The organism is Pseudomonas sp. KD5 (genome assembly GCF_012932895.1).
In the GTDB taxonomy this organism is placed as follows: domain Bacteria; phylum Pseudomonadota; class Gammaproteobacteria; order Pseudomonadales; family Pseudomonadaceae; genus Aquipseudomonas.
Genome location: NZ_JDWJ01000002.1, coordinates 459,164 through 574,506, shown reverse-complemented (window position 1 = coordinate 574,506; position 115,343 = coordinate 459,164). Strand labels below are relative to the sequence as shown.

At 58.4% G+C, this 115,343-nt stretch carries 102 protein-coding genes and 4 pseudogenes (2 of these 106 running past the window's edge); 36 read left to right on the top strand and 70 right to left on the bottom strand.

The window, feature by feature from the left end:
* From malQ to AF70_RS06235, 6 genes are all read right to left on the bottom strand, one after another.
* Positions 1-17, bottom strand: the 5' portion of a protein-coding gene (gene malQ / locus AF70_RS06260) for a 4-alpha-glucanotransferase (protein ID WP_028940488.1). The gene continues 2,062 nt to the left of window position 1, outside the view; only the first 17 of its 2,079 coding nucleotides appear in the window; it begins with the start codon at positions 15-17; its stop codon lies beyond the left edge, outside the window.
* Complete coding sequence (gene treZ / locus AF70_RS06255; protein ID WP_028940489.1) at positions 14-1,810, bottom strand: malto-oligosyltrehalose trehalohydrolase; 1,797 nt, start codon at positions 1,808-1,810, stop codon at positions 14-16. The genes malQ and treZ overlap by 4 nt, the downstream gene beginning before the upstream one ends.
* A 13-nt stretch (positions 1,811-1,823) precedes the next feature.
* Entirely contained in the window at positions 1,824-3,410 is a 1,587-nt protein-coding gene (glgA, locus tag AF70_RS06250; RefSeq protein WP_019579255.1) for a glycogen synthase GlgA, read from the bottom strand.
* Between the two features lie 563 nt (positions 3,411-3,973).
* Positions 3,974-4,927, bottom strand: a complete 954-nt coding sequence (locus AF70_RS06245) for a D-2-hydroxyacid dehydrogenase family protein (protein ID WP_028940490.1) — start codon at positions 4,925-4,927, stop codon at positions 3,974-3,976.
* Between the two features lie 36 nt (positions 4,928-4,963).
* A complete protein-coding gene (locus tag AF70_RS06240; RefSeq protein ID WP_028940491.1) occupies positions 4,964-5,410 on the bottom strand; it encodes a YqaA family protein in 447 nt (148 codons plus the stop codon).
* Positions 5,410-5,856, bottom strand: a complete 447-nt coding sequence (locus AF70_RS06235; RefSeq protein ID WP_028940492.1) for a DUF411 domain-containing protein — start codon at positions 5,854-5,856, stop codon at positions 5,410-5,412. The genes AF70_RS06240 and AF70_RS06235 overlap by 1 nt, the downstream gene beginning before the upstream one ends.
* 563 nt (positions 5,857-6,419) lie before the next feature.
* On the opposite strand from AF70_RS06235, the gene AF70_RS06230 reads away from it, so the two are divergent.
* Positions 6,420-6,953 (top strand): hypothetical protein, encoded by a 534-nt coding sequence (locus tag AF70_RS06230; RefSeq protein WP_019579250.1) that lies wholly within the window; start codon positions 6,420-6,422, stop codon positions 6,951-6,953.
* Positions 6,954-7,002: 49 nt separating this feature from the next.
* On the opposite strand, the gene AF70_RS06225 is transcribed toward AF70_RS06230, so the two are convergent.
* Positions 7,003-7,998 carry an aldo/keto reductase gene (locus AF70_RS06225; protein ID WP_028940494.1) on the bottom strand — a complete coding sequence of 332 codons (996 nt, stop codon included), beginning with the start codon at positions 7,996-7,998 and terminating at the stop codon, positions 7,003-7,005.
* A 115-nt stretch (positions 7,999-8,113) separates the two neighbouring features.
* On the opposite strand from AF70_RS06225, the gene AF70_RS06220 reads away from it, so the two are divergent.
* Complete coding sequence (locus tag AF70_RS06220; RefSeq protein ID WP_019579248.1) at positions 8,114-9,040, top strand: LysR family transcriptional regulator; 927 nt, start codon at positions 8,114-8,116, stop codon at positions 9,038-9,040.
* On the opposite strand, the gene AF70_RS06215 is transcribed toward AF70_RS06220, so the two are convergent.
* The 6 genes from AF70_RS06215 to AF70_RS06190 all read right to left on the bottom strand — a co-directional run bounded on the left by AF70_RS06215 (position 9,029) and on the right by AF70_RS06190 (position 16,550).
* Positions 9,029-9,991: a GNAT family N-acetyltransferase gene (locus AF70_RS06215; RefSeq protein ID WP_028940495.1), complete on the bottom strand. Its 963-nt coding sequence runs from the start codon at positions 9,989-9,991 to the stop codon at positions 9,029-9,031. The genes AF70_RS06220 and AF70_RS06215 overlap by 12 nt on opposite strands.
* Positions 9,991-11,280 carry a phenylacetate--CoA ligase family protein gene (locus tag AF70_RS06210; protein WP_169342467.1) on the bottom strand — a complete coding sequence of 430 codons (1,290 nt, stop codon included), beginning with the start codon at positions 11,278-11,280 and terminating at the stop codon, positions 9,991-9,993. Before AF70_RS06210 ends, AF70_RS06215 begins: the two co-directional genes overlap by 1 nt.
* Positions 11,281-11,319: 39 nt before the next feature.
* Positions 11,320-13,722, bottom strand: coding sequence for an aldehyde dehydrogenase family protein (locus AF70_RS06205; protein ID WP_028940497.1), 2,403 nt, complete (start codon positions 13,720-13,722; stop codon positions 11,320-11,322).
* A gap of 1 nt (position 13,723) precedes the next feature.
* Positions 13,724-14,854 (bottom strand): acyl-protein synthase, encoded by a 1,131-nt coding sequence (locus AF70_RS06200; protein WP_026331695.1) that lies wholly within the window; start codon positions 14,852-14,854, stop codon positions 13,724-13,726.
* Between the two features lie 21 nt (positions 14,855-14,875).
* Positions 14,876-16,117, bottom strand: a complete 1,242-nt coding sequence (locus AF70_RS06195; RefSeq protein ID WP_026331694.1) for an MdfA family multidrug efflux MFS transporter — start codon at positions 16,115-16,117, stop codon at positions 14,876-14,878.
* Between the two features lie 295 nt (positions 16,118-16,412).
* On the bottom strand, positions 16,413-16,550 hold the full coding sequence (locus AF70_RS06190; RefSeq protein WP_169342466.1) for a hypothetical protein: 138 nt from the start codon (positions 16,548-16,550) through the stop codon (positions 16,413-16,415).
* A 158-nt stretch (positions 16,551-16,708) separates the two neighbouring features.
* Between AF70_RS06190 and AF70_RS06185 the strand changes: the two genes are divergently transcribed.
* On the top strand, positions 16,709-16,897 hold the full coding sequence (locus AF70_RS06185; RefSeq protein ID WP_018926107.1) for a hypothetical protein: 189 nt from the start codon (positions 16,709-16,711) through the stop codon (positions 16,895-16,897).
* Here AF70_RS06185 and AF70_RS06180 read toward each other — a convergent pair.
* The gene (locus AF70_RS06180) at positions 16,887-17,288 is read right to left on the bottom strand and encodes a hypothetical protein (RefSeq protein WP_018926106.1); all 402 of its coding nucleotides are present in this window, start codon (positions 17,286-17,288) and stop codon (positions 16,887-16,889) included. The two genes, AF70_RS06185 and AF70_RS06180, sit on opposite strands and share 11 nt — an antisense overlap.
* A gap of 234 nt (positions 17,289-17,522) precedes the next feature.
* Between AF70_RS06180 and AF70_RS06175 the strand changes: the two genes are divergently transcribed.
* Complete coding sequence (locus AF70_RS06175; protein ID WP_028940498.1) at positions 17,523-19,868, top strand: acylase; 2,346 nt, start codon at positions 17,523-17,525, stop codon at positions 19,866-19,868.
* 56 nt (positions 19,869-19,924) lie between these two features.
* On the opposite strand, the gene AF70_RS06170 is transcribed toward AF70_RS06175, so the two are convergent.
* Positions 19,925-20,926 carry a FecR family protein gene (locus AF70_RS06170; protein WP_019579240.1) on the bottom strand — a complete coding sequence of 334 codons (1,002 nt, stop codon included), beginning with the start codon at positions 20,924-20,926 and terminating at the stop codon, positions 19,925-19,927.
* Between the two features lie 98 nt (positions 20,927-21,024).
* Positions 21,025-25,848, bottom strand: a complete 4,824-nt coding sequence (locus AF70_RS06165) for a dermonecrotic toxin domain-containing protein (RefSeq protein ID WP_028940499.1) — start codon at positions 25,846-25,848, stop codon at positions 21,025-21,027.
* Positions 25,849-26,077: 229 nt separating this feature from the next.
* Here AF70_RS06165 and AF70_RS06160 point away from each other — a divergent pair, with 229 nt between their 5' ends.
* On the top strand, positions 26,078-27,118 hold the full coding sequence (locus AF70_RS06160) for an Ldh family oxidoreductase (RefSeq protein WP_019579238.1): 1,041 nt from the start codon (positions 26,078-26,080) through the stop codon (positions 27,116-27,118).
* Between the two features lie 34 nt (positions 27,119-27,152).
* On the opposite strand, the gene AF70_RS06155 is transcribed toward AF70_RS06160, so the two are convergent.
* Positions 27,153-27,470, bottom strand: a complete 318-nt coding sequence (locus AF70_RS06155) for a YqjD family protein (protein ID WP_019579237.1) — start codon at positions 27,468-27,470, stop codon at positions 27,153-27,155.
* Between the two features lie 166 nt (positions 27,471-27,636).
* Between AF70_RS06155 and AF70_RS06150 the strand changes: the two genes are divergently transcribed.
* Entirely contained in the window at positions 27,637-27,888 is a 252-nt protein-coding gene (locus AF70_RS06150) for a hypothetical protein (RefSeq protein ID WP_007937833.1), read from the top strand.
* Here the strand turns inward: AF70_RS06150 and AF70_RS06145 are convergent.
* Positions 27,881-28,801: a LysR substrate-binding domain-containing protein gene (locus AF70_RS06145; protein ID WP_028940500.1), complete on the bottom strand. Its 921-nt coding sequence runs from the start codon at positions 28,799-28,801 to the stop codon at positions 27,881-27,883. The two genes, AF70_RS06150 and AF70_RS06145, sit on opposite strands and share 8 nt — an antisense overlap.
* Positions 28,802-28,886: 85 nt before the next feature.
* Between AF70_RS06145 and AF70_RS06140 the strand changes: the two genes are divergently transcribed.
* Positions 28,887-29,810 carry a carbon-nitrogen hydrolase family protein gene (locus tag AF70_RS06140; RefSeq protein ID WP_028940501.1) on the top strand — a complete coding sequence of 308 codons (924 nt, stop codon included), beginning with the start codon at positions 28,887-28,889 and terminating at the stop codon, positions 29,808-29,810.
* A gap of 68 nt (positions 29,811-29,878) precedes the next feature.
* A complete protein-coding gene (locus tag AF70_RS06135) occupies positions 29,879-31,441 on the top strand; it encodes an alkaline phosphatase D family protein (RefSeq protein ID WP_028940502.1) in 1,563 nt (520 codons plus the stop codon).
* Between the two features lie 8 nt (positions 31,442-31,449).
* On the opposite strand, the gene AF70_RS06130 is transcribed toward AF70_RS06135, so the two are convergent.
* The 3 genes from AF70_RS06130 to AF70_RS06120 form a co-directional block, all read right to left on the bottom strand.
* Positions 31,450-31,923, bottom strand: coding sequence for an LEA type 2 family protein (locus AF70_RS06130; RefSeq protein WP_026331693.1), 474 nt, complete (start codon positions 31,921-31,923; stop codon positions 31,450-31,452).
* Positions 31,924-31,978: 55 nt separating this feature from the next.
* Positions 31,979-33,454 (bottom strand): nucleobase:cation symporter-2 family protein, encoded by a 1,476-nt coding sequence (locus AF70_RS06125; RefSeq protein WP_028940503.1) that lies wholly within the window; start codon positions 33,452-33,454, stop codon positions 31,979-31,981.
* Positions 33,455-33,666: 212 nt separating this feature from the next.
* Positions 33,667-34,560: a LysR family transcriptional regulator gene (locus tag AF70_RS06120; RefSeq protein ID WP_028940504.1), complete on the bottom strand. Its 894-nt coding sequence runs from the start codon at positions 34,558-34,560 to the stop codon at positions 33,667-33,669.
* A 101-nt stretch (positions 34,561-34,661) separates the two neighbouring features.
* On the opposite strand from AF70_RS06120, the gene AF70_RS06115 reads away from it, so the two are divergent.
* The 7 genes from AF70_RS06115 (at position 34,662) to AF70_RS06085 (ending at position 40,683) form a co-directional block, all read left to right on the top strand.
* On the top strand, positions 34,662-35,753 hold the full coding sequence (locus AF70_RS06115; protein WP_019579230.1) for a polyamine ABC transporter substrate-binding protein: 1,092 nt from the start codon (positions 34,662-34,664) through the stop codon (positions 35,751-35,753).
* Between the two features lie 22 nt (positions 35,754-35,775).
* Complete coding sequence (speB, locus tag AF70_RS06110; protein ID WP_028940505.1) at positions 35,776-36,735, top strand: agmatinase; 960 nt, start codon at positions 35,776-35,778, stop codon at positions 36,733-36,735.
* Positions 36,736-37,011: 276 nt separating this feature from the next.
* Positions 37,012-37,728, top strand: a complete 717-nt coding sequence (locus tag AF70_RS06105) for a YafY family protein (RefSeq protein WP_019579228.1) — start codon at positions 37,012-37,014, stop codon at positions 37,726-37,728.
* A gap of 52 nt (positions 37,729-37,780) precedes the next feature.
* Positions 37,781-38,122 carry a nuclear transport factor 2 family protein gene (locus AF70_RS06100; RefSeq protein WP_019579227.1) on the top strand — a complete coding sequence of 114 codons (342 nt, stop codon included), beginning with the start codon at positions 37,781-37,783 and terminating at the stop codon, positions 38,120-38,122.
* 231 nt (positions 38,123-38,353) lie between these two features.
* Positions 38,354-39,472, top strand: coding sequence for a cell division protein ZapE (zapE, locus tag AF70_RS06095; protein ID WP_019579226.1), 1,119 nt, complete (start codon positions 38,354-38,356; stop codon positions 39,470-39,472).
* An 18-nt stretch (positions 39,473-39,490) separates the two neighbouring features.
* Positions 39,491-40,072 carry a DinB family protein gene (locus AF70_RS06090; RefSeq protein WP_028940506.1) on the top strand — a complete coding sequence of 194 codons (582 nt, stop codon included), beginning with the start codon at positions 39,491-39,493 and terminating at the stop codon, positions 40,070-40,072.
* A 119-nt stretch (positions 40,073-40,191) separates the two neighbouring features.
* Entirely contained in the window at positions 40,192-40,683 is a 492-nt protein-coding gene (locus AF70_RS06085; RefSeq protein ID WP_019579224.1) for a GNAT family N-acetyltransferase, read from the top strand.
* Between the two features lie 206 nt (positions 40,684-40,889).
* Here AF70_RS06085 and AF70_RS06080 read toward each other — a convergent pair whose 3' ends face one another.
* Together AF70_RS06080 and AF70_RS06075 are read right to left on the bottom strand one after the other, a co-directional pair.
* Positions 40,890-42,635: a phosphoethanolamine transferase CptA gene (locus AF70_RS06080; RefSeq protein WP_019579223.1), complete on the bottom strand. Its 1,746-nt coding sequence runs from the start codon at positions 42,633-42,635 to the stop codon at positions 40,890-40,892.
* Between the two features lie 192 nt (positions 42,636-42,827).
* Positions 42,828-43,010 (bottom strand): DUF6026 family protein, encoded by a 183-nt coding sequence (locus tag AF70_RS06075; protein ID WP_019579222.1) that lies wholly within the window; start codon positions 43,008-43,010, stop codon positions 42,828-42,830.
* Positions 43,011-43,282: 272 nt separating this feature from the next.
* Here AF70_RS06075 and gnd point away from each other — a divergent pair, with 272 nt between their 5' ends.
* From gnd to AF70_RS06060, 3 genes are read left to right on the top strand one after another with little or no spacing between them, the layout of a single operon-like run.
* Positions 43,283-44,263 carry a phosphogluconate dehydrogenase (NAD(+)-dependent, decarboxylating) gene (gene gnd / locus AF70_RS06070; RefSeq protein WP_028940507.1) on the top strand — a complete coding sequence of 327 codons (981 nt, stop codon included), beginning with the start codon at positions 43,283-43,285 and terminating at the stop codon, positions 44,261-44,263.
* Positions 44,260-45,783 (top strand): glucose-6-phosphate dehydrogenase, encoded by a 1,524-nt coding sequence (zwf, locus tag AF70_RS06065; protein ID WP_028940508.1) that lies wholly within the window; start codon positions 44,260-44,262, stop codon positions 45,781-45,783. The genes gnd and zwf overlap by 4 nt, the downstream gene beginning before the upstream one ends.
* Positions 45,780-46,604 carry a Cof-type HAD-IIB family hydrolase gene (locus AF70_RS06060; protein WP_028940509.1) on the top strand — a complete coding sequence of 275 codons (825 nt, stop codon included), beginning with the start codon at positions 45,780-45,782 and terminating at the stop codon, positions 46,602-46,604. Before zwf ends, AF70_RS06060 begins: the two co-directional genes overlap by 4 nt.
* 96 nt (positions 46,605-46,700) lie before the next feature.
* On the opposite strand, the gene nhaB is transcribed toward AF70_RS06060, so the two are convergent.
* The 3 genes from nhaB to AF70_RS06045 form a co-directional block, all read right to left on the bottom strand.
* Complete coding sequence (gene nhaB, locus AF70_RS06055) at positions 46,701-48,203, bottom strand: sodium/proton antiporter NhaB (RefSeq protein WP_028940510.1); 1,503 nt, start codon at positions 48,201-48,203, stop codon at positions 46,701-46,703.
* Positions 48,204-48,270: 67 nt separating this feature from the next.
* Positions 48,271-49,560, bottom strand: coding sequence for a hypothetical protein (locus AF70_RS06050; RefSeq protein WP_028940511.1), 1,290 nt, complete (start codon positions 49,558-49,560; stop codon positions 48,271-48,273).
* Positions 49,561-49,843: 283 nt separating this feature from the next.
* The gene (locus tag AF70_RS06045) at positions 49,844-50,110 is read right to left on the bottom strand and encodes a hypothetical protein (RefSeq protein WP_018926082.1); all 267 of its coding nucleotides are present in this window, start codon (positions 50,108-50,110) and stop codon (positions 49,844-49,846) included.
* Positions 50,111-50,453: 343 nt separating this feature from the next.
* Here AF70_RS06045 and AF70_RS06040 point away from each other — a divergent pair, with 343 nt between their 5' ends.
* On the top strand, positions 50,454-51,779 hold the full coding sequence (locus tag AF70_RS06040) for a sigma-54 dependent transcriptional regulator (RefSeq protein WP_019579217.1): 1,326 nt from the start codon (positions 50,454-50,456) through the stop codon (positions 51,777-51,779).
* A gap of 67 nt (positions 51,780-51,846) precedes the next feature.
* On the opposite strand, the gene AF70_RS06035 is transcribed toward AF70_RS06040, so the two are convergent.
* From AF70_RS06035 to AF70_RS05995, 9 genes are all read right to left on the bottom strand, one after another.
* Positions 51,847-53,151: a hypothetical protein gene (locus AF70_RS06035; RefSeq protein ID WP_028940512.1), complete on the bottom strand. Its 1,305-nt coding sequence runs from the start codon at positions 53,149-53,151 to the stop codon at positions 51,847-51,849.
* A 46-nt stretch (positions 53,152-53,197) separates the two neighbouring features.
* Complete coding sequence (locus tag AF70_RS06030) at positions 53,198-53,944, bottom strand: hypothetical protein (protein ID WP_028940513.1); 747 nt, start codon at positions 53,942-53,944, stop codon at positions 53,198-53,200.
* A gap of 45 nt (positions 53,945-53,989) precedes the next feature.
* Positions 53,990-54,670: a C39 family peptidase gene (locus AF70_RS06025; RefSeq protein WP_019579214.1), complete on the bottom strand. Its 681-nt coding sequence runs from the start codon at positions 54,668-54,670 to the stop codon at positions 53,990-53,992.
* Between the two features lie 67 nt (positions 54,671-54,737).
* Positions 54,738-55,685, bottom strand: coding sequence for a hypothetical protein (locus AF70_RS06020; RefSeq protein WP_028940514.1), 948 nt, complete (start codon positions 55,683-55,685; stop codon positions 54,738-54,740).
* A gap of 64 nt (positions 55,686-55,749) precedes the next feature.
* Positions 55,750-56,340, bottom strand: coding sequence for a hypothetical protein (locus AF70_RS06015; RefSeq protein ID WP_019579212.1), 591 nt, complete (start codon positions 56,338-56,340; stop codon positions 55,750-55,752).
* Between the two features lies 1 nt (position 56,341).
* The gene (locus AF70_RS06010; RefSeq protein ID WP_028940515.1) at positions 56,342-56,794 is read right to left on the bottom strand and encodes a hypothetical protein; all 453 of its coding nucleotides are present in this window, start codon (positions 56,792-56,794) and stop codon (positions 56,342-56,344) included.
* A gap of 363 nt (positions 56,795-57,157) precedes the next feature.
* Positions 57,158-57,682 carry an AAA family ATPase gene (locus tag AF70_RS06005; protein ID WP_028940516.1) on the bottom strand — a complete coding sequence of 175 codons (525 nt, stop codon included), beginning with the start codon at positions 57,680-57,682 and terminating at the stop codon, positions 57,158-57,160.
* Positions 57,679-58,242 carry a nicotinamide riboside transporter PnuC gene (pnuC, locus tag AF70_RS06000; RefSeq protein ID WP_028940517.1) on the bottom strand — a complete coding sequence of 188 codons (564 nt, stop codon included), beginning with the start codon at positions 58,240-58,242 and terminating at the stop codon, positions 57,679-57,681. Before pnuC ends, AF70_RS06005 begins: the two co-directional genes overlap by 4 nt.
* A 239-nt stretch (positions 58,243-58,481) precedes the next feature.
* Positions 58,482-60,116 (bottom strand): methyl-accepting chemotaxis protein, encoded by a 1,635-nt coding sequence (locus AF70_RS05995; RefSeq protein ID WP_028940518.1) that lies wholly within the window; start codon positions 60,114-60,116, stop codon positions 58,482-58,484.
* Positions 60,117-60,411: 295 nt separating this feature from the next.
* Here AF70_RS05995 and AF70_RS05990 point away from each other — a divergent pair, with 295 nt between their 5' ends.
* Positions 60,412-61,242 carry an undecaprenyl-diphosphate phosphatase gene (locus tag AF70_RS05990; protein WP_019579207.1) on the top strand — a complete coding sequence of 277 codons (831 nt, stop codon included), beginning with the start codon at positions 60,412-60,414 and terminating at the stop codon, positions 61,240-61,242.
* The gene (locus AF70_RS05985; protein ID WP_019579206.1) at positions 61,239-61,667 is read left to right on the top strand and encodes a DUF1294 domain-containing protein; all 429 of its coding nucleotides are present in this window, start codon (positions 61,239-61,241) and stop codon (positions 61,665-61,667) included. Before AF70_RS05990 ends, AF70_RS05985 begins: the two co-directional genes overlap by 4 nt.
* Positions 61,668-61,674: 7 nt before the next feature.
* Here the strand turns inward: AF70_RS05985 and AF70_RS05980 are convergent, their stop codons facing one another.
* The gene (locus tag AF70_RS05980) at positions 61,675-62,034 is read right to left on the bottom strand and encodes an MmcQ/YjbR family DNA-binding protein (RefSeq protein WP_028940519.1); all 360 of its coding nucleotides are present in this window, start codon (positions 62,032-62,034) and stop codon (positions 61,675-61,677) included.
* Positions 62,031-62,939 carry a LysR substrate-binding domain-containing protein gene (locus tag AF70_RS05975; RefSeq protein WP_028940520.1) on the bottom strand — a complete coding sequence of 303 codons (909 nt, stop codon included), beginning with the start codon at positions 62,937-62,939 and terminating at the stop codon, positions 62,031-62,033. Before AF70_RS05975 ends, AF70_RS05980 begins: the two co-directional genes overlap by 4 nt.
* 130 nt (positions 62,940-63,069) lie before the next feature.
* Between AF70_RS05975 and AF70_RS05970 the strand changes: the two genes are divergently transcribed.
* A complete protein-coding gene (locus tag AF70_RS05970; protein ID WP_019579089.1) occupies positions 63,070-63,681 on the top strand; it encodes an FMN-dependent NADH-azoreductase in 612 nt (203 codons plus the stop codon).
* A 170-nt stretch (positions 63,682-63,851) separates the two neighbouring features.
* The gene (locus AF70_RS05965) at positions 63,852-64,889 is read left to right on the top strand and encodes a dienelactone hydrolase (RefSeq protein WP_019579088.1); all 1,038 of its coding nucleotides are present in this window, start codon (positions 63,852-63,854) and stop codon (positions 64,887-64,889) included.
* Position 64,890: 1 nt separating this feature from the next.
* Here the strand turns inward: AF70_RS05965 and AF70_RS05960 are convergent, their stop codons facing one another.
* From AF70_RS05960 to AF70_RS05940, 6 genes and pseudogenes are all read right to left on the bottom strand, one after another.
* A complete protein-coding gene (locus tag AF70_RS05960; RefSeq protein WP_028940521.1) occupies positions 64,891-66,084 on the bottom strand; it encodes an MFS transporter in 1,194 nt (397 codons plus the stop codon).
* A gap of 169 nt (positions 66,085-66,253) precedes the next feature.
* Positions 66,254-67,843, bottom strand: coding sequence for an ABC-F family ATPase (locus AF70_RS05955; protein ID WP_026286413.1), 1,590 nt, complete (start codon positions 67,841-67,843; stop codon positions 66,254-66,256).
* Positions 67,827-68,098, bottom strand: a pseudogene (locus AF70_RS29770) (hypothetical protein); the annotation flags it as partial. The pseudogene AF70_RS29770 and the gene AF70_RS05955, both read right to left, overlap by 17 nt.
* A 214-nt stretch (positions 68,099-68,312) precedes the next feature.
* On the bottom strand, positions 68,313-69,149 hold the full coding sequence (gene dapF, locus AF70_RS05945; protein ID WP_019579086.1) for a diaminopimelate epimerase: 837 nt from the start codon (positions 69,147-69,149) through the stop codon (positions 68,313-68,315).
* Positions 69,150-69,317: 168 nt separating this feature from the next.
* Complete coding sequence (locus AF70_RS30025; protein WP_019579085.1) at positions 69,318-69,524, bottom strand: hypothetical protein; 207 nt, start codon at positions 69,522-69,524, stop codon at positions 69,318-69,320.
* 182 nt (positions 69,525-69,706) lie between these two features.
* The gene (locus AF70_RS05940) at positions 69,707-70,384 is read right to left on the bottom strand and encodes an SOS response-associated peptidase family protein (RefSeq protein ID WP_028940522.1); all 678 of its coding nucleotides are present in this window, start codon (positions 70,382-70,384) and stop codon (positions 69,707-69,709) included.
* 234 nt (positions 70,385-70,618) lie between these two features.
* Here AF70_RS05940 and lpxO point away from each other — a divergent pair, with 234 nt between their 5' ends.
* Entirely contained in the window at positions 70,619-71,518 is a 900-nt protein-coding gene (gene lpxO / locus AF70_RS05935; RefSeq protein WP_026331667.1) for a lipid A hydroxylase LpxO, read from the top strand.
* 80 nt (positions 71,519-71,598) lie between these two features.
* Here lpxO and AF70_RS05930 read toward each other — a convergent pair whose 3' ends face one another.
* Entirely contained in the window at positions 71,599-72,459 is an 861-nt protein-coding gene (locus AF70_RS05930; RefSeq protein ID WP_028940523.1) for a Ku protein, read from the bottom strand.
* Between the two features lie 213 nt (positions 72,460-72,672).
* Between AF70_RS05930 and AF70_RS05925 the strand changes: the two genes are divergently transcribed.
* Positions 72,673-73,035 (top strand): hypothetical protein, encoded by a 363-nt coding sequence (locus tag AF70_RS05925; RefSeq protein ID WP_026331666.1) that lies wholly within the window; start codon positions 72,673-72,675, stop codon positions 73,033-73,035.
* Positions 73,036-73,086: 51 nt separating this feature from the next.
* Entirely contained in the window at positions 73,087-74,235 is a 1,149-nt protein-coding gene (locus AF70_RS05920) for a PQQ-dependent sugar dehydrogenase (RefSeq protein WP_028940524.1), read from the top strand.
* A 55-nt stretch (positions 74,236-74,290) separates the two neighbouring features.
* Here the strand turns inward: AF70_RS05920 and rimI are convergent.
* Positions 74,291-74,737, bottom strand: a pseudogene (gene rimI, locus AF70_RS05915) (ribosomal protein S18-alanine N-acetyltransferase); the annotation flags it as partial.
* Between the two features lie 200 nt (positions 74,738-74,937).
* Between rimI and AF70_RS05910 the strand changes: the two are divergent.
* Positions 74,938-76,416 (top strand): RimK family protein, encoded by a 1,479-nt coding sequence (locus tag AF70_RS05910; RefSeq protein ID WP_169342465.1) that lies wholly within the window; start codon positions 74,938-74,940, stop codon positions 76,414-76,416.
* Here the strand turns inward: AF70_RS05910 and AF70_RS05905 are convergent.
* Complete coding sequence (locus AF70_RS05905) at positions 76,391-76,708, bottom strand: DUF2834 domain-containing protein (RefSeq protein WP_019579077.1); 318 nt, start codon at positions 76,706-76,708, stop codon at positions 76,391-76,393. The two genes, AF70_RS05910 and AF70_RS05905, sit on opposite strands and share 26 nt — an antisense overlap.
* Positions 76,709-76,956: 248 nt before the next feature.
* Between AF70_RS05905 and ilvA the strand changes: the two are divergent.
* Positions 76,957-77,952, top strand: a pseudogene (gene ilvA, locus AF70_RS05900) (threonine ammonia-lyase, biosynthetic); the annotation flags it as partial.
* A gap of 30 nt (positions 77,953-77,982) precedes the next feature.
* Here the strand turns inward: ilvA and eco are convergent.
* Positions 77,983-78,465 (bottom strand): serine protease inhibitor ecotin, encoded by a 483-nt coding sequence (gene eco / locus AF70_RS05895; protein ID WP_028940526.1) that lies wholly within the window; start codon positions 78,463-78,465, stop codon positions 77,983-77,985.
* Between the two features lie 391 nt (positions 78,466-78,856).
* Between eco and AF70_RS05890 the strand changes: the two genes are divergently transcribed.
* Positions 78,857-79,126 (top strand): DUF1652 domain-containing protein, encoded by a 270-nt coding sequence (locus AF70_RS05890; protein ID WP_026331664.1) that lies wholly within the window; start codon positions 78,857-78,859, stop codon positions 79,124-79,126.
* Here the strand turns inward: AF70_RS05890 and AF70_RS05885 are convergent, their stop codons facing one another.
* The 19 genes and pseudogenes from AF70_RS05885 to AF70_RS05795 form a co-directional block, all read right to left on the bottom strand.
* Positions 79,127-79,525, bottom strand: a complete 399-nt coding sequence (locus AF70_RS05885; RefSeq protein WP_028940527.1) for a hypothetical protein — start codon at positions 79,523-79,525, stop codon at positions 79,127-79,129.
* A gap of 90 nt (positions 79,526-79,615) precedes the next feature.
* The gene (locus AF70_RS05880; protein ID WP_028940528.1) at positions 79,616-79,885 is read right to left on the bottom strand and encodes a DUF2790 domain-containing protein; all 270 of its coding nucleotides are present in this window, start codon (positions 79,883-79,885) and stop codon (positions 79,616-79,618) included.
* A 172-nt stretch (positions 79,886-80,057) separates the two neighbouring features.
* Positions 80,058-80,591: a hypothetical protein gene (locus AF70_RS05875; RefSeq protein ID WP_028940529.1), complete on the bottom strand. Its 534-nt coding sequence runs from the start codon at positions 80,589-80,591 to the stop codon at positions 80,058-80,060.
* 223 nt (positions 80,592-80,814) lie between these two features.
* Positions 80,815-81,282: a DUF1910 domain-containing protein gene (locus AF70_RS05870; RefSeq protein ID WP_081625556.1), complete on the bottom strand. Its 468-nt coding sequence runs from the start codon at positions 81,280-81,282 to the stop codon at positions 80,815-80,817.
* Between the two features lie 19 nt (positions 81,283-81,301).
* Positions 81,302-81,463: pseudogene (locus AF70_RS05865) on the bottom strand (contractile injection system protein, VgrG/Pvc8 family); the annotation flags it as partial.
* Positions 81,464-81,551: 88 nt separating this feature from the next.
* Positions 81,552-82,283 carry a hypothetical protein gene (locus AF70_RS05860; protein ID WP_018926045.1) on the bottom strand — a complete coding sequence of 244 codons (732 nt, stop codon included), beginning with the start codon at positions 82,281-82,283 and terminating at the stop codon, positions 81,552-81,554.
* 394 nt (positions 82,284-82,677) lie between these two features.
* A complete protein-coding gene (locus tag AF70_RS05855; RefSeq protein WP_028940530.1) occupies positions 82,678-83,616 on the bottom strand; it encodes a carbohydrate kinase in 939 nt (312 codons plus the stop codon).
* A 13-nt stretch (positions 83,617-83,629) separates the two neighbouring features.
* On the bottom strand, positions 83,630-85,126 hold the full coding sequence (xylB, locus tag AF70_RS05850; protein ID WP_028940531.1) for a xylulokinase: 1,497 nt from the start codon (positions 85,124-85,126) through the stop codon (positions 83,630-83,632).
* Positions 85,127-85,252: 126 nt separating this feature from the next.
* On the bottom strand, positions 85,253-86,728 hold the full coding sequence (locus tag AF70_RS05845; RefSeq protein ID WP_028940532.1) for a mannitol dehydrogenase family protein: 1,476 nt from the start codon (positions 86,726-86,728) through the stop codon (positions 85,253-85,255).
* Positions 86,729-86,744: 16 nt separating this feature from the next.
* Positions 86,745-87,848, bottom strand: coding sequence for an ABC transporter ATP-binding protein (locus AF70_RS05840; RefSeq protein ID WP_019579065.1), 1,104 nt, complete (start codon positions 87,846-87,848; stop codon positions 86,745-86,747).
* 32 nt (positions 87,849-87,880) lie between these two features.
* Positions 87,881-88,711, bottom strand: a complete 831-nt coding sequence (locus tag AF70_RS05835) for a carbohydrate ABC transporter permease (RefSeq protein WP_019579064.1) — start codon at positions 88,709-88,711, stop codon at positions 87,881-87,883.
* Between the two features lie 10 nt (positions 88,712-88,721).
* Positions 88,722-89,651 carry a carbohydrate ABC transporter permease gene (locus AF70_RS05830; protein WP_028940533.1) on the bottom strand — a complete coding sequence of 310 codons (930 nt, stop codon included), beginning with the start codon at positions 89,649-89,651 and terminating at the stop codon, positions 88,722-88,724.
* 182 nt (positions 89,652-89,833) lie between these two features.
* Positions 89,834-91,144: a sugar ABC transporter substrate-binding protein gene (locus AF70_RS05825; RefSeq protein ID WP_028940534.1), complete on the bottom strand. Its 1,311-nt coding sequence runs from the start codon at positions 91,142-91,144 to the stop codon at positions 89,834-89,836.
* Between the two features lie 289 nt (positions 91,145-91,433).
* A complete protein-coding gene (locus tag AF70_RS05820; RefSeq protein ID WP_026331663.1) occupies positions 91,434-92,339 on the bottom strand; it encodes an AraC family transcriptional regulator in 906 nt (301 codons plus the stop codon).
* Positions 92,340-92,419: 80 nt separating this feature from the next.
* Complete coding sequence (locus AF70_RS05815) at positions 92,420-93,301, bottom strand: phospholipase (protein ID WP_028940535.1); 882 nt, start codon at positions 93,299-93,301, stop codon at positions 92,420-92,422.
* A gap of 190 nt (positions 93,302-93,491) precedes the next feature.
* Entirely contained in the window at positions 93,492-94,358 is an 867-nt protein-coding gene (locus tag AF70_RS05810) for a phospholipase (RefSeq protein ID WP_028940536.1), read from the bottom strand.
* A gap of 143 nt (positions 94,359-94,501) precedes the next feature.
* Complete coding sequence (locus tag AF70_RS05805; RefSeq protein ID WP_028940537.1) at positions 94,502-95,797, bottom strand: glycosyltransferase; 1,296 nt, start codon at positions 95,795-95,797, stop codon at positions 94,502-94,504.
* Between the two features lie 133 nt (positions 95,798-95,930).
* Positions 95,931-99,725, bottom strand: coding sequence for a hypothetical protein (locus AF70_RS05800; protein ID WP_155954652.1), 3,795 nt, complete (start codon positions 99,723-99,725; stop codon positions 95,931-95,933).
* Between the two features lie 238 nt (positions 99,726-99,963).
* The gene (locus AF70_RS05795) at positions 99,964-100,323 is read right to left on the bottom strand and encodes a response regulator (RefSeq protein ID WP_028940539.1); all 360 of its coding nucleotides are present in this window, start codon (positions 100,321-100,323) and stop codon (positions 99,964-99,966) included.
* A 258-nt stretch (positions 100,324-100,581) separates the two neighbouring features.
* Here AF70_RS05795 and AF70_RS05790 point away from each other — a divergent pair, with 258 nt between their 5' ends.
* From AF70_RS05790 to AF70_RS05775, 4 genes are all read left to right on the top strand, one after another.
* Positions 100,582-104,073 (top strand): response regulator, encoded by a 3,492-nt coding sequence (locus AF70_RS05790; RefSeq protein WP_028940540.1) that lies wholly within the window; start codon positions 100,582-100,584, stop codon positions 104,071-104,073.
* On the top strand, positions 104,073-104,885 hold the full coding sequence (locus AF70_RS05785) for a protein-glutamate O-methyltransferase CheR (protein ID WP_019579053.1): 813 nt from the start codon (positions 104,073-104,075) through the stop codon (positions 104,883-104,885). Before AF70_RS05790 ends, AF70_RS05785 begins: the two co-directional genes overlap by 1 nt.
* A gap of 78 nt (positions 104,886-104,963) precedes the next feature.
* A complete protein-coding gene (locus AF70_RS05780) occupies positions 104,964-106,178 on the top strand; it encodes a hybrid sensor histidine kinase/response regulator (protein WP_028940541.1) in 1,215 nt (404 codons plus the stop codon).
* Positions 106,179-106,222: 44 nt separating this feature from the next.
* Positions 106,223-106,600: a response regulator gene (locus tag AF70_RS05775; RefSeq protein ID WP_018926027.1), complete on the top strand. Its 378-nt coding sequence runs from the start codon at positions 106,223-106,225 to the stop codon at positions 106,598-106,600.
* Between the two features lie 85 nt (positions 106,601-106,685).
* Here the strand turns inward: AF70_RS05775 and AF70_RS05770 are convergent, their stop codons facing one another.
* Both AF70_RS05770 and AF70_RS05765 read right to left on the bottom strand, forming a co-directional pair.
* Positions 106,686-107,741 (bottom strand): tetratricopeptide repeat protein, encoded by a 1,056-nt coding sequence (locus tag AF70_RS05770; protein ID WP_019579051.1) that lies wholly within the window; start codon positions 107,739-107,741, stop codon positions 106,686-106,688.
* Positions 107,742-107,817: 76 nt separating this feature from the next.
* Entirely contained in the window at positions 107,818-108,717 is a 900-nt protein-coding gene (locus tag AF70_RS05765; RefSeq protein WP_019579050.1) for a bestrophin family protein, read from the bottom strand.
* 199 nt (positions 108,718-108,916) lie between these two features.
* Between AF70_RS05765 and AF70_RS05760 the strand changes: the two genes are divergently transcribed.
* From AF70_RS05760 to AF70_RS05750, 3 genes are read left to right on the top strand one after another with little or no spacing between them, the layout of a single operon-like run.
* Entirely contained in the window at positions 108,917-111,064 is a 2,148-nt protein-coding gene (locus tag AF70_RS05760) for an FUSC family protein (protein ID WP_019579049.1), read from the top strand.
* Complete coding sequence (locus AF70_RS05755) at positions 111,054-111,254, top strand: DUF1656 domain-containing protein (protein ID WP_008026537.1); 201 nt, start codon at positions 111,054-111,056, stop codon at positions 111,252-111,254. The genes AF70_RS05760 and AF70_RS05755 overlap by 11 nt, the downstream gene beginning before the upstream one ends.
* A gap of 4 nt (positions 111,255-111,258) precedes the next feature.
* Positions 111,259-112,224 carry an HlyD family secretion protein gene (locus AF70_RS05750; RefSeq protein ID WP_028940542.1) on the top strand — a complete coding sequence of 322 codons (966 nt, stop codon included), beginning with the start codon at positions 111,259-111,261 and terminating at the stop codon, positions 112,222-112,224.
* A 235-nt stretch (positions 112,225-112,459) separates the two neighbouring features.
* Here the strand turns inward: AF70_RS05750 and AF70_RS05745 are convergent, their stop codons facing one another.
* Together AF70_RS05745 and AF70_RS05740 are read right to left on the bottom strand one after the other, a co-directional pair.
* Positions 112,460-113,881 (bottom strand): efflux transporter outer membrane subunit, encoded by a 1,422-nt coding sequence (locus AF70_RS05745; protein WP_019579047.1) that lies wholly within the window; start codon positions 113,879-113,881, stop codon positions 112,460-112,462.
* Positions 113,878-115,343: the end of an efflux RND transporter permease subunit gene (locus tag AF70_RS05740; protein ID WP_028940543.1), read on the bottom strand. 1,714 nt of this gene lie beyond the right edge of the window; the window shows 1,466 of its 3,180 coding nt (coding positions 1,715-3,180); the start codon falls outside the window, past its right edge — the gene reads right to left on this strand; it ends in the stop codon at positions 113,878-113,880. The genes AF70_RS05745 and AF70_RS05740 overlap by 4 nt, the downstream gene beginning before the upstream one ends.

The window sequence follows — 115,343 nt, the reverse complement described above, 5'->3', positions numbered from 1 at the left end:
AGTTGCGCATCGCTCATGGTCGCTCTCCATCCGGGGGTAGCAAAGGGGCTGCGGCTGTGAGGCTGACGAGCGCGCAATACGGGGCAAGGGTGCCCTGATCCAACAGACCGGCCGAGTGCGGCGGGTATTCGAACAGCAGTGTCGCGTCGGCCTGTGGGGTGTGGACCACGGGCGCGCCGCTGAGGTTCAGGTCAATGCGCAGCTGACTGCCATCGCCCAACCGCCAGCGGGCCGTCACCGCGCCTTCGGCCAGTACCTGCGCGCCCTGCGCGTGGGCGCCGGGCAACTGCGGGATGATGTGTTGATGGCGGATTTGCAGCAGTCGACGATACAGCTCATGAATGGCCGGTTGCCGGGTGGCGGTCAGCTTCGGCCGCGACGCTTCGAAAGTCTGCATCGCGTTCGGGTCGGGAATCTGCTCGCGTTTGTGCGGGTCGGCAAAGGCGCTGAAGGCTGCGAATTCATTGCGTCGACCTTCGCGCACCAACTCCGCCAGCTCACCATGGTGGCTGGTGAAGAACAGGAACGGTTGTTCGGCGGCGAACTCATCGCCCATGAACATCAGCGGAATCATCGGCGACAACAGCAGTAACACGGTGGCGGCGTTGAGGGCCTCAGGCCGGGCCAGTTGATGCAGGCGCTCGCCAAAGGCGCGGTTGCCGATCTGGTCGTGGTTCTGCAGGAACAGCACGAAGGCCGTCGGCGGCAAGTGACCGCTCGGCTCACCGCGCGGCGTACCGTGGCGGGTGATATGGCCTTGAAACACGAAGCCCTGGCTCAGGCAACGGGCGAGTTGTTCGGTGGGGTTTTGGGCATAGTCGGCGTAATAGGCGTCGGTTTCACCGGTGAGCAACACGTGCAGGGCGTTATGGCCATCGTCGTTCCACTGCGCATCGAAACCTTGCTCCAATAGGCTGGCCTGGTTGTGCTCGTTTTCCGCCATCAGCCACACATGCCGCGCTGGGTCGATTTGCCGGCGAACCCGTTGCGCCAGCTCTTGAAGGAAGTCCGGGTCTTCGATGGCGTGCACGGCATCCAGGCGCAGGCCGTCGAAACGGTACTCCAGCAACCACATCAACGCGTTGTCGATAAAGAAGTCACGCACCTCGCGCCGGCGGAAGTCGATGGCTGCGCCCCACGGGGTGTGTTGGTCTTCGCGGAAAAAGCCTTTGGCATAGCGATGCAGGTAATTGCCGTCCGGGCCGAAGTGGTTGTAGACCACGTCGAGAATCACCGCCAGGCCATAGCCGTGGGCCGTGTCGATCAGGTGTTTGAGTTGTTCGGGCGAACCGTAGGAGGCCTGCGGTGCGTAAGGCAGAACCCCGTCATAGCCCCAATTGCGCTCGCCGGGAAACTGCGCCAACGGCATCAGTTCGATGGCGGTAATCCCCAACTCGACCAAGCGCGCCAGATGCTGCTCGACCTCGCTGAAACCGCCGAGCGCACCAACATGCAGTTCGTAGATCACCGCCTCGTTCCATGGCCGACCTTGCCAGGCACTGTGTTGCCAGCGATAGGCGAGGGGATCGACCACCACGCTAGGGTCGCCGATATCGCCCGCCTGGGCGCGGGAAGCTGGGTCCGGTACGTCCAGCTCACCATCGATGTTGTAGCGGTAGAGGGTACCCGCGGGGCAGCGGGTCTTGATCACAAACCAGCCGTCGGCCTGAGGCAGCAGTGGCAGGGATTGTCCGTTTTCAAGTTCAAGACTGACGTAAAACGCATCTGGCGCCCACAAGGCAAAACGCGTGTGTTCAGCGTCCAGCATGATTGCGCCGTGGGGCCAGGTTTCAAGAGTCCGTAACGGCATCGTTGAAAACCTCTTACTGTTTGCCCGATTTACCCAGCGCTTTAGCCACCAGTTGTTCGTAGAGTTCGGCGTAGGGTTCGACCGCCTTGCACCAGTTGAAAGGCGCCGCCATGGCCCGGCAACGCATGGCGTTGAGCAGGCCGGGGAAGGCGAACACCTTGAACGCGCGGCTCAGGGCTTCGCGATAGCTCTCCACGGTGGATTCGTCGAAAAGAAAACCGGTCACGCCGTTTTCAATGGTGTCGGCCAGGCCGCCGGTATTGCGCGCCACCGGCAATGAACCGAAGCGCTGGGCATACATCTGGCTCAGGCCGCAAGGTTCGTAACGCGAAGGCATCAGCAGGAAATCACTGCCGGCAAACATCCGGCGGGCGTCGGTTTCATTGAAGCCGATGTGCACGCCGATTTGCCCGGGGAAGCGCAACGCCAGCTCACGCATGGCTTGTTCTTCTTCCGGTTCGCCACGGCCGATAATCGCGATCTGCCCGCCGTTGGCGACAATGTATTCGGCCACCGCTTCGGTCAGGTCCAGGCCTTTCTGGTAGACAAGTCGCGAGACCACGGCGAACAGCGGGCCTTCGGAATCATCCAGGCCGAACAACCGGCGAACGTGCGCCGCGTTGACTGCTTTACCGTCCCAGTCGCCGATGCCGAACGGGCAGAACAGGTGCGGATCGGTGGCGGCGTCCCAGCTTTCATCGATGCCATTGGGAATCCCGCTGAGCAGACCTTGCTGGGTCTTGGCGGCGAGAAAACCGTCGAGACCGCAGCCGAAGGCCGGCGTGGTGATTTCCTGGGCATAGGTGGCGCTGACGGTGGTGATGTGACTCGAGTAGGCCATGCCGGCCTTGAGGAACGACATCTTGCCGTAAAACTCCATGCCTTCCTGCTGCAAGGCATGCACGGGAATACCGAGTTCCGGGCACGAACCGAGGCTGGTGACGCCCTGGTACGCCAGGTTGTGGATGGTGAATAGGGTCGGGGTGCGTTGGCCACGCCAGTGCATATAGGCAGGGGCCAGGCCGGCGGGCCAATCGTGGGCGTGCACCAGATCCGGGCACCAGTGAATTTGTGCGAGGTTGGCGGCGATATCGGCGGCCGCAAGGCCCAGGCGGGCGAAACGAATATGGTTGTCTGGCCAGTCACGGCCATTGTTGGCGCCGTAGGGTGAACCTTCGCGCTCGTACAGTTCAGGGCAGATCAACACGTAAATGACCAGGCCGTCGGGCATGTCCATGCGCCCGATCTTGCAGGGCGGCAGCGCGGCGTGCCCGCCCAGTTCACCGATGATATGAATCGGATTTTCGCTGTTCAGCACTTGCGGGTAACCGGGGATCAACACCCGGACATCGTGCAGGTGGGCCATCGCTCGCGGCAGCGCGGCGGAAACGTCGCCCAGGCCTCCGGTCTTCACCAGGTCGGCAATCTCCGAGGTAACGAACAACACTTTCTTCTTGTTGGGATTCTGACGGACTACCGGTGCCAACGCCTTGGTGACCGGGACGCTGACCGATTTGGCGGTAAGGGCTCCCACGGTGTTGGCTTCGCCGACCTGCTGAAGAGCACGTTCTCCCTGAACATCTAACGCCGTACTGATCATATGCATCTCCCCGTGTTGTTGATCTGATTCCAGGCCTGGCACAAACGGTGTTGGCCAATTCCTGTGGCCGGGCGCAAACGCGCTACGCATCGGTGAGCAAGTGCTGCCCATGCGCTGAAGCTCAATGGGTGAAGTGGCTGTTGCAAGGAATGCACCAGTCGCTGTGCCCTACCTTTCAGCTGACCTGAAGCCAGCACCAAAAGTTTCTATTTATTTCACCGAATGACCAGTCGGTTTTATTCCCCGAAAACAGTCTAGGCCAGAACCTAGAGCGGGGTGGTCAACCGGACAAATTGTTCGACAATCGGTTGGAGGAGGGTACAAAACACACGGGCTTTATGGGGAAACGCACCGACGAAGGGCAGGTTTGTTTTTTGGGGTGGGTCAAATCGGGACCGGGAGGTCACGATAGTTGGGCACGATGGAATAGGGATTGCACCATTGCGGTGCGCAGAATTTAGGGGGGGATTTGAGGGCCTCTTCGCGGGCAGGCCTCGCTCTCACAGGGGAATGCATTTCACATGTGGGCGCGCGGCTTGCCCGCGAAGAACGATAACGCCGTCTCAGCCCAACAACCGAATCGGCGCCTCGGCCGCCCAAGCCTGAATGTCCTCGATCATCTGCGAAAAGAACAGCTGATAGTTCTGTCGGCTGACGTACCCGACATGGGGTGTGGCGAGCACATTGTCCAGGGTTCTGAACGGATGATGGCGGGGCAACGGCTCGTGCTCGAACACATCCAGCGCAGCACCCGCCAGGCGTTGTTTCTGCAGGGCCTTGATCAGCGCCGCTTCATCGACAATCGGCCCGCGCGCGGTATTGACCAGCCATGCCGTGGGCTTCATCCAGTCCAGCGCCTGAGCGTCCACCAACCCGCGACTGCGCTCGCTGAGCACCAGATGGACCGACAGCACATCAGCCTGTTCGAACAGTTCCTGCTTGCTGACATAGGTCACGCCGACTTCGGCCGCTCGTTCACTGGTGAGGTTTTCGCTCCACGCAATGACGCGCATGCCGAACACCTGGCCGAATTGGGCGACCCGTTGACCGATGCTGCCCAGGCCGAGGATCGCCAGCGTCTTGCCCTGCAAGTCGCCGCCCAGGCCTTGCTGCCAAAGGCCCGCGCGCAAGGCGTTGGCTTCGGCCACCAGGTTGCGGGTCGCGGCCATGATCAGTGCCCAGGTCAGTTCTGGCGCGGCATGTTTGTAGCTGTCGGTGCCGCAGACCTGGATGCCCAGCGCGGCGGCGGCCTTCAGGTCCAGGGCGGCGTTGCGCATGCCGCCGGTGACCAACAGTTTGAGGGTGGGCAAGCGGCGCAGCAGGTCTTCGTCGAACCGGGTGCGCTCGCGCATCACGCAGATCACCTCGAATGCGCCCAGGCGCTCGGCCAGGGTTTCGTTGTCGGCCGGGTAGTCATGGATAAAACTCACCTGGCCGATGCTGTCCAGCACCGACCAGTCCACCACGTCACGCGCCACGTCCTGCCAGTCATCGATCACTGCAATCTGCACCGCCATCAGCCTTACCTCATCAACGAACGGGATTGGTTTTGTTCAGCCAGTCGGGAAACCCATCCAGCCTAGTGTGGCCATTGCCAACACGCCATAGCGGGCACCCTTGGCGAGGGTCACGATCATCAGGAAACGCCCCAGCGGTTCGCGCATGACGCCGGCCACCAGTGTCAGCGGGTCGCCGATGATCGGCACCCAGCTCAGCAGCAAGGACCAATGACCGTAGCGCTGATAGTGTTTTTGGGCTTGTTGAAGATGACGAGGGCTGACCGGAAACCAGCGCCGCTCGCGAAACCGCTCGATGCCGCGCCCCAGCCACCAGTTCAGCAGCGATCCCAGCACGTTGCCCAGCGTTGCCACTGCCAACAGCGACCAGAGCCAATACCGGTCGCTGAGCAACAGCCCCACCAACACCGCTTCGGACTGCAAGGGCAGCAGGCTCGCGGCGCCGAACGCCGCGAGAAACAACCCGATGTAGGCACCGAACATCAATGGGCGGGGTAGTCCGCCACCACTACGTCAGTGCCGTCCTTTTTCAGGCCGATCACCTGGTAGGCATCGCTCATGCCGTCCATTTCCATCCCGGGCGAGCCCATCGGCATGCCGGGTGCGGCAACCCCCAACAGATCGTCGCGCTTGCTCAAGGCCAGCACTTGATCGGCCGGCACATGGCCTTCGACGAACTTGCCGTTGATCAAGGCGGTGTGGCACGACGCCAGGCGAGGCGGCACGCCGTGTTGTTGCTTGAACTGGCTCATGTCGGCTTCGACGTGGTCTTCGACCTTGAAGCCGTTGGCTTCCAGATGGCTGACCCATTTTTTGCAGCAGCCGCAATTGGCGTCGCGGTGCACTTCGATCGGGATCAGGTCGGCGGCCTGGGCCAGGGAGGAGATGAAGAGGGCGCTCAGGGCGGCCAGACGCAGGTGGATTCGCATGGGAGTCTCGTCTCGGGTTGCGGCCAAAAAAGATGCATTTTGACTCTTTTATCCGACTGGGCATTGCGCGAGTGTTTCTAAGTTATACAAGGTCGGCTGGCCAGATCATCACAGATCAATGCTGTCAGCTGAATGAGCGCGCAATGACAAAATTGTCAGGTTTGCCTCCTGAGCGTCGAAAACCGGTGCTCAGTAGGCAACAGTCAACGCACCTTGAACCGATCCGCATGTTCGTTGACGCGCTGGGTGACGGGCGCTGTAAGGCGGTAAGTGTCGAGGCTGATAAAAACGAACTAACTAACGCGTACATAAAGTTGTTTTTAGTTGTCCGCTGCTCTACTTGCAAGGTCATCTGGGTCAATGAAAAAAGGCGTTTTTTGATAAGTATCGTAAATGTATAAAAATTGTTAAAAAGAGGAAATATTAGTTGGTGACACTAGTTTGCGCGTCGATACTCGCCCGCACCTAACTCGGTCAAACAAGGAACTTTTTATGGTCGCCTCACAAGGACGTCTGTGTGTTTTGGATGATGGTCATCCGGTCACGCAGTCGGGAGCCCGGTCATGACAATCGGTTACACAGGTAGCTGGACGAGCAAGGCAGGATTACTGGTCAGGGATGCGGGCAGCAGCAAGCCTGTCACCCATAGCGCCAGGGTCAAGCAGATGCTGGCAATGGTGGGAAACAATCCTAATGCGCTGAACACGGCGAAAATGGATGAACAGAAACTGCACCGGAACATCAAGGGCTTCGATCCGGAAAATGTCTCCGCCAAGCAACTGGGCAATCTCAGTGCCTTCTTGAGAAGCAAAGGACTGATTTCCGATATTACTTCGATGACCTTATTGAATGCCGGTGACAAGTTCGATCGGTTTGGCGTACAGAAAGATCCGGATGCGAAGTTCAATGCACTGGAGTATTTCGCCACACAACTGGACGCCATCCAGAGCAACAGCATCAAGGGTGACAAGTACGCCGCTGGCTTGATCCCGGAATACAAGACGGCGATCTACGTACTGCAGAACCTGCAAACTTACGGCAAGGGCAACGGAACAACGGTGGCGCCCAATGACAAGGGCGTCAAGTCCAGGGCCTGACGTTTGGCTGCATTGGCCCGCTCGAGCTGTCGAGCGGGCCAGGCAACGGCTACCGGTCGAGCAACTTCATGACCTCTTCCGGATAGCGCAAGCCAGCGGTGGCATTGGCCGGGAATATCGCTTCCAGGGCCTGCAACTCTTCGCGGCTCAGTTTCACCTCCAGCGCGGCCACATTTTCCTCCAGGTATTTACGCTGTTTGGTGCCCGGAATCGGGATCAGGTAATCCCCTTGAGCCAAAACCCAGGCTAAGGCCAGTTGGCCGGCTGTCACGCCTTTGTCGGCGGCCAGCGTTTGTACCTGCTGCACCAGCAACAGATTTTTGGCGAAGTTTTCCCCTTGGAAACGCGGGCTGAAGCGACGGTAGTCGTCGGCGGCGAAGTCATCCGGGCTGTTCAGTGCCCCGGTCAAAAAGCCCCGGCCCAACGGGCTGTAAGGTACGAAGGCCACGCCCAGACGCTGGCATGCGGCCAGGCAACCGTTATCTTCCTGATCGCGGCTCCACAGCGAATACTCACTTTGCAGGGCGCTGATCGGATGAACCTTGTTCGCTCGCTCCAGTGTGTCGACCGAGGCCTCACTCAATCCCAGGTAACGCACCTTGCCGGCCTTCACCAGTTCGGCCATGGCGCCAACGGTTTCCTCGATGGCCACCTGCGGATCGATGCGGTGCTGGTAATACAAATCCAGGGTTTCCACGCCCAGGCGCTTCAGGGTGCCGTCGATCGCTGCGCGAATGTATTCCGGGCGACCGTTGACACCCCGTGCACCAGGGTTGGACGGGTCTCGGACAATGCCGAACTTGCTGGCCAGAAACACCTGGTCGCGCTTGCCGACAATCGCCTTGCCGATCAGCTCTTCGTTGGTGTGTGGGCCGTACATGTCTGCCGTGTCGAGCAGGTTGATCCCCAACTCCAGCGCGCGATGCAGCGTTGCCGTGGCTTCGCGGGTGTCTACGCCAGTGGTGTAGAAATCGGTCATGCCCATGCAGCCCAGACCGATGGCTGACACCTTTGGTCCGTTCTTGCCCAGTTGACGTGTTTGCATGAAATGAACTCCCTGTGGATGTAGGCGCTTAGTGTCGATCTCGACAGAACGAAGATAAACCGGCTAAAAGTGCTATCACTGTTCGTAATTTCTAAATAATCATCGAGTCCTGACCATGGATCGTTTAAACGCCATGCGTGTATTCACGCGTATCGTCGAACTGGGCGGCTTCGCCAAGGCGGCGGACAGCCTGCAATTGCCGCGTGCCTCCGTGACCATTCTGATCAAGCAACTTGAGGCCCATCTGGGCGTGCAACTGCTGCAACGCACCACCCGGCAAATCAGCCTGACGCTCGATGGCGCAGCCTATTACCCGCGTTGCGTGCAGTTGCTGGCGGATCTGGAGGAAACCGAAGCCGTGTTTTCCGCTGCTCGCCACAACCCCAAAGGCCTGTTGCGAGTGGATATGCCGGCGGGAGTGGGGCGTTTGATGGTGATCCCGGCATTGCCGCAATTCACTGCACGCTATCCCTTGATCGAGCTGGAAATCGGTTTGAATGACCGGACTGTGGATCTGATCCGCGAAGGTGTCGATTGCGTGTTGCGGGGCGGCTCGGCCCTGGACGAATCACTGGTGGCGCGACCGCTGGCCACACTGGATCAGGTCACGTGTGCGAGTCCCGAATACTTGCAGCGTTGCGGGACTCCGCGGTGTCTGGAGGATCTGAAGGGGCATCAGATGGTGGAGTACTTTTCCAATAGCACAGGCAAACGCTACGGACTGGAGTTTGTCGTCGATGGGCAGTTGCGGTTGATCGACCTGCCCAAGCACGTCGCGGTCAACAGCTCCGATGGCTATCTGGCGGCGTGTGAGGCGGGGTATGGCTTGGTCCAGGCTCCGTATTATCACGTTGCCCGTCAATTGAAGGAGGGGCGGTTGATCGAGGTCCTGAGGGATGTGCCGCCACCGGGTATGCCGCTGACGGCGCTCTATCCTCCTCACCGCCAGTTGTCCCGGCGGGTTAGGGTGTTTGTCGACTGGCTGGTGGAACTTTGCGCTCAGTCGGGTAATGGTTTTTACAGAGAAGACTCACGCGGCTGAGCGGGCACCGATGGGGGCGTCGGCGCAGCGGTGGCCTATCGTGGCGTTGGCGTTGTGTTGTAGATCGTCATGCAACTGTTGCATGTGTGGGCAGTTCAGGTTGAGGGGGCGAGACTGGACACCCCGATGAAACAGGGCGAACCAGCCATTGCCACCCGGCGTGGGCATCAGGCCGGTGAAGGCGAAGCCCAGCGCCGAAAAGCTTCGCAAGTCTCTTGTGAAGTGCCGGGACAGTTCGAGTCTGGCGCAGATCGCCCACTGCCTGGGCAGCTGCGAGAGTTGTTGGAGCAAGTGTCTGTTCAAGCGCGGAATGACAATATCGAACCGATGCTGGTGTTGCTTTATTTGCAAAGGCATCTCTGACCGCGACGCTATAGCCTGCCGGGTTCCGAACACCGAGCACAGGTGCTTCATGAGCGCCCGGTAGCGTTCGGGCCAGGGAATGTCGGGGAGCGGGTGCTCACATCCTTCGACCATGCGACACCCCATCACGATGGTTTCCGGGAGTGGTTCAGCGAATGGCGAAGGGACATAGTCGGGAAGCAATCCAGTGCTGTGAAAACCGATCTTTTCTGCCATGCGTTGAGTGTAGGGATGGTGGGTCACTTGCTTGATCGAAACGCTCGTGAGCCCCAGAGAACCTGACTGCCTCAATAACTCTCGGCCCAGGCGGGTTGCGATACTTTGTCCCTGTGCGGCGGGATGCACCACGCTTAGGGCCAGTTCCGCGGTATTCGAAAGCGTGTCGCAACACAATGCGGCATGCCCCAGAACGCGTGCGTCGTCCACGGCCAGCATCGATTGCCAGCGCCCCGCGGCGTGGTGCTGACTGATCATGTTCGGCAGGTAGACATCCGGCTGAACGTAATGATCGCCGTAGACCTCTCGAAACAGTTGACTCACGGCACCTGCGTCGGAGGGGCGGTAGGCGCGAAATATCAACCGGGTCATCACACAGTCTCCAGCGAGGGAGTGTCATACACTCGCAAATCCAGCACCCTGAGTTGTTTGCCCGAGCGAGGGTGAAGCTTCAGATCGGTGGTTGCACAGGTCTGCACCCGCAACTCCAGCAGGCCCTCGCGGCTTAGCTCGACGATGGCGGGGTAGTGGGCAAGCAGCGCCTCACGCAGTGCGTGGCGATCCGGTTCGACGGTTTGCAAGTGAGGTTCAGGCACCCACATCACGCTCAACAGATCTTTGTGGCCGGTCTGCTCGATCAGCAATTGCCATTGCTCAGTGCGTGCTGCACGCTGAACAATCTCGTGTATTTCTTCGGTAAACAGCGACAACACACCTACTCGTATACGTTGACTATGGGCACTGCGCCCCTTGAGGGCGAATTTACGCATCGGGGTTGCGGTCGGTTCACGCCAACAAGCACGGTCTCCTACCGGGTAACGCAGCAGCGGCATGAGCTGGCGTGTAAGGTTGGTCAGTACCAACAACCCGATGCGATCGCATTCTTCAATCACTTCACCAGTGTCTTCATCGATGATTTCCAGCAGGGTTTGTGGTTCGAATACCCGATGCTCGCCCAATGCACAGTCGCGATCGCTGGCGCCAATGAGTCCGGCGTCTACGCTGGCATAGCCAATAGAGGCGATGCGTGCGTTGGGGAACACTTCTGCGAGCATTGCCAACTGCGCGGTAAACAGGCTTTCGCCGCCGTACAGCAGCGTCTCGACCCCGCACAACACAAGCCGGTGCTGCGCCAGGTAAGCTGCGAATCGCAATAACTGTGCCGGCACTCCGGCCAGAACATTGATCCGATGTCGTGCGATGGCATCCGCCAGTACGTCGAGCTCGACGCTGCCGGTAAACGGAAACTCACAGATAGGTCGCCCGACATGAGCCAGGGAGTCGTGGATAAACAGAAAGCTGGCGTAGAGATCCCCTGAAAAAAACAGGTTGGCAACCCGGTCGCCGTTGTTCAGTTGAGCTGAGAGGCTGGCGCCGAACGTGCTGACCAAAGTGTGCCATTCCTCGGAGGAGTAAACTGCAAGTTTGCCCTGGCTGGTCGAACCGCCGGTTTTAAATACCAGTGCGTCATCGACATCTCCGGTCAGGACTGACCAATGACTCAAGTCGTTGCTACCGGACCAATAGTCGGCCACATTGGTTAATGGCAGATTTTTTAAAGTAAGCCTGTTCGCGGGCAAGTGCTCCAGATGTTTACGGTAGAAGTTGGAGTGTTGTCTTATATAAGGTAAAAGTTGATCAAGCGAATAAGTTGGCTTCACGGCATTCTCTTTTATGGTGAGCGTCTTGCGTCGACTTTTTTATTTTCGTTGATCGATAATTAACGGTGTTTTGCCACTGTGTTTGTTTCGGGTGAATGCTTGTTCAGCGCATGTCGTCACCTCCACAATTAAAAGTTCAGCACGCACCGCATTCGCCAAGGCTTCGTGGGTCAGCAGTTTTTCGTGTACCCACGCGGCGTCTGCATCCGCGCGAACGTGCATTCGTTCGATCCCGTCGGCGTTGTGGTCCAGGACCACTTGAATGGGGGATCCCACACTGAGTTCCAGCGCCGCAGGCGCAATGAATTCCGTGCCAATGCGCACCAGCTTGCCGTGCCGCTGCAGCAGTTCGAATCGTGGCGTCTCCAGTCCGCAAGCGCAGGCTCCGGGTATCCAGCGGCCGGTGTCGCCGATGTCATATCGGCGCACGTGCTGACCTTGCCGGGCGCGGGACGTAAACAGCAGCCGGCCGATCTCATTGGCCTGTACCGGCACATCCTGTTCGAGCTGAACGATTTCCAGATGCTGGGTTTCGCTCATCAAATGGAATACACCGTCCGCCGTTGCCCGGCAGGCATGCCCCAGGGGGCCGGCATCGACGGAGCCATACATGGCGGAGCGAATCGTCGACACCCCACAACTTTCCATCAGGCGCCGACTGGCTTCTCCCGGATGTTCGCCGCCAAGGAATACTTTGCCGATACCGGCATAAGCGCGAAGTCGGGCCTGCTCTTTGAGAAACAGCCGATGCAGCGTACTGGGCATGCCGATCAGCACGGTGACGCGCTGCTCCACGATCAGTCGGGCGATTTCGCTGAAGTCATCGTCCTGGGGAGCCCCCATGGGCAAATGCACAACACCCATCTGTTGAAGAATGTTGGAAAAGCTGAAAAAACCACCATAAAGGTTGCCGCCGTAGAACAGGTTCATCACCCGGTCCAGTGACGGATCGAGGCCGACGCAGAACATGCCATCGGCTGCGGCGCGCATTTGTCGTTGAAAGTCTTGATAGCTGAATCCAGCCAACGCCGGCGTCCCGCTGCTTCCGCCGGAACGGAAGTACAGCTGTGCTGCGGACCCGATCGGCTGGGCCATAAAAGTGCATTTGTCCATGATCGGGTCATTAGATGTGTCAGGGGCAGGCGGAACCGGGTCGAGCGTCGCACGGCCCGTCGACACATGCGGGGGCAAACTCACCGAGAGGCGGCGACTCAGACGCGACAGCGCGTAGACGCCATCGTGGGGCTCACCGGCGTAGCCGTCATGGATCGACTCACAAGGCGCAATGCGGCTGACGCCGGCGTTGACCAATGTTCGAACAGTCTCAGGCGTTTTTGCCGGGGGGCACATCAACGCGCAACTTTGCAGGACGTTGCGCCAGGGCTGCAGTGTCTCGGCGAGCAGATGTTGCGGAACCGGTTTGAGCATAATCGTACGAAACAGTGGTGACGGCGCGAGCGTTTGATGGTGCTCCCAGATGACACGCCATCCGAGGCCGGTCCACACCTGGCCGGTCTGATTGGCAAAGCACTGGCCGAGCCGCGCCATGGCGGTTCGGGTAGTGATTTCCGATGCTTCCTGATCTGTCGGGCTTAACGCCGGCCAGTGTGGGGCGCGACGGATGAAGGCTTCGGCCAGTCGATCTCCAAGGTTCTGCAAGACGGCTGGATCGTTGCTGTCCACCAGCACCCACTGAGGGCTGGAGCACGCCTGCTGATCCAGTCGACAGACTTCATCCACCAACGCATCGAGCGCCGAAGGGGTCGCCGCGTCAGGTGACAGATAGGCAAAGCTGATTTTGTGTCCCCAATCGATCCAGCGACAGCCGGACGGGATCTGCTGACGGATAGATTTAAGCGCCGCTTCCCCGCCCCAGGCGGACACTCCATCGGCCTTGGCGCAGAGTTGAGCGATGTACGAGGTGTTCACCGGCAGAACCGCTACGAATTCGGCCAGTCTGCCGCTGGTGTCGCACTGCACAAGGGCGGCGAGCAACTGTGCGGTCAAACCCTGATCGCTGGAGCTGGGGCGAAGCCAGTTGATGTTGCCGGCCAGCAGGCTTTCGAGGATCGCGCAGAACGCCAGCATCGGCGCATTGCCCGGGGTGATATGCACCACCAGCCCCAACGGGTGCCAGCTTTCGAAGCACGGTTGTCGGTAGTCGATGCGTCGCAGCGAACGCGGTAGCTGGCCCAGTTCCCGCTCAAGCTTGGTGCTCAGGTTGCTGTGTTGGCAGAAATCGATCAGCCCTTGATATTGATCGTCGTCGAGGGACAGATCCAGGCTACGAGTTTGCAACTGCGCCGCAAAGCGAGCGGCAGACTCGATGACGGTCTCGCTATCGATCGGTGCGCAAAGCAATCGAGGCAATGATTCTTGAAGGAGTTGCAGGGCGCTTTGCGGGGTGACGTCATCACGCAACTGGCCATTGATCAGGTACATATCAAGCCCCCCCGATCAGTTCTGAAGCGGCCATGGCACAGCTGCGACTGGCGGTGGTGCCGGCACGTCCATGCAGTTCGAACCAATCGGTCGCCAAGCCGCATCCGCAACTTGTGCCGGGGTGCAATGTCGCCAGATCGCCCATGACCACAGCATGAGCAGGGCTGGACGAGATGTACGGGGAGACGAATCCCAGCAAGCCGCGCTGGCCGTAGGGCTGGACAGTGAAATCGGATGGGTTGCGCACGAAAACCCTCGAGTAAATCGGTACATGAAAATGATGGTGGGCACACTGGATATAGGGCACGGCATGCTCTACGGCGCCGTAGCCGTCCCGACAGCGGGACAGGTCGATACCCAATTGCCGGTTGATGCGGGCATACAACTTATGCAGGGGAATCTCCTGCGCGGCCTGGGTTTTCCAGCCACCGCCCAGAAACACCAGTGACTGGGCAGGCAACTGCAAATCGGCGACGCTGGTGTCCTCCATGCATTGAAGCGCATGCGAAAGGAATGCCGGAAAACCGATAATGCGAACGGGCAATCCTTCCTCGGCAAACTCCTGCAAGGCACGAATCACACCGAAAAGGTCGAATTCGTGGCCTTTTCCGGTCAGGCGCAAGCCGTAAACGACTCGATTGACGGGGGCATAGCTGCAAAGAAACTGATCGGTGTAGGCCGTGCCCAATGTGGTGGCAGCCTCGGGTTCATAGCTCAGAAGCAGGTAATTGCAGGGGGTGTGCGGAGTATCCCAGCCGTAATGCCGGAAGATGTGGTTCACCATGCCTTGTGCCGCGGTCATGCTGCGATGGTCGTAGCGCATGCGACTCTTCTGGCCGCTGGTGCCGGATGATGTCAGCTCCAACGCGTCTTCGCCTGTGGGGCCGAACAACAAATGACGTTTGAAGTAATTGGCGAAAATCGGCGGCAGCCTGGACCAGTCATCCAGTGTCTCCAGGGTGTTGGCAGCAAGCCCATTGGCGTTCAGCCAGCGTTCATATCCGGGCGTGTGATGACAATGAAACAGGCTGATTTCACCCATTGCCTGATCGAACAGACCTTCTGGCATGGATTCCAGGCAATAGGGTTGTGCTAACGCGCAAAGCGCATCGGTGTGGGGTAGATGGATCATCAAGAGACCTGTGGGGTGGTGTCAGACGGCAAGCGTGATATGAGAGCGGCGCAGAAACAGTCGTAAGGGCACCAGGCACAAGAGTCCCGTGAGACCGGCCATCAGGGCGAAAGCTTCAAGGCTGTCGCCGGCACCCAGAGCGGCAATGATCGAGCCGCCACCACCCATCACGGCGATGGAGATCATGCCGATCATGGCCGAGACCAGGCCTTTACTGTCGTCGCTGGAGAACAGGGCGAGCCGGTACAGCGCGGCATTGCTCATGCCAAGACCGATGGCGTAAAGCGATAGGCAACTGACCAACAGCACCGTTGAAGCACCGGTGAACGTTATGGTGATCAATGCAATGAGCCCGCCGCAAAATGGCCAGAGCGCATATCGAATCAGTTGGGGCAGTTCAGTGTTGGCAAGCAATCGATTGAGTATCAGATTGCCGAGAATGACGGACGCAAATACCGGGATTTGCCACAGGCCGTACTGCAGAGGAGAAAGTCCTTGGCCCTGGATCAGCAAGATTGGCGCCAAGCCGATCCAGGCAATCAACGGCAGGCTCATGAGTCCGAGGGCGACGGTAGCGCTCAGGAATTGCGTGTTGCTGAGCAACGCGGCGTATCGGCGCACAGTGCCGTTCCATTCAAAGGGCACTGCGGCCAATTGTTGACCGTCCTGGCGCACAGTACCCACGGTTTCCGGCATGAACAGGTAAAGCCCGAACCAGACCGTCGCGCCACCGGCGCCCAACACTAAAAACAGCTCCCGCCAGGAAAGCCATTCCAGCGCCAGGCTGCCGAGCAGGGGGCCGAGAAGCGGGGAGAGCAGCGCAACGTTCCCCAGCAACGCCATGATTTTTACCGCGTCGGCTTCGCAGAAGACCTCTTGCAGGGCTGGATAACTGACTGCAATGACAAATCCCAATCCGATGCCCTGAATCAGGCGCAAGCCGTTGAAGGCAAGAATGCTCTGCACGTAGAACGCCGCGGCACAGGCCAGAGCAAACGCCGCACAACCGATGAGCAACAGCCTGCGACGACCGAAGTGATCGGACAATGGACCGATCAGCCACTGCAGCAGAATGCCGCCAATCAAGTAAAGGTTGAAGGCATATGGGACGTGACTCGGACTGGCATCCAGTTGATGGGTTACGGTCAACATGGCCGGCATGATCATATCGCTGGCCATATAAGTCAGCAGCTCGAAAAGAGTGATCGCAAGGCAAAAACCAAATAATCGAGGCGGACTTATATCTATCAAAGGTTTGCGCATGGTGTTCCTGTCGGTGCTGGAAGTTGGATAAAGCAGCGGAGCAAGAATAACCATGGCTCATGAATGATTACATGTGCTTATTTGAGGCTAAGAGTTTCAATGTTTTTCGTTATATGTCTGGTTGGGAGGTCAAGAGAAAGAAGAGTAAATTTGTAAATAAAATTACAGCGAAATAATAACGGTTCTACCCAAAAATGCCTGCTATAGAGCAGGCATTTTTACGCGAGGTGTAGGAAAGTTCTTCGTCTTGTGAGTGAACAGTAAATTGCTCTCTGGTCAAGAAAGCAAATTAACGTTATCGACGCTGATAGTAGCCGTGTCCGTCACGGTCGTAATGGTGGCTGCCATGCCAGCCGTTATTAGGAAAAATGATGCAGCCACTCAGGGTCAGGAGGGCGAGCAGTGGAATCAGCCGTGTGATTCGACGGAGCATTTTAAAAATCCTCATGGTTATCGCCGCAATGAAGTCAAAACTCTTCATCGGCTGTAACATGAGACCCCGTTTGCAGCCCCGCATTCGCACAGAACTGTAGGGGTTTGGTATGCAGTCGGATACAAACCGGATACATTTTTTTGGTTCAGGAACCCGTAATGACCCAGTCGCAACGTTTGAAATACTCGATTCTGATTTCCCTGGTGGTACTGGGGATCATGTTCGGCCTTTCCTGGCTGCAGAACGCAGGGTTCATCAGTGAGAAGCTGTTCCAGTACATCGCCATTGGCGTGGCGGTGGTTGTGGTGGTGATCAATGGCGTGATGCGTCGCAAGGTCAAGCCTTGAGCGACGCCTGCTGGCCTGATTGCTCACCATGAAGGACGGCGACAGCCTGTGGATGCAGGCTGTAGCTTTTGTCTGGATTGAGCGTGATCACGCCTTCACTGCACAGGCGTTTCAACACTTCGCGGACACTGAGAAAGGACAGGGGAATGTCCAGGTCCAGCAAATGACTGTGCACACCGCGCACACCCAGGCTGCGGTCGCCTTCGGCGGCGCTTAGCAAGGCGTCGATGACTTTCAGGCGAATCAGGCTGGTCCGCAGGCCAAAGCACTTGAGCAAAAACCTGATCCGTTCGTTGCCCTGGCGTTCGGTCTGTTGATTGCAAGCACCGGAGCTCATGGCGCTGCCCTTTGATGCATGGCTACCATCCGTTGGCAGTTGCGGGTTGTACATGCAAAAACTCCTTTCCAGAGCCTGATCATGAAAATGTGATGGGTGCTCTTGATCAATAAGACGAACGAGCCGGGAAATAATGAAGACCTGCATGTAGAAAATTTGTCGCCGCGACGTCAGCGCTCTGTGAGAAGGGCATTGGGGATGCCCTCAAAGACCTAATTTTTTTGGTGTTTGCTTCGTTTTTCTGGAAGGCGCATTGCGTGTCATACGTCTTTTCGATCAGGAGCGAGCGTGATTATTTCCAGGCAGTTAACCAGGTTGAGCCTGGCGGGTGTGTTTCTGGGGCTGAGCCTTGCGGCAAACGCGCGCAGCCAGCCAGAGCAGGCGACGGCCGACATCCGTCGTACCAGTTTCGGCGTACCGCATATCCGCGCCGAAAACGAGCGTGGGCTCGGCTATGGCATTGGCTATGCCTACGCTCAAGACAACTTGTGCTTGCTGGCCAATGAGATCGTCACCGTCAATGGCGAGCGTTCGCGGTATTTTGGCCCGGAGCAGGTGACGCTCGAGGAGCGCGGCAACCTGGCCAGCGATCTGTTTTTCAACTGGCTGAACACCCCTGAGGCTGTCGCCGGTTTCTGGCAGGCGCAAACTCCGGAAGTCCGTGAGCTCATTGAAGGTTATGTGGCGGGTTACAACCGTTCGCTGACAGAGCGTCGAGCGCAAGGTTTACCGCAGCAATGCCAGGGCGAATGGGTGCGCGCAATTACCGCCCAGGACCTGGTCAAGTTGACTCGTCGATTGTTGGTCGAAGGCGGCGTGGGGCAGTTTGCCGAAGCACTGGCCGGCGCGACTCCGCCTAACGCCGTCGCTCATGTGGCAGGCGACCCGGAGTCGTTCCAGTTGGCGGCTTCGCGCATGCAACGCTTCGCTCTGGATCGCGGCAGCAACGCCGTGGCGGTTGGCAGTGAGCGTTCGTTCAACGGTCGCGGAATGCTGCTGGCCAATCCGCACTTCCCTTGGGTGGGCGGGATGCGTTTTTATCAGATGCACCTGACCATTCCCGGCAAACTGGATGTGATGGGCGCCGCGTTGCCCGGTCTGCCGATGATTAACATCGGGTTCAATCAGCATCTGGCATGGACCCACACCGTGGATTCGTCCAAGCACTTCACCTTGTATCGCCTGCAACTCGATCCGAAGGAGCCGACCCGCTACCTGCTCGATGGCAAGTCCTTGCCGATGAAAAAGCAGACGCTGGCGGTCAGCGTGAAGCAACCCGATGGCCAGACCCGGCAGATTTCTCATGTGGTCTATAGCTCGGCGTTCGGGCCGATTGTGCAATGGCCCGGAAAACTGGACTGGAACAATCAGTTTGCCTACAGCCTGCGCGATGCCAACCTGGATAACGACCGGGTCTTGCAGCAGTGGTACGCGATGAATCGTGCCGCCAGCCTCAAGGATTTACAGGCTTCGGTGCACAAGATTCAGGGGATCCCGTGGGTCAACACCCTGGCAGTGGACGATCAGGGGCAGACGCTTTACATGAACCTGTCGGTGGTGCCGAACGTCAGTGCCGAGAAGTTGGCCAAGTGCAGCGATCCGCGAGCGGGGTTACAGATGATCCTGCTCGACGGCTCCAACGGTGCTTGTGCCTGGGACATCGACCCGCACGCTGCGCAAAAAGGCATTTATGCGGCAGACAAGTTGCCGCAACTGTTGCGCAAGGATTTTGTGCAGCATTCCAACGATTCGGCCTGGATGGCTAATCCGGCACAACCGCTCACCGGTTTCTCGCCATTGATCAGTCAGGACAGCCAGCCATTGGGGCTGCGTTCGCGCTTCGCCCTGGAGCGCCTGAGCTTTTTGAACAAGGCGGGTCCTATAGCAGCGGCGGATCTGCAACACATGGTGATGGACGATCAGGTGTATCAGGCGGCCCTGGTGATGCCGGACCTGCTGCAATTCTGTGCCGCGGACCTCGGCACCGATGCGCCGACGCTGACGCCCTTGTGTGCGAGTCTCAAGGCTTGGGATCACCGAGTGAATCTGGACAGTGGGCTGGGCTTTGTGCATTTTCAGAACGTCATGCTGGCGTTGCAGCAAACCCCTGACTTCTGGCGTGTGGCGTTCGATACGAAGGACCCGCAAACCACACCGCGTGGCCTGGCAATCGAACGGCCGGAAGTCGCCAAAGCGGTTCGGGCGGCGATGCTGGCTTCGGTAGAAAAGGTCAAGAGCCTTGGCTTGAAGGCCGATAGCCGCTGGGGCGATATCCAGGTGGCCAGCAGTGGCGGGCAGCAAACGCCGATCCACGGCGGGCCAGGCACGCTGGGTGTGTATAACGCCATTCAAAGCGTGCCGAGAACCGACGGCAAACGTGAAGTCGTCAGTGGCACCAGCTATTTGCAGGTGGTGACGTTCGATGACAAGGGGCCGCAGGCTCAGGGGTTGCTGGCATTCTCGTTGTCCAGTGACCCGGCGTCGAAGTATTCCCGGGACCAGACACAGGCCTTTTCGAAGAAACAGTTGAGTGTGTTGCCGTTCAGCGAGCAGCAGATCACGGCTGATCCGCAGTACCAGGCTCAGACGATCCGCGAGCAGGATGAAAAAGCAGGGAAGATCGCCGCGCAATAACAGCGATAGCATTTAAATGAAAAGGTGAAGGCCGCACCCCGCAAGGGTCGCGGCCTTCAGCTTTTTGGGGCTTGTTGAGGCATTGAGTTGAGGACCGGATTGCCGTCCTGGTTGCGGGTCAGGTAGACCGGCAGCACCTTGGGCAGCGAAGCCACCAGGTTATTGAGTTCTTTGATGTTGTAGATACCGCCGAGGCGAATCGAACCAGCGCTATGGTCCGCGAGCATCACCGGTTTGTTCAGATAACGATTGATCAAGGGCAGGGCGTCGGTCAGCGCCAGGTTATCAAGCACCAGTTTGCCGCTGCGCCAGGCCAGCGATTGGTCGTTGGCATAGGTCTGGCTGATTTGTGGCGTGAAGTCGCCGTGCCTGTAACGTGCCTGCATCGCAGGTTCCAGGCGTAGACCGTCGCCGGGCAGGGCATCGTTGCTGGTCACCAGCACGGAACCCTCGATCAGGTTCACACGTACTTGGTCTTCATACATCCAGACATTGAATTGGGTGCCGGTGACGCGAATCCTGCCGTCGCCCGCCCTGACAATGAACGGGTGCTGCAGGTCGTGGCTGACGCTGAAGAAGGCTTCGCCTTTTTTCAGCGTGACACGACGTTGATCCTTGTAATTGCTGAACGTCAGTTCACTGCCCAGGTTCAGCTCCACCTGGCTGCCGTCACCCAGCGTGACCTGACGAACATTATCGGTCGCCTCGAAATGCTGGTAGGCATTGGGCAGCCACCCCAGGTTCCATCCGGTATACGCCGCCAGTGGCAGCGCCAGGGCGCAGACAGTGGCGGCGATGCCGAAGGTGCGCCAGGGCGTTGTCGGTTTGAGCCGAACAGCCGGTGTGGCGGATTCAGGACGAGGTAAATCCCCCGCAACATCCCAGATCTCCAGCATGGCTTCGTACTCGAAGGCGTGCAGCGGATGAGCATCACGCCATTGCTCGAACGCCAGGCGTTCCTCTTCTGTGCAGTCGGTGGCGTGCAGACGCATGCACCAGTGCGCAGCGGCATCGGTGATGGCGTCGTATTGGGCTTGCGAGAGAGAGTGGTCGGTCATTGACTCATCCTGATTTCCTGCATTCTAACCTTGAGGGGAAGTCTGCGAGAACAGCCGTCATGGCATTTCCCCATCAAAGTGGCGCTTATTTTTATGGTTCAAGGAGTGCTGGTGTGCAATTGTCGCCCTAACTGACCGATTAGCCAGGACACGCTATCAGCATTGCTGAGTTGCACAGCCAGTCTGGTCGTTGAGTCCCTCATGAAGCGCTTGCGGGCATCGTCCAGAGTCTGTTCACCCGTTAATTTCAAAACATGTTCCAGCATCCGATCAGTATTGTCATAAGTAGTACTGCCAAAATCTTCCCATAGCCCGGAATCAGCATTCTCGAGCTTGAACAGCTGATTCAAGGGCGACTTGCTCGATAAGGCGGTCCGCTGAACGTCAGTCAGTGCTTTTTTAAGGTCTCTGGCCCGGGAGCTCGACGTTTCTATCAAGTCGGCAAAAGGTCTGGAGGCGTCGAGATAACCAAGGTCTTCTGTGTCGCACACAATGTGCGACAGTTCGTGGATCAAGGTGGAGGCACGGGCATGAGGCCGGATGGGGAAGGATGCATCAGACATGTAATTGCGGTAATGGTCGAAATACGGGAGAAAGAATTTCTCTGCCAGATAGACTTTGCGCTTGCGGTCCGAAGGAATCGTGAAGGCAAAGGTGGTTTCCCTGCCTTCATGGACGCTTCCGACCACAAACCGCTCGGACCTGGCTTCCCTGAGTGTGGGATCCAGCAAAGCACCAAAAATATCGCCGACGACTTTTTCGAGCATCGTCATATGCTCGGGTAGCACTGTCGGTACATCGAGAAACTCCATAATGAGCTGATGCACAGGAGTGACCTTGTTACCCGAGGTTCTGAGTAGTTGCAGGTTGCGAAAAGCGTTCCAGGCATACGTGGTCGCCTGGTCAAGACTTTCGTCGATCAATCGAGCCCTGACGGGAAACAGCATGCGGATTTCTGCCATCCCATCGGCTTCGACATTCATTCCTTCCCTTACAGCAAGAGCGGTCTCCAATCGGTTGAGCATGCTGTAGCGCGGAGCCAGCGCTTTCAAATCCAGCACCCATTGTTTGGAGGTGTTCAGGCGAAGATTGGGGCCATGGGCATCGTCGCCGCCGATGCACCAACGCGCGCCCCGTTTTTCGAGTGGATACACTTTGCCTTCAACCGGGGCATAGTGTTTTTTTGTCGTCGGATGGGTGTAAAGCCCAAGCGTCGGGTTCGGCGTCAATGAGCCCAGATCGACATCGGGACTCTCATAGCGCTGCAAGTGAGTGCGTTCGGGAGCGGTGATGTCGACATCTTTCCATTTGAACCGGGTGTCGGGTGCTGCGGGTGTCGGCTCAGTCACGGACAAGGATGAGGGCGTCTGGTTTTCCATCGATTGACGCAAGGTGGCGAGTTGCGCAATACCGCTGATGAACGCCTTTATCGCGGGCCCCCACTTGTGCGTTTGCAGGTCTTCGGCAGACTGCTTGATGTCCCGGTAACTGCGCCATACCGTGATCGGATAAGCGAGTTTGCCCATGAAAAACGTAAAAGCCTGATGCAAGTCCTCACCCAATACATGCTTGATGGTTGCCCATTCGCCCTGAGCATGGTTGTCCGACTGACACCCCAGTAAACGAGCGAGTAATGCGGCGTTGTCGTTGAATAAGTGCCTGAACAGGTTTCCCTTGATCGGACTGGACGCCAGGGTGACTTCGTTGAGGCGATTACTGGTGTGCGCCATCCGGTTTTCCACCAGGATCCGATCAGGCTGCGGCAGATTCTTGAGTACCCAGTGATGCAGCGCGCCCCGGGTCTTCATTTCGGTCACCAGTTGTTGTTCATTGTCATATTCTTTCACCCCATGCCGAGGACTATAGGGCGCTATAAGCACCTGTGGTCCTGCGCTGTCCGACGTTGAACCGATCAAATAGAGGCTTGGCACTTTGATGGTCTGGCCACTCTTGATACCGATGAACTCAAGTGGGCGGATGATCGCATTTGCACCGTCGACTGCGGCACGGGCGATGGCGTCGGGCATGTCCATGACTTGCCGGATCAGATCAAACCCGGTCTCGCTCAGGCGCTCCTGCAGTTTTTCCGAATGGGCGTAGTGCATCAATTGCCAGGGCAATTGCGTGGCGAACCGCTTTCTGCGATCCACCGCGCTGATGTGTGTATCGGCAAACTCTGTGTTCAATATCACTTGCTGATGCTCGCCCAGCTTCAGGTTACGTATCAGGTCTTTGATGTAACTCTGGTCCATGTCGTCAGGAATGGTGGTGGCATTAAGCGACACCAGCTTGAAGGCGGCTTGTTCCAGATCCTTAATGTGGGTCAGCGCAAACTCTGTCAGGGTTTGTATCACTGGCCCAGATGTCGGACGTGGTCTGATGTGTATCTCCACATTGTCTGGGTCAATGTCGAAGGCGTCTGCCTTGAGTTGCTTCTGCAATTCATGGTGTGCCGTGCGCGCCAACGTGCGAACGCCGCTCAGGTAGTCCTTGTCGTCGGTGGTGTTATTCAGATATTGCTGAAGCAGTTCTCCGTGCAGCATCTGGTCTGCGATAGAGGCCTTTGCCAGCCATGCCGGAAGCATTTGCTGGGTTGTCAGGGACCGGGCGATGTCCGTTGCACGTTGTAACCCTGTCTTCGGTTCACGCAGTGCCACCAGGTTCAGCAACCTGGATAGGTTCGTAACGCAAAGCGGTGTCTTCAGCGCATCCTCGATGGACGTCAGGTCGAGGTGGACATTGGGCCTTTGTACATGATCGAAGAAATTGCCGTGTACCCGCTGCAGAGGTGCCAGGTTCACTATCTGCCTGGGCAATCGCTGGTCGCGTCCGAGGTTTTCCAGCAGCGTGCTACGTTCATCTTGGTCTTGCAGGCGTCTTTCTAGTTCGGTCAGCAAGGGTTTGAGTGACGGGAATGCTTCGAAGCCAAGCGCCGGGGTCCATACAATGGCCTTGCCCGAATGTATCGGGTCCAGTCCGCCTCGTTCAGTCAGCACAAAACAACTGGCCAGTTTCAATAAGTCGGCGGAGTCGTCCACCTTGAGCGCCAGAGAAAACACGTCGGGCAGAAAACCGTTAAGTGCAGTGCGTTGCAGGTGCACCGGGGCATCGAGCACCGTTTTGATGATCGCCTGTTCCGTTGCACCTAACGTATGGGCGACGGTTCGCAGTTTGAGTTCGCTGCGCAGTGCCGTTGACAGGGTATGGGTGAAGCTCGATTGCAAGCCTTCCAGCGATGAACCGACAATACGCTGCGCTTCAGCGACCGTGCGGGTTAGGGCGGGAATGGTGGGGTGGTTTTCAAGGCGTTGTTCGAGCGCCTGTTCGACCGTGGAGAGCAGGCTCAGCTGTTCTTTGGCCGACTCGGCGCGCACGGTGGCCGGTTGCGCGCTCCAGCGCTGGTCTGCTTGGGTGCTCCAGCGCCCGGCAGTGTCGGGGACCAGCAGCCGATCGTCGATCAGGCCTCGAACATCCAGCGCCTTGTCGAGCAGGGCGTGGAGGTTGAGCGTGCCTTCGCTTTCACGGTACCGGCTCAAGGCGTAGCTCAGGTTTTGCGATTGTTTGGCAAGCACGTCCGCCATCAGTTGTTCAAACACCGGACCGACAATCGGTTCACCGATAAGCATTGTGTCATGGGGTTTCAGGTCAAGAAACGTGCCGCGCTCATCCAGCGACATGAAATTGAGCAGCGTGTCTTCATGACCTTCGCTTTTCAGCATGCGCAACACGATGCTCTTGATGGCGGGCAGGTCGCTCGTGGCTTCGATGCCTCGGGATTGGGTGTACAAAAAACCGAGCGTATCGTCACCGCCAATCATCAAGGTCGAGGCCAGTTCCGCATAGTGCTTATAGGGGGCGGTGACGCGCACTTTTTCAATACGCAGAGACGCGCCCGGGGTGGGCATGAGGCTGATGTTCATAAGGCGCAGGTATTGCTGCACGGACAAAACACCTTGCTGGCATCTGAGCAACAGATTCACGTGATAGGTGTCGCGCATGCACTCGGTTAAAAACTCAGCACGAGATTGTCCGCCATTCATGGGCATGTTCCAGAACGTCTCGAGCAGGCTTTGCAGGTGTGGTGTAAAACTTTGCGCGATTTCCGTGATCGCACTTTCCCATACCTGGTTATCGGCGTCGCTGCTCACGCCGTGTCGGGGGTGGGAAAAAATCCGGTAGTCGCCAACGGGCCATTGATTGGTCAGGTAGTACTGCAGGAGGGCGGTGCCCAGCGGTAGCGCGGACATCTTGTGGCTATATTCGGTATTGTCGAAGGCGGAAACGGTGTTGATAAAGCTCTCCAGTCGCGTGTGGCGTTGGTCCAATTCGGGGAAGGACCTGGCCAAGGCAATCTTGAGGGTTTCATCGAGCATCGCCTGCAGGGTCGGAGTCTTTATCAGCTCGCCCATCATTACCTGGATGTTGTGGGCCCCATTGCGTTCGAGGACAGCCTCCTGATCCTGAAATACCGCCCCTTCGATGGCTTGTAGGGTGATGTCTGGCGTGGCGGCTGCCAGCAAAGCGGTGCGTTGTTCGATTGAGAGGTAGCGCAGTAATTCTCGCTTTCCGGTGTCCTGCACCAGCCACTCCTTGAGTTTGCTTTTCACGTCGTCCATGTCGGCGAATTTGATCAGACCTTTCCAGGGTGTGTAGAGCGTTACCTCGCCGTCATTGGGCCGGCTTATTGCGAAGGCTCCGGCCAGTGGAATATCGGCCGCACCGGTTTGGCTTAGAAGCAATCGGTCGACGTGCATAGGTTTGCTGTGTGTCTTGCGCGCTACTTGGGTCGGGAGGTAAACGCCCTTTAACCATTTCAGGTCATCAAGGGTGAAGTTCAGCGCTTTCTCGCGATCACCGGGTTGTTTGGCATTGGATGCACGTTCTGCCTCGTCGAAAAAATACGGCAGTGCTGGAGCAGTCATGATTTTTCCTCGATGGGCTGCGATCGATGGCGATCGCAGGTCGTTGGGTCGAGGGAAAACAGTAGGGTCAATGGAAAGCCCGGGTGCGGTACATATTGCTTGAGCTTATCCTTTGTCGCAGGCTTGACAGGACGCCGGTAAAACAGCGCTTAATCGACGACTTTTTTCGGTTGCCCTGCAACCTCGCTTGACCTGTTGCCCATACCCAATAATAAAACCGGAGCTTCAGATGACCGCATCGCCTGAAATGGCCGTCAACTCGAACACACAAAACCTCGATTTCGACGCGCTCGTTCAATTGCTCGAACAGATTTTCCTGCGCCATGGCACCTCAGCCGATGTGGCCAGAACCCTGGCCCTCAACTGCGCCAGCGCCGAACGTGACGGGGCTCACAGTCACGGTGTGTTCCGGATTCCCGGTTATGTGTCGACGCTGCAAAGCGGCTGGGTCAATGGCCAGGCCGTGCCGGTGGTCGAGGACGTGGCCTCGGGTTTTGTCCGGGTTGACGCCGGTAATGGATTTGCCCAACCGGCCCTCGCGGCGGCGCGGCCCTTGCTGGTGGAAAAAGCCCGCAGTGCCGGCATTGCGGTGTTGGCGATCCGCAATTCCCATCACTTCGCAGCCTTGTGGCCGGACGTCGAGCCGTTTGCCGACGAAGGATTGGTGGCGCTGAGCGTGGTCAACAGCATGACCTGCGTGGTGCCGCACGGTGCCGATCGTCCGCTGTTCGGCACCAACCCGATTGCCTTCGCCGCGCCCAGGGCCGGCGGTGCGCCGATTGTCTTCGACTTGGCGACCAGCGCCATCGCCCATGGCGACGTGCAGATCGCCGCGCGTAAAGGCGAACGCTTGCCAGCGGGCATGGGTGTGGACAGCCTCGGCCAGCCGACTCAGGACCCGAAAGCCATTCTCGAAGGTGGCGCGTTGCTGCCGTTTGGCGGGCACAAGGGCTCGGCGCTGTCGATGATGGTGGAGTTGTTGGCGGCGGCGTTGACGGGTGGCAACTTTTCTTTCGAGTTCGACTGGTCGAACCATCCGGGGGCCAAAACCCCCTGGACCGGGCAACTGCTGATCGTGATCGATCCGAGCAAAGCGGCGGGGCAGAATTTTGCCGAACGCAGTCAGGAACTGGTCCGGCAGATGCATGGTGTGGGGCTCAAGCGTTTACCGGGTGATCGGCGTCACCTGCAACGCGCCAAAGCCAATGTTGAAGGCATTGCGCTCGATCCACAGACGCTGGCGAATCTGCGGGAACTGGCCGGGCTTTGAGCCCGATCCCACAGGTTTCGCAGTGGTCAATGGTTTAACGCCGACCCAACAACAGACCAACCACCAAGCCGAAGCCCGCAGAAATGGCCACGGTTTGCCATGGATGACCGCCGATGTAGGTTTCGGTGGCGTCGACTGCGGGTTGGGTTCGGTCGCGGACGCTGGAAACTGAGCTTCGGGCTTGCTGGAGTTTCTGGGCGATTTGTCCACGTAGGGTGTCCGCTTCCTCGCCGACCAGTGAAGCACTGCTTTTCAGCAGTTTTTCCGATTCTTCGATCAGGGCCTGAAGTTCGCTGAAGACCTGATCCTTGATTTGATCCTCGGCGATTTGATCGGTGTATTTGCGGGCCATTGGTGTACTCCTTACAGATGAATGGACAGTGAGCAATGGAGTCTGCGGCGATTGAAAAAGTTGCAGCAATTTTGCGCGGTGGCGTAACCCTGAAGAAAAATCCAGCGCAGGACATTTCTTCCTACAGTGTAAGATGTCGCCTATTTTACGCAGCAGGTAATTCCCCATGAGCTTCAATCTGGCCGACAAACCCCTCGCCGAGCGCGCGGCGCTTGAAGATGAAAAATCCCGTCTGTTCGAACTCTGGCAAAACAACCTGGGCAAAGCCAAGGGCGAAGCCGCACGGTTGTTCGGTGAGCGCGCCAAGCGCAAAGGCAAATGGGCGGAATGGGTACGCTCCGAACTCGACGGCATGTCGCCGCCGGAATTCGCGAACATGGTGCGCAGTGAAGTCAATCGCTTGATGGCCGCTAAATAAACGCCCCGGAAAAAATCGCGGCAATCGCTTCACGCACTTTCAACACCACCGGATCGAGCTGCGTGCTGGTACGCCAGCCCAGTTCGATCGGGTAACGCGGCAGCGCCAAAGGGCAGAGCAGCAGCGCCAGTCCACTGAGGGCGGCGATACTTTGCGCCGCATGGGCCGGAATGGTCGCCACTGCCTGACTGCCCTTGAGCAGATAGGGCAGTGCGGCAAAGTGGGTGGTCGATGCGCATACCCGCCGACTCAATCCCAGCGCAGCCAGACCTTCATCGGTAATCCCGATAAAACCACCCGAGGACACCAGAATGTGTTCGCGGGTGACGAATTCTTCAAGACTGAGACTCTGTTGTCCCTCGGCCAGACTGAGGGGATCCACCAGGCACAGATAACCCCCTTCACCCAGCACCTGACGGCTGAGCAAACGCTCGGCAAACCCGCCTGCGGTGATCGCCAGATCGATACTGCGTTCCATCAAGGCCCGGGCGACGATCTGGCTGTGGGTCTGGCGAAAGATCAGGCGCAGTTTCGGCGCACGGTGAGCGATTTCCTCGATCAATCGTCGCCCGTAGGCGATTTCGAAGTCATCCGACAAACCCACGGTCACTGAGCGCCCGTCGTATTGATGGGCCGCCGGATCAACCATCGCCAGGCTCTGGCGGCATTTGTTCAGCGCATCGCTGACCACCGGTTTGAGCTGGTTGGCCTTGAGCGTCGGCGCAAGACCTCGGCCAGTGCGCACGAACAACTGATCGCCATACACCTCGCGCAACCGGCGCAATGCCGCGCTGACCGCCGATTGCGTCACGCCAAGACGCAGCGCGGCGCGGCTGGCGCTGGACTCCTCGTGCAGCGCTTCGAAGACTTTGAGCAAGTTGAGGTCGATGGTGGCGATATTCATTTGGCTCATATCATTCAGCAGTGAGTCGGGCTTTATTCATGATCCTGTGGCGCCGGAGAATGAGCAACACCTCATTCCTGACGGAGCCACCGTAATGCCCAAGTCAATCGTTGCTGCCCTGCAAATCGGCGCCTTGCCCGGCGGCAAGGCCGACACCCTCGATCAAATCCTCTCTTGGGAAACCGCCATTATCGAATCCGGCGCGGCGCTGGTGGTCATGCCTGAGGCGTTGCTAGGTGGCTACCCCAAAGGCGAGAGCTTCGGCACGCAACTCGGCTATCGACTGCCGGAAGGTCGTGAAGCGTTTGCCCGGTATTTCGCCAACGCCATCGACGTGCCCGGTACCGAGACCGACGCCTTGGCCGGGTTGTCGGCCCGCACCGGGGCCAACCTGGTGATCGGTGTGATCGAACGCGCCGGCAGCACCTTGTACTGCACCGCGTTGTATTTCGACCCGCAGGCAGGGCTGATTGCCAAGCACCGCAAACTGATGCCCACCGGCACCGAGCGACTGATCTGGGGCAAGGGCGATGGCTCGACCTTGCCGGTGATCGACAGCCAGGTCGGGCGGATCGGCGCGGTGGTGTGCTGGGAAAACATGATGCCGTTGCTGCGCACCGCGATGTACGCCAAGGGCGTGGAGGTCTGGTGCGCGCCGACTGTGGACGAGCGCGAGATGTGGCAGGTCAGCATGCGTCACATCGCCCATGAAGGGCGCTGCTTTGTGGTCAGTGCCTGTCAGGTTCAGGACTCGCCACAAGCCTTGGGCGTGGACGTTGCCAACTGGCCGGCGGAGCGCCCGTTGATTGCCGGCGGCAGCGTGATTGTCGGGCCGATGGGCGACATTCTCGCTGGGCCGCTGCGTGGCGAGGCGGGATTGCTGACCGCCGAAATCGACACCGATGACCTGATCCGCGCCCGGTACGACTACGACGTGGTCGGGCACTATGCGCGCCCGGACGTGTTTGAGTTGACGGTGGATGAGCGAGCCAAACCGGGTGTTCGGTTCAACACATAATCCGTCGGGGGGTGTGATTGTCGTCTAGTCTCCAGACGTTCACACCCCCGTCAACGGATGGACTCGCCATGAGTTTGTTACTCGGCCCGATTCTGCAGTTTCGTGGCATCAATAATAATATCTACAACGTGTCTGCCTTGGTGGTTTCACCCTTGGGCGAGCCACCTCCCACGGTAAAAGTACCCAAGGGTGTGACTGCCGACACACCCTTGGCCATCGCCGATATCCCGCTGCTCAACCCTAATTCCCGCGTCTGGCGCATCGATTTCAAAGTGGCGCAGGATCAGGCCGTTGCCACCAGTTACACGGTCACCGTAGACGGTGCGCAGGCCAACTTCGTCGTTCCGGCCAAGGGCCAGTCGCCGCGCATTGCCTATGTATCGTGCAACGGTTTCTCCGACCCCAAGGAGATGGAGAAGGTAGACCGGAACAACGAGCGTTGGGAGCACATGTGGGGCGCTCACCAGGGCGAGCCCTATCATCTGCTGTTGATGGGCGGCGATCAGGTTTACAGCGACGACATGCGCAGCAGTGTGCCGTCGATGAAAGCATGGTTCGCCAAACCCTTCGCCGACCGTCAAAAGGCCGCTTACAGCAAGGTGATCGAAGCCGATCTGGACAAGTTTTTCACCAGGCTCTACCTGGAATGCTGGAAACAGCCCGAGATGGCCAAGGTGTTCGGCGCCATTCCGACGGTGATGATGTGGGATGACCATGACATCATCGATGGCTGGGGTTCCTACGATGAGATATTGCATTCGAGCCCGGTGTTCCAGGGGTTATTTGCCACAGCCAAACGCTATTTCAGGATTTTCCAGCAGCAACTGATCCAGACGCATCCTCACCTCAAACCGTCCGCTGATACCCATCCGTGTGCGATTCCCGGCACTGCTGATGGCTTTCACCTGGGGTTCACCGGCCTGGGCGAGTTGGCCTTGCTGGTTCCCGATCTACGCAGCGAACGTGCGCCGGACTTGACCACCCCGCAGGCCCAACAAACCCGGGTCATTTCCCCGGTCAGTTGGGATGCGATTTATGCCTGGCTGGACAAGGTCCCTGCGCACAAGCACCTGTTGCTGATGTCGAGTATTCCGGTGGGCTACCTTGATTTGCAGGCGGCCGAAAAGGCGCTGGACGTGATGGTGGGGCAACAGGAGCTCGAGGACGATTTACGCGACCACTGGCGAAGCCTGCCGCACCGCAGTGAACGCAGGCGCTTGATCATGCGGCTGCTGGATTTCGCCAAAGCCCAATCATGCAAGGTCACGCTGGTGTCTGGCGACGTTCATGTGGCCGGGGCCTGTGTGATCGAATCGAAATTGCCCCGGCATGGCAGCGATGGTGCGGGGAAAATCTACCAATTGATTTCCACCGGCGTCGTGCATCCTGCGCCGCCAGTGTTGGCGGTGCACTTTCTGGAGTCCATCGGTGGCAATCAGGAACAGATCGACTACGGCATCACCGGAACCATGTTGCCTGTTGGCGCAAGGGGGCGTTACCTGATCGCCGCACGAAACTGGCTGGCGATAGAGCCGGATGAAGGCGGCAACGGCAAGACCCGACTGTGGGCCAATTGGCACGTAGAAGGTCTGAAGCATAGTGTGACGCAGGTGATCGACCCCGTTACATAGCGGGGGCGTTACCAGGTGCCGGAGATCGAGCCCGGCAGGCTGAGCTTGCCGCTATCGACAAAACGCATGGTGCCGAACGCACCTCCGGCCAGTTTGCCGCGCAGTACGTAAGGCAGATTGTCCAGTGTCTGCGTCTGACTCAGCCCGAGGGTCTGACGCAGCACCGAGAAGGCCGAAACGCTCACCGGCACCACGATCACTGCTTCGGAGAATCGTGGGATCGAGCCCGACTGGTCGCTGACGCCGGAAGCTAGCGGCTGGCCATTAACCTCCAGGTCCAGCGCCACGCCGTTGTAGGCGATTGCGGTTTCATTGGGGTTTTGCACGCGCAGTTTTACTGCGAAGCGCACTTCCAGCTCCTGGCTTTGCAGCGGCTCGATACCGACCACGTTGATGTGCAGCGGGTCGCGACTGGGGAACAGGGCGCAGGCGCTCAGGGAGAGCAATAGAAGGGATAGGGACAGGGCTAGCAATCTGCGCATGAACATATTCTCGTAAAGAAAAAGGCCGAACCGCTCAAAGCTCGGCCTTCGAGCATTACGCACGGTTCAACTGTGCGACAGCCACAGGTGACGCGGGTTCACCCTTGGCCGCAACATCCGGGTTCTGCATCACCTGAAGCACCGAGGCTTCTGGGTCGAACTCGTCTTCTTCCAGCTCGATGAACTCTTCGGGCAGGAAGATATTCAGCACGATAGCGCACAACGCACCGACAGTGATCGGCGATTCGAAGATGTTGTGCAGCGCCTTCGGCAGCTCGCGCAAGACTTCAGGCACCGCCGCGACACCCAGGCCCATGCCGAGGGAAATCGCCACGATCAGCATGTTGCGCCGATGCAGGCCGGCCTCGGCGAGGATCTTGATCCCGGCCACGGCCACAGTGCCGAACATCACCAGTTCGGCACCGCCGAGCACCGGTTTCGGCATCAATTGCAGCACGGCGCCGATCATCGGGAACAAGCCCAGCAGCACCAACAGACCGGCAATGAAAAACGCCACATAACGGCTGGCCACGCCAGTGAGCTGAATCACCCCGTTGTTCTGGGCGAAGGTCACCATCGGCATGCTGTTGAACACCGCCGCCATGGCTGAGTTGAGGCCGTCGGCCAGCAGCCCGGATTTGATCCGACGGATATAGACCGGGCCTTTGACCGGCTGCCGGGAAATCATCGAGTTGGCCGTCAGGTCACCGGCGGCTTCCAGGGGCGACACCAGGAAAATCACCGCCACCGGCACGAACGCGACCCAATCGAAGGAGAAGCCGTACTTGAACGGCACAGGCACGCTCATCAGCGGCACGGCGGGCAGGCTGGCGAAATCGACCTGGCCCATGAACCATGCGACTGCATAGCCGAGGGCGAGGCCGATGACGATCGCCCCCAGGCGCAGGAATGGTACGTCCACCCGGTTCAACACCACGATGGTCCCCAGCACCAATGCCGCCAGCGCCAGGTGGCTGGCCGCGCCGAGATCCGTCGCGCCGAAACCGCCGGCGATGTCGGTCATGGCAACCTTGATCAGCGACAGACCCATGAGGGTGATGATGGTGCCGGTCACCACCGGGGTGATCAGCATCCGCAGCTTGCCGATGAACTGGCTCAACACCACTTCGATGAACGCGGCGAAAAAGCACACACCGAAAATCGTCGACAGGATTTCATCGGTGCCGCCGCCTCGCGCCTTGACCATGAACCCGGCGCTGAGGATCACGCTGATGAACGAAAAACTGGTGCCTTGCAGGCACAACAGGCCGGAGCCGACCGGGCCGAACCGCCGCGCCTGCACAAACGTGCCCAGCCCCGAAACGAACAGCGCCATGCTGATCAGATAAGGCACTTCACTTTGCAGGCCCAAGGCACTGCCCATGATCAGCGTCGGGGTGATGATGCCGACGAAACTCGCCAGTACGTGTTGCAGGGCGGCGAAGACCGTGGCGGTCAGGTGAGGGCGGTCGTCGAGGCCGTAAATCAGATCGTTGTGGCGTTGGGAAGCGGTTTGTTCAGCTGCGGTCATGGTCAGGTGCGTGCCAGAAGGCGGGCCGGTCAGAAAAGGGAGCGCAGGATGCCAGAACGGTCTGGCCACGGCAAAAGCAAGGTCAAATGATTGCAGCCTTCGGCAGCTGCGCGATGAAAGTATTGTAGGAGCGAGGCTTGCCCGCGAAGAATGCGCCGCGGTTTTTCAGGTATTACGCGTCATCGTTCTTCGCGGGCAAGCCCACTTGCTCTTCAAGCAAACGCCGCAAGCAGATCCTCTTCAAACGCCTTTTGCGCATCCCCCGGCACCTGTGCGCGATGGCGCGCCAGGTGGAACGCTACCTCGAAGCTCATATCACCCTGGCGCACGGCACGCAGTAACCCTTTGTCTTCCCAGCTCCGGGCGAAGTGATCGGGCAGGTAGCCAACGTGCTTGCCGGACAGAATGAAGGCGAGGGTGCCTTCGACCTGCTCGGATCGCGCTGAACAGAGCTTGCCCTGAAACGGCTCATCGCTGCGCAGAAAGCGGTAGGGATGATCAACCCGGTCGCAGGTCTGGAGCGCTTGATCGTCAGGTGCGTCATCGGTGAACAGCGGATGCCCGGAGGCGCAATACAAGTGCTGGGTTTCGGTGAACAGTTCGCGGTAGTCAAAAGCACGCTGCGCCTGTGAGAAATAGCCGATCGCCAGGTCCAGCCGTTGTTGCAGTAACAGCCGTTCCATTTCGCCGGGCATGGCGCTGATCAACTCGATGCGCACCGATTCGTCCCGTTCGCGAAAGCGTCGGATCGCCTCGGCCACCCGTTGCAGCACCGACTGGTCAAGCGCTTCGGACAAACCCAGGCGCACTTCGCCGATCAAGCGTCCGGCCACACCGTTGGATTGATGGCGGAACGCTTCAATGGATTCGAACAAGGCACGGGTGGCAACGAGCAACTGTTCGCCCTTGGGCGTGATCTTGAACCCGCCCTTGCCGCGACTGCACAGGCGATAACCGAGTCGGGTTTCGAGCTTGGCCATCTGCTGGCTGATGCTCGACTGACTCAACCCCAAGTCACCCTGGGCTGCGCTGAAGCCTCCGCATTCCACCACGCTGACAAACAGGCGCAGCAGGTGCAGGTCCAGATCATGCAGTTGACCGAGCATCAAACATTACTCCGCTATAAAGTCAGGATAACTAACTTGGTATTTTTCCAATGTAATCGACGAAGCATCCTGCAACCACTTCCTCCGGTCAGGTGTTCGTCATGGCTCCGCTCTTCAAGCTGTGTTTACCCGCACTGTTCCTCGCCATGGCCGTGCCGGCCCAGGCTGAAGAAAAAGTCCTCAATCTCTACAGTTGGGCCGATTACGTCGCGCCCGAGACCTTGCAGCGGTTCGAAAAGGAAACCGGCATCCACGTGCGCTACGACACGTTCGATACGCCGGAAGTGCTGGAAACCAAACTGCTCACCGGCGGCAGCGGTTACGACGTGGTGGTGCCGTCGTCCAGCGTCCTGGCGCGCGGCCTGGCGGCGGGAGCGCTGAAGGAAATTCCTCACGATGGCCTCAAGGGATACGCCAACCTCGACCCGGACATGCTGGAAAAACTGGCGGCGGTCGATCCCGGCAATCGGTATGGCGTGCCTTACACCTGGGGCACGCTCGGGCTAGGGATGAATGTTGAAGCGGTAAAACAACGCTTGCCCAACGTACCGCTCAACAGCCTGGACCTGCTGTTCAAGCCCGAATACGCCAGCAAACTGAAAGACTGCGGCATCGCGATTCTCGATTCGCCGCAAGAGGTGATTGGCCTGGCGCTGCATTATTTGGGTAAAGATCCCTACAGCACCGACAAGGCTGATCTGACAGCCGCCGACGCCCTGTTGCGTCAGCTACAGCCGTCGGTGCTGTACGTCGCCACCGGGCGGCAGATCAATGATCTGGCCAATGGTAGCGTTTGCCTGGCACTGACCTACAACGGCGACGCGAGCATGGCCGCCGATCAGGCGCGCAAGGCCAATAAACCGTTCGAGGTGGCTTACCGCATTCCACGTGAAGGCACACTGGTATGGCAGGACAACCTGGCAATTCCCAAGGACGCGCCGCACCCCGAAGCCGCCCGAGCCTTCATAGAGTTCATGTTGCGCCCCGAATCCGTTGCCGCACTGACCAATACGCTGTTCTTCGCCACGGCCAATCAGGCGGCGACGCCACTGGTGGATGAGGCGGTGCGCAGCGATCCCGACATCTACCCGCAGGCCGAGGTGCGTGAGCGGCTGTATGCCGACCGCAGCATGAGCCTCAAGGACATGCGTCAGCGCACCCGCCTGTGGACCACTTTCCGTAGTCGCCAATAAACCAACAATAAGGAACACGCCCATGGACGTCCCTGCACAGAACGATCAGGCCATGACCCGCGACAGTCTTTACGGGACTGCCGCCGAAAGCACCTACGCCGGTATCACCAGTTTCATGCGCCGGCGCTACAGCCGCGACTTGCGTGGCGTCGACGTGGTGGTCAGCGGCGTGCCGTTCGACACCGCCACCAGTAACCGCCCCGGTGCGCGTTTCGGACCTCGCGGTATTCGGGCGGCGTCCACTGGTATTGCCTGGGAACGCCATTGGCCGTGGACGTTCGACCCGTTCGATCACTTGGCTGTCATCGACTACGGCGATTGCGCTTTCGATTACGGCGCGCCGCATTCGGTGCCGGAAAGCATCGAAGCCCACGCCGGGCACATCCTGGATAACGGTTGCGCGATGCTGACCTTCGGCGGCGATCACTTCATCAGTTATCCGCTGCTCAAGGCCCATGCCCGCCAGCACGGCCCGTTGTCATTGATTCACTTCGACGCCCATAGCGACACCTGGCCGGATGAAGAGGGCAAGCGTGTCGATCACGGCACGATGTTCTGGCACGCGGCCAAAGAAGGGCTGGTGGATCCGTCGCGTTCGGTGCAAATCGGCTTGCGCACCACCAATGACGATCATCAGGGCTTTCAGGTGCTGGATGCGCGGCAGGTGCATCGGCAAGGGTGCGAGGCGATTGTCGAGGCGATTCGTGCGCGGGTCGGCGATCACCCGGTGTATTTGACCTTCGACATCGACTGCCTCGACCCAGCCTTCGCGCCCGGCACCGGGACGCCGGTGTGCGGCGGCTTGAGCACGGTGCAGGCGCTGGAGATTCTTGGCGGTTTGCGCGGGATCAACCTGGTGGGAATGGATGTGGTGGAGGTGGCGCCGGCCTACGACCACGCCGACATTACCTCACTGGCTGCGGCGACCCTGGCCATGGAAATGCTGTGCTTGTATGCGGCCAGGCATAAGGTCAATCGGTAACGGGCAAGCCGATGTGGCGGGTGGGGCTTGTGTGGCGAGGGGGCTTGCCGGACCGCCGCACCGCCCCGTTCGATTGCGAAGCAATCGTAAACCGGTCACTGCATTTTCTAATGCAAGACCGCGAAGGCTGGTTTTAGGGGCGCTTCGCACCCCAACGGGGGCAAGCCCCCTCGCCACATAAACCCGCTCCGGGCTGTGTCAGACTTTCGCTCCTGCCACTTTCTGACAGCAGCCTCTGCTAAGCTCCGGCGACTTCCAGAAAGGAGCCTGCCGACCGTGTCGCGAACCACTCGTTTACTGACCTTGTTACAAGTGCTACGCGGCAAAAGTCGTCCGGTGACTGCCGCGACACTGGCCAGCGAGCTGGAGATTTCCGAGCGCACGCTGTACCGCGACATCGCTGAACTCACCGCACTCGGCGCGCCGATCTTTGGCGAGGCGGGGATTGGCTATGTGTTGCGCAGCGGTCTGTTTCTGCCGCCCTTGATGCTCAATGCCGATGAGACCGAAGCCATCGTGCTCGGCCTGCGCTACGTGGATCAGCGGGGCGATGAGGTGTTGAGCAAAGCGGCGGCCGATGCCCTGGCAAAAATCGCCGCGGTGCTCGACCCGACGGCCCAGGACGCCTTGCGTAACCCGACGGTGTTGCCGGGGCCGCCGGGTTATGGCTATCCGCAAAACGCCGTGCCGTTGAATGTGTTTCGCCAAGCCATCCGCGATCAGGCCAAGTTGCATATCGATTACGCAGACGCCAACCAGGTGCCCAGCCAACGGTTGATCTGGCCACTGGCCCTGGGGTTTCTCAATGAGGTGCGGATCATCGTCGCCTGGTGTGAGTTGCGCAGTGCCTATCGCACCTTTCGCACCGACCGGATCTCGGCCGCCAGTGAACAGGGTGAGCGCTACCCGGGGCGGCGCAGCGACCTGTTGCGCACCTGGCGCAAGCAGATGCAACTGGACGAAGCAGGGCGTTTCACTCCTGACAAGAACTGACACTGACTTGTTTTAGCATGGCTCCAGAATCAACTCACAAGGAGCCGTAAACATGTCCAATCCAGCCTCTTCACTGGCCCCCGCCATTGCCGCCTACATTGCTGCCGCCAATGCTCGCGACACCTCGAGGATCGCCAGTTTTTTCGCTGAGGATGCCAACGTGTTCGATGAGGGGCAGCATCAGGTCGGCACGCAAGCCATCGCCCAATGGATGCAAGACACTGCGCAACGTTATCAGCCGCGGGTCGAGGTGCTTGACGTTCAACTGCGCACCGGCAAAGTGCTGGTGCACAACCTGATCTCCGGCACCTTTCCCGGCAGCCCGCTGGAATTGCGCTACATGTTCCGCCTCAATGAACAGGGCAAGATCGCCCGGCTGGACATCTCGCTGTAAGCCGACGCAGAACCTGTGGGAGTGGGCTCGTGTGGTGAGGGGCTTATGTGGCGAGGGGGCTTGCCCCCGTTGGGGTGCGAAGCACCCCCAGCATTCTCAACGTTAAACCGCATGTAAAGGTTGTACGACTGCTTCGCAGCCGAACGGGGGCAAGCCCCCTCGCCACACAAGTCCTCTTCACTACAATAAGCCCGTTCCCACATGAATCGCGCTTTGCCTATACTGCCGCGCATGAATGTCGACTCTCCCTTAACCGCCTGGCAACACGCCATCGAACAGAAGGGCTTCGTCCAGGACGAAGCCCAGGAACATGCCGTGTGGGCGCTGCAAAAATGCCACGAAGCCTTGCAGGAAGGCCGCGCGCCCATCACCGGCGTGTACCTCTGGGGGCCGGTTGGGCGCGGCAAGACCTGGTTGATGGATCAGTTCTATCAAAACCTGCGCGTCCCGGCCCGGCGGCAGCACTTCCACCACTTCATGGGTTGGGTGCACCAGCGCTCCTTCCAGTTGACCGGCACCGCCGACCCGCTGAAGGCCCTGGCCCGCGAGTTGAGCCAGGAAGTGCGGGTGCTGTGTTTCGATGAACTGTTCGTCAACGACATCGGTGACGCGATCATTCTCGGGCGCTTGTTCCAAGTGATGTTCGAGCAGGGCGTGGTGGTGGTCTGCACTTCCAACCAACCGCCGGATCAGCTGTACGCCGATGGCTTCAACCGCGACCGCTTTGTGCCGGCGATTAGCGCGATCAAGCAACACATGCAGGTGATTGCGGTGGATGGCGGGGAAGATCATCGGCTGCACCCCGGCGCCGGCCTGCAGCGTTACTGGGTGAACGTTCCGGGTCAGCCCGGTGCCCTCGGCGACGTGTTCAAGGCCTTGACCGTCGGCCAGGCGCTGTCCAGCGCTCCGGTGCAGATCGGCTACCGTTCGGTCAATGTCATGCAGGCCAGTCGAACCGTGCTCTGGTGCCGTTACACCGAGGTCTGCGAGCAGCCTTTTGCCGCCATGGACTTCATGGCCCTGTGCGACACCTTCAGCGCTATTCTGTTGAGTGACGTGCCCAATCTCAGCGCGCAAAAACGCGAAGGACGCATCGCCCGCGGCACTGAAGACGGTGTCGAGCGGGTGGCGGCGGGGGATCGCGAGTTGCCGCAATTGTCTGTGCATGACGACGGCGTGCGGCGGTTCATTGCCCTGGTGGACGAATGCTACGACCGCAAGGTGCCGCTGTACCTCGAAGCGCAGGTACCGATGGAGGCGTTGTACACCGAGGGCTATCTGGAATTCCCGTTTCGCCGCACCCTCAGCCGTTTGCAGGAGATGCAGCTAAAACGTTTTGCCGAGGCTTGATGGCCGGGAGCAGTGAACATGAATCAGCCCTTGTCCCACCATTTGCTGACCATGGCCTATCAGAACGCCTGGGCCAATCACCGACTGGCCAAGGCCTGGATGCAACTGAGCCCGGCTGAGTTGGCGGCGCCGCGCGTCAGTTTTTTCCCCAGCCTGCGCGCAACCCTCAACCACATTCTGACGTGCGACTGGTTCTATGCGGACGCCCTGGAGCGGGAGTTGCGCGGTGACGAGCCGCATCCCGATTGCTATGTGTTTTTCAACCAGGATGAGCCATTCACCGACGGCACCGATCTCAAGCGCGAGCAAGCGCTGGTCGACCGTCGACTGATTGCCTACTGCGAGCAATTGCGTGACGCAGAGCTCGGGCGAATCGTGACCATTGCGCGCGATACCCCGCAACACGACAGCCGATTACGCCTGCTGTCCCATCTGTTCGAGCACCAGATTCACCATCGCGGGCAGGTTCACGCGATGCTCAGCGGCACTTCGGTCAAGCCGCCGCAACTGGACGAGTTTTTCTGTGCCGGTGAGGCGGGGTTGAGGGCCGAGGATTTTGCCGAGCTGGGATGGACCGAGGCACTGATCTGGGGTGCTTGAGCACGCGCGATCACAACAGGATCCAGTTGTCGGCACCCCGGTGCTCGCGATAAGGTCGCAGGACCCTTCAGTGCGCAAGAAGCGAACTGGGGCAACTTCATGTGTGATCGAGGGTGGAAATGGAATCCGCAGAAATTCTTGTGCTTCAGGCCAGTTACAGCAATCCGACACATGCCGAGGCGATTTGTCTTGTATTGAACCATTACGCCGAAGACCCGATGGGTGGCGGTAAGTCGTTGCCTACCCATGTGTTGCAACAACTGCCGGGGGAGCTGGCCAAGCGGCCCCATGCCTTCAGTGTATTGGCGTTTGTCGGTGGCGAGCCGGCAGGGCTGGTCAATTGCTTCGAAGGCTTTTCGACCTTTGCCTGTCGGCCATTGGTCAACGTGCACGATGTGGTCGTGGTGTCGAAGTTTCGCGGGTTGGGACTGAGCCAGAAAATGCTGCACAAAGTCGAGGACATCGCACGTCAGCGCGGCTCCTGCAAAATCACCCTGGAAGTGCTGGAAGGCAATCCAGTGGCCCAGGCATCTTATGGCAAATTCGGTTTTTCGCCAGGCATGTTCGACCCGGCGCATGGCCGGATGCTGTTCTGGACCAAAGCGCTTTAGTCCGCAATCCATGCGGGAGTGTGTGGCGAGGGAGCTTGCTCCCGTTGGGTCGCGCAACGACCCCGGTATTTCAAAGTTAAACCGCATGTAAAGGGTTTACGACTGCTTCGCAGCCGAGCGGGAGCAAGCTCCCTCGCCACAGAAACCCCTCGCCACGCAGGCCCTCTTTGCCACACAAGCCCGCACCCACAGGGGGCGCGCCAAAACTACTGCTTAACGACCGTCGGAGTGACAGGCGCAACCTTGGGTTTTATCAGGCTGAAGTCGATCAACGGCCGCTGCTCACGCTCGTAAGGGTTGCCGATCATCAATGGCCGAGGCTTGAAGCTGTCGCTGACCAGGCTTTTGCTGCGGTCCAGTTCATCGAAACTCAGGCCGGCCAGATCCGCCCAGGTGTGAATCAGCTGGGAGCTGCTGTACGGCCGACCCAGATCAGCGGCAAAACTCCAGTCATGGGTTTCGCGCCATTTCGGCGAGGCCCAGGCCATGAATGGAATGGTGTACATCGGCGCGGTCGGCTTGTTCTCGTTGCGGCCCAGGGTGTTGTGGCCCGCGGAGTCGAACACGTCTTCGCCGTGGTCGGAGAGGTACAGCAGGAAGCCGTTCGGATCGGTCTTGGCGTAGTCCTTGATCAGGCTCGAGACCACGAAGTCGTTGTACAACACCGCGTTGTCATAGCTGTTGTACGTCGGCACCTGATCGTCACGTACACCGTCCGGCACGCCTTTGCGGTCGGTGAACTTGTTGAACGTCGGCGGGTAACGGTACTGGTAGCTCATATGCGTGCCGAGCAAATGCACGACGATCAGCTTGCGTGGCGCCGCATCGGCCAGCGCCTTGTTGAACGGCTCGATCACATCGCCATCGTACTGGGCGGCGTTCTGGTTGCGGTTGTTGTTCAGGTACGCCTGCTCGTCGGCCTGTTCGGAGAAGGTCGTGAGCATGGTGTTGCGCTTGGTCATGGTCTGCTGGTTGGTGATCCAGAAGGTTTTGTAACCCGCCTGCTTCATCATGCTGACCAATGACGGCGTCGTCAGGTAGAGGTTCGGGTTTTCTTCGTCGGCGAACGTCAGCACCTGCTGCAACGCTTCAATGGTGTAGGGGCGTGGGGTAATGACGTTATCGAAAACCGCCAGTTGGTCCTTGAGCTTATCCAGTTCCGGAGTGGTTTCCCGCGGGTAGCCGTACAGGCTCATGCGCTGACGGTTGGTGGACTCGCCGATCACCAATACCAGGGTCGCCGGCTGATTGGCCATTGAGTCGGTGAAGTTCTTCAGCGGCGGGATCTTGCTGGTGCTGTCGAGCATGTCTTGCATGCCGGCCAGGGTACCGAGGTAACGGTGATAGGCCACGGCCATTTGCCACGGCACCGCGGGCTCGATGCGGGTTTCGAATTTCTCGAAGCCTTCCGCAAGGCTGCCGGTGTGCGCGGTCTGCTTGATCAGCGGGTAACCGATCACGGCCAGCACAATCGCCGTCGCGGCAATCAGGGCCTGGGCGCGTGGCAGGTGCACCGGACGCACGCGGGTCCAAAGGAAATACGCGAATGCGGTGTGGGCGAGGAACGCCAGCACCATCCACCAGGCAAAATACTGTGTCATGTACTCGCCGGCTTCAGACACGTTCGATTCGAACATGATGAAGATGACGCTCTGGGAGAATTCCTGCTGATAGATGAAGAAATAACCCAGGCTGGCCATCGAACAGGCCCACAGCACCACGCCGATCAGCGCGGACATCACACGGGTTTGTTTGGGGAATAACAGCATTGGCGCGAGCCAGACGGCGCTCATCACAAAGGCCTGGCGGAACCCGCTAAAACCGGAGGTGCCCGTCAGTTGAATCAGCAGTTGGGTGATACCGGAGAAATACCAGAAGAACAAAAATAACCAGAGAAATCCTGCCCAATCAAAACCAGTCGCAGACGTTTTGCTGCGTTTAAGCAAAGCCATTCAACACTCCAGCCTGATGATCGGCCGTCGGCACTCTCCTTGTCACAGACGAACGGATGCCGCTCGCAAAGCAAGCAGCCACAAGGGCCGGAGTATCGCCAAGCAAGTGTGAAAACTTTGTGAGATGTCGCAGCGGACAGGATTGCAGCGAGTCAGAAACAGCAGTGACTGTTTCTGACTCAAGCGAGGGGATCAGGCGTGAGGAGCACGTTGGGTGATGGGCAAGGGCTGAGCCTGATTGCCTTGGGTCAGCAGGCGCAATTGCGCAACTTCCCGTTTCAACTGATCGCGCTCGTCTTTCAACTGGCGCAGTTCATCGCGACGGATCGTGACGTAAAGGGTTTGTGCTGGCAGTGCTGTGTGTACGGTGCCCATTGCTCACCTCGCAAATGGCGGTATCAACTGTAAGTCGGCTCCCGAAATCGGGTGCTCACTTACTATCGGCGCCAATTTTGATTTCTTTTGCCCCTGAAGGGAACTTTTTTATTTTTCATGGTCGTTGTGTCTTCGGCACGATTCCCGACGTTATCAGTCTGGATCGGGCACAATGCCCGGAAACTTCATCCCACCGCTCTGGACTAACCTTCACTAGTCGCGTTGGGCTATAACCTTAGACACACTTTATTTGTAGTAGGGAGCATCAGTACATGCAACTCGGGATTATTGGACTGGGCCGCATGGGCGGTAATATTGCGCGGCGCCTGATGCTCAACGGGCACACCACCGTTGTTTACGACCGCAATACCGCTTTTGTCGACACCCTGGCCGAAGAGGGCGCCACCGGCGTCGCCGATTTGCCAGCCCTGGTCGCTGGCCTGGCCAAGCCGCGCGCGGTGTGGGTCATGCTGCCCGCCGGCGCACCGACCGAAGACACCATCGACACCCTGAGCACCCTGCTTGAAGCGGGCGATACCATCATTGATGGCGGCAACACCTTCTATAAGGACGATATCCGTCGGGCCAAAACCCTGTCGGAAAAAGGTCTGCATTACATCGACGTCGGCACCTCCGGCGGCGTCTGGGGCCTGGAACGAGGCTACTGCATGATGATCGGCGGCGATGCCGAGACGGTTAAGCGTCTTGACCCGTTATTCGAGTCCCTGGCCCCGGGTATGGGCGACATTCCGCGCACCAAGGATCGCAAGTCCGATGACGATCGCGCCGAGCGCGGTTACATCCACGCAGGCCCCGCCGGTGCCGGCCACTTCGTCAAGATGATCCATAACGGCATCGAATACGGAATGATGCAGGCCTTCGCCGAAGGCTTCGACATCCTCAAGACCAAAGCCAGCACCAACCTGCCGGTAGATCAGCGTTTCGACCTGAACGTGGCCGACATCGCCGAAGTCTGGCGTCGTGGCAGCGTGGTCTCGTCGTGGCTGCTCGACCTGACCGCCGATGCGCTGGCGTCCGATCCGAAACTCGACGGCTACTCGGGTGAAGTGGCCGACAGCGGTGAAGGGCGCTGGACCATCGAAGCCGCCATGGAACAAGCGGTGCCGGTACCGGTGCTGTCGAACTCGCTGTTCTCTCGCTACCGTTCGCGCGGGCAAGGCAACTTTGGCGACAAGATTCTCTCGGCCCAGCGCTTCGGCTTCGGCGGCCATGTGGAGACTGCGAAAAAATGACCCACGTGATCCGCAGGAAATCCAAGGCAGAACCCGCACCGCCCACCACGCTGTTTTTGTTCGGTGCCCATGGTGATCTGGTCAAGCGCCTGCTGATGCCGGCGCTGTACAACCTGAGTCGCGATGGTTTGCTGGGGAATGGACTGCGGATCGTCGGCGTTGATCACAACGCCATCAGTGACGAAGCCTTTGCCAAAAAACTCGAAGATTTCATTCGGGCGGAAGTGGCAGCCAAGGTCGGCAAGGGCGATCAGGCCCTTGATCCGGCGTTGTGGGCCAAATTGGCCAAACACATCAGCTACGTCCAGGGCGATTTCCTGGATGAACGCACTTATGACGCGCTGGCGGCGAAAATCGACGCCAGCGGCACCGGCAACGCCATCTTCTACCTGGCCACCGCCCCGCGCTTTTTCAGCGAAGTGGTGCGGCGTCTCGGGGCTGCCGGATTGTTGCAAGAAGCCCCTGAAGCGTTCAGAAGGGTGGTGATCGAAAAGCCTTTCGGCTCGGATCTGTATACCGCTGAAGCCTTGAACGCGTGCTTGCTCAAAGTGATGACGGAAAAGCAGATCTACCGGATCGATCACTATCTGGGCAAGGAAACCGTGCAGAACATTCTGGTCAGCCGGTTCTCCAACAGCCTGTTCGAAGCCTTCTGGAACAACCATTACATCGACCACGTACAAATCACCGCCGCCGAAACCGTCGGCGTGGAAACCCGTGGCAGTTTTTATGAGGTCACCGGCGCCCTGCGGGACATGGTGCCTAATCACCTGTTCCAATTATTGGCGATGGTCGCCATGGAACCGCCAGCGGCGTTTGGCGCCGATGCGGTACGCGGCGAGAAGGCCAAAGTGATCGGCGCGATTCGCCCCTGGTCGACCGAGGAAGCGCGAGCCAACTCAGTGCGTGGCCAATACACCGCCGGCGAAATCGATGGCAATTCGCTGCGCGGTTATCGTGACGAAGCCAACGTCGCGCCCGACAGCACCACCGAAACCTATGTCGCGCTCAAAGTGATGATCGACAACTGGCGCTGGGTCGGCGTGCCGTTCTACCTGCGGACCGGCAAGCGCATGAGCGTGCGCGACACCGAGATCGTCATTTGCTTCAAGCCGGCGCCGTATGCGCAGTTCCGTGACACCGAGGTCGAAGAATTGCAGCCGACCTACCTGCGGATCCAGATCCAGCCCAACGAAGGCATGTGGTTCGACCTACTGGCCAAACGGCCGGGACCGGCGTTGAACATGGCCAATATCGAACTGGGTTTTGCCTACAAGGATTACTTTGAAATGCAGCCGTCCACCGGCTACGAAACCTTGATCTACGATTGCCTGACCGGTGATCAGACGCTGTTCCAGCGTGCCGACAACATCGAGAATGGCTGGCGTGCCGTGCAGCCGTTTCTCGACGCCTGGCAGCAGGACGCAACCCTGGAGCGCTATGCGGCCGGCGAAGACGGGCCACAGGCCGCTGACGAGCTGCTGACCCGTGATGGTCGCGTGTGGCATAGCGTCGGATGAGTGACGTCACGCGACAACCCATCCGTTTTCTGCTCAGCGACATGGACGGCACGTTGTTGTTGCCCGATCACAGCCTCAGCCAACGCACGATCGAGGCGGTCAGTGCCTTGCGCGAAGCCGGTGTGCTGTTCAGCCTGGCCACCGGGCGTCCGCCCAAAGCCATGTTGCAGCAGATCGAAGCCCTGGGCATTGATCTGCCGACGGCGGCGTTCAATGGTGGCACGATCGTCAACCCGGACGGCAGTTTGCTGGTGGCGCATTATCTACCGGCAACCGCAGCGCTGACGGCGTTGGCGCTGTTTGCCGATCAGCCGGACATTGAAGTCTGGGTGTTCAGCGGTGGCGACTGGCTGTTGAAGGACTCAAGCGGCCCGATGGTCCCGCGAGAGCAGCATGGCCTGGGTTATCCGCCGGTGGTGGTCGAGAGTTTCGAGCCTTGCCTGGCACGCATCGACAAGATCGTCGCTGCCAGCAATAACACCGAACTGTTGATCGAGCTGGAGGCGCGGTTGCTGCCCAAGGTCGAAGGGCAGGCGCAGGTGTCGCGTTCGCAACCGGTCTATCTGGATGTGACGGCGGTGCAGGCCAACAAGGGCGCGGCACTGGCGACGCTGGCCGAGTTTCTCGGGGTGTCGCTGGAACAGACTGCCGCCATGGGCGACGGCGGCAATGACCCGGCGATGTTTCATCGTGCCGGGCTGTCGATTGCGATGGGGCAGGCGGAAGAGGCGGTGAAGCGTCAGGCCGACGTGGTGACCGGGGCCAATACCGAAGACGGCGCGGCCCAGGCGATCGAGCGATACATCCTGAGTTCAGTCTGAACCGCGTTATCGTTCTTCGCGGGCAAGCCTCGCTCTACAGGTTTTACACATTCCGTAGGAGCGAGGCTTGCCCGCGAAGGCGTCAGACCTGCCACCTCAAAGCCAATAGCTTACGGCGTACCAGCCAAGCCCTCCCATCACCACGGTGTATGGCAGCGCCATCCACACCATCCGCCCGTACGACAGACGAATCAGCGGGGCAATCGCCGAGGTCAGCAGGAACAGGAACGCCGCCTGACCATTAGGCGTCGCCACGCTCGGCAGGTTGGTCCCGGTATTGATCGCAATCGCCAGGGTTTCAAAGTGCTCGCGGCTCATGTGGCCGGAGATGAATGCCTGTTTCACTTCGGTGATGTAAATGGTCGCCACAAACACGTTGTCGCTGATGGCCGACAGCAAGCCGTTGGCAATAAACAGCATGCCCGGCTGTTGATCCGCCGGCAGCGCTAACACCCACTGGATCAGCGGCGCGAACAGCTGCTGATCGTGAATCACCGCCACCACGGCGAAAAATACCACCAGCAGCGAGGTGAACGGCATGGCGTCCTTGAAGGCGGTGCCGAGGCGGTGTTCGTCAGTGATACCGGTGAACGCGGTGATCAGCACGATCACCATCAAACCGATCAGGCCGACTTCGGCGATGTGAAACGCCAGCCCGGCAATCAGAATCAGCGCCGCCGCCCCTTGAACCAGCAGCGCAGCGCGCTGACGCGAAGTACGCTCGGCGTTGTCTTCAGCGGCGTAGTTGGCCAGCACCGCACGCACGTTGTCCGGCAGCAGCGTGCCATAACCGAACCAGCGCAGTTTCTCCAGCAGTACGCAGGTCACCAGGCCCGCTGTCAGCACCGGCAACGACACCGGGGCGATCTTCAGAAAGAACTCGGCAAAGTGCCAGCCCATCTCATGGCCGATCAGCAGGTTTTGCGGCTCGCCAACCAGCGTGCAAACACCACCCAACGCTGTGCCGACCGCGCCGTGCATCAGCAGGCTGCGCAGGAAGGCGCGGAATTGTTCGAGGTCGGCATGGTGCAATGTCGGTAACTGCCGGTCATCGCCGAACTCACTGTCCTGACGCGGATCGTTGCCCGAGGCAACGCGGTGATACACCGAGTAAAACCCCACGGCCGCGCTGATGATGACCGCGGTCACGGTCAATGCATCGAGAAACGCCGAGAGAAACGCTGACAGGAAACAGAACATCAATGCCAGCAGCGCCTTGGAGCGAACTCCCAGCAGCAGGCGCGAGAACAGAAACAGCAGCAGGTCTTTCATGAAGTAGATGCCCGCCACCATGAACATCAGCAGCAGGATCACCGGGAAGTTGTGCACCAGTTCGTCATAGAGCGCCTGGGGCGTGGTCATTTTCAGCAGCAGAGCTTCGATCAGCAGCAACCCGCCGGGCATCAGCGGGTAACACTTGAGCGCCATGGCCAGGGTGAAGATGAACTCCAGCACCAACAACCAGCCGGCCGCCACCGGGCCGATCGTCCACAACACCAGGGCGTTGAGAATCAGGAATCCGATAATGCTTGCTTTGTACCAGCGGGGTGAATGCCCAAGAAAATTGTGTGCGAAGGCCTGGGCCATTGAGCCGGACATCGGCTACTCCTTGTATTAAGAAGCGCGCAACTTGCCGTAAGCGGAAGGGAAGATCAAGTGCAGGAGACTAGGGTTGATAACGGGCGACGACGGCGCGGTAGTTGCCATCCAGTGAATAACCGCCGACGACGATGCAACCATCGGCCTGCAAGGCCAATGAAGTGGCGGTGTCCGGGCCTCGACTCAGGCGTGTGCGGACCCAGCCCATGCCATTGGCGAAGCTGCGATCCAGCGCCCCATTGGGTAAGTACCGGGCGAGAATGAAATCGCCCTCGAGCCCGCCGCCCGTCGCTCCGACCGTCAGCACACAGTCGTCCGGTTGTATCTGGGCGGCGGTCCACTGGCAGCCGCTGTGGCTGATTTCCAACAGTTGTGGCTGGCCGCTATTGCAATGCATGTCAGGTCGGCCATTGCTGTGAACGTTCAGGGCGAGGCAGTGCATCGGGTCGCGACTGCTGCCAAAACAATGCAAATCACCATTTTCGTGCTGGACGATCTGGCAGACCTGGGCACTCTGACCCCAGGCCTTGAAGGTCATGAAGCCATCCACGGCGAAGCCGTCATCCAGCTGGCCATCGGCGTGATAACGCGCCAGCAAACCTTCCTCGGGGAAGTTGATCGATCCGCCCACCAGGATTCGGCCGTCATGTTGCACCATCAGACTGTTCAGCCAGGTGTTCATCAATAAGTGCCGGACCATGACAAAGCCACGACCATTGAAGGTGCTGTCCAGCGAGCCGTCGGCATTGAGTCGAATCAGCATGCCGACGTGATCGGCCAATTCAAAGTGATGATTGGCCAGCAGCAGGATTCGACCATCGTCCTGCACGCAGATATCACAGGCCTCGGTACCCGGCACGCCGGGTGGTAACCAGGCATCGCGAGCGCCTTCGGAAAGCTTCCCCGGCAGGCGCACCACGCAGCGGCCGTGCTCACCAAAACCCTGTATCGGACAGCCCCGTTGATCAAACATCGCCAGGGCGGGCAGCGTACGATGAGCATTTTCGTAGTGCAGGCCGGCCACCAGAATGGTCCCGTCGGCCAGCACCCGCACCGTGCCTGCCATAGCCTCGTAGCCGTGGGCGAATTGCCCGATGATGCTGCCTTGTTTGCCGAAGGCCAGATCCGCCGAACCATCCTCACGCAGGCGTGCCAGGCCAAAGCGGCAGCCACCTGGCGTGCCGACCTTGGCTGCCACCAGAATTCGGCCGGTGTGGTCAATCGCCACACCATTGACCCTGCTGGAGGTACTGCCGGCGAAATACACTTGAGTCTTGCCGCTGCCGGCGAAATGGCTATCGAGTTGCCCGGCGTCTTTCACCGCTGCCTGTATGGCAAAAGCAGTCTGGAGTGACATGCACGCATCTCCTTGCCAGTCGTCCTTGTCCGGGTGTCCGGAGGTTGACTGCATGAGAAGAACATTCAATCCCTGAAAGCGATGATGCGCAACTGCCATTACGCTCGGGAGGAGCGGCGTTTTGTGCCAGAACAGTGTCTTCTCGAACCACTGACAAGCCTGCCAAGTAATCTGGCGGCTAGAAGTTGGAAAATGTAAATGGCGTTATGCAGCGGACCGTAGAAAACCGTCAACTAAGGAGAAGAAGGGGCGCGGATTACCGGGCGGTAATCCGCGAAAAAGATTAATGCGGCATGGACCACGATTGCAGTGTGTAACCTTCCTCGCTCAGCTCGGCGCGGGCTTGTTCCAGCAAGTGTGCAAGTTGCTGCGGATCGGAATAGGCACTGCTGGGGATTTGTTTGCTGCTGATGCGAGTGTTAGTGCGATCAATGATGGCCAGGCTGAGCTCGCCATTACCGTCTTGTGGGGCCCAGGCCACGCATTGAAAGGGTTGGAATGCGCGGTCGGCAATCAAAAGAGCTTCGTTGATACGGAGCGGGGCGTTCATGGGGTCTTCTCTCTGTGTGCCCAATCAAGTGATGTGCCGTCGGTTGGGCTTACCGTTCGGCTGGTTACTTGTACTGATGTCCGCAACCGGGGGTTGGGTCACACACAATCAAAAGAAATTTCAACTTTCTTTGATTTGCCGGCGATTCAGGCAGTTGCTGAAAGCTGAATGAAAGGTTCAATTCGTTAGGCAACTCATTAAGTGATTTTTTATAACTAATAAGCCGACGTCCCTATAAGCAATCGATACAAGCCCGCGTCAATATTTTGCTAGTGTTACACCGAAGCCCGCCAAATGACTGTTTTTAATAATATTTCCTAAAATTTGGCGCCAAGGAACAGTCATGATCGAAGCGCCTGCTTTACGACGTCTTTTAGTAGTGGATCCTTGCGACGACTGCCACCGTTTGCTGCCGGGTTTACGCGCTGTGGGTTGGGATGTCGACAGCTGTACCCTGGAAAACGCCGTGGAACGAACCTGCGACGTCGGCCTGCTGCGCTTGCAGCCATTTCATCTGGAACGTCCGGAAGCCGTCAAGGAACTGATCACCCGTAGCGGTACCGAGTGGATCGCCGTGCTCGATCAGGATGTCCTGCGAATGCAGAATGTCGGGGATTTCGTCTGCGAATGGTTTTTTGACTTCCATACCTTGCCGTTCGATGTTTCAAGGGTTCAGGTCACTCTGGGCCGAGCGTTCGGCATGGCGCGCCTGCGCGGGCAGGGCACGGTTCATATCGATCAGCCTGAACACGAACTGCTCGGCGACAGCAAACCGATTCGCGAGCTGCGCAAATTGCTGAGCAAACTGGCGCCCACCGAATCGCCGGTGCTGATCCGCGGCGAAAGCGGCACCGGTAAAGAATTGGTCGCCCGTACCCTGCATCAACAATCCCAGCGCCACAGCAAGCCATTCGTGGCGATCAACTGTGGCGCGATTCCCGAACATTTGATCCAGTCCGAATTGTTTGGTCACGAGAAGGGGGCCTTTACCGGCGCCCATCAGCGCAAGGTCGGGCGGATAGAAGCGGCCCATGGCGGCACCCTGTTTCTCGATGAAATAGGCGATCTGCCCCTGGAGCTGCAAGCCAATCTGCTGCGCTTCCTGCAGGAAAAACACATCGAGCGGGTTGGCGGCCATCAACCTATTCCGGTGGATGTGCGGGTATTGGCGGCGACGCACGTCGACCTTGAAGAGGCCATCGAGAACAAACGCTTTCGCGAAGATTTGTACTACCGTTTGAACGTCCTGCAAGTGGTCACCGTGCCGCTGCGTGAGCGCCATGGTGATCTATTGATGCTGGCCAACCACTTTTCCCATTTCTACAGCAGTGAAACCGGCCGTCGTCCGCGCAGCTTCAGCGAAGATGCATTGGTGGCCATGGGCAAGCACGACTGGCCGGGCAATGTCCGCGAGCTGGCCAATCGGGTACGTCGTGGGCTGGTATTGGCCGAAGGACGGCAGATCGAGGCGCGAGACCTGGGGCTGCTCAGTCAACACGCCTTCGCCACGCCGATGGGCACCCTTGAAGACTACAAGACCCGCGCCGAACGCCAGGCGCTGTGCGATGTGTTGAACCGGCACAGCGACAACCTGAGTGTTGCTGCCCGAGTCCTGGGCGTGTCACGGCCGACTTTTTACCGATTGCTGCACAAGCACCAGATCCGCTAGGGCGGGTAAACGAAAAGGCCCGCTGCGACATCCATCGCAGCGGGCCTTTTCCATTGGGGTGAAGCGATCAGAAGTAGTACGGGAATTTCAGGCTGAAGGAAAAGTCCGGCGCATCGTCCGTGATGCCGATGGACAGGTTGGGAACGATGGTCAGGTTGTCGCTGGCGGCGATGGTCATGCCGACGTTGAAGTAGCCGGCGTTGGCGTCACTGGACACCACAGACTCCCAATCCCCGCCATCCTGCTTGAGCTTGCTTTTGCGTTGCACCAGGTCAGACATCGAGAACGACATACTCATTTTTTCGTTCAGTGCAAACGCGATCCCCGCGCCAATCTGGAAGCTGTCCCCGATCCGCACCTTGCCCGGGACTTTCTGATTGACGGTGGCGCTGATGTCGTCGAAGGATTCTTCGAAGTTGTGGGTATAGGACAGGCTTCCGAACAGAACCGCCGGATCGTAAGTCTTGACCAGCGAGATACCGGGGCTGATCGACCAGACGCCGTTGCCGGTCGGCAAGGTGTCAGGCACGAACAGGTTGGTATTGGCGTCGCTCTGGCGCAGCTTGATCCCGAACGGGTCCTTGCCGGTCGGTGCCTTGACCCGGAAGGTGAACACCGCATCCGGGGTGTTGACCGATTCGTCCATGAATTTGTAGGCGATCCCGAAGTTGACATCGCCGAGCGTCGGATCCCGGGTGACGGTTTCTTCGCTGGTCACCCCCGCTGCACCGTTGTTGGCACCGCCGGACTGATACGTTGATTCGCGGTACACCACCGGTACGTTCAGGTCGAATTGCCAGCGATTGTCGAAGTTGTAGCGCCCGGTGAGGTCCAGCGTCCAGGTGTCGGCCTTGATTCGGTCCAGATTGATGTTGCCCAGAAAGATCGAGTCCAGTGCGAGGAAGCCGTTGAGGATCAGCTGTCGGGTGTCGTAACGCGAATAGGTCAGCCCGGTTTCGAGGCTGAACTTGCCGCCGCCGAAGAATCCGCTGGCCTCGTCATACAGGTTGGAAACACTCTGTGCCGGTTGAGAGTCATCGGCCAGTGATTGTCCATAGGAACTGCCGCTGCCTGCGGCGCCTCCTGAAGCCGCAGCCGCTCCCGTCCCGGTGGCCACTTGCGGGTTGCCTTTCATGTCGGCTGGCGACTTGGCCAGACGTTTAGGCGGTGCCGCCGCCGGTTGTTCCTCCACTTGGCGGACTCGTTGTTCGAGTACTGCCAAGGCCTTTTGTTGTACTTCGTATCGTTGCTTGAGCTCCATGAGTTGTTGCTTCAAAGCCTCCACGTCCGCATCGGACGCTGCTTGCAGCAGCGCCGACGGGAACAAAGTACTCAGACAAACAATCGCGCGCAGTGGTACTGACCGATACATGATAAGCCGTCCCCCATGAAGCCCGATGATCGAACATCAGCGTAGTTCAATATCCCAGGCTGCGAAGTGCCTTGAGTTGATTCAAATTGCAGTTGACTGCTCCGGCATTTCGGCCGTTGTTGTTAAGCACCACATTAAGTTGCGTCAGGTTATTGACCCTGTTGCTGTTGCCCAGAAGCCGGGTGTTCTGCACCAGCCCCCCCTGAGCCGCCTGTTGCATGGCCGTGCCTTGGTTGTTGTTGGCCTGGATCGCCATTTGCACGCCACCACCGGTGGCCGCCACTGCGACGTTACCGGCGGCATTGCTGTCGGTAATGGTTTGCCCGCTCGTCAGCACCTGCCCTTGGACGGGACTCGGCGCCGGCGCCTGGTTGGCCTCCTGGACGTTGATGGCGACATTGTTGTAGGCGGTATTGCCGTCACCAGCGGCGCGCACAGTTTGGGTGACTCCCTGGGTGGTGGTCAGTCCTGCGCCACCGATTACATTCCCGGTGCCCGATGGCGGCGTACTGCCGTTACCGGACTCTTTAATGGTCGACACGTAAAACTGCGGCTTTACGGTAGAGGCCTGGATCTGCATCAACGTCGTTGCGCCAATCAGGTCCCCACTGGCATTGCGCCAGGTACTGCTCATGACAATGCCGAAGCTGATGATCCGCCCTGGCATGACATAACGACCGCGTAGCTCGGCGAGCTCATGGTCCTTGAGTTCGATGGGTTTGAATCCTGCATTGGCATAGCCCGATGCGCTTGCTGCCAGGCAAGCGGCGGCCAGCCAGTATGAGGTTTTCATTTGCTGCTCCCGGGGCATCCGGCCCTCTCTATCATCAGTGGGCGATTAGAAGAAGTCGCTCTGAATGAAGCCAAAGTCCATCAATTCGGCATCTTTGACCGGGTTGAAAGTGTCCAGTTTGTTCTTGGCCGTCAGCGGTTCCGGAGGGCTGCGCAATGCATTGGTTTTGTCGTACCCGGGACCCACGATAGCGAAGACGATGCCGTTCCAGCCTTTGACAAAGTCATCATGGGAATAGCGTTTGTGCCCAAGCACCGGGTCGCCGATATAGACCCAGTTCTTGTCCGCCCGCTGCATCACCACGAAATGCTTGTAGCCGCGAATTTCCATCAGCACCACCACCGGAATGGTCACCGCTTCGAGTTTCTCGGGCGGTATCCGGTAGCCACGCGCGCGCATGCCGATTGCTTCGATGTAGCGCTTCATGTCCAGCATGGAGAAACCTTGAGTACGGACAAGGTTCTGATCAGCATTGACCAGCATGCCTTTGATGATGTGTTCCTCATCGACATCGAGCCAGTAAGCCTGGCGTAGCACCGTGGCCAGTGCGGCGGCGCCGCAGCTGAAGTCGGTTTTTTGTTCGACGATGTCGCTGAACTTGCGCTCACGCACGCTTTGCACCTGCTTGTAAACCAGCATGCCGCCCGGTAAGGCGGCCACCGGCATCTGTGCCGCCTGAGTCAGGCCGCACAGGCACAGCAGGGCGAAACATGCTGTCGTACGCATGATCGATACGCCTTTGGTGAACCGTGGAAAGAAAGCCCCGTTGCCGGGGCTTTCATTTCGATCGCGATTACATGCAGGCTCTGCAGCCGGCAGCAATGGACAGAGAGTTGCTTTGTTGGTTGCCCACACCCGCCGACACGTTGGCACCGCCGTTGCCGGAGAAGCTGTTCATCGAGTTGGTCATGGAGGCGTTGTTCACAACAGGGTTTTTCCAGCCGTCTGGAGTCAGCACTTGATGGGTGGTGACGCCAGCCAGATCGAAGGTGCCCACGGCGCTGAATTTGAACTTGTCATCGCCTCTGTGACCCCAGCCACTGTCGTCGATCGTCCCGGTGCCTTTGGCCTTGAAGGTGCCCGAGGACGTGGTGGTATCGGTGAGGGTGGTGGTGACGTGGGTCCGGTCAGCCTTGTTGTCGACATCCAGGCCGGTGGTGGATTGGTAAGCGTCAGCCGAGGCTGTTGCTACCCGGCCGCCAGACACGGCAATCGCCAGGTTGTTTTTCTGTTGGTTGAAGTTGCCGGCAGTCACGTTGATGCCAATGTTGCCGGAGCCGTTGTTGCCAGCATTGTTGAGCGTGGCGTTATTTTGAGTAGAGCGGTTTTTGACGTAGTTATTGGTGTTGTACTGATACGCGGTGGAGGTTGCCTCGGCAGAACCGAAGATGAAACTTTCATCAGCGGTAGCCAGCGCGGCGGCGTTGTCTTGTTGGTTGCCATCGCCACCCGCGACGTTGGCGCCCATGTTGCCGTTGGAACCGTTGAGCGAGTTGTCAGCCTCGGCGGTGTTGTTGGTGCCTTGGTTGAGTACCGAGTTGCCGCTGCTGTCCTGTGTATCCCCTACATAGGCGCTGGCGGCGGAGTCGATTGACAGTTGCTGTTCCCAGGTTGGGCCTTTGGGGCCGTGATGATGGTGGCCGTGACCACCGTCGTGATCGTTATCGTTGGCTTGCGCAGCCATCGCCATGACGGCTGCCAGGGCGAAGACGAGAGGCTTGAGAGCCATTGTGGGTTTCATGGTGTTTCTCCGTGCTTATTAGTTGGTTAAGTGTTGGTTACTTTCTAATCGCACTGCGTTCGGGTCAGTCAGCGACCCGTATGCTCAGGGTGTTAGCCATTCGGTTCCCCACCCCGGCACTCTGGTTCACCTGAATCACTCCTCGGCTGCCGGTGAAGGCCTGGTCGCTTGTCACGACCTGGCGACTGCCTTTTGAAGCGTCAGTTGCCCCTGAGCTTGGTAACAACGCCACGTTCTGTTGAGAAAGGGCGCTATCGTCGACGCTTTGCGGCGCAGCACTGATGCTGATGCGCATTGCGTTGGCCATCTGGTTATTGGCCCCGGCGCCCTGGTTGACACCCAGTGCACCGTTGCCTTGACTGAAAGAGTTGCCGCCGATGGTGGTCGTCGCGTTCATCGACGGGTTGGCGGGCGTGTCGAGTTTCTGGATGACACGAGTGGTCGCCGAGGCATCGGTGCCGATGGCGATAGCGCGGGTGTTGGCCTGTTGCTGTTGATCGCCGGAGGCCTGGTTGACGTTGAAGTTGCCGTTGTACCGGGCGCCGGAATCCAGGATGTTGGCGGTGTTGACCACCGGAACGCTGGAGTCGGCCATGGCGCCTGGGCTCACACTGGCACCGATGACCAGGGCGAGAAGGATCAGGGAGCGGCTCATGTCATTGACCTCCCGCCAGTCTGCCCAACGGCGCGAGGCCGGAACTCATGGCATGGTTGATCGTTCCCGAAATCGCGCCACCGCTACCGCCGCCGTGACCGGCGCTCATGCCGGGCATGCCATTGGGATTGGTCACGACATTGAGGCTGCCGGGTATATTGCCGTTCTGGTTGATGCTGTTGCTGATGGACGAACCGCTGGCCACGCTGGCGAACTCACCATCGCTCAGTTCGGTGCTGTTGAGTGTCGAGGTGACACGATCCGAAGGGTTGGCGTTGACAGTGGTCGGGTAGGGGTCTTTCTGGAACGGCGGCCTGCCGACGGTGTGGGGCTGTACATCACGGGTGAGTACGATGACGCCATTGCCTTCAGCCTGAACGTCAAAACTGAGGAGTGAGACGGTGGCACATCCGAGCAGCATCAAGCGCGTAAAGCCTTTACGAAAAGTCCCCACGACTGCGATTCCTTCTGTTGTGCGCTGGCCCTAATCAGCGTTGTGAAGGAGAGAGCGAAAGTCGTGCCGCTTTTTGACTGTTGTTTTGATTCAATAGGTTATCGATCAAGGGAAATGGATCCTTGATCGAGCTGTTTCAGGCCTGAGACAAAAGCGGGGGGCTATAACGGGGAAAAGGAGGCGCAACGCTCTGGATCCATAGCTTGCGTTGTGATGTATCAGCGCGTTAACACAGATCATGACGCAATGATGAATAGCGCTGAAACGGGCTGTTCGAGTGTAAAGGTATGTTTCACAAACGGACGCATTTGCAAAAATATCGCAACAAATGCTGGGGGGCTGTAGCAGCTGCTAAAGCCGAATTCAGAAACCTAGCAGCAGAGTGACGGCCTGCAACGCTTGGGCTCGGCGTTCTGCCCAGTCACCCTGGATCACTTGAACAGGTTGGCGATGCTGCTCCAGCCATGCCTGAGTCGCGTTGAAAAAAGCCCGGCGTTGATCCAGCTGCGGCTGACAGCGCTGACCATCGTCGGTCCAGTCGACGAGTTCAGGCGACAACAGCAAGTGCAAGTCGTAATGCCGGGCCAGCAGCGCTTGTTCGAGCCAGGCCGGGCAATCGCTAAACAGGGTCTGGCTCCAAAGCATGTTGCTCAGCAAGTGCGTGTCGAGAATCAGCAACGGTGGCGCAAGGGCGCGGGCATCATCTTCCCATTGCAACTGGCCGCGGGCGATCTCGGGGATATCCGCGAGGCAGGTGTCCCGTGCCTCCTGTTCAATGAACCAACGCACGTATTCGCCCACCAGAACGCCGCCGAATTGCTGTTGCAGCTCGGTGGCGAGCCAGCTCTTGCCGCTCGATTCGGGGCCCGTGAGCACCAGCACTTTCATGTGCGCAACGCCGGGTCGGCGCGCCACGTCCGCCAGCCTTGCACCGCCAGCAGGGCGAAAACCCCATAGAGGGCGGCGGTCAGGTACAGCTCTTTGTAGATGAACAGGCCGACGAAGATGACGTCCAGCGCGATCCACAGCGGCCAGCATTGCAGGCGTTTTTGCGCCATCCATAACTGTGCTACCAGGCTGAAACCGGTCAAGGCAGCGTCGAGCCAGGGCTGGGCGGCGTCGGTCCAGTGAGCCATCGCAGCCCCCAGCAGCAGGCTGCCGACCGCGCCCACGGCCAGACCGAGCGCGACGGATTTGCCATCGAGCACGCTGACATGCCGCCCGTCATGCGTCACGCCCGCGCGAGTCCACTGCCTCCAGCCGTAAAGCTGCAACGCGGCGTAGATCACTTGCAGCAACATGTCCGAATACAGCTTCACCTCGAAAAAGATCCAGCTATACAGCAGCACCATGACCAGACCGACCGGCCAGCACCAGGGGTTCTGCTTGACCGTCAGCCAGACGGCAATCACACCGAGGGCGGCGGCAAACAGTTCAAGCCCGGACATGGAGGATCCTTGGTGAAGACGAGTAGGGGGGCGGATTGTAGCGGCAGGCGCTGCCAAGTAGAACCGGCTTGCGCGGTCCGGTGTAGCAGCTGCCGAGCCTGCGAGGCTACGTTCGGTGTGGGCCGCATTCGGACGAAGCCGTCGTAAATTCTGCGCACACGGTCTATCTGGAACCGGCGTCGCCTGATTTCACGACTGCTGCGCAGCCGAACGCAGGCTGCGGCAGCTGCTACAAGTGATCAGACCCGAAACTGCTTGAGCAACCCGTTCAACTGTTCGCTCAATTCCTTGAGATGAACACTGGCCACGCTCGACTGCTCGGCCGCCAATGCCGTGCTGTGGGACAACCCGGCGGCCTGGGTGACGTTCTGATTGATGTCTTCCACCACATGCGCCTGCTGCAAGGTTGCACTGGCAATCGAGGCATTCAAGCCGTTGAGGTTGCGCAAGGCCTGGCCGATGGCATTCAGGCTGGCACCGGCCAGACCGGCCTGCTCGATGGTCAGTTGCGAGGCGCGGCTGCTGTCGCCAATCACCTTGACCGCCGCCTCGGAATGGCTTTGCAGGCGTTCGATCATCGACTGGATTTCTGCCGTCGACTTCTGGGTGCGCTGGGCCAGCAGGCGCACTTCATCGGCGACCACCGCAAACCCTCGACCTTGCTCACCGGCCCGGGCGGCTTCGATGGCGGCGTTGAGGGCCAGCAGGTTGGTTTGCTCGGCGATAGAGCGAATCACTTCCAGGACACTGCCGATTTGCGTGCTTTCGCCGGCCAGCGTACGAATCACTTCTACCGCTTGATCGATGGTCGAAGACAGCTTGTCGATCTGCTGCAGGCTGCCATCAATATTGATCTGTCCCTGCTGCGCCTGAGATTCGGCATCGCGCATTTCACTGGCCGCGTGTTCGGCGTTTTTCGCCACATCCTGCACGCCGTAGGTCACTTCGTTGATCGCGGTCGCCACCAGTTCCATTTGCTGGGACTGCTGCTGGCTGCGTTGCTGGGCTTGCACGGCGTCGTTGCCCAGTTCGCTGGAAGACTGGCCCAGCGCGCCGGCGGACACTTGCAATTGACTGATCACCAGGCGCAGCTTGGCGGTAAAGGCATTGAAGTGCCGGGCCAGTTGCGTGACTTCGTCCTGACCGTGGGTATCGAGGCTGCGGGTCAGGTCGCTTTCACCGCTGGCGATATTGGCCATGGCATTCACGGTTTCCTGCAACGGGCGCACGATGCTGCGGGCAATCATGATCACCAGCAGCGCCATGATCAGGGCAATCACCAGGCCGACGAAAGACGCCTTCCAGACCTGCGCATTAAACTCGGCCTGCATGTCGTCGATGTACACGCCCGAGCCGATCACCCAACCCCAGGGCTCGAACAGTTTGACGTAGGAGGTTTTTTCCACCGGCGCACTGGCGCCCGGTTTCGGCCAGCGGTAGTTGACCATGCCGGCGCCCTTGGCCTTGGCGATGGCGGCCATTTCGTTGAACAGTGCAAAACCGTCCGGGTCGCGGATCGTCGAGAGGTTCTGGCCTTCAAGTTTTGGATTGGTCGGGTGCATGACCATGACCGGCGTCAGGTCGTTGATCCAGAAATAGTCATTCTGGTCGTAGCGCAAACCACGCACGGCGGTCAGTGCCTGCTGTTGCGCGGCGGCGCGGGTGAGGGTGCCGGCGGTTTCCAGGCCGTGGTAGTAGGTCAGGATGCCACTGGCGGTCTGCACCACATGCTGGGTCTTCTGGGCCTTGGCCTGATAAAGGTCGTCGTGGATCTGTTTGAGCATCAACGCGCCCAACGTCAACAGCATCACCACGGCCACGATCAAGATAAGCCACAAGCGTCGGCTGATCGACACACTGCGCAAGCTGTTCATAACGCTGTTACTCCGTTTTCTTGTTCTTGTCATAAACGATCGCCAGCATCCAACCACACTGTGCCGATCGGAGCCTATACGACTCAGGTCCTATTACACGGCAGCGCAAATGAGGCTTGTCTGATAGGATTTCGGCCCCGCGCGGAAAAACCTGAGTCCAAGTCGATTTTTCACGGAATTTTTACGGTTTTGTGTGGATCTTGTGCGCGCGGGGTTTCAGCGCACGCTGATCGCGAATAACGCTCTACAAATTATTAACGGGGCATGCCTGGGGGCATGGCTTCTTGGGGGAACGATGGATCTTTGGACAGCCTTTCAGGCATTGATTTTAGGCGTTATAGAAGGGCTGACCGAGTTCTTGCCCATTTCCAGTACCGGGCACCAGATCATTGTGGCGGACTTGCTCAATTTCGGCGGTGAACGAGCGATGGCCTTCAACATCATCATTCAGCTCGGCGCGATCCTGGCGGTGGTCTGGGAGTTCCGTCGCAAGATCCTCGACGTGATCATCGGTTTGCCGACGCAGCCCAGCGCTCGACGCTTTACCGCGAACCTGTTGATCGCCTTCCTGCCGGCGGTGGTATTAGGGGTGATTTTTGCCGACCTGATCCACAAGTACCTGTTCAACCCGATCACCGTGGCCAGCGCATTGGTCGTGGGCGGGATCATCATGTTGTGGGCTGAGCGCCGGCAGCATGTCGTGCATGCCGAAAGCGTCGATGACATCACCTGGAAAGAAGCCCTGAAAGTCGGCTTCGCCCAGTGCCTGGCGATGATCCCGGGGACCTCACGTTCCGGTTCGACGATCATCGGCGGTTTGCTGTTCGGGTTGTCGCGCAAGACGGCTACTGAGTTTTCGTTTTTCCTCGCCATGCCAACCATGGTCGGCGCGGCAGTGTACTCGGGCTATAAATACCGCCACCTGTTTGTACCGGCTGATTTCCCGGTGTTCGCCATCGGCTTCGTCACCGCGTTTATCTTTGCAATGATCGCCGTCCGGGGGCTGCTCAAGTTCATCGCTAGCCACAGCTACGCGGCGTTCGCCTGGTACCGCATCGTGTTCGGCCTGGTGATCCTGGCGACCTGGCAGTTCGGTTGGGTCGACTGGACCGCGGCCAAGCCATGAGCGACGCCACCGCACGCAACAACCCCGGGCGCAAGTCCGGGGGAGCGATTCAAAACCTGCGGTTGAAATTGCTGGTGTTCGTTGCGCTGTGCGCAGTGCCGTTGTTTGGCTCGGTGTCGCTGTGGCTGCGCGGGGTGTCGGTGATTCCCCTGGCCGCCTATGGCGTCGTCAGCGTGCTGGCGTTTTTCCTGTACTGGGGCGACAAGTACAAGGCCCGCGCCGACAGCTGGCGTACGCCGGAGAACGTCTTGCACGCAGTGGAACTGGCGGGCGGTTGGCCGGGTGCCTTGCTGGCCCAGCAAGTGTTTCGGCACAAGACCCGCAAGGTTTCGTTTCAACTGGTGTTCTGGCTCATCGTGCTGATGCATCAGGTGTTCTGGATCGACCAGTTGTTTTTGGGTGCCCAGCTGTTCGCGCTGTTCTAAAGCTGTTTTAAAGCAGCAAGCCAACCTGTGTGCGTTTGGGCAACTTGCTCACCACCAGTTGGTGGGAGCGTTGCAGCAAGCCTTGCAGCTCCTCGGTGCCCAGCGGGTAGGGCGTGTCCATAATGATCCACTGCGCCCGGGCCAGATATGGCGCCGGGTGTATACCCGGTCGGTCGCAATGACCGAGGAACAGGTCCTTGTCGACCTTGAAAGCCAGGGACTGGCCCCGCAGGTTCTGCAAGGCGAACATCTTGCTCCCGGCAATCGAAAACACCCTCACGCCACCCCACTTGTAATCCTCCCGCGCGCCGGGCAGCGCCAGGCAGAATTGCGCGACATCCTCTTCGCTCATTGGTCTTGCCTTCATAACAGTCGGTCCCCACAGGCATTGAATGATTCGATCAAATGGTCGATCCAGGCGCGTACTGCCGGCATTACCCCGCGCCGATGAGGGTAGACCGCTTGCAGCCAGCCGCCCGGCAATGACCAGTCGGGCAGCAATTGCACCAGCGAGCCGCTTTCCAGTTCCTGCTCGCAGTACATCATCGGCAACACGGTGAAACCCAGCCCGGACAGGGTACACGCCTTGCGCACGAGAAAATCGTCGATGCCCAATCGGGCTTCGAATGTCATTTCACAGGCCTTGCCCTGCTGGTCGAGCATCCGCAGATGCACCAGCCGATCGGCTTCCAGTGCGCCCAATATCGGCACGTTTTTCAAGTCGTCCGGGGTCTTGATCTGCCGCTCGCGAAGAAACGCCGGGCTGGCGACCATGACAGTCTGCGCCTGACGTAAGCGGCGGGTGACCAGCAGTGGGTCTTCATCTCCCAGTTCCCGCACTCTCAAGGCGACATCGACGCCTTCGGTCACCAGGTCAACCCGGCGATTGAGCAGCAGCATCTCCAGCTGAACCTGCGGGAATTTCTCCAGGAACTTGCTGATCACCGACGGGAACATGTCGTGGGCCAACCCCACCGGGCAGGAAACCCGCAGTCTGCCGCGCGGTTCGCTGGACATGCTGGCCACTGCTTCGTCGGCCATCTCGGCCTCCAGCAGCATCGCCTGACAGTGCCGCAAGTAGCGCTCGCCCACGGCGGTCAGGTTGAGTTGGCGGGTGGTGCGTTGCAGCAGGCGCGCGCCAAGGCGTTCTTCCAGTTCGGCGATGCGTCGTGACAGCCGGGACTTGGGAATCCCGAGCAAACGCCCGGCCGCCGCGAAGCCGCCGGCGTCGACCACCTTGGCGAAGTAGTAGAGGTCGTTGAGATCTTGCATGCTTTAAATCCAACTGTTCTATCGGTGGGACGAACTATCGCATTATTGCCATCTAATCAGCTATTGGTTTCGTCGGTAGGATTGTCTCCATCAGATCGCCGGGTGGCGATCCTCACCTTGGAGATCCCACATGAAATTACTGCATATCGATTCGAGCATTCTGGGTGACAACTCGGCTTCCCGTCAGTTGAGCGGTGAAGTCGTCAAAGCCTGGCAAGCCGCCGAGCCTGGCGTTGTGGTGACTTACCGCGACCTGGCCGCCGATGCCATCAGCCATTTTTCCGCCGCCACGCTGGTCGCCGCTGGCACCGCCGCTGAGCTACGCAATGCCGCGCAACAGCATGAAGCCGATTTGGGTGCGCAGGCCCTGGCCGAATTCCTCGCCGCCGATGCCGTCGTGATTGCAGCGCCGATGTACAACTTCACCATCCCGACCCAACTCAAGGCCTGGATCGACCGCATCGCCGTAGCCGGCCAGACTTTCCGCTACACCGAAGCCGGCCCTGAAGGCCTGTGCGGCGGCAAGAAAGTGGTGATCGTTTCGACGGCTGGCGGTTTGCACGCTGGCCAACCGACCGGCACTGCTCACGAAGAGTACTTGAAGGTGATGTTCGGCTTCCTCGGTATCACCGACATCGAGTTCGTCCGCGCCCATGGCCTGGCCTACGGTGATGAAGTACGCAACAAAGCCATGAGCGACGCTCAGGCGCAAATCAGCGAACAATTGTTCGCCGCCGCGTAAGGCTTGCGTAAAGACGTCAAACGACGCAGGCAATACCCCTGAAACTCTGTATTCTGGTCATCGTGATGGCCAGGTACAGAGTTTTTTGTTTCTGGCGGCGATCAGTTTCTGGCCCAGGTTATGCAGTCGAGGGTTAATATCTGCGGTCAGGTAATAAGGTGGGGCATCCCATGGTGCGTCTTTGTGCAACATTACTGATTTGCCTGTTCGGCAGCCTGAATTCAGTGCACGCCGCGCCTGTGCTGTTTCCTCACTGGAGCGTCGGTTTCCATGAGATGACATTCCTCGACCCGCTGGACTTGCAGCCGATGCGCGCCATCGCCTTTTATCCGTCCAGTGAGAGGGAGCACTCCAGCAAGCTCGAGGGTTACACGGTCGAAGCCGGTGAAGACACCAAAGTCGCTATCGGACGCTTCCCGATGCTGATGCTGTCCCATGGCAACACCGGAACCCCGCTGGCGCTGCACGATCTGGCCACCTCGCTGGCACGCAAGGGGTTTGTGGTGGTGGCGGTGATCCATCCCGGCGACAACTCCAAAGACCACAGCCGCCTCGGCACCTTGAGCAATCTTTACGGGCGGCCGATCCAGATTTCCGAAGCCATTACCGCGACCCTGGGCGACCGTATGCTTGCGCCCTTCGTCAATGCCGATCAGGTTGGGGTGATCGGCTATTCGGCGGGCGGTGAGACCGCGTTGATCTTGTCCGGCGCCACTCCGGACCTGGACCGTCTGCGCCGTTATTGCCATGAGCGCCCGGACGATCATGATGCCTGCAACACGCAAGGTGAATTGATCGTCGACCGCGATGACTTGCAGCCAGTGCCAGACCCGCGAGTGCATGCCTTGTTGCTGATGGCGCCACTGAGCCTGAAGTTCGGCCGTCATACCCTGGCCGATGTGCATGTGCCGGTGCTTCTATACAGCGGCGATGGCGACAAGCTGGTGGCGTTCGACAAAAACGCCGCAGCGCTGGCGCGCAAACTGCCGACTGCACCGGATTTCAAATTGCTGGCCGGGGCAGGGCACTTCGTGTTCCTGGCACCGTGCAACGAAGAACAAATCGCCACCATGCCGGCGCTGTGCACCGACGCCGACGGCGTCGACCGCAAGGACATTCACCGCAACCTGATCTCTGAAGCCGGCCGTTTCTTCTCCCATGCCCTGGGCAAACCAAGCCGGGCCGGCATGCAAACCGCGGATCAATAAATCAATCCTGGCCGATGGCGCGGTGTTTCAGTAACAAGGTCAAACCGAGTCCAGTCACGGACAACAACGCCGCACTAAAGAAAATCCACGAATATCCCAGGTTCAATGCCACCGCACCCATCAGCGGCCCGGCAATCGCCAGTGCCAGATCGAAAAACACCGCATAAGCACTCAAACCCGCCCCGCGACTGGAATTGGGCACCTGCTTGATCGCTTCCACCCCCAGCGCCGGATAGACCAGCGACAGACCGAACCCGGTCAAGCCTGCGCCGATCAAGGCGTAAACGGTCGAGGGCGCCAGCCACAACAGGATCAGCCCCAAGGTTTCAATGCTCATGCAGGCAATGGCCGAGGTGAAGCCGCCGAAACGGCTGATGCTGGAAATGAACAACAGCCGCGACAGAATAAAACACACCCCAAACACCGTCAGGCAGTAAGCCGCACCCGTCCAGCTACGACTGGCGTAATACAGGGTAATAAAAGTGGTGAGCGTGCCGTAGCCGATAGACGCCAGGCTCAGGCTCGCGCCGAAAGGGGCAATGCGCCCGAATACCGCCCAAAACGGCAGCCGCTCGCCGCGAATCACTGGCACCGAGGGTTTGTTGCGGATCAACAGCAGTGCCAACAGGGCCAGTAACGACAGCACGATCCCGAGGCTGGCGAAGCCCAATTCAGCCACCATCACCACGCCCAACGGTGCGCCGATGGCGATGGCGCCATACGAGGCAATCCCATTCCAGGAAATCGACTGCGCTGCGTGTTCGGCACCGACTTTGCCCAAGCACCAACTGACGGTGCCGACCGCGATCAACCCTTGGGCAATCCCCAGCAACAACCGGCCGGCGATCAGGATGATCAGGCTCAACAAAGGGAAACTTTGCAGCAGGGTCGATATCAGCGTCAGTACGCCGCTCAACACAATCCCCGAAAACCCGTAAACAATCGCCCGTTTGGTGCCGACGCTGTCTGACAAGCGCCCGGCCATCGGACGGCTGAGCAGGGTGGCCAGGTATTGCGAACCGATGGTCAGCCCCGCAACGATGGCGCTGAACCCCAACTGTTCATGCACATACCCCGGCAACACGGCAATCGGCAGGCCGATGCAGAGGAAGGCAATAAAGCTATAGAAAACGATGGAAACGATCTGCAGGGTGATCGCCATGGAGCTTTGCGGGGGCAGTTGCTGCACAGACATGAGAGCTCGTTCGCGGGCGGCGGTAGGAGAACTGCATCATGGCGCGGGCGTGAAATAAAAGAAAGCAGGCTAACGATGTGGATGACAGATCGGCAGTAAGTGGATCAATCTGAAATGCAAAAAGCCCCGTCACCAGGACGGGGCTTTCCATTTGCAGCCAGAAGCCGCCTTACATCAACACACCCTGACTACGCAGGTAGTCGTCATAGGTGCCGCTGAAGTCGATCACGCCATCGGCGCTCAACTCGATGATACGGGTGGCCAGGGACGATACGAACTCACGGTCGTGGCTGACGAAAATCAGCGTGCCCGGGTAGTTCTCCAGCGCCAGGTTCAGCGCCTCGATGGATTCCATGTCCAAGTGGTTGGTCGGTTCGTCCATTACCAGCACGTTCGGCTTTTGCAGGATCAGCTTGCCGAACAGCATGCGACCTTGCTCACCACCGGAGATGACCTTGACCGACTTGAGGATCTCGTCGTTGGAGAACAGCATGCGCCCGAGGGTGCCGCGAACCAGTTGCTCGCCGCCCTGGGTCCATTGGCCCATCCAGTCGAACAGGTTGCAGTCGTCTTCGAAGTCGTGCGCGTGGTCCTGGGCGTAGTAGCCCAACTCGGCGGCGTCGGTCCATTTTACGGTGCCGGCGTCCGGGGTCAGTTCGTTGACCAGGGTGCGCAGCAGGGTGGTTTTACCGATACCGTTCGGGCCGATGATCGCCACGCGCTCGCCGGCTTCAACGGTGAAGCTGAAGTCCTTGAACAGGGTCTTGCCATCGAAGCCTTTGGCCATGCGCTCGACGATGACCGCCTGACGGTGCAGCTTTTTGGTCTGCTCGAAACGAATGAACGGGCTGACACGGCTCGAAGGTTTGACTTCGGCCAGCTGGATTTTGTCGATCTGCTTGGCGCGGGAAGTTGCCTGCTTGGCTTTCGAGGCGTTGGCCGAGAAGCGGCTGACGAACGATTGCAGTTCCGAGATCTGCGCTTTCTTCTTGGCGTTGTCCGACAGCAACTGCTCGCGGGACTGGGTCGCCACGGTCATGTACTCGTCGTAGTTGCCTGGGAACAGGCGCAGCTCGCCGTAATCCAGGTCAGCCATGTGGGTGCACACGCTGTTCAGGAAGTGACGGTCGTGGGAGATGATGATCATCAGGCTGGAGCGCTGGGTCAGCACGTTTTCCAGCCAGCGGATGGTGTTGATGTCCAAGTGGTTGGTCGGTTCGTCGAGCAACAGCACTTCAGGATCGGAGAACAGCGCCTGCGCCAGCAACACGCGCAGTTTCCAGCCCGGCGACACTTCGCTCATCGGGCCGAAGTGCTGCTCGATGCCGATACCCAGGCCCAGCAACAGCTCGCCGGCACGGGACTCGGCGGTGTAGCCGTCCATTTCGGCGAATTCGGTTTCCAGCTCGGCCACGGCCATGCCGTCTTCTTCGGTCATTTCCGGCAGCGAGTAGATGCGATCGCGCTCGGCCTTGACCTTCCACAGCTCTTCGTGACCCATGATCACGGTGTCGATCACGGTGAATTCTTCGTAGGCGAACTGGTCTTGACGCAACTTACCCAGGCGCACGTTCGGCTCAAGCATGACCTGGCCGCCGGACGGCTCGAGATCGCCACCGAGGATTTTCATGAAGGTCGACTTGCCGCAACCGTTGGCGCCGATCAGGCCGTAGCGGTTGCCCGCGCCGAATTTGACCGAAACGTTTTCGAATAGCGGCTTGGCGCCGAACTGCATCGTGATGTTAGCTGTGGAGATCAATTACTTTACCTATCAATGGGTTGCGAGCTGCGCATTTTGGCGCTTGGGCCATACCTGGGGCGTTTTGGAGTTTCTCCATCTCTCCCCAGTCACCGCTAGACTTCAACCGGCGCGCATAAGTCGAGAGCAGCATCTGGACGCTTGTCCAAGCTGTTGGGCAATAAAGGCGGGATTCATGCCAGACATTCTGCATATTGTCGCATAAGTGTGACGGCAGTTGTACGGCGCGCGATAACGTGTCGCGAGCTTCTTCAGGTTGGCCCCGCTGCTTGGGTCTACCTGAGGGGATGGTTCATCCTGGTGGGTGGCGAAACGCTGCGCAAATCCTTGATTACACGCCAATGTTATTTTTGTTCAGCGTTGTGTTAGGGACACCGGGCGCTGCTCTGGGTAAAGTCGGCAGCGCTTGCCCGGCCAGGTGTGTTTCAGAAGGATTGCTGAATGGCCAGCACTTGGTCAGGGTGGGCACCTATCCGGATTCGCCTCTGCGGGTGGGACGATATAGCTGATCGGTAATTGTTCCCGAAAAAATAGTCTCTACCGGCCCGATGAGAAAGACCGGGCCCACGCCATCCCATTGAACCGTTACGGTGCCGCCATCACATTCAACCTCAACGGAATGGTCTAATAAACCACGACGAATTCCGCTGACTGCGGCGCCACAAGAGCAAGAACCTGAACCAAGCGGAATACCACCCCAGCGCTCCCAAATGCGCAACCGAATGTGTTGTCGGTTAATGATCTGGACAAAATGCACGTTCGTCCTGAGGGGAAACAGTGGGTTGGTTTCAATGGTCGGTCCGAGGGTCGCTATATCAATGGCTGACAGATCATCCACAAAATAGGTGCAGTGAGGATTGCCCATGCTGCAAGCTGCCGGGCCACCAGCCAGTGGCAAAACAGCAGTATCCAGTTCCTGAGCCAGGGGAATATCCGACCAGCCGAAAAGCGGCTCGCCCATGTTGACCGAAATTGCGCCGGCTGAAGTTCGTTCGCAAGTGAGTAGGCCACGGTTGGTTCGCAGCGCTATCGAAGTCATATTGGATTCGCGCATCAGCATGTCCGCGGCCCCCCGCGTTGCGCTGCCACAAGCATCCAGCGTGGAGCCATCTGCATTCCAAAACATCAAGCGGGCATCGGCATCATCGCAATCAAGCACTGCTGCGAGTTGATTGAATCCGACGCCTCGGTTCCGATCACCCATTCGCCGAGCCAAACTACTTGTCACTGGATTGGCCGAGTTTCGCGAGTCCACAATGACGAAGTCATCGCCATTGGCGTGCATCTTGTGAAAACTCAGCGGCATACATTGATCCTGGTGACGAGGCATGGAGTGAATTGACGTTTTAGGGCGATCTAGCCCCATTCGCATAGCCTTTACAAGCTGTGGTCGGGTAAAGATCAATAGATCGCAGCCTTCGGCAGCTCCAATGGGGCTGCCGTGCGACAAACTGGCGATCGTTCGGGTCGAGACTCAGAGCAAGTAGCCCGCTGCTTGTCCGAGGTGATTGTCCTGTACGCCAGTGATCAGGTGCAGTGGAATGTGCTGTTGCTCATCAATGCATGTGATTTCGAAACTGCCCACTATTTGAGGGTGTCGCTCACTCAGCCCGGTCGACTCTTCTTCCCTTGCCTTAGCCATTCTCGCGTGGTTCGCTGCGATTTCGTTGAGAGTTGACACGTTACATCTCCCGGTGACTGACCAAGCGTATCGCTGGAGTCCTTAAACGTTAATGTGAATGCCGCCGCGTCAGAATTACGTCGTTCTGGGGCTGCTACCGCCGGCATGTGCAAACCCTAAGCCAGACATTGACGCGTATTCCGCGCCACGCTTTCCATACGACGAATGGTGTCGCGCGATGTTCAGATAGGTTCGATCAGTCCAGGGCCATCGTTGTGCACATTGCCCACGGCTTGATCAACCTTGAACCACTCGAATGTCTCGGCCGGCTCGCCCTGCGACAGTACTATCTGCTCGGCTCGCTCTTTCGGCGTGGCCGGATCCAGCCATTCCCGGGCCAGTTCGGCATTCAGCGTCACCGGCTGCCGATCATGAACATCCACCATGCCGCCCTTGCTGTCGGCAGTGATGATCACGAAGCCGTCATGTTCGTCCGGCTGATGTTCGTACCTCGGATATTGACCGATCGCCGCGCACAGGATCGGTGCGCGATCCTTGCGGCGGATGAGGTAGGGCTGCTTCTTCGGGCCGCCCTCGTAAACCCATTCAAACCAGTTATCGATGGCAACGATCGCCCGGTGCGGCCATATGGCTTTGAAGAATGGGCCGTGACTGACTTTCTCAACCCTGGCATTGATCGGCATAGGGTGTTCTTCGGACCAATGCGGCCGCCAGCCCCAGCGAACCCTGTCGGCGTGCAGTACGTCGCCTTCTTGGTGGAAGAGGGCGAGTTGAGTCGTCGGTGCGGCGTTGTAGAGCTCGAATGGCTGATCGCCGGCATTGTTGACCAAGGCGTTGGGCATGCTCAGCGCCTTGACGAAGTCGTGAATGCCTCGGTACTGCGAAAGTCGTCCGCACATGGCTGAGCCCTCATGCTTACATCTGAGCTTAGACGATCCTTTGAACTAATAGGGCGTTAAAGCCGCGTGGCGTTTTGGTACGTATGAGTAGACACATTTTCACAGTTGAAGGTTAACTATTGGTTACAAAGTATGGCTAAAATGACATCTTTCGCCCCCATGTCGATTGTCGGCATGGCTCAAGAACGCGCCATCGGGACGCACTTTGTTCATTTCAGACGTGTGACGATTTCCGTGAAACTCATTATTGCCGCTATCTATGTCATCTCCATCGCGTATGTCCACTTGCGCGGTAAGGTGCGCCACAAACTAGGCCGCCAACTAAGCGACCACTCGACTTTTCTGGCGCCGATCAATTGCTTCCTTTATATGTTCTCGAAAATCCCCAATCGGCCTTATCTCAATCCCGCGGACTTTCCTGACTTGAGCCCATTGCAGGCTCATTGGGAAGAGATTCGCGCCGAAGGCCAGAACCTGCTCAAGGCTGGGGAGATCAAGCGCTCGAATCAATACGATGACGTCGGTTTCAATTCGTTTTTCAAAAGTGGCTGGAAGCGTTTCTATCTCAAGTGGTATGGCGACAGTCACCCGTCGGCCGCGAAGCTCTGCCCGCGTACTACTGAACTGGTGCAAAGCATTGGCTCGATCAAGGCAGCGATGTTTGCCGAACTGCCACCGGGTTCCAAACTGGTCCGCCACCGTGATCCGTATGCCGGCTCGTACCGTTATCACCTGGGGCTGGAAACGCCGAACGATGCCGGTTGCTACATCAACGTCGACGGTGAGAGCTACCATTGGCGTGACGGCGAAGCGGTGATGTTCGATGAAACGTTCATTCATTACGCTGAAAACAGCACCCAGCAGAACCGCATCATCCTGTTCTGCGACGTCGAACGGCCGATGAAGTATCGCTGGGCGGCGGCGTTCAACCGCTGGTTCAGCCGCACAGTGATGGCGGCGGCGGGGGCACCGAACGATGCGGGTGACAAGACCGGTGCTATCAACCGTTTGTTTGCCAAAATCTACACGGTTCGCCTGCGCGGCAAAGCACTCAAAAAGCGTAACCGCGCTCGCTATTACCTGGAGAAGTGGGCGATTTTTGGCGGGTTGCTGGCGATTTTTGTGCTGATCTGAGTTTTGCTTTGCGGCGCATTTAGTCATTGCAAGCAGGCCAGTATTTTCACCGCATAACGTATGGGCACTCCACTAACCGATCAGCCACGAGAACGCTTCGTGGCTTTTTTATCTGTGCTCGCTTTGGCTTTTTCTGCCGTTTTACCGGCATTCCTGGCACCGAGGCTGCGCTTGAGCAGTTCAGTCAGATCGATGACATCCGCGGTCCTGCGTTCCTCCTCACCCGTAGCGGTTTCGACGATTTCGATCTTGCCTTCATTCGCCTTCTGCTCAACCAGCGCCATGATCTTGTCTTCAAAGCTGTCGCGGTACTCTTCGGGCGTCCAGTCGGCGCTCATGTCCTCCACCAACCGTTTGGCCATCTCCAGCTCGCCTTTGGCCAGGTCCGGCTTGGTCACTTCACTGCCCAACTCCAATTGATCCAGGCTGCGCACTTCGGCCGGCCAGCGCAGCATCACCAGAACCAGGGCCGACTCCAGCGGCATGACGGCCGCCAGGTGCTGGCGGGTATGCAACACCACGCGGGCGAGGGCGACCTTGCCGGTTTTGCTGAGGGTTTCGCGTAACAGCGCATAGACCTTGCCGCCGCGTTTGTCCGGCGCCAAGTAATAGGGTGTGTCGATGTTTTGCAGGGGGATCTGCTTGCTGTCGACAAAGGCAAAAATGTCGATGGTTTGGGTCGACAGTGGATGGGCCGAGCGAATGTCCTCTTCGCTGAGCACCACGTAACGACCCTTTTCGTACTCGACCCCTTTGACGATGTGTGCCTGGGTGACCTCCTTGCCAGTGACCTTATTGACGCGTTTATAGCCCACCGGCTCCATGCTGCGACTGTCGAGCCAGTTGAAATCGATCCCGTGGGAAGACGTCGCCGAGACCAGCGCCACGGGGATGTGCACCAGACCGAAACTGATTGCGCCTTTCCAGATTGCCCGTGCCATCGTCGTGTTCTCGTCAGCCCATTGATGTTCAGGTGACCTGTTGCCCGGAGGAAAGTTTCAGTCGGCTGCGACCCGCTTTTGCGGGCTGATCGACGGTGCAGTCAACTGGTGTTACATCTTCTGAAGGAGGTTTTAGTTAACAAATCCGAACCCCGGGCGTAGCGTGGCTCTATTCATCCATGAAGCGTTGCACGCGCTTTTAGAGAGGTTTCCATGAACCGATGTGTGTTCGGTGTCATCGCACTGGCGTTGAGTGGCGTGCTAAGCAGCCTGGCCCTGGCCGATGCCGCCGCGCCGCCATCCTCGCCCTTGCTGCTGGCCCAGAACCTGCCGGGCAGCACCAATAACAATCCTTACAACAACCCGATCCGCCGGGCCAATCCCAACAGCATGCAAGGCACGCGACCCGGCATCCCGGTGATCCGCGGGCCGAGTACGGCGCCTGCGCCGCGACCACCGACCCTGGAGAACGGCGGTATCGGCAACCGTTATCCGCAGGATCGCCAGACTCCCGCCAGCCCACCGACATTCATACCCAATCCGCCTCATCGGGACGCAGACACCAGCAACCGTTGAACGGTAGGACAGAGGTCTTACCAGCCATTTTGACGACAAAAGGAATCGTGCATGTTGCGTAAGACCCTCCTGACCACACTATTTACCGGCGTACTGTTCACCAACTCGCCCGTGTTTGCTGCGCCTGCCCAGGAATTGAAAAGTGAGGAGGGCATCCTTGAGGTCACGCCAATCGTTAAAGGTCTGGAGCATCCCTGGGCGCTGGCGTTCCTGCCCGGTCGCCAAGGGATGCTGGTGACCGAACGGCCGGGCAACCTGCGGGTGGTCAGTGCCGATGGCAAACTTTCGAGTCCGCTCAGCGGTGTGCCTCAGGTCTGGGCCAAGGGGCAGGGCGGGTTGCTCGATGTGGTGTTGTCGCCCGACTTCAAGCTAGACCGCATGGTCTATCTGTCTTATGCCGAAGGCGGCGGTGAGGGCGGCAAGGCGGGTACGGCGGTCGGTCGCGGACGGTTGTCGGAAGACCTGACGGTCCTCAAGGATTTCAATGTGATCTTCCGCCAGGAGCCCAAGCTTTCGGTTGGCAATCACTTCGGCTCCCGTCTGGTGTTCGACCGCGACGGTTATCTGTTCATCACTCTGGGCGAGAACAACGATCGACCCACGGCGCAGGACCTCGACAAGCTGCAAGGCAAGGTCGTGCGGATCTATCCGGACGGCAAGGTGCCGAAGGACAACCCCTTCGTCGGGCAAAAAGGCGTTCGCCCGGAAATCTGGTCCTACGGCCATCGCAACCCGCAAGGCGCGGCGCTCAACCCCTGGAGCGGCACGCTCTGGGAAAATGAGCACGGCCCCCGGGGCGGTGACGAAGTCAACATCATCGAGCGCGGCAAGAACTATGGCTGGCCGATAGCAACCCACGGCATCAACTATTCCGGCCTGCCGATCCCGGAAGCCAAGGGCAAAATCGTCGAGGGTACCGTGGGCCCACAGCATGTCTGGGAAAAATCCCCCGGTCTCAGCGGCATGGCGTTCTACGATGGCGATCGCTTCAAGGCTTGGCAGCACAACGTGTTTATCGGCGCGCTGGTGGGCCAGGAGCTGATCCGCCTGCAGTTCGACGGCGATAAGGTTGTTCACGAAGAGCGGCTGCTGGGTGAGCTGAACAAACGGATTCGCGATGTGCGGCAGGGGCCGGATGGTTATCTGTATGTACTAACCGATGAAGACGATGGTGCGTTGTATAAGGTTGGGTTGAAGTAAACAGACTCGCACAACCTTTGTAGCAGGTGGCGTAGCCTGCGTTCGGCAGCTGCTACAGGACGTGTTTCTCCAGTCGCAGTGCGTCGGCATGGTCCTGGTAATAGTCTTGAATCAGCCCGAATCGCCGATAACCGTTGCGCTCGTACAGAGCGATTGCCATCGGGTTGTCGATGCGTACTTCAAGTCGCAGGTAGGCGCAATCGTGCTCAAGGGCGCAGGCTTCGGCGCGTTCGAGCAATTGCTTGCCCAGCCCACTGCCGCGAGCATCAACGGCGATCGCAATCGAATACAGACGTGCCCGTGAAGTACCCCGGTGAAATAACACCAGCGCATACCCCACCAATCGCTCGCCACGTTGGGCCACCAGCAGTTGCCCGTGAGCCCGGCTGATCATCCATCGAAAACTGCGCCGGTTGAGCCGGTCGGTGGTGAAGCATTGCTGTTCGAGTGCCAACAGTGCTGGAAGGTCTTCAATGACCGCCAGGCGAAAAACAGGATTCATATGACCGCCGTAAAAGTTGCGTAACGAAACGGGACTTTCGAAAAAGTTCGTGCTTAATAGGAAAGGTCTTGTTCTCCAACGGATAAATCACTATGTCAGCGGTACAAGGTCATTGGCGCGAAGTATCCGAACAAACTTTGCCGACGGCAATAACTTCTGCAAACTATTTAAATGCCTCGATCAGAACTTCCAGTCCGTTGATGATAATCGTCGAACGCAAGGAAGACTGGACCTCCTACTTTCCCAGTGAAGACATCGTCACCGCCCAGGAATACCTCGAACAGACCCGCAACAACGAGCAGGGCAAACGGGTTCAGGTGATCAACCTGTGCCGCAGTTACAAGTACCTCGGGCACGGCTATTACTGCTCGCTGCTGGCCGAAGCACGGGGGCACAAGGTGATTCCGTCGGTGCGGACCATCAGCGAACTGACCCGAAAGTCCCTGTATGGCCTGGCCTTGGACGATCTGGATAAAACCCTGGAAAAAGCCTTAAGTCATCATGTTTACAGCGACACCGAAGGTTTCACCTTGACCCTGTACTTCGGCCAGACCTCAATCGAGCCATTACAGGAATTGGCTCGACAGTTATTCGAGGTTTTCCCTTGTCCAATATTGTTAGTTGAATTTCGTCGAACTAACGGTTGGCACATCGAAGGTGTAAAGTTCGGCACCCTGCATAAGTTGCGTGAAGATCAGGAAGATCAGTTTGCAAACGCGCTGGATAGTTTCAGTCGCAAGATCTGGCGCCTGCCACGCTCTCGGCGCTTGGCCCGTTATGACTTGGCCATTCTGCACGACCCGCAAGAAGCATTGCCGCCCTCCAACCCCAAGGCTCTGGACAACTTTGTCAGGGTCGGCAAGATGCTGGGCATCGACGTTGAGCTGATCGAACGCAAGGACTACGCCCGAATCGCCGAATACGACGGGCTGTTGATACGCGAGACGACAAGCGTCGACAACCACACCTACCGTTTCGCGAAAAAAGCCGAGAGTGAAGGCCTGGTGGTGATGGACGATCCGGCGTCGATCCTGCGCTGCACCAACAAGGTTTACCTGACTGACTTGCTCAAGAGCCATCAACTGGGCATGCCGGCCACTGAAATCCTCTACAAGGAGCGACCGGAAGACTTTGAGCGGGTAGGCGAGCGACTGGGGTTTCCTTTGGTGTTGAAAATCCCCGACGGCTGTTTCTCAAGGGGCGTGATCAAGGTCGAAAGCCAGCAAGCCTTGCTCAAGGCCACTGCCGAACTGTTCGAACACTCGGTGTTGCTGCTGGCTCAGGAATTCTTCTACACCGAGTACGACTGGCGCATTGGTGTGCTCAACCGCAAACCAATTTTTGCCTGCCAGTACTTTATGTCCAAGGGCCACTGGCAGATCTACAACCATAAGGCCAAAGGCCAAGACATCAACGGCGAATGCCGCACCCTGGCGGTTCACGAAGCGCCGCGAGCGGTGGTCGAACTGGCGGTGAAAACCGCGAATCTCATTGGCGACGGACTCTATGGCGTCGACCTCAAACAGTCCGGCGACAAAGTGGTGGTGATCGAAGTCAACGACAACCCGAACATCGACGCCGGCATCGAAGACGCGTACCTGCAGGACGATCTGTACACGCTGGTGCTGGAAGAGTTCGTCCGGCGGCTGGAGCTCAAACGCCGTGGTCAGGCTTGGTGAGCCCCCGCACCACCAGATACAACAACGGCCCGACAGACACGAAAATCGCCGTCACCAGCAAATAAGGAACCACCGACAACCCTGACCGCCCACGCTTGCGTGCATCCCGGTACATCCAGATACCGGCAAGCGTTGCCAACAGGTACAAATCAATGACCACCTGCGCGGTATCGGGCCGTGACATCAGGCTGATACCGAAGTCGAGCAGCGACTGTTCGGCTTGCAGCATCACCGAAACGGTATAGCCGGCGAAAGCGATCAGGGCAACGAGGGGCAGGGCGACAGACTTCATGGTTTCCTTCCTTGGGACGATGAGCAGAATCGCCAGCCTACAGAGCTCGTTGAAAATTGGCCATTGACTTGCCATCAGCGGCCGGCTAATTTCCAGCCATGACTTCCACCGTATTGCGCTGCCAGCCAAGCATTATTACCGCCATTCCTTATTTGGCGGGCTAGCTCACGACTGCAGCACCCAACCCGCCCTAGAGGCGGGTTTTTAGTTTCTGTCTCTTGGGCTCCGATCAAAGTCAGGAGACGACCATGAACAGCACCCCCGTCCAGCAGAGTTTGCTTGAGCATTACGTGAAAAAGATCCTCGCCGCGCCGGTCTACGAACTCGCCGTGCGCACGCCGTTGCAAGCAGCACCGGCCTTGTCCGAGGCGTTGGGTAATCAGATCCTGCTCAAGCGCGAAGACTTGCAACCGACTTTTTCCTTCAAGATACGTGGTGCTTACAACAAGCTGGTGAACCTGAGCGATGAACAGAAGGTTCGGGGCGTGATCACCGCATCGGCAGGCAATCATGCCCAAGGCGTAGCGTTGGCGGCTCGCGAGTTGGGGATTGCCGCCACTATCGTCATGCCCTGCACGACGCCGGAGTTAAAGGTGCAGGGTGTGCGCAGCCGGGGTGCCAATGCGGTGCTGCACGGCGAAAGTTTTCCGTTTGCCCTGGCCTATGCGCTGGACCTGGCACAGCAAACCGGCCGCACCTTTGTCTCGCCCTTCGACGACCCGGACGTGATCGCCGGGCAGGGCACCGTCGGTATGGAGATCCTTCGTCAGCACCAAGGGCCGCTGGATGTGATCTTTGTGCCGGTGGGCGGTGGTGGCTTGATCGCCGGTATCGCTGCGTACGTCAAATACCTGCGCCCGGAAGTGCGCATCATTGGCGTCGAGTCGGAACATTCCGCCTGTTTGCGGGCGGCCTTACAGGCCGGCGAACGGGTTGTGCTGCCAACCGTCGGCACCTTCGCCGATGGTGTGGCCGTCGCTCAGATCGGCGCGCATGGTTTCGAGGTCTGCCGGTTTTGCGTCGATGAAGTGCTGACCGTCAGCAACGACGAACTCTGTGCCGCGATCAAGAATATCTACGACGATACCCGCTCGATCACCGAACCTTCCGGCGCCCTGGCCGTGGCGGGTATCAAGCAGTACGTGGCGCAAACCGGCGTCCGAGGGCAGACCCTGGTGGCCATCGATTCCGGCGCGAATATCAACTTCGACAGCTTGCGTCATGTGGCCGAGCGCGCCGCGTTGAATGGCGCCCCGGCATAAGGGATGGGCGGATTATTCCTGAACGGCTTTCTCGACGCGGCTCGACGCCGACCAGATCCGGTAGCGCACTTCGATGTCTTTGGGCACGTAGAGCACGATCGGCAGTTTGCTGTTGTAGCGTAGCTTGAAACCATCACCGACCACTGGTACGAAGTCTTTCTTGCTCTTGCCGTCAGGGCAGGCCATCAATGTGCTCATTGGGCCGGTGACTTTTTCCAGCCGGTAGAATGGGTAGCCCCAGCCTTCGAGGTTCTTTTCCTCAAGCATGCCGCCCAGACGCTGACGGTTGCAGTCGACGGTCAGGGTCTTGCCGGCCAGAATTTCGACCTGGTAGGCGTCTTCCTGTTTTTGTGGAGCGAGATGAATGACCTGGCGGGTAAAGCCGCTCTCCGGCTTGGGGTACGGTGCGACGTCTTCGAGTGTCGCAGCGTGGGCTGCGGACGACAGAAGGACAACTATCAGCCCGGCGGTCGTGTTAAAGGACAAAGTACCCATGATGCCTCCTTGCGTGTGTGTGGGGTCAGCAGATACTGAAAAGATGGACCGCATTCTCACTGCCGTCCTTGCCCAATGCAAACCCGCCCTCAGAGGGGGGTTGCAAAATGCAGGTATTGAAAGCTGACCTTTCTTGCATTTTGCATGACGCAATGTGTTGCCATCTTCTCTAAACCTTGATTTGCCGACGAGGCGCAGGGCGAAATTCCGGGCATGTTTTATGCTGAAGCTGTCTTGAGCTGACCACGGTCCCATTGAGTCAGCGCTGAAACAAAAAAAAACGGTCGGACGTTGGAACGATGAAGCCCGCAAGGAAGAAAAGAACGGGCGATCTGAGCTCCGACCGACAATTGATTTCGATTGGCAATCTCACAATACCGAGAGGGTGGCCATGTTTCTTTCTGCCTTGGAACTACGCAATATCGTTGAAAGCAGTTTTCTTCCGAAACGCTGCCAATGCACGCTATCGCCAGACCTGTCGATGACCGTCAAGGTGTATTCGGACAACGAGACTGACCATCTCGACTTGTGCGTTACCGGCATAGACGCCCATCGCCTCAATGGGTGTCGGGAGATTAATCATCTGATCGCCGAGTTACGCACCGACCTTGAGCACAAGACCCATAGCCAAATGTTCAGCCCAAAGTCAAAAGCCCATTAATTAACCGGCCGTTTCACGCAATTCGAGCGACACGCGCCGGGTCTGGATAAACCCCAGACCCAGCGCCAACTCCACCAGGATCGCCAGTAAGATACCCGGCCCGGCATGACCATTGAGCCATTCGCCGAAGCCCAGCGCTGCCAAGCCGAAACAGCCAACCATAAAGCCGCTGCATATCGCACTTCTCGCCGCCGAGGGCGGTGCCTGCCGCACGAGATAAAACATCACCCCCAGCGCACCGAACAGCACCGCACTGCGCCTGGCCACAAACCCCGCTGCGGACGAATACTCGATACTCCAGATCGCCAGCAGCCATTGCGGCATCAAACCCCACACCAGCGCCAGCAGAAAGCAAAGCGCGGCGGTGAACGTCGACAGTGTGCGAAACGAGAACGGCATGGCGAATCCTTTCGGCGGTAGAGGGGACGCCAAAGCATAGCGTCAGAATCCCCGCAGGCCTACCGCCAAGTGCCGAATCAGAATCGTCTGTCAGCTCTGATAACTGCACGCGTCAGAAAGTTTTCGATAGGTAATTTCTGCTGGCTTGCCCGAGGTGCTATCGATGTACTTCATGTCTGCCGTGACCACTTCGCAGTCCAGCGTCGACGGTTCGGTCATGGAAATGACCTTGCCCACATTCAGAGGCATGCCGTAGTGATAAGGCACGGCCTGGGAGGACGACGTATCGTTGGCCTGAGCGAGACCGGCGAATGCGGTGCAGGCGAGGGCGGTGGTCATCAGCAGTGTTCGCATGTTCATGATTGGGTCTCCAGTGCAGAGGGGAAGCCAGTTCGATGCAAGAGCATCGAACCTGCCGCACTGGGCGTCAGAGGGTGCTGAGGGAGTGCGGTCCAGTAAAGTTTTGGACCGCAGGATTAATCGAAGGTTAAGTAGCGGGCTAATGGTTGTTGCTAGCCTGTTGTGCGGTCATCTATTCGAGGCGCACAACCTTGAACCCACGTCGATTTGGAGGCGTCTCTATACCAGCGGGTCCTTCCAACTGCCCCCTTCCTGCAACATAGTCATAGACCAGAAACTTCGCCGACACTTCATACCCGATATTAGGAATGACGAGCCGGACCTGCTCTCGTCCGAGGTACAGCCAACGTGGTAACGCCTTCTCGGCAAAATCTATTCGCTCGACGGTGTGAGTGACAGGGTTCTTGCGTAAAACGACGCCTTTTAAATACGGCGAGCCGTATGCGAAGGCGAATATCAGGCTGGAAGAAACACATTTTGCCAGGAAGACTTCGCCGAAAAAGTCGAAATCCGGGATGTCGGTAAAGGCCGGTTGGATTTTGCTGTCGAGTTTCACAAACAGGCGCTGGCCTTGCGCATTCGTTTCCGCCAGCAAGGACACCTGAGTTCTATCGGCCAAAGGGCAGGTGAGGATTGTCTGGAGTGGTTGCGCGTAGGCCGGGGCGGCTAGCAGTGCCGCGATGATGTACTTCCATGGTGTTTGCATTCGGGGAAATCCCTTCGGTTGTCGGGTCCTACATTACTCATGCGCTTTATCTGCCGACTCAGGATGGTTACGACCTGCTGCAGGTTGCGCAGCAGCGGATGATGGGGTGGAAAGCGCCGGTCTGACGGATACGGTATTACACGCAGGCCAGCCTCTTGCGGACGCTGGCTTGTTCGCCCATCCGAACAATGATTGGCTGAAGTCAAGTCAATCTGCCGCCACTTTATTCTTCACCTGACCAATACCAAATAGTATCGCCCCATCTCGAGTCGCTGAAGCTCGGCATGATTTCGCCCTGTTCGAAATAGCGACGAGATTCTGCTTGTGCAGGTGTAAACCAATAGCCTGCTTTACTGCAGGGTTGCCCTGCATTTATACGAGCAATCTGGGCAGTGTCGGTTGGTTGGTAATTTCTCGCGTATTCAACTAAGCCTTTTGGATAAACCCTATGATTAATTTTGCTGTCTTCGATACCGTACAGAAAAGCAATAGCACCAGCCTCCAGCGCTTCTACAAGCTTTTCCAATAATGGGATCAGGACTACGATCTCATTGCCAGCGGTGTAGCGTATCAGTATTTCCTTGAGTATCAGCCTCTGAAAGTATCTGGCTCTTAGCGATTTTTCTTGCTCGTCAGAGTCGGCCTGAAACGTATTTTCTTTGAAGAATTCAATCGAATCTTTGTAGTTGATAAAAAAATTATCGAAGCGGCTTGATCACCGTTTTTTCGGCGGCCATCCCGGAGTCCTGCTGGTAACTCACTGGCGCCAGCTTGTGGCCGCTGGCCGAGTGCTGGAAGTGGAAATGGATGCCTTCCTCTTCGCAAAGACGCTGGATGAAATGCAGGTCGGATTCGTCGTACTGCACGCAATACAGGCACTTTTCGAGGCAATTGACCGCTACGTCAGATAAAAAGAAGGCCCCACAGAGGGGGCCTTCGTTTATGACTCAGCCAATGAATTCAAAGCGATTGCAGGGAAATGGTCGCGCTCTGAGAGTTTTGCTGGCTGTCAGCATCCATCCAGACCCACTGCGTACCGTCGCCTTGCAGATTATTGGAAATGCTCTGAATCTGCGAGTAACTGATCTTGACGGCCCCAACTTCACTTGCAGTAGGCCCGATCGTGGTGACCTGGCCGGAGAGCAGGCCGTTCGACGTCTCATTGACGACGAACACGGTCGCTTGCGCCTCACGGAACTGGCAGGAGAGGAACTGTGTAATGGTGCTGGTGATCGTCAGGTTCATCCATTTCGATGGGGGGACCGCATAGTAGCGGGTGTACTTGTTGAACGGATGCTGCTCACCATCGGCCGGCAGCGGATAGTTGCTGAGCCCCGATGTGTTGGTCGGCATGCTGACACTTCCCAGCCAGATTTCGACCTGTGATTTACCGGCGTTGCTGGACAGTGAGACCGAAACGGTTTGAGTATCGGTGCCCGAGACAAAACCCAACGATGCCAGGCCTGCATTGGCCGTGGTGCCAGGCACCGTGATCGGTACGGGCGGCTGGCTGTTGCTCCAGTTCACGGAGACAGTCGAGTTGTTGTCATTTTGCGCGGAGTTGTAGATAAAGATGCCATAAAGCTGGCCTGGGCTAAGTGCGGTACAGGTGGCTGTATCTCCTGCGGTGAGAGTTATACGTTGTCCGCCGTTCCAGTTAATTTGGGCAGCTGAGATAGCGACACTTTCCATGTTGGAGTTCCTTTTCCTGTTGTGGTGGTATAAGGATTCGCACAGCAGTTGTCCTTACCTGCGCCGTGCGTGGGAAAGATACTAGTTGAAGGCATGTGGCGGTCAAGCAACTACTTGGTTGTAATTGGCTGCGTGCAATTATTTTTTGGAATAGTTGCAAGTGTAAAGAGCTATAAATTTACTTCAAATTAGAAAATACATGGCTGTCAATAGCCGCTTATCTTTTGCCTGGATTTATAGTTTTAAATTGCAATAAGAATATATCTAAAAAACATAATGGGCGAAAAGATATAACGCCCAAAAGAACCATATGCAGGCTGTCTTTTATTCATGTCCGCCGGCAGGCCCTGAAATCAGGACCTGCCATAGCAGGGGAGGTATGAGGGCGTGTATTTCAGCTCAACTGCCGCCGATACGGTAAATCCGGCCCGGTCTTGCTGCAGGTCAACGCTGCAGCGCTCACCGCAAACCTGAGCATCGCGTCAATCTGCTCACGGCTCAGCCGCTGCACACCCGCAACCGAATCCAGCTGCTGCTCGGTCAGCCAGGTAATCAGCGCCGCCTGGAAGGTATCGCCAGCCCCAACGGTGTCGGCAATCTTCACCGAACACGCCGGCACCGACCATGTGCCATGAGCCCGGCTGAACACCGTCGCGCCCTGACCGCCACGGGTCAGGAACACCAGCTGACAGCGATGCTCCAGCCAGCTTTCGATCACGCGCTGGGGATCCTGTTCGGGATACAACAGGTTCAAGTCTTCATCGCTGACCTTGATCAGGTCGGCAAGCTCCACCAGGGTGGCGATCCGTGAACGCCACAACTCGATGTTCGGCTCGGGATTCAGGCGCACGTTCGGGTCGAGGCTGATCAGGCGTTTGCCGCTTTCCCGCTGCACCAGCGCCAGCAAGGTATCGGCAACCGGTTGGACCACCAGCGAGAACGAGCCGATGTGCAAGCCGCGCACTTCAGGCCCCAGTTCTGGCAGGTGCTCCAGTTTCAATTGCCGATCAGCGCAGCCTTCGCCGCGAAAGCTGTAATGGGGCGAGCCATTGGCGCCGACCGCGACCATCGCCAGGGTGGTTGGGGCGGCAAAGTCCACGAGGTAATCCGGGCGCACGCCTTCATCCTGCAGCACTTGCTGCAAGCGGCGGCCGAGGTAGTCGGTCGACAGTCCGGCAAACAGCGCGGCATCCACGCCCAAGCGGCACAAACCCACCGCCACGTTGAACGGTGAGCCGCCGGCAATTGCCTTGAAATTCACTTTGGATGCCAGGCCGCTGGCATCGTCTTCGCTGAAGAAATCGAACAGCGCTTCACCACACACCAGATACATAGTTGCTCGCTCTTTAAAGGGTTGCGACATGCTGTTGATAGCGTTCATAGGCCTGCTGACAGGCCTGTACATTTTCTGCAATCGGCAGGGTTTCACTGGCCAGGTCGAGCTTCACGCAGCGCTCGCACAAGTCCGCCAGACTGTCTTCGTGGCCGTTTGCCCAAGACTTGCACCACGCCGCCTGAATCGCTGCGCCAAGCGCCGCGGCCTCGCTCTGTTCGGTACAAATCACTGGCGTATTCATGATGTCGGCGACGATTTGCCGCCACACCGGGCTCTTCGAACCGCCACCGATCAGGCAGATGCTGCGGCTTTGTAAGCCATTGTGGCGCAGTAGGTCCAGCCCGTAACGCAAACCGAAGGTGGTGCCTTCCACCACGGCGCGGCACAAATTGGCACGGGTCAGATTGGTCATGGTCAACCCCAGCAGGCTGCCGCTGGCATGGGGCAGGGCGGGAACGCGTTCACCATTGAGGAACGGCAGCATGCACACGCCTTCAGCACCAATCGGCGCGTGTTCGACCAAGGCGTTGAACTGCTCGATATCCAGTTCGAACAACTCGCGAATCGCGCCGGTGGCATTGGTCAGGTTCATGGTGCAGATCAGCGGCAACCAGCCGCCGCTGGAGGAACAGAACGTCGCCACCGAGGCGTCTGGACTGACGTGCGCTTGCTCGGCATAGGCGTAGACCGTTCCCGAAGAACCGAGGCTCATGGTGATCGCGCCGGGCTTGATGTTGCCGGTGCCGATCGCGCCCATCATGTTGTCGCCACCGCCGCTGGAGACCAGGGCCTTGGGGTTGATGCCCAGATGCTCGGCGATGCCTGGCAGGATCGTACCGACCGGCTGGTGGGCATCGATCAGCTCCGGGAGCGCGGCTTGCAGGCGCCCGGTGGGATCGATGTCGCGCAGCAGTTGCAAGTCCCACTGGCGGGTGCGTACGTTGAAATAGCCGGTGCCCGAGGCATCGCCGTACTCGCTGCAACTGCGGCCGGTAAGCCAATAGTTGAGGTAGTCATGGGGCAGCAGGATGCGGGCGGTCCGGGCGAAAATTTCCGGGTGCTGTTCTTTGGTCCAGAGCAGTTTCGACACGGTATAGCCAGGCGCGATGACCACGCCGAGGCGTTCCAGGGAGCCTTTTTCACCGCCCAGATGGGCGAGCAAGCGGTCGTTCTCCGGGGTCGATTCGGTGTCGCACCAAAGCTTGGCCGGGCGCAGTACCTGGCCGTGATCGTCGAGCAGCACCAGGCCATGTTGCTGGCCAGAGACGCCGATGCCGAGGATGGCCTGTCCGTCCACGTCCGCGGCGAGCAACGCGCGACGGGTAGCCTGGGTAAAGGCTTCCAGCCACTGGGCAGTGTCTTGCTCGCGACGGCCATTGGGGCCGCTGATGAGGCTGTGGACAGCAGCGCCCTGACCGAGGACCTGACCGCTGTGTGCGTCGAGGATCACGGCTTTGGTACCTTGGGTGCCGCAGTCGATGCCCAGGAATAGTTGTTGGTTTGCCATGGAAACACCCTACCGAAGATTGTTCCCACGTTCTGCGTGGGAATGCATCAATGGACGCTCTACGTCCGCTTCTGGATGGGACGCGGAGCGTCCCGGGCTGCATTCCCACGCAGAGCGTGGGAATGATCAGACGGCCAGCACTCGTTCGAGCGTCTGCGTCACGCCAACCTCCCGCAAGCTGTTACAGCACCACTCGAACGCCGCGACGAACTCTGGCGAACGGGGAATCGCCGTGCCGAAAATCTCCTCAACCTCCAGCAGCCGCTGGGTGATCAACGCATCATCGGCCACCAGCGCCTGACAGAACGCCGCCCGCGGATCCGGAATTGTATAGGTGTGGCCATTTTCATCCACGCCTTTGAGGTACAGCGCCCAGGCCGCCACCACCAGCGCCACACGTTTGGTCTCGCGGCCGTCGGCGATCAAGCGGTTGAGGGTCGGCACGGTGAATTTTGGAAACTTCGACGAGCCGTCCGAACACACCCGCTCCAACTGATCGGCAATCGCCTGATTGGAGAAGCGCGCCACCAGGGTGTTTTTGTACTCGGTCAAATCGATGCCCGGCACCGGCGCCAGTTGCGGCGTCACGTCCAGGTCCATGTAGGCGCGCATGTAGCGCACGAACAGCGGGTCGTTCATGGTTTCGTGAACGAAACGGTAACCCTTCAAGAACCCCAGGTAGGTCAGGGCCAGGTGACTGCCGTTGAGCAGTTTGATCTTCATTTCTTCGTAAGGCGTGACGTCGTCGGTGAACTGCACGCCGACCTTTTCCCAGGCCGGGCGACCGTTGACGAACTTATCTTCCAGCACCCACTGCACAAACGGTTCGCAGACCACTGGCCAGGCGTCGTCAATGCTGTGTTTGTCGTGCAATTGCAGGCGATGCTGGATGCTGGTCATCGGCGTGATGCGGTCGACCATGGCGTTGGGGAAGCTGACGTTGCGCTCGATCCAGTCGCGCAGGTCGGCATCGCGCAGGGCGGCGAACGCGAGCAGGGCTTTACGGGTCACCGCGCCGTTGTGCGGCAGGTTATCGCAGGACATCAGCGTGAACGCGGGCGTGCCGGCTGCACGCCGTTTGGCCAGCGCGGCGCAGAGGAAACCGAACACGGTTCTCGGAGCGTTCGGATTGCTCAGGTCGTGCTGGATCTGCGGCAGGTGTGCCATGAACTCGCCGTTGCTGTCGTCGATGCAGTAGCCGCCCTCGGTGATGGTCAACGAGACGATGCGGATCTCGGGGCTGGCCAGTTTATCGATCAGCGCCTCGGCGCCGTCTTCGGCCAGCAGCATGTCGCGGATCGCGCCGATGACACGCACTTCGGTGTCGTCGGTATCGCCGAGTTCAAACAAGGTAAACAGGTAATCCTGCTCTTTGAGATCGTCCCGGGCGCGACGATCTTCGGCGCGCAGGCCAACGCCGCAGATGGCCCAGTCCAGTGCTTCGCCGGTGTTCATCAAAGCGTCGGTGTAGTACGCCTGATGTGCGCGGTGGAAACCGCCGACGCCAATGTGCGCGATGCCCTGGCGGGTGTCGCTCAGGGTGTAGGCGGGCAGGGCCACCTCGGGGGCGAGGCGGTTGAGGTTGGACTTGTTCAGTTTCATCGCATGTTCTCTGATATCAGGCTGCGGCGCGCAGTGGACGGGTCAGCGCCACGCCGTTGGCATCGAATAAATGGCAGTGTTCGGCGTCCAGGTGCAGGCTCAGGGTTTCGCCATAACGGCTGGCCAAATCGCCGCGAACGCGCATGGTCAACGCTTCGCCGGACGACGTCAGCACATGGCAGAAGGTGTCGCTGCCCAAACGTTCGCTGACATCGGCGGTGACTTGCAACGTGCAGTCGCCAGGTTGCGCCAACTCCAGGTGTTCCGGGCGAATGCCCAGCGTTACCGCACCGCCGACGCTCAGGTTGGCAGCGCTCAGCGGCAGAGTGATGCGGGTACCGGCGTCCAGCAGCACTTCGCAGCCCTGGCTGTCGACACGGGTGACTTTGCCTTTGAGGAAGCCCATTTTCGGTGTGCCGAGAAAACCTGCGACAAACAGGTTGGCCGGCTGGTGATACAGGTCCAGTGGCGAACCGACCTGCTCGATCTTACCGCCATTGAGCACGACGACTTTGTCGGCCATGGTCATGGCTTCGACCTGATCGTGGGTCACGTAGATCATGGTGGCTTGCAGTTCTTTGTGCAGGCGCAACAGTTCCAGGCGCATCTGCACCCGCAGGGCGGCGTCGAGGTTGGACAGCGGTTCGTCGAACAGGAAAATTTTCGGGTTACGCACGATGGCCCGGCCGATCGCTACGCGCTGACGCTGACCGCCGGACAGCTGTTTCGGTTTACGTTCGAGCATCGGCCCGAGCTCCAGGATGCGCGCTGCTTCGCCGACTTTCTTCTCGACTTCGGCTTTCGCTACACCGGCCAGGTCGAGGGCGAACGACATGTTTTTACGCACGCTCATGTGCGGGTACAGGGCGTAGGTCTGGAACACCATCGCCAGGTCGCGCTTGGCCGGGCTGACTTCGGTGATGTCGCGGCCATCGAGCTCGATGGTGCCGCCGCTGACTTCTTCAAGGCCGGCGATCAGCCGCAGCAGGGTCGACTTGCCGCAACCCGACGGGCCGACGAACACCACGAATTCCTTGTCGTTCACTTCCAGGTCGATGCCTTTGATGATGGAAAAACCTTCGAAGCCTTTTTGCAGATTTTTGATTTTCAGGTTGGCCATGATGGCGCTCCTTTATGTTTATTCTTTGAGGGCTATTTCACGGCGCCAAACGACAGTCCGCGGACCAGCTGTTTCTGGCTGATCCAGCCGAAGATCAGGATCGGCGCGCAAGCCAGGGTCGACACCGCCGACAACTTGGCCCAGAACAAACCTTCGGGGCTTGAGTAAGAGGCGATCAGTGCGGTCAGTGGCGCGGCTTTGGACGAGGTCAGGTTCAGCGACCAGAACGCCTCGTTCCAGCACAGGATCAGCGACAGCAACACCGTGGAGGCCAGGCCGCCCTTGGCGATCGGCAGCAGCACCCGGACCATTTCCTGCCACAGGGTGGCGCCGTCCAGGCGTGCGGCTTCGAGGATGTCCTTGGGGATGTCTTTGAAGTAGGTGTAAACCATCCAGACCACGATCGGCAGGTTGATCAGCGTGTAGATCACGATCAGCGCAATTCGTGTATCCAGCAGGCCAAAGCTCTTGGCCAACAGGTAGATCGGCATCAGCACACCCACTGGCGGCAGCATCTTGGTGGAGAGCATCCACAGTAGCGTGCCTTTGGTGCGCTGGGTTTCGTAGAACGCCATGGAGTAGGCGGCCGGCACCGCAATCAGCAGGCACAATGCCGTGGCGCTAAAGGAAATCACCACCGAGTTCCAGGCGAAACTGAAGTAGTCGCTGCGCTCGTTGATGTGCAGGTAGTTTTCCAGCGTCGGCGTGAAGATGAACTGCGGTGGTGTGGCGAAGGCGTCGATTTCAGTCTTGAAACTGGTCAGCACCATCCAGAAGATCGGGAAGAAAATCAGGATCGCGATGGCCCAGGCCAGAGTGCCGAGCAGCAGGCTTTGCAGACGACGGGATTGTTGAAGAGTCATGGCGCGGGCCTCAGGCTTTGTCTGTCAGGTTTTTGCCGATCATGCGCACCAGCACAATGGCCGCGATGTTGGCAATCACCACCGCGATCAAGCCACCGGCGGAGGCCATGCCGACGTCGAACTGCACCAGCGCCTGGTTGTAGATCAGGTAGGCGAGGTTGGTCGAGGCGTAGCCGGGGCCACCATTGGTGGTGGTGAAGATTTCGGCGAACACCGACAGCAGGAAGATGGTTTCGATCATCACCACCACCGCAATCGGCCGGGCCAGGTGCGGCAAAGTCAGGTGCCAGAAAATCGCGATCGGGCCGGCACCGTCCAGGCGCGCTGCTTCCTTTTGTTCCTGGTCGAGGGACTGCATGGCGGTCATCAGGATCAGGATCGCGAAGGGCAACCATTGCCAGGACACAATGATGATGATCGACAGCAGCGGGTAGTGCGCCAGCCAGTCCACCGGCTGCGCGCCAAACAGCTTCCAGATGTAGGCGAGAATCCCCGAGACCGGGTGAAAGATCAGGTTCTTCCAGATCAGCGCACCGACGGTGGGCATGATGAAGAACGGCGAGATCAACATCACCCGCACGATGCCGCGACCGAGAAACTCACTGGCCTCCAGCAACGCGCTGATCAACACGCCGAACACCACGCTGATCAGCAACACACTGCCCACCAGCAACAGGGTATTGGTGGCGCCGGGCAGGAAACCCGAATCGCTCAGGAAGTAGCTGAAGTTCTCCAGCCCCACGAATTCGTTTTCGCCGGGGTAGAGCAGGTTGTAGCGGATCATCGAAAAGTAAACGGTCATGCCCAACGGCACGATCATCCACAGCAGCAGCAACGCCACCGAGGGGCTGACCAGAAACCAGCCGGGGTTGCTCAACCGGCTTTTACGCACCGGCTGGGGGATGTCCATGTGAGCTTTGACAGTGGTTGAAGTATTCATGGCGATCAGAACCGATTGGGAACAGACAAATGAAGATCAACTGTAGGGGCGAGGCTGTGTGGCGAGGGGGCTTGCCCCCGTTCGGCTGCGAAGCAGTCGCAAAGTGTTTTTGGGGCCGCTTCGCGACCCAACGGGGGCAAGCCCCCTCGCCACACAAGCCTCGCTCCTACAAGTGCGCGGGGTTATTTGGGATAACCGGCGCGCTTCATCTCACGTTCGGTGGTTGACTGGGCGGCGGTCAGGGCCTGGTCGACTGTGGTCTGGCCGATCAACGCGGCCGAGAACAGCTTGCCGACCTGAGTGCCCACGGCCTGGAATTCTGGAATGGTCACCAGCTGGATACCTATGTAGGGCACAGGCTTTTGCGACGGTTGGCTCGGGTCCGCGGCTTTCAGCGATTCCAGCGTCACCTTGGCGAACGGCGCGGCATTCATGTAAGCCTCGGTGTAGGTCGAGGCGCGAGTGCCTGGTGGCACGTTGGCGATGCCGTCTTTTTCCGCGACCAGGGCTCCGTACTCCTTGGACGTGGCCCAGGCGCTGAAGGTTTTCGCCGCTTCCTTGGCCTTGGAACTGGTGGGGATAGCCAGTGCCCACGAATACAGCCAGGCCGAACCTTTGTCGGTGACCTGATGCGGTGCGTAAGTAAAGCCCACGTGGTCGCTGACTTTGCTCTGGGTTTTGTCGGTCACGAACGAGCCGGCCACACTGGCATCGACCCAGATCGCGCACTTGCCGCTGTTGAACAGCGCCAGGTTCTCGTTGAAGCCGTTGCTCGACGCGCCGGGCGGGCCGGACTTTTTCATGGTGTCGACGTAGAAATTCAGCGCATTTTTCCACTCAGGACCGGTGAATTCCGGCTGCCATTTCTCATCGAACCAGCGAGCACCATAGGCGTTGGCGACAGTGGTGATCAGCGCCATGTTTTCGCCCCAGCCAGCCTTGCCGCGCAGGCAGATGCCGTACTGTTCTTTGTCTTTATGGGTGAGTTTGCTGGCGAATTCGCCGATCTGTTCCCAGGTCGGGCGTTCCGGCATGGTCAGCCCGGCGTCCTTGAACAGGTCGGTGCGGTAATAGGTGATGGAGCTTTCAGCGTAGAACGGCAGGGCATAGAGCGAGCCCTTGACCGAAAGACCTTCACGCACCGAAGGGAAAACGTCGTCGAGGGCGTAGTTGGCCGGCAAGTCCTTCATCGGTTCCAACCAACCCTTGGCGCCCCAGAGTGCGGCTTCGTACATGCCGATGGTCAACACATCAAACTGTCCGCCCTGGGTCGCGATGTCGGTGGTCAGGCGTTGGCGCAGGACGTTTTCTTCAAGCACCACCCAATTGAGTTTGATGTCCGGATGCTCGGCCTCGAAGGTTTTCGAGAGCTTTTGCATGCGGATCATGTCGCTGTTGTTGACGGTGGCGATGGTCAGGGTCTGAGCGCCGAGGCTGACGCTGCTGAGGGTCATGCAGGTGAGGGCAAGCAGAGCTTTTACAGAAGGTTGCATCGTGCACTCCTTTTCTGCACCCAGGGGGTTACAGAAGGACAGTTATTGTTTTTGTGTCTTCCTGCGCAGGGAAGAATGTGCAGCGATTACAGCCTTCAATTGACGGGCTGACAAATCATCCATCGCACTGTGATCGATACTTTTTTGCACTGGGCTTTGGCGGGGGAGATGCAAGGACAGGCTTTGCAGAGGCGAGCGGTCATTGAATTTGTACAGGTTTCATCGGCCTCTTCGCGGGCAAACCTCGCTCCTGCAGAAGCGAGGCTTGCCCGCGAAGGCGATCTAAAATTCAGCCGAGGTTTTGCTCAGTCAACCGCTGCACCGCCAGCCGCCGATAGTGCGACGGCGTCATGCCCTTGAGCTGCTGAAAACGCCGGTTGAAGTTGGAAATATTATTGAAGCCCGACTCGAAACACACATCGGTCACCGTTTTGTCGCCATCGGCCAGCAGCTCGCAGGATTTGCTGATGCGCAGGCGATTGACGAACTCGATGAAGCAGCGTCCGGTGGCCTGTTTGAACACTCGGCTGAAGTAGGTCGGCTTCAGACCCAGATGCTCGGCCACCTCTTCCAGCGTTAAATCCTTGGCGTAATGGGCAAAGATGTAATCCACCGCGCGGTTGGTACGGTCGATATTGTGTTCATCGGCCAATTGCGGCGTCGTGGCACCGGACAGCAACTGGTAGTCATCGGACGTCGCCAGCAACTCCAGCAGAATGAAAAAATGCCCGAGCCGGGTCATGCCTTGGGTGTCGGCGATGCGCTGCATCAAGGTCATGGCCTGGCGGATGGTGCGCTTGCAGCGAAACTCGATGCCGTACTGCGCGCGCTCCAGCAAGGGCGCAATTGTCTTGAGTTCGGCGAACACCTGATGGCCGCTTTCAAACAGCTCGTCAGTGAAGTTGACCAGCATGTCGCGCTCGGGCACCACTTCGTCTTCGGCCACCTGGCTGATCCAGTTGTGGGGCAGGTTGGGGCCGGTCAGGAACAGTGTTTCCGGGTAGAAGTTACCAATGTAGTCACCAATGAACACCTTGCCGGAGCTGGCGACGATCAGGTGCAGTTCGTATTCCTTGTGGAAATGCCAGCGCACCAGGGGGCAGGGGAATCCGTGCTGGCGATAGATGATGGACAACCCGTTGTGGTCGTCCATCAATTCATAGGAAGGATCGGTGACTCTGGCTGTTCGGGTCATGTCAGGGTGCTTTTATTGTTATCGCCCCTTGATCATGCCTCTTTCGGGACGCCTAAGGCCAGCTTGCAACGCGACTGTGCTCAGACGGGGGCATGCAAGGCATCACCGTATACCGCTTTCATGCTGGTGGCACTCCAGCAGTAACGAACGATTTCGGATTCGTCGAAAAAGTCGGTATTGATGATGCTGCAGCGCGTCACCCAGTCCCGGGTGGGATTGAACCAGTCATTGATATGGTTTTTGATATCTTGAGGCCCTCCCAGAAACGCGTAGCTGGTGGCTGATAACGACCATAAAAATGTTTCGTAAGGCGCGTCTTTGAGTGTATTGGAAATATGGGTTTTCAGATCATCGCTATTGGTGAAGCGTCTGCCGGCCCACTTGTGTGTGATGCGCGGCCAGAAGTAGTCCTCATCGAGCTCCCGCCGTGCAGGCGCCGCCAACACTACCCTGCGACGAGCACTGATACGCTTTAGTTCGCCGATCGTTTTTGTGGCGTCACCGGGTGGTATGGCCCGCTGTCCGAGTTGACTCACCAGAAGAGCATTGAGTTTCTGATAGTCAAAGGGCTTGTTGCCGTCCCCTAGTTCATGAAAGTCGAAAACCACAAATTCGTCCGGGTTGCGACCCAGGAAAGATAATATTGCGCTGATCAGCTCATCGAGGACTCGATGGGATTGGTAGCCATTGTGATGGAAATAGAAAATCGACTGATCAGCCCCCTCGGTGTAGCCCAAGCGGATATCGAATGCCCGTGCGCCATTGGACAATTGCCATGTAAATGAACCGTTTTGACACGTCGTCCAGTTGCCGACGACCACCTCATAATTAGGCGCCTGTTTATCCATGCCGGCATTATGGGCGCCGGGCCAGACAACATCAGTCAGTTTTATACGATCGATGTCGAGGGCATTACTCATCCACTTTTGTTTGTCCAGCGTGATTACTGCGTTATGGGTCATGACAGTTCCTTGTCGTAGACTCGTCCCCTCCATGGAGGGGACGAGGTCCATGTTTCGGGTGTGGCTGCGTGCCATACCTCTATTACTACGCCTGCGTAGAAAGGCTTTCATGACCCAGCATAGAAGTGCGCAACAGCATTGCCAGTCACGGAAATACTTGCATAAGAAATAACCCTTAAATGGCACAGCGCTAGTTGGCGCGCTTGGCCGTTTTACTCAGGTTCGCGGTCAGGCAATATGAAACGATGTTGCTTTCTTCAATGAAGTCGACGTTGATAATGTTGCACCGTGTTGCCCAGTCGCTATTATTCGGATCAAACCACGAATTAAGCTCATCGTGAATATCTACCGGACCGCCGAGAGCGCTATAACTGGTCGCGGACAGGGACCATGGTGCCCATGAACCTGGCGGATATTTCAGCACTTTTATAATGTACTGCTCCAACTCGGCGGCACTGGTGATGCCGTTGCCAGACCATTTGTGCTCGATTTGCTGGATGAACACGTTCTTGTCAATTGCCCAGTGCCAAGGCGCAGCAACCACAACGCGTTGGCTGTCGCTGAGGCGTTTGAGTTGGCCGAGGCTCAACGAGCGATTTTGGTTGGGAATCAAGCGACGCCCAAGGAAGTGGACCATCATCTTATTGAAGTAAGCGTAATCAAAGGTATCCCCATTCAACTCATGAAAGTCCAGGATGATGAATTCATTGGGATTTTCTTGCAGAAATGCTTCTACGTCACTGACAAGGTGTCCAAGCGTGCGGCCGTTACGGTAGCCGTTGTGATGAATGCAGAACTTGCCAAGCCCCGGCGCACTGGCGTCATACGTCAAACGGATGTCAAGCACTCGGGAGCCGTGGCGCAGTTGCGAGTAAAACGATTCGTGCTGACACGCCAGCCAATGGGCGCCCGGGATCAGCGGCCAGGATGCCTTCCAGTCGCTGCCGGCGTTATGGGTGCCTGGCAGTGTCAATTCGGCGAGCGACAAAGTATCAATCGCCGGCGTGGCGGCCATCCAGTTTCTAAATGCGTAGTTGTTCTGAATAACGTTATCCATTTAATGCATCCTTGCATTGTTTTATAGGTGTTATCGGTTGATCGAATTTTATGTTTTTCACTTCGATCAACGATTTATAAATAGGAAAGTAGAGGTGATCAACAATTGTGATAATGCAAAATATGTGTGGTTGGTTTCGTGACTTAAGTGAGATTTCGGTTTTTTGCCTCGATCCATTGCGCCATGTATTGCGTACTTTTATGGTGGTGGTGGCGCAACATACTGCCGGTAAAATTATCGCGTCTAAGTTGAGGCAAGTGCTGTTGGCAGTGCAACAACTTCTTGATCAATGCCGGGCCATGTTCCGACGTTTTATATCGATCGGCCAGCAACCTCTGTCCGTGGGATTGGGCCTGTGCCCAAAGCGCTTCATTCTTGTACAGCCGCACCGCACAGTCAGCCACTTCCCGTGCCGTGCGAGCAACGGCCCCAGGCCACGGATGTTCGCCGTGCATCGCTTCGGCACCGATAGGCGTTGTAACCGTGGGCGTGCCGCACAGCATGGCGTCGACAATCTTGCCTTTAATACCGGCACCGAAACGCAGAGGCGCCAGACAAATGCGTGCCGCCGACATCACTTGCAAAGCATCTTCTGCCCAGTTCATGACATGAAAACCCTGGGCCGGGTTATGCAGCGCGGTAGCTTTGGGGGGCGTGTAAGCACCGTAGATATGCAACTGAGCCGCAGGCAGTTGCTCGCGGATCAACGGCCAGATGGTTGTTTTCATCCAGAGCACCGCATCCCAGTTGGGCGCATGTCGAAAATTGCCGATGCTGAGAAAGTGCGCCCGATCTTCAAAGGCTGTCGGCGGTACGCACGCAGGCTCGACCATCAGCGGACACCAGTGCAGCAAGTTGCGCGGTAGCTTGAACTGCTCGACCAGCAATTCGATCTCCACTTTAGAGATCATCAGGTTCAAGTCGCAACGGTACAGCGCAGCAATCTCCCGTTTGGCGAGATCGGTGTCAGCCATCAGTTCGAATTCTTCGCGCAACGCCGGCGCGAACAAGTCGCTGAAATCATTGTTGTCGTCACTGGCCTTCAAGCGATCCTTGAGCCGTTGATGCCGTGCATGACGAAGGCTTTGCAGGTCAGAGGTCTCAAGCACGCGCAAGGCGTTGGGGCAGTGTTTTTCGACTCGCCAACCGAACTGTTCTTCCATCATGAACTGGTCGAACAGGACAATATCCGGTGCGAGTTCACTGATAAACGCATCGAAGCTGCTGTTGTTCAATTCGATCGGCACTTCGCGGATGCCCAGCGCGGTCAGGTCAGCACGATGCTCACCGGTTCCAGCCGGACTGCTGAAGGTGATGTCCCAGCCTTGCTGCAAGAACGTATCGAGGATTTGCATCACATGCCCGCTGGCCGCCGAAGAACGGGGCTCGGGCCAGACGTAACCAATGACAAGGACTTTGGTTGCGTGGGGCTGGATCATGTAAGGGCGTTCCTTGAGGCGGGTAAAGGGCGGGGGAGAAGATGAAGGCCGTAATTAAACCACAGCCCGCAGTGCTTTTCCGTCCGCGATCCTGCGCCAGGGACAGTGCTCGCGATCACACCGCCTCACTACGTCACGACAACAGTTGCGAGGATTTTCCCAAGTTGATTCGAACAGGGTCGATGACCCGGCCTGAACCGGCATTTTTTAACGCACGGCGCAACGCCGACAGGTTGTCGTAGAACGCCGGGGCGTTGGTCTTCAACTGGCTCAACAGTGACGTCACCATTGACTGGGAGTCGGCGTTGAGCAAAGCAGGCGCCGTATGGAAAAGCTCTGAAGGAATGAATGCCGGAGGATCCAGCAATATGGGGGCATCGGCACCTGCCAGCTTGCTGGAAAGGTCGATGTGCGTGCGACCTTTGGCCAGATTCAACAACTCGGCTACGTCCACTTCACCCGACTTCAAGGCATGTTTTTGCGATTTTTGTGCGTAGAAGAAGTCCAGAGTGTCGGGACCTCCATGGGACATCTCATGGATCAACACGTCGGCGATTGCACTGTTGTCATACTTAACGCTGCGGTAAAAATCGTTCAGGTGGTCTGCATAAAATACGATGAACTCTTCAAGGGGGGCGTCGGCCTTGGACGCGGCTTGCCAGCTTCGATACTTGCCAGGGTATAACCCGCCTATGACCGATTTTTGGGTGCTGGCCTCGATGGTGAAATTGGTGGTCTTGATCGCATCAAGGTCATCTTTGATCAACAGAAGATCGTCCAGGTATCGTTCGGCAATTGCGGACGAATCGTCACCGAAAAATGTCCGGTAGACGAATTTCCTGTCAGTGTCGTGAAGGCGACTGGCTAATACCTCTATCGCATTGCTGACTTTATTTCGCGCAACAGGCAGAGCATTCTTGATGATCGCGCGGCTGTAATTTTTCGGCAGCAGTCGATGCCATCCACGAACGGGAATGAAGTCCGTCAATTTCAGGTTTCTCAGTGGCGCCCCCCATGGCGAGCCCGTTTTTACGTTGAGGGCGTACCAGTCTCCGCGTTTTTCGACAATCAACAGATGGGCAGGCTCGCCTGTATCGCCCAGTTTTTTCCAGGAGCCCTGCAGGATGTCTGTGCGATTGGCTGCTTTGAGCAAGTCATAGGTTTGCGCGCTGCCCGTGAGTCGGCGGACTTGAAATGTCGCCGCCTCGATGGCCGCCAGACTGTGTTTACTGAATTGCAATGCGCCTTTCTTGATCAGGTGTGCACCGCTGAAGAGCAAATCAGGTGCGCCATCCAGCGGGTTCAAGAGTGAAACCGCCAGGCGTGAGGTGAGTTTGCCGAGTTGGGCGGACCTTGACGCAAATGAGGTCGCTTTCGAGGCGGCACTGGTGAGTTTTGCGCTGAGGCCGATTATCGAGCCGACCACCGCCAGGCCATCGAGTATGCAGCCGACAGCGCCTTCGGCCCGGGTGGTGCTGCTGTCTGATGACAGGTCTTCAATGCATTTTTTGAACGGCACGACCAAATCAATGATGAAAGTCTCGATTTTCTCTGCTTTGTCTCGCTCCAGCTCCAGTGCGGTTCGTCCTTCACCATTGTGCTTGAGTTCTTCATAGCTCGCGAAGGGGCGGTGCTGGACGATGAAAAGGGCCAGTTTTTCCAGTTGCTCATTGAGAAAGCTCTGGTAATGACTACCGATCGACGGGGCCCCCGACAGGGGGGCGGCAATCATGCCGAGTTTTTCGATCACGGCGCTGCTCGAGATACCCTCGCGTGGTTCAAAGCCCTGGCTGTAAGCGAGAAAATCAATGGGCATCTGAAATGGGCTCACCGCCGGTGTTGGCTCGGTGATGTTCCCGGTGAAGTCCACCCTGGCCGGTGAATTGATCTTTCCAGAACTGACAATCAATCGGCCCAAGGCGTTGTTCTTTCGACATTCACCACGCAGGGTGAAGAGCTCATAGCAGTCAACTTCCCCTTGGTAAGATGCGGTGATGATCACCGCGTAACGGCAAGTTGCTGCGTCTTTATCCTGTTGGGTTTCCTTGTAGTGGGTCGGTTGAATGCCGGCACCAATAAGACCGATGTTACTGACCGGTGTGGTGTAGGGACGCGCCACTGATTTGCGAACGGTATAAACACTGATTTCCCCCATTTGAAGTGCAGTGCGGTCCAGTGCCGGTAGCTGTGACAGGGCGAGTTTTATATTAGTGAGAATGCCTGCTTCCAGGTTCTGGTGGTAGGCATCGAAGGCAACCTCATACAATTCGCTTGCCGGCGTCAGATGTTCAATGTCGGGAAGTTCCGGGTAGATGTCATTGGCGTTATTCCAGTCCAGAGTGACCAGGTCATCAGACATGTGCAAATCAACGACGGACATTTTCAACCTCGACCCGCGACCCGGGTTAAAGCCCCGGCCGGTCTTGGTCAGATTCACCGTCTCCAGAAAACGGCAGTTCGGGTACGCCTTCTGCAATTGAGCAAGTGCAATGTTTCGTCGGGAGGGAAGTGGGGTGGTGAGCGAGTGAATGACTTGGTCAAAACGATTGATATGTTGTTGATAGGCATCGATCGCGACGATCAGGGACGGCTTGTCGTACTGGCCGTGTGCATCAGGGGAGATGACCTTGTTCATGGTCGCCCAATTAATGACGGGCTTGATCGTAGAGGCGTTGTGCAGCAGTTCCAGTTCCGGGGTCACGGGCTCCAACGCCGAAAACTTCAGGAGTTCAGCGTAGGACATCAGCCGCGAGGATCCCGGGTCATAGGCCTCGGCCAAGGCAACCGCCTGCGTGAGCGCAACCCAGGCCGGTGTTCCAAGTCGTATCGATGTGGGCAGGCCTCGGACCAGAAATTCCGGCGCAATTCCCGCCAGCAAGATGAACGTGGCAAGCGGGGTGGCCACTCCCGAATCGCGGCCCAGCCCCACCAGGTGCCGGTCTAGATCCTCCCGGACTGCCTCGGGACTGCGATCGACGTTGCTGGGCTGATAAAGCTCGTAGCCGGCGACCTCACTACCTGTGATGTCTGCCAATGGGTCGATGGCAAGTATGATGGCGGCCACCAGTAGCGATTGAAGATGCTCCTTGGGGGTTTCCTGGTCTTCGTGCGCGCCGTACCAGCCTGTAACGTTGAGGTACTCTTTGGCCCACTCGATCGCTGTTGATGTCTCCAGAATCTGGTCCAGCAAGTAATCCGCGCCGGCTTGCACTTCGTCACTGGTTCTGTTGCCGATGACAGGGCGTGCGAGCTCCTCCAGCATTTGCTGGGGGCGCGTGAACGCTTGCAGAGTGAGGCGCGCCACCTCACCACGCTCAGTCTTGCTCAGTACAAAAGGCGAGTTCTCATGCCCGGAGACGGCTTGCCAACAGTTGCCGATCGGTGGGCCCGCGGGCAAGTCCAGGGACAGGAAGTCAATCAGGTTTCCGGCCTCGGCAACCGTCGTCGGAACCGTCAACTGATTAAAGCGCAGCCATTGTTCAACACTGATGTCGTGAGCGAAATAGATATACCCGCCCGCGTGAAGGGCGATCTCACCAATCATTGATAAAGTCTGCTGGAGTTTCGAGAAATACTTGATGTCTTCCATCAAGTTATGCCAGCCCCCCTGCGAGCCGGCGTAGAGGTTACCCTCGATATCCACTCGCAATGGCGGCAACATGTCCGAGGCACTCCAGGCCTCATGTGACGCTATAAAGTCAGGACTAAGGGTGGTGCTTTCCAGTAGTTCTTTTGCAGGACCATAGATTTCATCAAACAAGGAATTCGGGCGATGCGAAATATAGAATGTTGAAAGATCAATCTCTTGCGTGCTTTCCATTCCTTTTATGTAATGCACCAAGGCGCGGACAAAGTCTTCTCGTTCTGCTTGCGTGGCTTTTAGTTGTTGTGCGTTTTCAATCGGAGGGTACACCGAGGCGTGGCTCATAAACATCCATTTAATTAATCGTCGTAGGGATGCGCCAGGCGTAAAATGTTATTGTTTTGGCGCTCGACAAGCGTAACTTCGGCGATTAATAAATGGGTAGTGCTACTTGTTTATTTAATGTGTCGGCTCGGATTTAAAGAGCAACTTGCCGCGATGAAGACGGGCTCGCTAGCATTTCAAAATACGCAATTACTTGACCCGTTCATCGCGATGCGGGGCTTTCACCCCGACGGCCCAGTCAGGGCAATATGTTCTTGACCTTGTCGCGCAACTGGTCAATGGAAAACGGCTTGCCGATCACGTGCATGCCGTCAGGCACTTCGATGCTTTCGGCATAACCGCTGGCGAACAGAATCGGCAACCCGGGGCGCAGCATGCGTGCCTGTTTCGCCAATTCCCGGCCGTCCATGACCGGCAGCCCCACATCGGTCATCAGCAAGTCGATGTGCTGGTCCTCATCGTTGATGAAATCCAGTGCCTCTTCGCAGCCATCGGCCTCAAGTACCCGGTATTCCAGTTCCTCCAGCACATCGACGATCAGCGTGCGCACGATGGCATCGTCTTCGACGACCAGGATGGTGGATGTTTTGGTGGACATAGTGGGGCTCTCAAAGGTTGGATTTGCGATAGCGTCGATCGAAATCGCTGGGCTCTTGCATGAGTAAGTGACGGATCACGACAAGTTCCCGAGGCGTTACAAAGAACAATAGCCGCACAAGAGCCGCGAAGAATAACCGCTCCTTTGCGCCGGAGCAGTGAAATGCAGGATATTGCCGAAAAACGTGTCAGAAAAATGGATCCCCTCGGCCGATTTGGGGCAGACTCGATGGCTTTCAACAGTTCGACAAGGCTTCCCATGACCTCTGCGCCTGCGGTTGATGAGCAACGATTCCGTAAACTCCTGAGCCGCAACGTCAGCCTGCCGTTGGGTGTCGGTGTCATCAGCGCGGCGTTCTTTGTCTTGCTGATCACCTATCTGCTGTCGGTGATCCAGTGGGTCCAGCACTCGGACCGGGTGATCAATAATGCCAATGAAGCGGTAAAACTGACCGTCGATCTGGAAACCGGTATGCGCGGTTTCCTGCTCAGTGGCGACGAGCATTTTCTCGAGCCCTATGAGACGGCCAAGCCAAGAATAACGGTCGCCCTCAATACCTTGCTCGAACTGACTGCGGACAATTCGGTGCAAACCGACCGCTTGCACCGGCTCCAGGCCTTGCAGACGGAATGGGCCAATTACGCGCAATCGATAATCGATTTGCAGCGCGCAGGCGGTGATTACCGCAGCGTCATCAAGGTCGGGCGCGGCAAACGGTTGACCGATGAGATCCGCAAGCAATTCGAAGACGTGATCGACATGGAGCAGCAGTTGCGTACCACGCGCAATGAAGAAGTGCGAAGCACCACCATCTGGAGCATCGCCCTTTATCTGTTGTTCGTGGCCGGTATCAGCGGATTGCTGGCCTATGTCGGCCGCCGGGATCTGCTCAACCTGTCCCGCAGCTACAGCGTCAACCTCGCCGCGCAACAGGCCAGCGCCCGGCGTCTGGAGCAGCAGGCCTGGTTGCGCAACGGCCAGACCGAACTGGCCGAGCAAGTCCTGGGGCAGTTATCGCTCAATTTGTTGGGGCGCAATATCCTGCAGTTCTGCGCGCAATACCTTGGCAGCGCCGTCGCGGCGATTTATGTCCGTGAGGAGCATGGTGGCCTGAAGCGCATCGCGTCTTACGGTTTCTCCCGGGAACAGGAAGCACTTGAGCAGCAGATTTACAATGGCGAAGGGATTGTCGGCCAGGTGGCGCAACAGGCGCGCCTGATTCGTCTTGATGAGGTGCCGGGGGATTACTTCAAAGTCAGCTCCGGCCTGGGCGAAGGTTTACCACGCAGTGTACTGGCGGTGCCGACCAGCGATGACGATCGCGTCAACGGGGTGATCGAACTCGGTTTCCTGCGACCGCTGACAGATCGTGACATTGAGTTGCTCGAACTGGTTGCCGGTAACATCGGCACCTCAATCGAAGCGGCGCGCTATCGCCAGCGCTTACAGGAAGTGCTGGCCGAAACCCAGCAACTCAACGAAGAGTTGCAGGTTCAGCAAGAAGAACTCAAGAGCGCCAATGAAGAGCTGGAAGAGCAGTCGCGGGTTCTCAAGGAGTCCCAGGCTCACCTGGAAACCCAGCAGATCGAGCTGGAACAAACCAACGACCAACTCGCCGAACAGGCGCAGATCCTGGCCGAGCAACGCGACGCCATGGACCTGAAGAACAGTCAGCTGAATCAGGCCCAGCTTGAGCTTGAGGCCCGCGCCGAAGAGTTGCAGCGTGCCAGCAGGTACAAGTCCGAATTCCTCGCCAACATGTCCCACGAGCTGCGCACGCCGCTGAACAGTTCGTTGATTCTGGCGAAATTGCTGGCGGAAAACCCGCAGGAAAACCTCAGCGCCGAGCAGGTCAAGTTCGCCGAGTCGATCTACTGCGCCGGTAACGACTTGCTCAACCTGATCAACGACATTCTCGACATTTCCAAGGTTGAGGCCGGCAAGCTTGAGGTGCGTCCGGAGAACACCAGCGTTGCGCGCCTGGTGGAAGGCCTGCGAGGAATGTTCGAGCCGTTGGCCGCGGACAAGAAACTGGATTTTGAAGTCGAATTGCGCGCTGACGCCCCGTTGATGCTGTTCACCGATCGCCAGCGCCTGGAGCAAGTGATCAAGAACCTGCTGTCAAACGCGGTGAAATTCACCGAAAAGGGCACAGTCAACCTGATCGTCGCGGCTCAGCCAGGCGAGGGCATCGCTTTTGTCGTCCGTGATTCCGGGATCGGCATTGCGCCGGATCATCAGGACAGCATTTTTGAAGCCTTCCGTCAGGCCGACGGCACCACTAACCGTCGTTACGGCGGAACCGGCCTGGGCCTGTCGATCTCTCGTGATCTGGCCACGTTGCTGGGTGGCTCCATCAGCCTGTCCAGCACGCCGGGGCAGGGCAGTGTGTTCACCCTGGTGTTGCCGCAGCACTACATCGAACCGGGCGATACGCCTGTCGAAACGATGAAAGCCACGCCGGTGACCATGCCGCAAGCCATCATGGCTACCGCGCCTGTGCCGCTGATTGCCGAGGTCGAAATCGCGCGTTTCGATGATGATCGCTACAAGGCGCCGTTCGCCACTCGTTGCATCCTGGTGGTGGAAGATGAGCCGGACTTTGCGCACATCCTCTACGATCTGGCCCATGAACTGGGTTATCAGTGCCTGGTGGCCTACGGCGCCGATGAAGGCTACGACCTGGCCAGGCAATTCATCCCCGACGCGATCCTGCTGGATATGCGCCTGCCGGATCATTCCGGGCTGACGGTGTTGCAGCGCCTGAAAGAGCACGCCGAAACCCGGCACATTCCCGTGCACGTAATCTCGGTCGAAGACCGTGTCGAGGCCGCCATGCACATGGGCGCCATCGGTTACGCGGTCAAACCGACTACGCGCGAGGAGCTCAAGGAGGTGTTTGCCCGCCTCGAAGCCAAACTGACCCAGAAGGTCAAACGCATATTGTTGGTCGAAGACGACGATCTGCAGCGTGACAGCATCGCCCGATTGATCGGCGACGAGGACATCGAAATCACTGCCGTCGGCCTGGCGCAGGATGCACTCGATTTGCTGCGCACCACGATTTTCGACTGCATGATCATCGACCTGAAACTACCCGACATGCTTGGCAACGACTTGCTCAAGCGCATGTCCTGCGAGGATATCTGCTCGTTCCCGCCGGTGATCGTCTATACCGGGCGCAACCTGACCCGGGACGAAGAGGCCGAACTGCGCAAGTATTCGCGCTCGATCATCATCAAGGGCGCGCGCTCACCCGAGCGGTTGCTGGATGAAGTGACACTCTTCCTGCACAAGGTCGAATCCCGGTTATCCCATGAACGCCAGACCATGCTCAAGACCGCCCGCAGCCGCGACAAGGTGTTCGAGGGGCGCAAAGTGCTGCTGGTGGATGACGATGTACGCAATATCTTCGCCCTGACCAGTGCGCTGGAGCAGAAGGGTGCGGTGGTGGTGATTGGCCGTAACGGTCGTGAAGCAATTGAGCGATTAAATGAAGTCGAGGACATCGACCTGGTGCTGATGGACGTGATGATGCCGGAAATGGATGGTTTCGAAGCCACCCTGGAAATCCGCAAGGATCCGCGCTGGCGCAAGCTGCCGATCATTGCGGTGACGGCCAAGGCGATGAAGGACGATCAGGAGCGCTGCTTGCAGGCAGGCTCCAACGACTACCTGGCCAAGCCCATCGACCTGGATCGCCTGTTCTCGCTGATTCGTGTGTGGTTACCGAAGATGGAACGCCTCTAATGGAGCGCAGCGAAATCGAACTGAGGTTGTTGATCGAAGCGATCTACCTCAAATACAGCTACGATTTTCGCGATTACTCCGGCGCGTCGATCAAGCGTCGGGTCAACCATGCATTAAGCCAATTCGAGTGCAATACCATCTCGGCGCTGCAAGAGAAGGTCCTGCACGACCCAACCGCGTTCATGCAGCTGCTGCAATTGCTGACGATTCCGGTCAGCGAAATGTTTCGCGACCCTTCGCACTTCCTGGCGCTGCGTCAGGAAGTGGTGCCGCTGCTCAAGACCTGGCCGTCGATCAAGGTCTGGATTGCCGGTTGCAGCACTGGCGAAGAGGTCTATTCGATGGCGATCCTGCTGCGCGAAGAAGGCCTGCTCGAGCGCACCATCATCTATGCCACCGACATCAACCCGCGCTCGCTGGATAAAGCCAGGCAGGGGATTTTCTCCCTGCAGAATGTTCGAGCCTACACTCACAATTATCAGCAGGCCGGTGGTCAGCGTTCGTTCGCCGATTACTACACGGCGGCCTACGACTACGCGATTTTCGACAAGAGCCTGTGCGACAACGTGACGTTCGCCGATCACAGCCTGGCCACCGATAGCGTGTTCTCCGAAACTCAATTAATTTCGTGCCGTAATGTACTGATTTATTTCAACAAAAAGCTTCAGGATCGAACGTTTGGCTTGTTTCACGAATCTTTGTGTCATCGGGGCTTTCTGGCGCTGGGCAGTAAAGAAACCCTGGATTTTTCGGCCTATGGCAATCAGTTTGAGCCATTGATCAAACAAGAAAGGATCTACCGCAAATCATGAACCGTGCAGGTATTCCTTGTGTAGAAGCTATCGTGATCGGTGCTTCGGCCGTCTGCGTGTCGAGCGGGAACGAATCCCATGCTAAGTAACATCCAGACCAAACTGCTGATCGTCGACGACCTGCCGGAGAACCTGCTGGCGCTTGAGGCGTTGATCAAGCGGCAGGACCTCATCGTCTACAAGGCCTTGTCCGCCGATGAAGCCTTGTCGCTGTTGTTGCAGCACGAATTCGCGCTGGCCATTCTCGATGTGCAGATGCCCGGCATGAACGGCTTTGAGTTGGCCGAGTTGATGCGCGGCACGGAAAAAACCAAAAGCATCCCGATTGTGTTCGTCAGTGCCGCTGGCCGTGATCTCAACTACGCATTCAAGGGCTACGAAAGCGGAGCCGTGGACTTTCTGCACAAGCCGCTGGATGTTCACGCGGTCAAGAGCAAGGTCAATGTCTTCGTCGATCTGTATCGCCAGAGCAAGGCGATGAAGCAACAGGTCGAAGCCCTGGAGCAAAGTCGCCGCGAACAGGGGGTGCTGCTCGAACAGTTGCAGAACACCCAGAAAGAACTGAAGCAGGCGGTGCGCATGCGCGATGACTTCATGTCCATCGTTGCGCATGAAGTCCGTACACCGCTCAATGGTCTGATCCTCGAAACCCAGTTGCGCAAAATGCACCTGGCCCGGGATAACGCCACGGCGTTCACCCTGGACAAAATGCACGCCATGGTCGAGCGCGACGAGCGGCAGATCAAAAGCTTGATCCGCCTGATCGAAGACATGCTTGATGTGTCGCGGATCCGCACCGGCAAGCTGTCTATCCGCCCCAGTCGGTTTGACCTGGTGCAACTGGTGCACAATCTTTTGCAGAACTTCGCACCGCAGGTTGAGGCCGCAGAGTCGTCAGTCAGCTTGATCGCCGACCAACCCGTGATGGGCGACTGGGACGAGTTTCGTATCGAACAAGTGATTTCCAATCTGCTGACTAATGCGTTGCGCTATGGTGCCAAGAGCGCGATCGACGTTCGCGTGTACAATCACCACGGGCAAGCGCGGGTTGAGGTTCAGGATCGCGGTATCGGGATCGGTGTAGAGAATCAACAGCGCATTTTTCAGCAGTTCGAGCGGGTTTCCACCAGGGCCGTGGTGGCGGGGCTGGGCCTGGGGTTGTTTATTTCGCAGCAGATTGTCGCCGCCCATGGTGGCTCCATTACCGTCGAGAGCCGGATTGGCGAAGGCGCCTTGTTTCGCGTTTGTCTGCCGCTGCAGGAAAACAGCCCGATGAACGCAACCTCTGATTGACCACATGGTCGTATCAGCAGCTATTGACCGAACAAAGGTTTTCCATGAGTGAAGATGCACAAGACGTGGTACTGATCGTTGAAGATGACCCTTCGATTTTGATGGTGCTGTCCGCTTATTTGTCAGGTGAAGGTTACCGGGTACTGCAAGCCGAAAACGGTGAGCAGGCCTTTGAGATCCTGGCGAGCAAACCGAACCTGGACATGATGATCACCGACTTCCGCCTGCCTGGCGGGATTTCTGGCGTGCAAATCGCCGAGCCTGCCGTGAAGTTGCGACCGGAACTCAAGGTGATCTTCATCAGCGGTTACCCGCAGGAAATCCGTGAGACCGACAGCCCGATCACCCGCAAGGCACCGATCCTGGCCAAGCCATTCGATCTGGATGTGTTGCAACAGATCATGCAGGACATGCTCTCCTGAAGCTGCGTCGACGGTTGTGTCGTACGGCGCCCCTTTAGGAGCTGCCGAAGGCTCGGGCCGCGTTCGGACGATCTTTTGATCTTGATTAAAGCCCTTGCTGCAATGCCGGATCATCCGGATTGAGCTGCTCGAGCTGCGCCAACAGGATCTGTACGTTCTGCAACTGTCCGCTTTCCTTCCAATAGTTGATCAACAGCACGCGCGCCTTGCGATCGGCCGGGTGACGCTGGACGATTTCCTGCAGCTGTTTCTGCGCGGCCTCCAGCTCTTGCTCGCCATGCAACGTGGTGGCCAGGTCGTAGCGGTAATCCTTATTGTCGGGTTCAAGCTCCACGGCTTTGGACAGCCCGAGCAACGCGAACTCACTTTGCCCGTGATGCAGCAACCAGAGCCCCAACGCATGTTGCAGATAGGCCGAATCGGGCTGGGCCTTTAACTGCTTCGCCAACAATTGCTGGGCGGCATCGCTTTGGCCCAGTCGATCCAGCACGTCAATCTGCATCACCAGTGCCGGCAAGTTGCCGGGCGCCAGTTGCAACGTGCGCTCCAATGCCTGCTGCGCGTCCTTCAGTTCGGCATTGTGCAAATGCAGGCGTGCCAGTTGGTACTGGGTGTCGGCGCTTTCCGGCTGCTGCTTGAGGACCTGTTCCCAAGCGTCAATGGCTTGCTCCAGGGGGCCGAAATACAACCCCAGCTCATCCGGGGACAGCCCCAACAAGGCGTTGACCGCCGTAAACCGAACGCTTGGGTCGCTGTCATCGAGCAAGGGCCCGAGCAACAGACTTCGCTGTCCATTGGGCACTAAACCGCTGATGCTTTTGATCGCCGCGATGCGTACATCCGCCGATGGATGTTGCAGGTCCGCATCCGCCAGTTTCAAGGCTTGCGGGCTGGGGTAGTTGGGCAGTTCGGCATGCAGCCAGACGCGGCGCTTGTCGGACAGGTCAGGGCGGCCCAATTGCTGGTAAAGCACCCGCGCCGCCCCCGGTTGACCCGTGCGTGCCTGGGTCAGCGCTTCGCTGTAGCCGCGTCGAATTGCCTCCGGCACCACAGGCGTCGTGCTGCGCAAAAAAAACCAGGCGAGGGCGAGGGCAAACAGTGCGCAGAGGCTGATGAGCAGATAGCGGCGGGACTGAGGCATGCAGGGATCCGGGAGCTGACAGGCTTTTACAAAGTCACCAGCTTCGGTCAGGCCGGGCTGTGAGTCAAACCCTGGCTCAGTTCAGCACGTAGTCATCGGGCTCAAGGGCCGGTGGCAAGTCGGTTTGCCCCAACGCTGCCAGCACTTCGCGCTCCAGTGTGCGCAAAATCGCATTGCACGGCAGATCGTTCTCATCGAAGCCGAACGGGTCCTCCAGATCGTCGCCGATTTCGTCGAGGCCGAAAAAGGTGTAGCTGACAATGGCGGTAATCACCGGTGTCAGCCAGCCAAGAGGTTCGGCCATGGCGAACGGCAACAGGATGCAGAACAGGTAGATGGTGCGGTGCAGCAACAGGGTGTAGGGGAAGGGCAGCGGCGTACTTTTGATGCGTTCGCAACTGGCCTGGACCTGACTGAGGCTGACCAATCGCGTTTCCAGTTGGGTATAACGCCATTCGCTGATCTGGCCGCGCTCGGCAAGGGCCGAGCACCGGACTCCGATCCGCTGCAAGAGCGCGTCAGTGATGTTCGGATGCTCTGCGTCCACGGCATCCTGCGTCCACGGTTTGATGGCTCTCATCTCGTTTTCAACGCGCAGGCGGGCGATCAGGCCATGGGCGAACCCGCAGAGTTCACGCAGCATAAGTTCACGTTCGGCCGCCACCATCAGACCCTGGGTTTGACGAATCAGCGATCGCACTTCGATGATCAACTGCCCCAGATGCTTGCGGCCCTCCCACCAGCGGTCGTAGCAGGCATTGTTGCGAAAACTCATGAAGATCGACAACGACAGACCCAGCAGGGTGAACGGCGTGGCGTTGACCTTGGAGAAATACGCCGGGTGCCAGATCTCCACCAGCACGATTACCGACGCCAGCAGGGTCACCAACAGACTGCGCAAGGCAATGCGCTTGGCAATCGAGCCTTTAAGGGAAAACAACATGCCGAGCAGATTCGGCTTGGGACGCACAATCATGGGCAGGGGCTTTATAGAGAGAGTGATGCTTTCGCAGCGATTTCAGCCTAGGGGCATGGGGGGATCCTGTCCAATCGCTTTGGCTGACGAAATGATCGACAGGCTCTATCAAGGTGGGAGTAACCATTGGCGAAATGCCCTACAGGTTTTGTCGACACAGAAATTCGTCGCGATGACTACGCTTGCAGGAGACCACTCGATGAGCGCTCCCATGCAACCGTTGCTTCAATACTTCAAGGCCATTCTCAACCCCGGACGCGAGGTGCTGCTGTTTGCCCTGAGAACCATCGTGGCGGGGCTGCTGACGCTGTACCTGGCCTTTGTGTTCGACCTCGACCAGCCCAAGTGGTCGATCATGGCGGTGATCATTGTCAGTCAGCCATTGGGCGGCATGGCCCTGGCCCGAAGTTTCGGCCAGATCATCGGCACCACGTTGGGCGCGGCAGTCGCGGTGTTGATCATGGCCATTTTCCCCCAGGCGCCGCTGCCCTTCATCATCACCCTGGCCTTGTGGTTGGCGCTGTGTACCGCCGGCGGCACTTTGTTGCGCTACACCAGTTCCCAGGCGTTTGTCCTGAGCGGTTACACGGCGGTGGTGGTGGCACTGCTGGCGCAACCCGATCAGGAGGGTACATTCCTGCTGGCCGTCACTCGCGTGACAGAAACACTGTTGGCGGTGGCCTGCGTGTGCGTTGTCAGCCTTCTGACGGCGCGACCGGAGGCGGTGGCCAAGGGGTACTTCGCCAAGATCGATCAAGTGATCAAACTGCTCGCGACTCACGCGGCAGCGGTGATTCGAACCGAGGAAAGCGAGGCCGATTTCCACAAGCGGCAAATGCAACTGTTGGGCGAGATCAGCGCCCTTGAAGGGCTGCGAAGACATTTGTACTTCGATGCACCACGGTTGCGCAGCGCCAATAGCCTGGTGCAATTGCTTGGCAATCAACTGGTGCTGCTGACTTCGCGGCTGACGGCTTTGCGTCACCAGCGGCAATTACTCACCGAACGTTGGGAAGGCGCGCTGCCGGAAGAGATACAGCGTTTGCGCAGCGAGGAACTGGCATTCCTTGATGAGCTGGCCGTGCAAGGTCGCTCATTGTCGACCGAGGCGCGGCATCATTTTTTGACGCTGCAACAGCGTTTCGATGACCAGGCCTACAAGGCCGAACAACTCACCGAGACGATGCCTGCCACGCTGCGTTCATTGGCCTGGGCACTGCGCTGGGAGCAGGCACGGATGTTGGAGCAACTGGGGCAGATTCTGGAACTGAGCGACGCGATCCAGGAAGGACGGGAAGCCAGTTGCGTGTTCCGCGGCCAGGACAATCCGTTGCATCTGGACTTCACGTTGGCAGCAATGAACGCAATCCGGGCATTTACTGCGTTGCTGGTAGCGGGGCTGATCTGGATCGAGACTGCTTGGGATGGGGCCCGTGGCGGGATGATTGTAGTGGGGATTCTCTGTTCGCTGATGGCGACTTTTCCGCGGCCATTGCTGGCCAGTCAAAGCTTTGCCAGGGGGCTGGGTCTGGCCTTGGTGGTGTCGGCGTTCTATCTGTTCATGCTGATGCCGATGATCAGTGACTTCGAGTTACTCGCCTTGTTGTTTGCGCCATTGCTGTACGCGGTCGCGGTGGGGTTGGCCAGTCCGCCAACCACTGGCACAGGCATTGGTCTTGGACTGACGACCATGTTGTTGCTGGGGCCGCAAAACGCAGGAATCGGCCAAAACTCTGCCATTCAGTGGTTTGAATTTGCCGGCGCGTATATCAGCGCCGCCGCGCTGGCACTCAGTGTTTACGCCTTGATCTTCCCGTTCAGGCCCGATTTACGAATGCGCCGGCTGTTCAATGAAAGCTGCGAGCAGGTCTACGCTTTGTTGAAGACGCCGGCCACCGATGAACAGCAATTTGCGTTTGAAAGCCGTATGGTCGATCGCCTGACCATGATGTTGGGACTATTGCCGGCAACCAGCGACAAGCACTCCCGCGAGCTGTTCGAAGTCAGCCTCGGGTGCATGGCACTGGGGGTGGCTTTGAACCAGCTCAGGCAGCAGGGGCAGAGCAATACGTTGTTGAGTACGCAACAACAGAACCGTTTGCTGGCGGCTGTCCGAGAGACAGGGCGATTGATCGCCGGGCGACCCGGGGTTGACCTTGTGCAGTTGCTCGGAAGCTTGCATGTCTTGGGCGATGAAATGGACGACTTGCATCTAGACGTTCATGAACACCTGTGGTCGGTATTCAGGATGCGCGTGGCGTTGTTGATCGTGGTGTCGTTTCTGGAGCGCCATCGTAAATATTTTCAACCCGCAGACGTGGAAGGAGTGCCGGCCCTTGCCCATTGATCTGGAAGTGGGTGGCGTCTATCTGCCGCCAATCGCCCAGGCCCTGTTGCTGGCCTTGCCGATTTTTCTGCTGTTGGACTGGACCTTGCGCCGCTTGGGGGTGTTGCGTTTTGTCTGGCATGAAGCGCTGTTCGAAGGCGCATTGTATGCCTGCGTATGCGCAACGTTGATTCTGGTGATGGGAGCCTGATGCCTTGAAGACGATCCTTGCCCGACTCGCGACCCTTGCAGTGGTGGTGCTGGCCGTCATCCTCGGCTGGTTCGCCTGGGAGCATTACACCCGCGCGCCCTGGACTCGCGATGCACGGGTTCGCGCCGATGTGGTGACGTTGTCCGCCGATGTCTCGGGGCGGATCGTCAGCCTGAGCGTTCAAGACAACCAGCGTGTCGAGAAAGGCCAGTTGCTGCTGGAGATCGACCCGGCTCGCTATACGCTGGCGGTGGAGCATGCCAAGCGTGCGGTGGAAGTTGCCAAAGCCACGCTGGGTCAGTCCGAAGCGACGATTGTCTCCAGCGAAGCGCTGCTGCGCCAGCGTCAAAGCGAAGAGCAGCGCCGTCGAACCCTTAAACAGCGCTTCGCGATCTCCGGCGAAGAGTGGGAAAAGTCCAGTACCGAAGTGGCTGTGGCGCAGGCGGAACTCTTGCGCAATCAGGCCAATCTGGGCCTGGCACATGCCAACGTGCAGTTGGCGATCGCCGCTCTGACCCAGGCCGAACTGGACTTGCAGCGCACACGGGTCGCAGCGCCTGTCAGCGGTTATGTGACCAACCTGCTGACTCGTCAGGGTGATTACGCCGCTGCCGGGGGTGCACTGTTGGCACTGGTGGACAGCGATTCGTTTTATATCAGTGGCTATTTTGAAGAAACAAAACTGCCGCGAATCAAGGAGGGCGATCGGGTCAGGATCGAGTTGATGAGCGGCGAGACCTTCGGCGGCACGGTGCAGAGCATTGCCTTTGCTATCGCCGACCGCGAGAACTCCCCCGGCAGTCGCCTGCTGGCCAACATCAACCCCAGCTATACCTGGGTCAAACTGGCACAACGGGTGCCGGTGCGGATTCAGATTGACGCCGACTATATCGCCAAAAACAGCCTGCGTGCCGGGACCACGGCCACCGTCACTGTCATGGAAAACCGGGATAACGAGGCAACCCACTAACCCCATATGGGGACGGGGTTACGTGGCGAGGGGGCTTGCCCCCGTTCGGCTGCGCAGCAGTCGTAGATTGGGGCCGCTTCGCGACCCAACGGGGGCAAGCCCCCTCGCCACAAAGGCTCGCACACAGGGAATGTGTTGAATTAAATACCGACAAAAAAAAAGCCCCGCGACCGAATGAGGCGCGGGGCAAAGAATTTGGTTGGGTTGCGGCCAACCAAAGGGGCACGTTAAAGCATTACTTACTGGCGACCGTCTCTGGCTGCCAGCCGCCGCCGAGGGCTTTGTAGATCGCGACGATGCCGCGGTACAAATCGACTTCGGCCTGGGCCTGGGTGTCTTCGGCTGCCAGACGCTCACGCTGAGCATCGAGCAGGACGAGGAAGTCCACGGTGCCTTCGCGGTAGCGAATTTCGGCGAGGTCCGCAGCGGCGCGGCTTGATTCGCTTTGACGAATCAGCGAAATCAGGCGCTGCTGGCGTTTGCCGTAATCGCTGAAAGCATTTTCCGACTCTTCCAGTGCCAGCAATACGTGCTGCTCATAGGTCGCCAGGGCGCCTTCGGCTTCAGCATCGGCGCCGCGCAAACGGGCGCGCACGCTGCCCAGGTCGAACGCCGCCCAGGTAATGCTTGGGCCCAGTGCCCAGGCATTGGCCGCCGACGAGCCGATTTGCGAACCGCGCCCGGCAGTCCAGCCAAGAAAACCGCTGAGGCTCACCCGAGGGAACAAATCAGCCTTGGCCACGCCGATACGCGCGGTGGCAGCCGCCAATTTGCGTTCGGCGCTGCGGATGTCCGGACGACGTTGCAGCAGTTCACCCGGATCACCGATGGGCAGGGCCTTGGCGATCGCCGGCAAGTCTTTTGGACTGAGGTCGACGGTCAGCTTGTCTGGACGTTCACCCAGCAGGGTGGCGATGCGGTTGCGCTGACGAACCTGTTCGGCTTGCAGTTGCGGCACGCTGGCTTCGACAGACGCCAGGCGCGCATCGGCACGAACCACGTCCAGCTGATCGCCAACACCGGCGTCACGCAGGCTTTCGGTGATCTTGCGTGACTCCTGCTGGTTGTTCAGGTTGGCCAGGGCAATCTTTTCCCGCAGTTGCGCGCCGCGCAGTTGGCCATAGGCGTCCACCAGTTCGGCAATCATGGTGACTTGCAGTTGGTAAAGATCGGCTTCGGCCGCTTGCTGTTCAGCGTCGCTGGATTCCAGGTTGCGCTGGATGCGACCGAACAGGTCCAGTTCCCAGGCCATGTCCAGGCCCAGGTCATAGCGTTCGCTGTTGACCCGTTTAGTGGTCTGGCCGGGAATCTGCCCTTTGCCCAGATCGCTGCTCGCGCGGCTGGTGATGGTCGGCATGGCGTCATTGCTGGCGTCATCGCGAATCGCCCGGGCCGCTTTCCAGCGGGCAAAAGCCACACGCAAATCACGGTTGCCTTGCAAGGATTGCTTCACCAACTGGTTGAGGGTCGGATCGTCGAATTGCTGCCACCAGATGCCTTCGAAACGGGCACGGTCAAAGTTCTTCTGACCGGCGCTGCCATCGGTGGCGGCCGTGATGTTGGCCGCCTCGGTGGCTGGGGTCTTGTAGTCCGGGCCGACGGCACAGGCGCTCAGCGCCAGTACCAGCAGGCTCGGCAGGAAGGCTTTCAGGCTCATTGTTGCGCCTCCAGTTTCAGGGCTTTGGCCGCTTTGCGCGCTTCACCGCGTTCCACAAAGTTGCGAATCAGTACGTAGAACACCGGCGTCAGCAGCAGACCGAAGAAGGTCACCCCGAGCATCCCGGAGAACACCGCCACACCCATGGCATGACGCATTTCGGCACCGGCGCCGCTGGAGAAGACCAGTGGCACAACACCCATGATGAACGCGAAGGAGGTCATCAGGATCGGCCGCAGACGCAGACGGCAAGCTTCCAGTACCGCTGCCAGCGGGCCGAGACCTTCTTCCTGCTTATCCTTGGCAAACTCGACGATCAGAATCGCGTTCTTACAGGCCAGTCCCACCAGTACGATCAAGCCGATCTGGGTAAAGATGTTGTTGTCGCCGCCCGAGGCAATCACCCCGGTAATGGCCGACAGCAGGGTCATCGGTACGATCAGGATCACCGCCAGTGGCAGGCTCCAGCTTTCGTATTGAGCCGCGAGCACCAGGAACGCCAGCAGTACGCAGAGCGGGAACACGAACAGCGCAGTGTTGCCGGACAGAATCTGCTGGTAGGTCAGGTCGGTCCACTCGTAGGTCATGCCGTTCGGAAGTTCATCCTTGAGCAGTTTCTCGATGGCTTTCTCTGCCTGGCCGGAGCTGTAGCCTGGGGCTGCCGCACCGTTGATTTCAGCGGTGATGAAGCCGTTGTAGTGCATCACGCGGTCTGGCCCCGAGGTGTCGCTGACCTTGATGAAGGTCGCCAGCGGGATCATCTCGCCACGGTTGTTACGTACTTTCAGCTGACCGATCTGGTCCGACTCGAGGCGGAACTGTTGCTCAGCCTGAACGTTGACCTGATAGGTGCGACCGAAGCGGTTGAAGTCGTTGGCATACAACGAACCCAAGTAGATCTGCAGGGTGTCGAAGATGTCGCTGACGGCCACGCCGTGGGTCTTGGCTTTTTCCCGGTCGATGGCGGCATCGACCTGCGGCACGTTCACGGTGTAACTGGTGAACAGACCGGCCAGTTCCGGCACGCTGCGGCTCTTGGCGATGATGTTCATGGTTTCTTTGTACAGCTCGTCATAGCCCAGGTTGCCCCGGTCTTCGATCTGCAGGCGGAAACCACCAATGGTCCCCAGGCCTTGTACCGGCGGTGGCGGGAAGATCGCCATGTAGGCTTCCTGAATCCCGGCGTACTGGCCGTTCAACGCACCGGCAATCGCACCGGCGGACATGCTCGGGTCTTTACGCTCGTCGAAAGGTTTCAGGGTGACGAACACGATGCCGGCGTTAGGGCTGTTGGTAAAACCGTTGATCGAAAGGCCAGGGAAGGCCACCGCGCTTTCCACGCCAGGCTGTTTCAGGGCCAGGTCGGACATGCGCTTGATCACGTCTTCGGTACGGTCCAGGCTCGCGGCATCCGGCAGTTGAGCGAAGGCCACCAGGTATTGCTTGTCCTGGCCAGGTACGA

Excerpts from the sequence above, each read along its gene's own strand:
- treZ (WP_028940489.1), bottom strand. The coding sequence starts at position 1,810 with ATGCCGTTACGGACTCTTGAAACCTGGCCCCACGGCGCAATCATGCTG.
- glgA (WP_019579255.1), bottom strand. The coding sequence starts at position 3,410 with ATGATCAGTACGGCGTTAGATGTTCAGGGAGAACGTGCTCTTCAGCAG.
- AF70_RS06245 (WP_028940490.1), bottom strand. The coding sequence starts at position 4,927 with ATGGCGGTGCAGATTGCAGTGATCGATGACTGGCAGGACGTGGCGCGT.
- AF70_RS06240 (WP_028940491.1), bottom strand. The coding sequence starts at position 5,410 with ATGTTCGGTGCCTACATCGGGTTGTTTCTCGCGGCGTTCGGCGCCGCG.
- AF70_RS06235 (WP_028940492.1), bottom strand. The coding sequence starts at position 5,856 with ATGCGAATCCACCTGCGTCTGGCCGCCCTGAGCGCCCTCTTCATCTCC.
- AF70_RS06230 (WP_019579250.1), top strand. The coding sequence starts at position 6,420 with ATGACAATCGGTTACACAGGTAGCTGGACGAGCAAGGCAGGATTACTG.
- AF70_RS06225 (WP_028940494.1), bottom strand. The coding sequence starts at position 7,998 with ATGCAAACACGTCAACTGGGCAAGAACGGACCAAAGGTGTCAGCCATC.
- AF70_RS06220 (WP_019579248.1), top strand. The coding sequence starts at position 8,114 with ATGGATCGTTTAAACGCCATGCGTGTATTCACGCGTATCGTCGAACTG.
- AF70_RS06215 (WP_028940495.1), bottom strand. The coding sequence starts at position 9,991 with ATGACCCGGTTGATATTTCGCGCCTACCGCCCCTCCGACGCAGGTGCC.
- AF70_RS06205 (WP_028940497.1), bottom strand. The coding sequence starts at position 13,722 with ATGTACCTGATCAATGGCCAGTTGCGTGATGACGTCACCCCGCAAAGC.
- AF70_RS06200 (WP_026331695.1), bottom strand. The coding sequence starts at position 14,854 with ATGATCCATCTACCCCACACCGATGCGCTTTGCGCGTTAGCACAACCC.
- AF70_RS06195 (WP_026331694.1), bottom strand. The coding sequence starts at position 16,117 with ATGCGCAAACCTTTGATAGATATAAGTCCGCCTCGATTATTTGGTTTT.
- AF70_RS06190 (WP_169342466.1), bottom strand. The coding sequence starts at position 16,550 with ATGCTCCGTCGAATCACACGGCTGATTCCACTGCTCGCCCTCCTGACC.
- AF70_RS06185 (WP_018926107.1), top strand. The coding sequence starts at position 16,709 with ATGACCCAGTCGCAACGTTTGAAATACTCGATTCTGATTTCCCTGGTG.
- AF70_RS06180 (WP_018926106.1), bottom strand. The coding sequence starts at position 17,288 with ATGTACAACCCGCAACTGCCAACGGATGGTAGCCATGCATCAAAGGGC.
- AF70_RS06170 (WP_019579240.1), bottom strand. The coding sequence starts at position 20,926 with ATGACCGACCACTCTCTCTCGCAAGCCCAATACGACGCCATCACCGAT.
- AF70_RS06165 (WP_028940499.1), bottom strand. The coding sequence starts at position 25,848 with ATGACTGCTCCAGCACTGCCGTATTTTTTCGACGAGGCAGAACGTGCA.
- AF70_RS06160 (WP_019579238.1), top strand. The coding sequence starts at position 26,078 with ATGACCGCATCGCCTGAAATGGCCGTCAACTCGAACACACAAAACCTC.
- AF70_RS06155 (WP_019579237.1), bottom strand. The coding sequence starts at position 27,470 with ATGGCCCGCAAATACACCGATCAAATCGCCGAGGATCAAATCAAGGAT.
- AF70_RS06150 (WP_007937833.1), top strand. The coding sequence starts at position 27,637 with ATGAGCTTCAATCTGGCCGACAAACCCCTCGCCGAGCGCGCGGCGCTT.
- AF70_RS06145 (WP_028940500.1), bottom strand. The coding sequence starts at position 28,801 with ATGAGCCAAATGAATATCGCCACCATCGACCTCAACTTGCTCAAAGTC.
- AF70_RS06140 (WP_028940501.1), top strand. The coding sequence starts at position 28,887 with ATGCCCAAGTCAATCGTTGCTGCCCTGCAAATCGGCGCCTTGCCCGGC.
- AF70_RS06135 (WP_028940502.1), top strand. The coding sequence starts at position 29,879 with ATGAGTTTGTTACTCGGCCCGATTCTGCAGTTTCGTGGCATCAATAAT.
- AF70_RS06130 (WP_026331693.1), bottom strand. The coding sequence starts at position 31,923 with ATGCGCAGATTGCTAGCCCTGTCCCTATCCCTTCTATTGCTCTCCCTG.
- AF70_RS06125 (WP_028940503.1), bottom strand. The coding sequence starts at position 33,454 with ATGACCGCAGCTGAACAAACCGCTTCCCAACGCCACAACGATCTGATT.
- AF70_RS06120 (WP_028940504.1), bottom strand. The coding sequence starts at position 34,560 with ATGCTCGGTCAACTGCATGATCTGGACCTGCACCTGCTGCGCCTGTTT.
- AF70_RS06115 (WP_019579230.1), top strand. The coding sequence starts at position 34,662 with ATGGCTCCGCTCTTCAAGCTGTGTTTACCCGCACTGTTCCTCGCCATG.
- speB (WP_028940505.1), top strand. The coding sequence starts at position 35,776 with ATGGACGTCCCTGCACAGAACGATCAGGCCATGACCCGCGACAGTCTT.
- AF70_RS06100 (WP_019579227.1), top strand. The coding sequence starts at position 37,781 with ATGTCCAATCCAGCCTCTTCACTGGCCCCCGCCATTGCCGCCTACATT.
- zapE (WP_019579226.1), top strand. The coding sequence starts at position 38,354 with ATGAATGTCGACTCTCCCTTAACCGCCTGGCAACACGCCATCGAACAG.
- AF70_RS06090 (WP_028940506.1), top strand. The coding sequence starts at position 39,491 with ATGAATCAGCCCTTGTCCCACCATTTGCTGACCATGGCCTATCAGAAC.
- AF70_RS06085 (WP_019579224.1), top strand. The coding sequence starts at position 40,192 with ATGGAATCCGCAGAAATTCTTGTGCTTCAGGCCAGTTACAGCAATCCG.
- AF70_RS06080 (WP_019579223.1), bottom strand. The coding sequence starts at position 42,635 with ATGGCTTTGCTTAAACGCAGCAAAACGTCTGCGACTGGTTTTGATTGG.
- AF70_RS06075 (WP_019579222.1), bottom strand. The coding sequence starts at position 43,010 with ATGGGCACCGTACACACAGCACTGCCAGCACAAACCCTTTACGTCACG.
- gnd (WP_028940507.1), top strand. The coding sequence starts at position 43,283 with ATGCAACTCGGGATTATTGGACTGGGCCGCATGGGCGGTAATATTGCG.
- zwf (WP_028940508.1), top strand. The coding sequence starts at position 44,260 with ATGACCCACGTGATCCGCAGGAAATCCAAGGCAGAACCCGCACCGCCC.
- AF70_RS06060 (WP_028940509.1), top strand. The coding sequence starts at position 45,780 with ATGAGTGACGTCACGCGACAACCCATCCGTTTTCTGCTCAGCGACATG.
- nhaB (WP_028940510.1), bottom strand. The coding sequence starts at position 48,203 with ATGTCCGGCTCAATGGCCCAGGCCTTCGCACACAATTTTCTTGGGCAT.
- AF70_RS06050 (WP_028940511.1), bottom strand. The coding sequence starts at position 49,560 with ATGTCACTCCAGACTGCTTTTGCCATACAGGCAGCGGTGAAAGACGCC.
- AF70_RS06045 (WP_018926082.1), bottom strand. The coding sequence starts at position 50,110 with ATGAACGCCCCGCTCCGTATCAACGAAGCTCTTTTGATTGCCGACCGC.
- AF70_RS06040 (WP_019579217.1), top strand. The coding sequence starts at position 50,454 with ATGATCGAAGCGCCTGCTTTACGACGTCTTTTAGTAGTGGATCCTTGC.
- AF70_RS06035 (WP_028940512.1), bottom strand. The coding sequence starts at position 53,151 with ATGTATCGGTCAGTACCACTGCGCGCGATTGTTTGTCTGAGTACTTTG.
- AF70_RS06030 (WP_028940513.1), bottom strand. The coding sequence starts at position 53,944 with ATGAAAACCTCATACTGGCTGGCCGCCGCTTGCCTGGCAGCAAGCGCA.
- AF70_RS06025 (WP_019579214.1), bottom strand. The coding sequence starts at position 54,670 with ATGCGTACGACAGCATGTTTCGCCCTGCTGTGCCTGTGCGGCCTGACT.
- AF70_RS06020 (WP_028940514.1), bottom strand. The coding sequence starts at position 55,685 with ATGAAACCCACAATGGCTCTCAAGCCTCTCGTCTTCGCCCTGGCAGCC.
- AF70_RS06015 (WP_019579212.1), bottom strand. The coding sequence starts at position 56,340 with ATGAGCCGCTCCCTGATCCTTCTCGCCCTGGTCATCGGTGCCAGTGTG.
- AF70_RS06005 (WP_028940516.1), bottom strand. The coding sequence starts at position 57,682 with ATGAAAGTGCTGGTGCTCACGGGCCCCGAATCGAGCGGCAAGAGCTGG.
- pnuC (WP_028940517.1), bottom strand. The coding sequence starts at position 58,242 with ATGTCCGGGCTTGAACTGTTTGCCGCCGCCCTCGGTGTGATTGCCGTC.
- AF70_RS05995 (WP_028940518.1), bottom strand. The coding sequence starts at position 60,116 with ATGAACAGCTTGCGCAGTGTGTCGATCAGCCGACGCTTGTGGCTTATC.
- AF70_RS05990 (WP_019579207.1), top strand. The coding sequence starts at position 60,412 with ATGGATCTTTGGACAGCCTTTCAGGCATTGATTTTAGGCGTTATAGAA.
- AF70_RS05985 (WP_019579206.1), top strand. The coding sequence starts at position 61,239 with ATGAGCGACGCCACCGCACGCAACAACCCCGGGCGCAAGTCCGGGGGA.
- AF70_RS05980 (WP_028940519.1), bottom strand. The coding sequence starts at position 62,034 with ATGAAGGCAAGACCAATGAGCGAAGAGGATGTCGCGCAATTCTGCCTG.
- AF70_RS05975 (WP_028940520.1), bottom strand. The coding sequence starts at position 62,939 with ATGCAAGATCTCAACGACCTCTACTACTTCGCCAAGGTGGTCGACGCC.
- AF70_RS05970 (WP_019579089.1), top strand. The coding sequence starts at position 63,070 with ATGAAATTACTGCATATCGATTCGAGCATTCTGGGTGACAACTCGGCT.
- AF70_RS05965 (WP_019579088.1), top strand. The coding sequence starts at position 63,852 with ATGGTGCGTCTTTGTGCAACATTACTGATTTGCCTGTTCGGCAGCCTG.
- AF70_RS05960 (WP_028940521.1), bottom strand. The coding sequence starts at position 66,084 with ATGTCTGTGCAGCAACTGCCCCCGCAAAGCTCCATGGCGATCACCCTG.
- dapF (WP_019579086.1), bottom strand. The coding sequence starts at position 69,149 with ATGCCGCTGAGTTTTCACAAGATGCACGCCAATGGCGATGACTTCGTC.
- AF70_RS05940 (WP_028940522.1), bottom strand. The coding sequence starts at position 70,384 with ATGTGCGGACGACTTTCGCAGTACCGAGGCATTCACGACTTCGTCAAG.
- AF70_RS05930 (WP_028940523.1), bottom strand. The coding sequence starts at position 72,459 with ATGGCACGGGCAATCTGGAAAGGCGCAATCAGTTTCGGTCTGGTGCAC.
- AF70_RS05925 (WP_026331666.1), top strand. The coding sequence starts at position 72,673 with ATGAACCGATGTGTGTTCGGTGTCATCGCACTGGCGTTGAGTGGCGTG.
- AF70_RS05920 (WP_028940524.1), top strand. The coding sequence starts at position 73,087 with ATGTTGCGTAAGACCCTCCTGACCACACTATTTACCGGCGTACTGTTC.
- AF70_RS05910 (WP_169342465.1), top strand. The coding sequence starts at position 74,938 with ATGATAATCGTCGAACGCAAGGAAGACTGGACCTCCTACTTTCCCAGT.
- AF70_RS05905 (WP_019579077.1), bottom strand. The coding sequence starts at position 76,708 with ATGAAGTCTGTCGCCCTGCCCCTCGTTGCCCTGATCGCTTTCGCCGGC.
- eco (WP_028940526.1), bottom strand. The coding sequence starts at position 78,465 with ATGGGTACTTTGTCCTTTAACACGACCGCCGGGCTGATAGTTGTCCTT.
- AF70_RS05890 (WP_026331664.1), top strand. The coding sequence starts at position 78,857 with ATGTTTCTTTCTGCCTTGGAACTACGCAATATCGTTGAAAGCAGTTTT.
- AF70_RS05885 (WP_028940527.1), bottom strand. The coding sequence starts at position 79,525 with ATGCCGTTCTCGTTTCGCACACTGTCGACGTTCACCGCCGCGCTTTGC.
- AF70_RS05880 (WP_028940528.1), bottom strand. The coding sequence starts at position 79,885 with ATGAACATGCGAACACTGCTGATGACCACCGCCCTCGCCTGCACCGCA.
- AF70_RS05875 (WP_028940529.1), bottom strand. The coding sequence starts at position 80,591 with ATGCAAACACCATGGAAGTACATCATCGCGGCACTGCTAGCCGCCCCG.
- AF70_RS05860 (WP_018926045.1), bottom strand. The coding sequence starts at position 82,283 with ATGGAAAGTGTCGCTATCTCAGCTGCCCAAATTAACTGGAACGGCGGA.
- AF70_RS05855 (WP_028940530.1), bottom strand. The coding sequence starts at position 83,616 with ATGTATCTGGTGTGTGGTGAAGCGCTGTTCGATTTCTTCAGCGAAGAC.
- xylB (WP_028940531.1), bottom strand. The coding sequence starts at position 85,126 with ATGGCAAACCAACAACTATTCCTGGGCATCGACTGCGGCACCCAAGGT.
- AF70_RS05845 (WP_028940532.1), bottom strand. The coding sequence starts at position 86,728 with ATGAAACTGAACAAGTCCAACCTCAACCGCCTCGCCCCCGAGGTGGCC.
- AF70_RS05840 (WP_019579065.1), bottom strand. The coding sequence starts at position 87,848 with ATGGCCAACCTGAAAATCAAAAATCTGCAAAAAGGCTTCGAAGGTTTT.
- AF70_RS05835 (WP_019579064.1), bottom strand. The coding sequence starts at position 88,711 with ATGACTCTTCAACAATCCCGTCGTCTGCAAAGCCTGCTGCTCGGCACT.
- AF70_RS05830 (WP_028940533.1), bottom strand. The coding sequence starts at position 89,651 with ATGAATACTTCAACCACTGTCAAAGCTCACATGGACATCCCCCAGCCG.
- AF70_RS05825 (WP_028940534.1), bottom strand. The coding sequence starts at position 91,144 with ATGCAACCTTCTGTAAAAGCTCTGCTTGCCCTCACCTGCATGACCCTC.
- AF70_RS05820 (WP_026331663.1), bottom strand. The coding sequence starts at position 92,339 with ATGACCCGAACAGCCAGAGTCACCGATCCTTCCTATGAATTGATGGAC.
- AF70_RS05815 (WP_028940535.1), bottom strand. The coding sequence starts at position 93,301 with ATGACCCATAACGCAGTAATCACGCTGGACAAACAAAAGTGGATGAGT.
- AF70_RS05810 (WP_028940536.1), bottom strand. The coding sequence starts at position 94,358 with ATGGATAACGTTATTCAGAACAACTACGCATTTAGAAACTGGATGGCC.
- AF70_RS05805 (WP_028940537.1), bottom strand. The coding sequence starts at position 95,797 with ATGATCCAGCCCCACGCAACCAAAGTCCTTGTCATTGGTTACGTCTGG.
- AF70_RS05800 (WP_155954652.1), bottom strand. The coding sequence starts at position 99,725 with ATGAGCCACGCCTCGGTGTACCCTCCGATTGAAAACGCACAACAACTA.
- AF70_RS05795 (WP_028940539.1), bottom strand. The coding sequence starts at position 100,323 with ATGTCCACCAAAACATCCACCATCCTGGTCGTCGAAGACGATGCCATC.
- AF70_RS05790 (WP_028940540.1), top strand. The coding sequence starts at position 100,582 with ATGACCTCTGCGCCTGCGGTTGATGAGCAACGATTCCGTAAACTCCTG.
- AF70_RS05785 (WP_019579053.1), top strand. The coding sequence starts at position 104,073 with ATGGAGCGCAGCGAAATCGAACTGAGGTTGTTGATCGAAGCGATCTAC.
- AF70_RS05780 (WP_028940541.1), top strand. The coding sequence starts at position 104,964 with ATGCTAAGTAACATCCAGACCAAACTGCTGATCGTCGACGACCTGCCG.
- AF70_RS05775 (WP_018926027.1), top strand. The coding sequence starts at position 106,223 with ATGAGTGAAGATGCACAAGACGTGGTACTGATCGTTGAAGATGACCCT.
- AF70_RS05770 (WP_019579051.1), bottom strand. The coding sequence starts at position 107,741 with ATGCCTCAGTCCCGCCGCTATCTGCTCATCAGCCTCTGCGCACTGTTT.
- AF70_RS05765 (WP_019579050.1), bottom strand. The coding sequence starts at position 108,717 with ATGATTGTGCGTCCCAAGCCGAATCTGCTCGGCATGTTGTTTTCCCTT.
- AF70_RS05760 (WP_019579049.1), top strand. The coding sequence starts at position 108,917 with ATGAGCGCTCCCATGCAACCGTTGCTTCAATACTTCAAGGCCATTCTC.
- AF70_RS05745 (WP_019579047.1), bottom strand. The coding sequence starts at position 113,881 with ATGAGCCTGAAAGCCTTCCTGCCGAGCCTGCTGGTACTGGCGCTGAGC.